Raw genomic sequence first — 115343 nt, forward strand, 5'->3', positions numbered from 1 at the left:
TTTTTTCATAGAGAACATTGCTCATAAGGATGTACCTCCCGGCGTCCCCTGCAAGGGGACATCAACATTTTTTGTCCAGCTTCGCCTTGGCGATGGTCAGGCTGACGTGGGCAACGGTCTTGCCGTTCATACTGCAATGTCCACGGAAGACGCGACCTCGGTGAAAAAGCACCGTGCATCCAGTAGTAATGTGATGATCTCCCCAGTAATGCTACAAGACAGAAGATTGACTATTCAGATAATGAAGTCCCTATAATTTTAAATCCCGCTGGTTTTGTCTGCAACACACACAACCATTTTAGAGATAAAAAAATAAAAACCCTTGATACACAAGGGTTTTCTGCTCTATTTCAGGGTCAGCAGCGCCACACTCTCCACATGCCCCGTATGCGGGAACATATCCACCGGCTGCACTTCCTTCAGCTCGTACAGCTCCGCCAGCACCTTCAAATCCCGGGCCAGCGTCGACGGGTTGCAGGAGACGTACACCACCCGCTGCGGTTTCATCTGCAAAATGGTTGTCAACAGCGCCTCGTCGCAGCCTTTGCGCGGCGGGTCGACGACGATCACGTCGGGGCGGATGCCCTGGTCTTTCCACGCAGGGATGACCACCTCGGCCGGGCCGGTTTCAAAGGTGACGTTGGCGATGCCGTTCAGTTCGGCATTGCGCTTGGCGTCGGCGATCGCTTCCGGCACGATCTCCACGCCGTAGACGTGACGGGATTTTTGCGCCAGAAAGAGCGAAATTGTCCCGATGCCGCAATAGGCGTCGATCACCGTTTCTGTCCCGGTGGCGCCGACGTACTCCAGTGTTTTGTTGTACAGCACTTCCGTCTGCACCGGATTCACCTGGTAGAACGAGCGGGCAGAGATGGCAAATTTGATCGGGCCAATGTAGTCGTAGATCACGTCGCTGCCCCAAAGCGTAATCGACGTTTTGCCGAAAATGACATTGGTCTTGTCCGGGTTGATGTTTTGCACGATGCTGGTCACACCCGGCACCTGGGCGCGGATGGACTCGATCAGCATCTCTCGCTGCGGGATGAATTCCTCTGTCGTCACCAGCACCACCATCACTTCGCCTGTACGCGCCCCCACCTTGGCCACCACATGGCGCAGGAGGCCGGTATGGCGCACTTCATCATACGGCTGGATGCCCAGCCGGGCGGCGATCCGCTTGACGGCGGCGACCGCTTCGTCGTTGGCCGGGTGCTGGATCAGGCATTCGTCCATGTCGACAATCTCGTGGGAGCGCTCGGCGTAAAAGCCGCCCACCAGCGCCCCATTCTGCTCGCCGATCGGCACCTGGGCTTTGTTGCGGTAGCGCCACGGATCGCTCATCCCGATCGTCGGATGGACGACGACCGCTCCTTCCCCGTCCACGGGAAAGCCGCCAATCCGGCGCAGGTTGTCTTTGACGATCTGCTGCTTGTGCCGGATCTGCTCCTCATAGGCGAGGTGCTGCAGCGAACAGCCACCGCAACGGTCATACACCGGACAGGGCGGCTGGGCGCGGTGCGGACTGGCTTCGATCACGTCCAGCAGCGAGGCAAAGCCGTAGCTTTTTTTCACGTGCTCTATCCGTGCACGCACCCGCTCTCCGGCCAGCGCTCCCTGCACGAACAGGGTGTAGCCGTCCACCCGGCCGACGCCTGCACCTTCGTGATTGAGTCCGGTTATCTCCACTTCTACGGTTTGTCCGAGGCGGACCGGCAGGTCAAGCTCCGGCTTGACCGCCGTTCCGCGTCGCTTCTTTGCTGTCTTGGCCACTACTGTTGCTCCTTTTCACTTTCATACTGAAAAACAGAAGGGGTTCCCCGCCGCCTTTGACCGCGTCATGGCGAGGGGCCTGACCTCACTGGCTCACGGTATAAACAATTCGAGATGCCCTGGCAGCGCTTCGCATACGCACGGAAGCTCGCCGCCCAGTTCCCCGTCCAGATTGAGCTGAACCGTCTCGCCTGACGGGGATGTCGCCTTGATGTAGTCGGTTTGAAAATACAGCAGGTTGGGGTCTTTTACATGCTCCCCTCGTATAGCCTGTGCCGCCAGGCGGATAAAATCGCCCAGGCCAACTTTTTTGACGACGATCAAATCCAGCTTGCCGTCGGAGATGTCGGCGTTGGGGGCAAGCCGGTCGAAACCGCCGACCGAATGGCTGTTGGTGATCAGGAAAATCATGATTTCTTCGTCGACCAGCACTTTGTCCCGCGTCTCCAGTTTGACGCGGATGGGATGAAGCGACGGCAGCTTTTCCAGTCCCTTGACATAGTAAGCCAATTGGCCCAGAAGGGTTTTCAGCTTGCTGGGCACTTCGTAGGTCAGGTTGGTCAGCGACCCGCCGCCGGCGATGTTGATAAAATACCGGTTGTTGATGCGGCCGACGTCCACCCGCTTCCGCTTTCCTGCTGCGATGATCTTGCAGGAACGAGTAATTGATTTGGGAATGCCGAGAGCACGCGCAAAATCGTTGCTCGTTCCGCAGGGGATGATGCCGAGAGCGGGCCGTGCGGGCTTTCCGGCCATGCCGTTCACCACCTCGTAGATGGTGCCGTCTCCGCCGGCGGCGATGATCACGTCAAAGCCGCGCTTGACCGCCCGTTCCGCTTCTTCGGTGGCGTCGTCTTCCCCTTTTGTCGCGTAGCACGACGTCTCGTAGCCGGCAGACTCCAGCAGTTCCAGAATGTCCGGCAGCCGCCGGCGCACGATTTCCCGGCCGGAGCTGGGGTTGTAAATCAATCTGGCACGTTTCAACGCATGTCCCTTCTTCCTGTACTCGCTCATGGCTTCTCTCTTTTCATCATATCCTGTATAGCCATTTTTGGGAATCGCTATGCTGTACCCGACATGTTATCATAAGAGGATAGGAAAAGATTACAATCGGAGGAGATAGGAGGAGCTTGTGTGAAACCCATCATCGTAGGCGTTGACGTAGGAGGAACAGCAATCAAAATGGCCCTGCTCGACACGGAGGGCAACATCCTTGCCAAAACCCAGGAGCCGACACCCGTGGCGGACGGCGAAGACAGCGTCCTGCAAAAAGTGGTGGACATGGCAACGAGCATGTTGCACCAGCATGGCTTTTCCAAGGAACAGGTGGCCGGCATCGGCGTAGGGATTCCCGGTCCGGTCGACGCGGCCAACGGCATCGTCTATCAAGCGGTAAACCTGCACTGGAAGCGCCCCGTACCGCTGCGCGACAAACTGCAAGCGCTCACCGGCCTGCCGGTGGCTGTCGACAACGACGCCAACACTGCCGCGCTTGGCGAGATGTGGCGGGGGTCCGGACAGGGTGCCAAAGATATGGTTCTGATCACACTGGGCACTGGCGTTGGCGGCGGCGTGATCCTGCACGGCAAGGTGGTCAACGGCATCCACGGCGTAGGCGGTGAAATCGGCCACATCACGATGGTGCCCGAGGGAGGGCCGGCCTGCAACTGCGGCAAGACCGGCTGCCTGGAGACGTACGCCTCCGCCACTGCGATCATCCGTGAAGGCCTAAAAGCCGCGCAAGAGGGGACAAGCCCGCTCCTGGCAGAAACACTCGCCCGCCAAGGCGACATCAAGGCCAAGGACGTCTTGGATGCGGCCAAGGCGGGAGATGCTGCCGCCCTGGCGATCACCGACCAAGTCGCCTTCTATCTGGGTCTGGCCCTCTCCCATCTGGCGGCTACACTCAACCCGGCCAAGTTCATTATCGGGGGCGGCGTCGCGGCAGCCGGCGAGTTTCTCTTTTCCCGGGTGCGCGAGTCGTTCCGCCGGTTTGTTCCGTTCTCTCACGTAGCGGAGTCGACCGAAATCCTGCCCGCAACGTTGGGCAACGATGCCGGTGTAATCGGCGCCGGTTGGCTGATTCGCGACTCCCTGGTGATAAGCGACTCCGTGGTTAAGTAGGCAGCATGCCGTATCCCCTCTCACCGCAACTGCTGCTGAACGGCGAAGACAAAAAAGGTGCGCCGGGCCAAGCGAACTGCCGACATTGAACGGCATCAGCCGCCCGGCGTCAATATCTCACGAACTATCTCACGACCGCTCCTTCCCGGCGGAACAGACGGGCAGTCGCGGCGATGATGGCGGTCACGTAGAGCAGCGACGTCCCCAGTCCGACCAAGGTGTGCAAGGGATCAACCTCACCGTAAAACGCCTCCTTGCACAAGGCCACCCCGTTGAAGACCGGCAAGACGTAGTACAGCGCAGGAATGTCTACAGGGTGGATGGGCATCAACATGTAGGATGGAATCATTGCCAGGATGACGACGCCGGTCATGTAGGTCTGCCCCTCCTTAAACGATTTGGCGACGGTGCTGAGCGTCAGCTCCAGCCCAGCGAACAAGGCGGCCAGCAGCACAATGGTCGCCGCCAGCACTGCAAGTGAGGCCGGGGACAAAAAGCCGAAAGAAAGGTCGGTCCCGTCCACCTTCAGAGGTCCCCACCGAAACACAAACGAGAGGGACAGCAGCGAGGCGGTGGCGCTGATGCAGCTCATCACCATGACCGCCAGCAGCTTGGCCGTCAGGATCTGGTTGGCAGCAATCGGAGTGGTCAACAGCGATTCCAGCGTGCCCCGCTCTTTTTCGCCGGCGACCAGATCGGTGGCGGCCGCCACCCCGCCGGAAGCGAGCGACAGCACCACCATCAGGGGAATGATCCCGGCCAGAATGCCGCCGGTCTGCCGTTCGTCGGACGCAGCGTTTTCGTACGTCGTTTCAATTGGCTCGATCGCTTCCACAGACAAACCCGCCTGCCTGAGCCGCATGCTGACGATGTCGGAGCTGTACTGCTGCACTGCGCTGTCGATCACGCTTTTTGCGTACACCGACTTTTGGTTGGTGTTGTCGTAGGCGACATGCAGCTGGACCCTCCCCCCGCTCCGCAGTACCTGGTCGAAATGATCAGGGATGGTCACAATTGCCCGCAGTTCTCCCGCCTTCAGCGCCTCCATCGGTCTGTCCGGCGACAGGATGCGGACGCCTGGCTGAGAGCGGAGATGATCCACCAGTTTCGACGTGCCTTCAACGGCGATCGGTACGTAGGAGCGCGCTTCCTTTTCCACGTTGCTGTACGACATGCTGAGCAAAAAGAACACAAACGGTATCACGACAAGCGGTATGAGAAACGTGCCGATCAAGGTCTTGCGGTCACGCAGCAGATCGAGCATCTCCTTGGCGAATATGGTCCACACGACATTTTTGTCCATCAATGTCTGCCCTCCTCGACCATCGCCATGAAGATATCGTCCAAGTCATTCATGCCGCAGCGCTCTCGAAGGGCTGCCACCGTACCCGCATAGCGGATGCTTCCCTTGTGAATGATCGCGATGCGGCTGCACAGCTTTTCAATTTCCCCCATATTGTGGCTGGAGAACAGGATAGTCTTTCCCTCTTCCCGGAGCATCGCCACCATGCGCCGAAACATGTTGGCCGCCGTCACATCCAGTCCGGTCGTCGGTTCGTCCAGCAGTATCACGTCAGGATCGTGCACCAGTGTGCGGGCGATCGCTACTTTTTGCTTCATCCCCCGGGAAAACCCGCCCACCCGCCGATCGATAAACGCCTCCATTTGAAGCATCCGGCTCAACTGATCGATGCGTTGGTCCAGGCGCGGCCCCGTCAGACCGTACAGCCTGCCGAAATAGGCGATGTTTTCCCGCGCCGTCAGCCGGTTGTACAGGCCCACGTCACCCCCGAACAGAATGCCGATACGCCGGCGAACTTCCACCGGCTGGGTGCGGACAGAATATCCCCCGATTCGAATATCTCCCTCGGTTGGCTGCAGGATGGTCGCCATCATGCGCATCGTCGTCGTTTTGCCTGCGCCGTTTTCACCGAGCAGCCCGTACACTTCGCCGGAGGAGACGGAAAACGTCACGTTCCGCACTGCCGCGACGTTGCCAAATCGTTTGCTGACCTGATCTACTTCGATCACTGACTGCTCTCCTTTCTGATCCACTAGCAACACCACGAGAATATTTGGCTTATCATCCATTATATATGAAATCAACTGGCCGATGTCCCCTGAGAGTACGGTATACGGACAAATAAAAGAAAACCCTTGCAAGTTACGCAAGGGATAATCCAACGTGTTTTCGTTTGAAATCTTCCAGCGAAAATCCGGCAAACAGCGACAGAAACTTGTCGGTGTCGTTGATGTAGTGGCGGTTTCCCCGCTCATCCGGGTGTTTTTCCAAGAAGAGCACGGCCACCAGCCGGTTGACCGGAATGCCCTCCGCATCCTGATCGTAGATGCCCCGCTCGGCCAGCACCTTTTCAAAGTAGCGAACGTAGGTGACGGTGACCGTTCTCTGCTGTCCGTTCACCTCACAGGTCGCGATGGATCGTTCAAATGTATCGGCAGGCGACCCACCTTTGCTCGGCGGCACGCTTTCTCCCGTGACGGACACGATGTTCATTTCCATGCCCTCCTCCTCCACACATTGTCCCTTTTCATTATAGGGGAGCGGGCACAATCTTACAATTCAAACAAGGACTTCCTGCCTTGACGGCAAACGCTTGTATCAACACAACAGCAGCCGGTCTGTCAGAGATGCTTCTCAGGATTGAAAACGCTCCTCGTTACTTTTTGTTTGCTTTTTTATTATCCAGCCTTGATTTTATGTTAAGAATCAACACAAACAGAAATAGAATTCCGCCGACTGTTCCTGTAATCAGTTGATTGTCAGTCGAAAAATTAACGATCGTCACGATTAACAGGCATATGGCGCCTACCAGGGATAAATTGTCTTTCATTACAAATATCCTCCTTTTCTGTATAATATTATACGAAAAACTCTTGAAAAAATTCTATTTTTATTGATATGTTTAAGTTACGCAGAGTAATAATTTTTAGTAAGGGAGAGAAGGCTTTTGCAGGTTAAAAAGTTTCTGTTGTGTTTCTTGTCATTTTGTCTCTTTGTTACTGTAGTTCCTAACGTTGCCAATGCGGATGAGAATGAAAACCTGCCAGCAGAACAGATAATTGATAATGAAGTCTTTGATCAAACCACTGTTATTCTTCAAGCGATTGAAGATATTCCACAAAGTGTTTTGGATCAAGGCCCTCAAGCAACTGCGATATGGTTCCAGGAAACAACCGGACTATACGTTACTGTAGACAGTGAAGAAATTTTCACTTTAGCGAGGTAAAAAAGCGTTGCAGGATGTATTGCTGCAGTGGGAATAGCTTTGGTAACCAATGCATTTTCATTCACTAAAATAACAAAAATTAAATCAGCTATCAAAGCTCTTGGGGGAACTACAAAAGCAGTAAAGACGATAAAAAAATATTATGATGAATTCCGGTACAATGGTTTTTCCAGAAAGAAATCAATTTCAAAAGCTTTGGACAAAGCTTCTGAAGGATTATCTAAATCTGTGAAGGATGCATTATTAGATTTCTTTAATCTCACGAATGTAGTTGCTAACTGTTTTTAGCATCAAATAATAGGTTCATCTGTAAATGAACGAGAAGGTCCATGCATGCCCTTGATTTATGATTTGTTTACCCGTCGCTCGATTTGATTAAAAAGCACCCAATTAACGGGTGTTATTTTTTTGGGTGAATACTGTTGGATTCCAAAGCGTTGCACACCGACAGGGTCCCGATGATATACATAATGGTTTTCACCTTTATCCTACGATTAACTACTTCTGCCCAGGTGCAAAATGCCCATCGGTCGCTGACAAAATACCAGGAGCGGATCTCTGTTCCCGCGCAACAAAAAGGGACACGCTCCTCAATGAGAAAGCGTGTCCCTGTTTTGTCCGTCTGTATCTTACGCGTTTTGCAGCACTTCCCGCAAGAGCTTGTTGACCATCGGCGGGTTTGCTTTGCCGCGGGTCTGCTTCATTACCTGACCGACGAAAAAGGCGACGGCCTTCTCGTTGCCGGCCTTGTAGTCGGCGACAGCCTGCGGGTTGGCGTTGACCACGTCCTGGACGATCTGGCGCAGGGCGCCTTCGTCGCTGATCTGCACCAGCCCTTTTTCCTCGACGATCTGTTTCGGCTCCTTGCCGGTCTCCACCATCTCCTTGAAGACGGTCTTGGCGATCTTGGAGGAAATCGTGCCGTTTTCGATCAGCTTGATCATCTCGCCCAGTCCGTGCGGCGTAATTTTCACGTCGGCCAACGTCAAGTTGTTGGCGTTCAAATAGCCCAGCAGTTCCACCATCAGCCAGTTGGCGGCCGCTTTCGGATCAGCGCCCGTCTTGACGGTTTCGTCAAAGAAGTCGGCCGTTTCCTTGGACATGGTGATGACGGCGGCGTCGCTTTGCGGAAGGCCGTATTCGTTCACATAGCGAGCCTGGCGAGCGTCAGGCAGCTCCGGAATGGAAGCCCGCACGGCTTCAATCCACTCTTCGGAAATCTGCATCCGCACCAGGTCCGGGTCCGGGAAGTAGCGGTAGTCGTGCGCCTCTTCCTTGGACCGCATGGAGAGGGTCTTCCGGTTGGTTTCGTCCCAGCGGCGGGTTTCCTGCACGACCGTGCCGCCGGAGAGAACGACCTGCTTCTGCCGCTCCACTTCGTACTCCAGTGCCGCCTGCACGTTGCGGAACGAGTTCATGTTTTTCAATTCCGTCTTGGTGCCGAATTCCTTTTGGCCCACCGGACGGATGGAGACGTTGGCGTCACAGCGCAGCGAGCCCTGCTCCATGCGCACGTCCGACACGCCGGTGTACTGCAGGATGGCCTTCAGCTTTTCCAGATACGCCTTTGCCTCTTCAGGCGAGCGGATGTCCGGTTCGGAGACAATCTCCACCAGCGGCACGCCGACGCGGTTAAAGTCGACCAGCGTATCGCCGAAGTCGCTGTGAGTCAGTTTGCCCGCGTCCTCTTCCAGATGCAGGCGGGTGATGCCGATCCGCTTTTTCTCCCCGTTGACTTCGATCTCGATCCAGCCGTTTTTGCCGATCGGCTGGTCAAATTGGGAGATCTGGTACGCCTTGGGAAGGTCCGGGTAGAAGTAGTTTTTCCGGTCAAACTTGGTTTCGCGGGAAATTTCGCAGTTGAGCGCAAGCGCTGCCTTCATCGCGAACTCCACGGCCTGCTTGTTGGTGACGGGCAGGACGCCGGGATGCCCCAGGCAGATCGGGCAGGTATGGGTATTCGGCGGCGCACCGAACTCTGTCGGGCAGCCGCAGAAGATTTTGCTGTTGGTGGAAAGCTCGGCGTGTACTTCCAGGCCGATGACGGTTTCAAACTGGCTCATCTCTCTTACCCCCTCACCCGTTCCGGCTTGCGCAGATAATGGCCAGCAGCCTGTTCGTAAGCGTGGGCCACGCGCAGCACGGTGGATTCGTCAAACGCCTTGCCGACGATCTGCATGCCGATCGGCAGGCCGTTTTGGGCAAATCCGCACGGCACGCTGATGGCTGGCAGCCCTGCCAGGTTGACCGGTACGGTGCAGATGTCTTCCAGGTACATTTTGACCGGATCGTCGATGTTTTCCCCGATCTTGAAGGCCGTGGTCGGTGTGGTCGGGTGCAAAATCACGTCAAAATCGGCAAACACGTTGGTGAAGTCCTGGATAATCAGGGTGCGAACCTGCTGCGCTTTTTTGTAGTAGGCGTCGTAGTAGCCCGACGAGAGCGCGTAGGTTCCCAGCATGATGCGCCGCTTCACTTCCGGTCCGAAGCCCTGGCTGCGCGACTCCTTGTACAACTCGATCAGGTTGTCGGCGTTTTCGGCGCGCACGCCGTAGCGCACCCCGTCAAAGCGGGCCAGGTTGGACGACGCCTCCGAGGACGCGAGCAGGTAGTAGGCCGGCACGGCGTACTCGGTGTGCGGCATGGAGACTTCACTCCAGGTGGCGCCCATGCTCTCCAACTGCTTCAGTGCAGCCAGCACTGCTTCGCGCACCTCGGGGTCGATCCCCTCGCCGATCAGCTCCTTGGGCACGCCGATGCGCAGGCCTTTCACCTCGCCGGTCAATGCGGAAAGGTAGTCAGGCACCTCGACGCTGGCCGACGTGGAGTCGTACTCGTCGTGGCCGGCAATCGCCTGCAGCACGTAGGCGGCGTCTTCCACGTTTTTCGTAATCGGTCCGATCTGGTCCAGCGACGACGCAAACGCCACCAGCCCGAAACGGGAGACGCGGCCATATGTCGGCTTCAGTCCGACGACACCGCAGAAAGCGGCCGGTTGGCGGATGGAGCCGCCGGTGTCAGAGCCGAGCGTGAAAAAGAAGTGGCGGGATGCCATGGCAGCAGCCGAACCGCCGCTGGAACCGCCCGGCACATACTCGGTATTCCACGGGTTTTTCACCGGGTAAAAGCCGGAGTTTTCGTTGGAGCCGCCCATGGCGAACTCGTCCATGTTCAGCTTGGCCACAATCACCGCGTCCGCTTCCTTCAGTTTTTTCGTGACGGTGGCGTCGTAAATCGGGTCGTAGTTGGACAGGAACTTGCTGGCACAAGTGGTGCGCACGCCTTTGGTGACGATGTTGTCCTTCAAGCCTGCAGGCAGGCCGTAGAGCAGGCCCAGCTCCTCTCCTCCCTTGGCCAGACGCTCGTCCAATGCTTTGGCCTGAGCCAGGGCCCCTTCTTCGTCCACGTACAGAACGGAACGGATGTCTTCGTCGTGCTCCTTGACGCTGGCGATGGACGCCTGCACAAGGTCGGTGACGGACAGCTCTTTTTTGCGCAGAGCGCTATGTATTTCCGACAATCGCTTGTCAAACAGCGACACAATGGTGTCCTCCCTTCTCCTGTATGTCTGCGGTTATTCAAATACAGCCGGTACCTTGAACTGGCCGTCTTCGTGGTCGGGCGCGTTTTTCAGCGCATCTTCGCGCGAGAGGGACGGACGGTTCACGTCCTCGCGCATGACATTCTTTACGTCGGTCGCGTGGCTGGTCGGCTCAACGCTGGACGTGTCCAGCTCGTTCAGCTTGGCGGCGAATTCCAAAATGGCGTTCAGGTCTTTCGTGTATCGCTCCGCTTCTTCTTCGGTCAGCTTCAAGCGGGCGAGGTTGGCTACATGCTCCACTTCCCTGCGGGTAATGGCGCTCATCCATTCCACCTCCGAAACTATCACATAACTTTGATCTTACTTGAAAAGAGCGGGTTCAGTCAATTTCAGCCGGGATTTTTCGATTAAGAGCGGAGATCATATGAAAAGACAAACAAACCCGAGAGCGTGCTCTCGGGCTTGCGTTTAGCATTCACTGCCTGGTTATTCGCTTGCTTTCAGTTGTGCCAGCTTTTGTCCCATCAGCACCGTGCTGCCGATGGAAACGTTGTCCGCCCATTCCAGCTGTCTGGATTCAAACAGCAGGATGACGGTGGACCCGAATTCAAACCAGCCCAGTTCGTCTCCCTTGTCGAGGCAGGGCTCTCCCAGGATCGGACCGCTCGTCTGCCGGCCGTGTTTGACATTGGTCGTGGCGGTGTTGTACACGACTTTTACGCTGCCGACAAACAGGGCACCCACCTTGACCAGCGCGACGCAGCCCATCTGTTCCGTCTTCATGTAGGTGACGAGGCGCTCGTTGCGGGCGAACAGCCTGTCGACGTGTTCAATCCCCAGTTGGTTGACCGGATACAGGCGCCCCGGCACGTACGTGTAGCGGAGCAGTTTGCCTGTCACCGGCATGTGGATGCGGTGATAGTCACGCGGACTCAAGTAGATCGTGATGAACCTGCCGCCGTAGAAGCGTTCCGCCATTTCCGGAGCGTCGCCCAACAGCTCGGCAAGGCTGTACTGCTTGCCTTTGGCCTGAATCAGCGTCCCCTCGCGAATGTCCCCCATTTGCGATACCGTTCCGTCCACGGGGCTGATGACGACATCCGTTCCCGGAGCAATCGGACGGGCCCCCGGTTTCAGGCGGCGCGTAAAAAATTCCTTCAGCGTGCGATATTCATGAACCGGCTTTTCCATAATGGTCGGATCGATCTTGTAATGGCGGATGTAATGGCGAATCGCCAGCCGGCTGAAACGGGATGCGGTGATTTTCCCCATCGTCCGCGACAGCGCATTCTGCGGCAGGCGGTGTATCAAGCCGGGAAGCAGCTTCTTACGCATATGACAACTCCTCATGGTTCCGTTCAAAGGTCATAACCCTACTGTACCATTTCTTTACACGGGCCGTAAAGCCCGGACTCCGACCATGGTCTCATCATTTTGAGGTGGGCGATTGCTATACTATAATGGCGGTACAAGCTTACCTACAGGAGAGACCGGGGCATGGGACAACAAGACATTGAGGTGCTGATCAATCAGTACGGCAGCGTGCTGACCCGTTTTTTTGAACATATGTCCGATATGGTATTTCTCATGGCAGTCGAAGAAGGACCCCGTTTTCGCTACGTGCTGATGAACCCGGCCGCCATGCAGGCGGCTGGTCTGACGGAAGCGGCATACGGAAAGCTGATCGAAGAGGTCAATCCGGAAGAAAAGGCAGCCGTCCTCAACAGCATGTACCGGCAGGCGGTGGCAAGCGGAACGGCAACCCATTTCACCACCTACGGCGAACTCGTCGGTGAAACCATCCTCACCCCGATCTGCGACAGCAATGGCGTTTGCACCCACGTGTTTGCCGTGACGCGGGACATCACTGAACGCAAAAAACTGGAATCACAGCTGGCGCACATGGCGTACCACGACATGCTCACCGGCCTTCCCAACCGGCGCTTGCTGCTGGATCGCATGCAGCAGGCAATCGCCAAGGCAAAGCGTTCGAATCAACTCCTGGCCGTCTTGTTCCTCGACTGTGACAACTTCAAGGATATCAACGACACCTGGGGCCACGACGTCGGCGACCAGTTTTTGCAGGTGATGGCCAAACGCCTGACATCGTGCGTACGGGATGTGGACACGGTCGCCCGCCTCGGCGGCGATGAATTCGTTATCCTGCTGACATCCCTGGAATCGGAGACAGAGGCGGCCAAAGTGGCAGCCCGCATCCTGGACGTGCTCCAGCAGCCGTGGTTGATTGCCAAGCAACAGTTTTCCATCACCACCAGCATCGGTATCGCCTTCTTTCCCCACGACGGCACTGACACGGATCAACTGCTGCGCCACGCGGACCAGGCTCTGTACAAGGCCAAGAGCAGCGGGCGAAACAACTATCGCTTCTACTCCCCATCCAAAAAGTAACATGAACAATCACAGAGACATCATTGAAAATGCCAAAATTTTTGGCATCTATGCAAAATAAATGGTCACCAGCCACTCTTTCGTCCGTTTTTCAACGGGCTTGTTTTATTTGCGGGCGAAAAGAGCGGCTGGAGCAGCAAAAAGGCTGCCCCGTATGGGGGCAGCCTTTGTCGTCTCGTTGATTACAGTTTTTCGGAAACAAGTTTGGCCTGCGTAAACAGCAGCAGGTAGTCCGGACCGCCCGCTTTGGAGTCCGTACCGGACATGTTGAAGCCGCCGAACGGATGCACGCCAACCAGAGCACCAGTGCACTTGCGGTTGAAGTACAGGTTGCCCACGTGGAATTCGGTGCGTGCTTTTTCCAGATGCGCGCGATTGCGGCTGATTACGGAGCCGGTCAGGCCGTACTCGGTGTTGTTGGCGATTTCCAGCGCGTGGTCAAAGTCACGTGCCTTGGTAAAGGCCACCACCGGACCGAAGATTTCTTCCTGCATGATGCGCGCCTGCGGATCAACATCGGCAAATACGGTCGGCATGATGAAGTAGCCGCTGTCCGGTCCTTTTTCGCCGCCGACCATCAGCTTGCCTTCCTGTTTACCGATCTCGATGTATTCGAGAATCTTGTTGTATGCTTTTTCGTCAACAACCGGACCGGTGAAGAATTCCGGATTGCGAACATCGCCGACGGTGAGCTGTTTCGTCAGCTCCACGACGCGGTTCAGCACCTGGTCATATACATCCTGGTGAACGATCGCCCGGGAGCATGCGGAACATTTTTGACCGGAGAAGCCAAACGCGGATGTCACGATGGCTTGCGCCGCCAGTTCCAGATCGCAGTCGTTGTCTACGATGATGGAGTCTTTACCGCCCATCTCGGCAACGAGGCGCTTGATCCATTTTTGGCCCGGACGGTGTTTGGCCGCCAGTTCATTAATGCGCAGGCCCACATCGCGGGAACCGGTAAAGCTGATGAAGCGGGTCAGCGGATGCTCCACGAGGAAGTCGCCGATTTCGCTGCCGGAACCAGGCACGAAGTTGACGACACCCGCCGGAACGCCTGCGTCTTCCAGGATTTCCATGAACTTCGCAGCGATGACCGGCGTGGTGGATGCCGGCTTCAGCACAACCGTGTTGCCCGCTACGATTGCAGCCGTGGTCATGCCCACCATGATCGCCAGCGGGAAGTTCCACGGCGGGATCACGATGCCAACGCCCAGCGGGATGTAGTACAGTTCGTTGTCTTCGTCCGGAATGCGGGTCAGCGGATGGCGTTGAGCCAGTTTGTCCATTTGGCGTCCGTAGTATTCCATGAAGTCGATCGCTTCCGCCGTGTCAGCGTCGGCTTCTGCCCAACTCTTGCCTGCTTCCTTGACCAGCCACGCAGAAAATTCGTGTTTGCGGCGGCGCAGAATGGCAGCTGCTTTGTAGAGGTAGCGGGAACGCGCTTCCGCCGGAACAGCTTTCCAGCTCTCAAAGGTTTGAGCGGCAACCTGAATCGCTTTTTCCGCCAGGGCCTGATCGGCCTGGGAAACGATCCCGATCACTTGTTCTTTATTGGAAGGGTTGATGGAGCGGGATTTCTTTTCCGTTTTGATGCGCTCGCCGCCGATGATCAGATCGTACTCGCGGCCCAGCTCGCTTTCCACTTTGGCAAGCGCTTCTTCAAACGCCTTCTTGTTCTCCGGCAAGCTAAAATTGGTAAACGGCTCGTTTTTGAATTCCACTTGCATCTGTGACGCCTCCTTATCATGTTCTCCAAATTGTCATCACAAATTATATGCAAGGATCATACCAACCTTGTACGACCTGCAGACCACTATAGTGTTTGCATTTTTACCGAAAAGCAACAGTCCGTAAATGGAATTGGATATGAACAAAAATGTGCAATTATCTGAACACACGTAGACAAAAGTGTCTCCTTATTTACTTCACTTGATATCTTCATCATGATGAAGTTGCTGCTTGCGAAAACAGAAGCCGGTCATCCCCGTATACGCGGGAAAACCGGCTTTTTCATTTTCATATATGAAGTATTTCTCGCTTTCTTGCCAATAGACAGGACGTTTTTACTGACGATAGATGTGCATGTACGGCTCTCCGCTGGCCGGCCGGATGTAAATCGCCAACGGCCGGTTGATCGACTGCACGTACAGATTGACGTGCACGCTTTTGTCAAACGCCTCATCAATCGCAGCTGCAGCAAATTGTGTGAACTGCAGCACCTCTGTTCGTGAATCGTACTCGGCTGTTGCGGTAATGGTGAGTTCCGTCAACTTGCCGCCCATGAATCGACCAAGTCCGGTCATGCCGATGTATTCTCCGAAGAAGTTTTGCGTTTGCCGCTTAAACTTGTCGAACTGCAGCGATTGCTGTGCATAATTTTTCTCCGCAACATCGCTGGGGAACAGGAAGTATTCCTCGTTAATGGGCTGCCATTTGGAAATGGCAGTCTCATTGGCGTTTACGGTTCCCGACATGATGAAATGGCCCGGCACCAGCGTCGAGTTTTTGTCCGGCACCTGGTAGAGCGCGAGCACGATCGGGATCTGCGGATTGTCTGCGCGGACCGCCTGCACGATGCGGGCGGCCACCTGCTGCCCTTTGGCGCGCAGTTCATCCGTATTGTAGGTCTTCTCCTTGCCCGTCGCGTCCATGTAGATCGGCGACAGGGAGATGCCGAGCACCATGCCGGCCAACTGCTTCTGCTGCTTCTCCAGATAGTCGTGCTCCAGCACATTGACGAGCAAGCCCGTCTTCTTTTTTCCGTCCGGGGCTTTGATATTGTACTGCGCAATCCATTCGCTGACCTGTTCCGCTTTTATCTGCTGCCCTTCCTGAAACAGGTACTCGTCCGTGGGAAACGTATCACGGGCAATTTCCATCAACCCCAGCTCCAGACGGCTGAAATCGATCCGGTAGCTGTTTCCTGCCAGCATGCCGCGTGTCTGGTTGGGTTTGTAAGGAACGATGCTCCCGTAGTAATCTTCCGACACCGCCACCACCGAAGTGATGGTGGGATTGGGCGGCAGGTTGTTTTTCTGGCCGCCCCCGGGCCAAAACGAGCAGCCCGCTGTGACAACCGACAGGAGTGCCGTCAACGCCAGTGAATAGAACTTGGACTGTTTTTTCATTTTCATAACCAGTACTCCCTTGTATTTGCAAACAGGCATAACGCCCTTGTTTCTCGCCTGGGTGGTCAGTTCCACTTCGTCCACTTGTCATCAGTGAGTGCGTACACAAAGGCAGATTCGCCGATGCCCACCCACCTGTACGGGCCTGCTCCGGGCGCAACCACGATCAGCTTTTCCGGAGCCTTGGCCGCAAGCGGTCGCCACTCTCCGTCCTCTTTTTCCATGATGCCCTGTTCGGTGGCTACCGCCAGTATCCCCGTCGTCCGGTCGACGGCCAGACAGTAAATCTGCTGCACATTCGGTACCGTTTCCGTGTACCACTGCCCGCTCTCGTGATAGAGCAGATTGTATTGCGCAGCCACGTACAGGCGGTCTTCCAGCGGATTGTAATCCATCGCGTACACTTCCTGATCCAGCGGCAGCCACATCTTCCACTGGTCACCCTCGTCAGACGACTGGTAAATGCCCTCGCCGGTGACAAAGGCAAACAACCGGATCTGGTCACCCTCACGTGTGCCGATAAAACTGCGAATATTGGCCGGCTTGGGAAGCCCTTCGTCCGCCCGATTCCACGTCTCTCCCCCGTCTGTGGAGCGCATGACCCCGTCACTTCCGGCCATGAAGATCTGCCGTGGGTTCTGCGGATCGACATACCAGCCCGCTACGTCCTCCTGCTCCAACTGCGGGAAGAGAAGTCCCCACAAACCGCCGCCGGCCGAGCTGTACAGACCGGAGTGGGTCCCCACCCAGACCTGCCGGGCATCCGCTGTCATCGCCAGGTTGTGCACCACTTCCCCTTTTTGCAGAACGTCTTGGTAGGTCAAGTCACCCGGTATGGCGGCCGCTGTCACTGCAGGGGTCACCGGCTTGCTCCGCTCGTTCTCGCTGCAGCCTGCCAGAAGCGCCAGCGCCGTTATGACCATTCCCGCACGCAGCAAGCGATACATGCTTACCACACCCTTTCCCGTTCTCAAACACAGGTGGCCGCTGTATGGCTACTTGTTGTTCCCTTCCAAAAGCTGCAAAAAGCCGGCCTCGTCCATGACGGCCACACCCAGTTTTTCCGCTTTTTCCAGTTTGGAGCCTGCCTTTTCACCGGCAATGACCAGGTCGGTCTTTTTGCTGACACTGCCCGTCACTTTGCCGCCCAGGCGCGTTATCGCTTCTTCCGCTTCCTGGCGGGTCATGCTGGACAGCGTGCCGGTGAGGACAATCGTTTTACCGGCCAGCGGCAGGTCGGCTCCGCTTTCCGCCCGTACGCCCTTGTAGGTCATGTTGACGCCTGCCGCCTTCAGCCGTTCGATCACTGCTTCGGCCTGCGGCTGCCGGAAGTAGTTGACGAGGCTGGCAGCCATTTTCGGTCCGATCTCGTTGATCTGCGTCAGTTCTTCCTCACTGGCGCGCATGATGGCGTCCATGTCGCCGAAGTGTTCGGCCAGGACGCGCGCCGCCTTGGCTCCGACGAGGCGGATGCCGAGGCCAAACAGCAGCCGCTCCAGCGAGTTTTCCTTGCTGGCTTCGATTGCCGCCAGCAGGTTGTCGACCGACTTTTCGCCCATCCGCTCCATGCCGAGCAGCACGTCCCGCTGCTGGTGCAGATAGTAGAGGTCGGCGACGCTGTGAATGATGCCGGCGTTAAACAGCTGGGCCACCACTTTCTCTCCGAGCCCCTCGATGTTCATCGCCTGCCGGGAAACGAAGTGGATGATGCCTTCGCGAATCTGCGCCGGACACATCGGATTGATGCAGCGCAGGGCCACCTCATCGTCCAGGCGAACCAGTTCGCTGCCGCATTCCGGACAGTGCGTCGGCATGGAAAACGGCACTTCCCCGCCGGTTCGCCGTTCGGGCAGGACGGCCACAATCTCGGGGATGATGTCCCCCGCCTTCTTGACCACCACGTGGTCGCCGATCAACAGCCCCTTTTCCCGGATGATGTCCTCGTTGTGCAGGGAAGCCCGTTTGACCGTCGTTCCCGCCAGGCTGACCGGCTTCAGCAGGGCGGTCGGAGTGACTGTCCCCGTGCGGCCCACGGACACCTCGATGCCCTCCAGAATCGTGACCGCCTCTTCCGCCGGGAATTTGTAGGCGATCGCCCAGCGCGGGCTTTTGGCGGTAAAGCCCAGTTCCTGCTGCTGGGCGTAGCTGTCCACCTTGATCACCATGCCGTCGATGTCGTACGGCAGGTTCCGCCGCTTGTCCGTCCAGCCGTGGACGAATTCGATCACATCCTCGATGTTGTCAAACACCCGTCGCTCCGGGTTGACCTTGAAGCCCAGCGACTCCAGCAGGTTAAGCCCTTCGCTGTGCGACTCCACGCTCTCCCCCTGCAGCTCGCCGATGCTGTAGATAAACGTGTCCAGTTGGCGGGACGCGGCAATTTTCGGATCGAGCTGGCGCAGCGAACCGGCCGCCGAGTTGCGCGGGTTGGCAAACAGCGCTTCCCCCCGCTCTTCCCGCTCCCGGTTCAGCTTTTCAAACGCGCTGCGCGGCATGTACGCCTCGCCCCGCACCTCCAGTGTCAGCGGCCGGGTCAAGCGCAGCGGGATGGACCGGATCGTCCGGAGATTCTGCGTGATGTCCTCTCCGGTGGTGCCGTCACCGCGGGTCGCCCCCTTGACGAACAAGCCGTTTTCGTAGTGCAGGGAGACGGCCAGCCCGTCGATTTTCAGCTCACAGACGTAGTGGACGGTCTGGCTGCCCACCGTCTGCCGCACGCGCCGGTCAAAGTCGCGCAGGTCCTCGTCGTCAAACGCGTTGCTCAGGCTGAGCATCGGCGTCTTGTGCACCACTTTTTCAAAAAAGGGCAGCGGTTCGCCCCCGATCCGCTGTGTCGGCGAATCGGGCGTCACCATGTCCGGGAACAGGTCTTCCAGATCCTGCAGTTCCCGCATGAGCATGTCGTATTCCTGGTCCGTAATTTCCGGTCGGTCCTCTACGTAATACAGACGGTTATGCCGCTCGATTTGTTCCCGCAGTTCGCGAATTCGTGCTTCTGCCGTCAATCGGTCCATCTCATTCATCCTTTGCTATACCGTTTCATATTTCACTTTTTGTTAAGCTCGTTCAATCGGGGCAAACTTAGCCAGCAGTTTCTTGATGCCGATCGGGCTGGGGAAGGCGATGTCCAGCTCCATGTCGTCTCCGCTTCCCTTCACCTTGACCACTGTTCCGATGCCCCATTTTCCGTGCTTCACCTTTTCGCCCACTTTCCAGTCGATACCTGCGGCCGCGCCGTGACCCGGCAGCTTGGCCGCAGACTGCGCAGGCCGGCCAAACGGCGAGGCACCCGTCCGCATGCCTGTCGCGGATCGCAGCCCCGTCTGTGTCTGCGCGCCAAACGGCCGACCAGCCGCTTCCCGCTGGCCGAACACCCCGATACGGGCAAAGCGTCCCTCGATCACCGGGCTGCCGTCCAATAGTTCTGCGGAAATTTCCTGCAAAAAGCGGGAAGGGGGATTGTTCGTGGTCCGGCCAAACAGGGTGCGCATCCGGGCGCAGGTCAGGTAGAGGCGCTCTTCCGCCCGGGTGATGCCGACGTAGGCGAGGCGGCGCTCCTCCTCCATTTCCCCTTCGTCAAACAGCGCCCGGCTGTGCGGAAACACCCCTTCCTCCATGCCGACCAGAAAGACCACGGGGAACTCCAGCCCCTTGGCGCTGTGCAGGGTCATCAGCACGACCTGGCCTTCCGCGGAGGGGTCTTCTTCTGCTGTCCCGTCCTCCGTCAGCGTGTCAATGTCGGCAATCAGCGCCAGGTCGGTGAGGAAGGCGAGCAGGCTCTTGTCGTCGTTTTTCCGCTCAAACTCCTGGGTAACGGACAACAGCTCCTCAATGTTTTCCAGACGGGCGGTCGCCTCCAGCGTCTTCTCCTCTTTCAAAGCCTCCCGGTAGCCGGTCCGCTTCAGCACCTCTTCCACCAGCTCTGTCACCGTCAGGTAATCGGTCATCTGCATCAGGTTGGTGATCAGCTCGTTAAAGGCGAGGATGGCGTTGGTCGTGCGCGTCGGCAGCCCCATGTAGCCCACTTCCTGAATCGCACCGTAAAGCGACAGGCCGTGCGCGCTGGCGTAGTTCTGCAGTTTTTCCACGGTCGTCTCCCCGATGTTGCGCTTTGGCACATTGATGATCCGCGCCAGGCTGATGTCATCGTCGGGGTTGGAGATGACCCGCAGATAGGCGAGAATGTCCTTGATTTCCTTGCGATCGTAGAATTTCGTGCCGCCCACGATCGTGTACGGAATGTTCGATTTGATAAACACTTCCTCGACCACGCGGGACTGGGCGTTGGTCCGGTAGAGCACGGCGAACTTGTCGTAGCGCTTGTAGGCGGGCATCAGCTTGTTGATCGTGTCCACGATGAAGTACGCCTCGTCGTGCTCGGAATCACCCTGATAGCAGCCGATCTTTTCCCCGGTCGGATTTTCCGTCCAGAGCTTTTTCTCCTTGCGCATGACATTGTGGGCGATTACCTGGTTGGCCGCCTGCAAAATCGTCTTGGTGGAGCGGTAGTTTTGCTCCAGTTTGATCATTTTCGCTTCCGGATAGTCCTTTTCAAAGTTCAAAATGATGGAAATGTCCGCGCCGCGCCACTTGTAAATGCTCTGGTCGGCGTCCCCGACGCAGCAGACGTTGCGGTAGCGGTCGGCCAGCATGGAAATCAGCATGTACTGGGCCCGGTTGGTGTCCTGGTACTCGTCCACATGGATGTAGCGGAACTTTTTCTGGTAGTATTCCAGCACTTCCGGCACTTCCTTGAACAACCGGACCGTCGTCATGATCAGGTCGTCGAAGTCCAGCGACTGGTTGCTCTTCAGCTTTTTCTGGTACGCCTCGTACACCCTGGCCACGACCTGGCTGTACGGATCGGCCGCCCGTTTGGCGTACGCCGCCGGGTCCGTCAGCTCGTTTTTCGCTCCGCTGATTGCCGCCAGGATGGCGCGCGGTTCGTATTTCTTCGGATCGAGATTCAATTCCTTGAGGCATTGCTTGATGACGGACAGCTGGTCGCCCGCGTCAAGAATGGAGAAGCTGCGGCTGATCCCCAGGCGGTCGATGTCCCGCCGCAATATCCGCACGCACAGCGAGTGGAACGTCGAGATCCAGATGTCCTCCGCTCCCGCGCCGACGATGGACGCCACGCGGCTCTGCATTTCCCGCGCCGCCTTGTTGGTGAAGGTAATGGCGAGGATGCTCCACGGCGCCACCTGTTTTTCGCTGATCAGGTAGGCGATGCGCTGGGTCAGCACCTTGGTCTTGCCGCTGCCCGCACCCGCCAGAATCAGCACCGGCCCCTCCGTGGTCAGGACCGCTTCCCGCTGCTGCGGATTCAGTCCAGCTAAAATTCGGTCAATTGTTGCCATATGTATACGTCCACCTTTCTTGCCTGTCAAAGCGCTCCCGAACGAAAGCATATGTTCCTATTTTCGCACAGATCGAAGGCAAGTTCCAGTTGAATCCGATCCCTCGCTCATGCAATCCCTGCCAACGGAAAGACCGCCGTACCCGCGCAGGAGCAGCGGCGGTCCTTTTCATGGCGCATCCAATATCACCGGCAGTCCATAACGTCCCCTCGCATCGCTGTCAGCGGGATTGCTGGGACGACAGCAGCGGTTCGTACATCATCATCGCGCGATTTTCCGCGATAAATTCGTCATCGAGCCATTCTCCGTCCAGCGTGTACACCCGGCGGTGCAGGACATTGGTTCGCTCGTAGCCTCCCCAGATGGCCGGGGTAATGGCATGCTCCTTTTCGTACACTTCGTACCGCCGCGTGGGAGGGTATTCGGCTCTCCACTCGCCGACGAGGTGAGTGTCGGTGAGAAACACGTGCAGCTGGAACGATTGCTGAGTCTGGTTGGCGATTTGCAGATCGAGGTAGTTGTAAAAACAGGTGGCCCCGCTGCCGAACGGCTGGGTCCGGTTGGCGTCGGGAAACACGTCATAGCCGTGCCGATGCCGCTCCGTGACCGTCAGCGGAGTGTGCAGGGTCATCCAGTATACAAGGTTGGACAGCTGGCACAGTCCTCCCCCCACACCGGATATGACGCGGCCGTGTGACAACAGCATGCCCTCCACGTACCCTTTCCTACGCGTCGGCTTGCCGATCAGCCGCCAATAGGAAAAGGTTTCCCCGGGACGAACGATCACCCCGTTCAGCCGTTCGGCAGCCAGGCGCAGATTGATGATTTTGTTGTGCTGCATCCACATGTCCACATTCTTGAGCCGACGCAGGAGCGGCGTCTGATGACGGATGTGCAGATGGGGCAAGAGTTCGCTTTGCTTTTCACGCGAATACTGCTTTCCCCCCAGCAGCCACTCTGCGTACCGTTTCAGGCGGTAGAAGCACACTCCCGCCGCCAGCCGCAACCGACTTCGCGCAACAGGTCTCATTTGCTACCTTCCTTTCCGGCAACTCTTTGGATCATGCACACACGATTACGGATTCGTGTGTGAACAGAATGGGCGATACATTTCTTCCCCCTGCAACCAAAGACCCGCACATTCACATACTGATAATCTAGGGAGGAGATGCGCATGTTTCGCACGGGAATCACCTTGTCCGCCACCCTGTTGACGGCGCTGCTTCAGCCGGCTGCCGTTTTGACCGTCGCATCCGATTTTTCGTACCACCGGACGGAAACGATCGCACACCGGGGGGCTTCCGGCTACGCACCGGAGAACACCATGGCCGCGTTTCGCAAGGCGGTGGAGATGAAGGCGGATTACATCGAGCTTGACGTGCACGTCAGCAAGGACGGTCATCTCGTGGTCATCCACGACAATACGGTCGATCGGACGACCAACGGCACCGGCCGCGTAGGCGCCCTCACCCTCAAGGAGATGCTCAGGCTGGATGCGGGCCGTTTCTTCCACTCCGCCTTTGCCGGGGAACCGATCCCTACCCTTGACCAGGTGCTGGACGAATTCCGCGGCAAAATCGGCATCCTGATCGAGCTGAAGTCGCCGGAGCTGTATCCCGGTGTAGAAAGCAAGGTGGCCGACGCCCTGCAGAAGCGCGGCATGGATAAGGCACGCAGCGCAAAGGTTATCGTGCAGTCCTTCCATTTTGAATCGCTGAAACGGTTTCACAAGCTCCTGCCGGACATACCGATCGGTGTGCTGACCAACAAGGCGAGTCATTTGACAGACGCGATGCTGGACGAGTTTGCGACCTACGCCAACTACGTGAACCCCAGCCGCAATCTGGTGACCGCCGATCTGACCGACCGCATCCACGAACGCGGCATGCAGGTCTTCGCCTGGACCGTGCGCAAACGGGCCGAGGTGAATCCGCTGCTGATTGCGGGCGTTGACGGCATCATTACCGACTTTCCGGATTATGTGCCCTCCAGCCATCGCAGATAAGCGCCATCTGCCACACCCGGCGTCGGGCAAAGCAGACAAAGGGTCGCCCCACGGAATACGGGCGCCCTTTTTTTGGTGCCGGACGGCATTTTGTCTAGTTCATAATCGGCACTTCCCCAATGGAAACACACAGATTTTGGCCGTTTGCCGTTTACCAACATCGTAACACAAAAGTTTGTTGATTATTGGAATTTTTTCCACATTTTCAGGTGAAATAAAAAACCATTTCGCGAGTCCGGCTATCTAATAAATGGGAGGAAGGAGGCAACGAGATGACAGATTTCATCGAGAAGGCAAAAAAAGGAGATGGTGAGCGGACGTTTCTCGTACAAAATCGAACAGGCCCGGATCGTCGGCAAGGAAGAGCGCATGCAGACCGCGATGACAAAGGCTGATCAGGAATTGGTCGAACCGGAAAAGCAATTTTCGCCAGGAACGGCTTACCTTGTCTATCAACGAACGGATCGTCCGGATATGGAATCCCATTACTACCAACAAAAGAGCCTGGTCATTGCCGATTTGTCCGCATTCCAGGACCAGTTGGGCCTGTTTGCAGAGATTCCGGAAGTATTGGCGGGCGGTTACCGATTTGTCGAAGGGTCACTGGACTTTGAAATAGACCGAGCGGGTTACGATGAGCTCCTTTGACGACCTGCCCAGCGGAAAAACGAAAGACGCGGGAAAAACAGGGGGCACAAGTCTCACTTCGTCGAAACACCCAGATGTTTGCCCCCTGCCCGCGTCACGTCTTGGAGCGGACATCATCCACTTCTTTGCTGGGCGTCAAGAGAGCGAGCGGGCCCGATCACCCATGCGCCACGGACTTAGTCTACAAACTGAAAGGAGACTCATCAATGAGTCTCCTTTTCCCTTACCGCTGCTTCTGCACGCCTTTGACAGCGGCAACCGTCGCGAGCGCCGCCTGCAAGTCGTCGTAGATCACGTTGCCCACCACGACCGTGTCGGCGATCGCCGCCATCTCCGCCGCCTGCTGCGGTGTGCGGATGCCGCCGCCGTAAAACAGATGCGCCCCTTCGGCTCCCGCCCGGCACGCCCGGACCAGTTCCGGGTCGCCGTAGGTGCCGCTGTACTCCACATAGACGATGGGCAGGCGGCAAATGTTTGCCGCCACCTGGGCATATGCTTTGGCCTCGTCGCTGTCTGCGATTGGGCGGGCCTTGGTCAACTGCGCCACGCTAGCCTCGGGGTTGGCGATCAGGTAGCCTTCCGTGAAGATCTCTTCCCAGTGGATGTAGGAACCGTACGCCTTCAGGCCGGAGACATGCGGCGCAAAGATCCAGTCCGGATCGCCCGCGTTGAGCACCAGTGGTATGAAATAGGCGTCAAAGCCGGGCACTACCGCATCCAGCGAGGAGATTTCCAACACGGCCGGGACCGCGTAGCGGCGGACCCGTGCCATCAACTCCAGCGTGTTGTCGTACGTCACGCCATAGGTGCCGCCGACGATGATCGCATCCGTCCCCGACTCGCACAACGCTTCCAATGCCTCGTCGCCAATCGTTTTGTCCGGGTCCAGTTTGAAGGTATGGCGCCAGCCACGATAGTCAATCACCGATGTCTGCCTCCCACTCTACTTGCCGATCCGCTCCAGCGCCAGTTGGTAGCCGTCGTTGCCGTAGTTCAGACAGCGCTTCACACGGGAGATGGTCGCCGTGCTCGCTCCTGTCTCCGCTTCGATCTGGTTGTACGTGTACCCCTTGCGCAGCATGCGGGCCACTTCCAGGCGCTGCGCCAGCGACTGCATTTCGTTCACGGTACAGAGATCGTCGAAAAAGCGATAGCACTCCTCGATGGTTTCCAGGGAGAGAATCGCTTCAAAAAGCTGCTCGATCCCTTTGCCTTTCAATTTTTCCAATTGCATCACAATCACCCCATCATTTCGCAGGGAATGTTTTTCACTGTAAAATTTTCAAGCACTAAAGCCCTAAGGCTATTCTAATCTTAGAAGATATGGCGCCACTTCGCAAGCCCTTATTGGTATTTCACATAGTGGGACAGCGATGGTGCGTTGGGGACGATCTCCACCCACGTGTTGCCCGGCAGCAGCGGCAGTTCCTTGGTCATGGCCGCGTCCTCATACGCGCGAATGATGCCGCCCTGCCGCTTCCACTTGATCTTGCGCGCCATTCCCTGTTCAAACAGATAGCCGTCACCCGGGCCGACTACATCCACCTGGCGCCGTCCTTCCTTGTCCAGCACGCGGTGTCGGGCGGCGATAACCAGCACGTTGGTGGCGGATAACTGCTCGCCGGTTGTCAGGTCGAGGTGCGGCTTGCCGTCGGTCAGACGCAGGTATTTTTTCTTTTCATTGTCGTACTGAAAAGCTGCCTTGTTCAGGCGATGGAACGTGATGTCGATCTGACTGGCCGGCTCTCCCCCGGTAATCTCAGCATCAGCCGGCAAAAAGGACATCCGCGGCAGATCGCTGTTCGTCCGCATGCCCTTGTCGCGGATCGCCTGCTCGATCAGGTCGGGCTTGGTGTAGAGATTATGCGGCGGGTTGCGAAACGTTTCCCGCCAAAAATAACGGCCGTTGGGAATCTCGTCCAGATGACTGTAGTCGGAACGTGCCAGCGTCGCCAGTGCTTCCGGGCTGCCGCCCGCGTGTACGAGCACGGCGTCCAGGCCGACGCCAATCTCGATAAAATACTGGCGAATGCTGCGTACCGGGCCGATCACGTCCGGCCGCTGGCTGTGAAAGACAGCGAGAAAACGGGTCATTTCCCCCTCCGCCAGCACCTCGTACACCAGGTCTGCCTGATTCAACCCGGACTGCGGACGCGCAGCCGGCGCGTTGTTGATCATCACCATGATCGGCCGCTGTTCCAGCTTCACCGGGCTTCCCAGACCGGTAAACGGGGCGGTGTAAGCGTATTTCGGCTGTTCGGTCGGAGGTGTTTCTACATGGGGAGCGGGCGGTTGCTCCGGCTGGGGCGTGGTGTCGCCCGGTTTTCCGGTACACGCCGTGAGCAGCGCCAGAGTCAGCAGCGTCAACATGAATGGTGTGCGTCTTCGCATGGGAGCGCTCCTTTCCAGTTTTCTCATTGCCTTCCTCTCTTTTCTGCGCGTGACAGGAGAATCCTGCTTCCACACGTTTTGCACGATTCTCATACGCCCCTCCCACACATCACCAACGGCGCTGTGCTACAATGTTACCAAACGACTGAGGCAAAGCGAGGAATGAACCATGCAGACTCCCTACCTCGTCTATCTCGTGGACGACGAAACCAATCTGCTGGGGCTTTTGCAGTCCTACCTGGAAAGCGCCGGTTTCCGGGTCAGGGCGTTTTCCAGCGGGGCCGACGTGCTGCCGGTGCTGGACGAGCCGGAACAGCCCCACATCTGGATTTTGGACATCATGCTGCCCGACATTGACGGATACGAGCTCCTGCGGTTGATACGCAGCAAATCGGACGTGCCGATCATTTTCATCTCCGCCCGGGATCAGGACATCGACAAAATCATCGGGCTGGAGCTGGGCAGCGACGACTATCTGGCCAAACCGTTTTTGCCCCGGGAACTGGTCATCCGGGTGCAAAAATTGCTGCAGCGCACGTACGAAAAAGGGCCAGTCCTCGCAGCAGCCCAGCCGCAGGCGTACCAGGATTGGGTCGCGGTAGGGCCGTACCTGATTTCGGAGAAAGGCCGGCTGGTCAAGGAAGGGGACAACCTGATCGAGTTGACCACCAAGGAGTTTGAACTGATCATCTACCTCCTGCACAACCAGGGGCTTGCCCTGAACCGGGAACAAATCTTGACGGCCATCTGGGGAGAGGATTACATCGGATCGGACCGGGCGGTGGATGACCTGGTCAAACGCATCCGCAAAAAAATGCCCAAATTCCCGCTGGAGACCGTCTATGGCTTCGGCTACCGTTTGACCCGGCCGTGATGAATCCCATGATGAATAAATTCCGTTTGAAAAACCTGCCGCTCTCCCGGCAGATATTGATCTTGTTCATGCTGCTGACCAGCGTGCTGGGGATCGGCGTGGGCATCGTCTATCCCTTTGCCGTCAAGCATTATCTGGTCAACAACACGTATGCCCTTTTGGAGGAAGAGTTCTACACCCTGTCGGAACACATCGCCTTCAACGAGCACAACGAGCTGCTCCCCGTTCCCGCGGCCGCTCCCTACTTTTTGCAATTGCTCCTGTCGCGCTATGAATACTCGTTTGACATGATCGTCTTTTCCGCGGACGGCCATGTGCTGGGCAAGCGCTTGACAGACAATCTCTCCTACGAGGACACAGTCGACCTGTTCAGGGGGGCGTCCTCCTTTCCCCGGAACCGGCTGCAGCACGGCACGCTCGAACGGGGCGGGGAGGACTACCTGTTTGTCAGCAAGCTGATGGATTACCACGGCTTTCCCTACTACCTCGTCCTCTTCTCCAAGGAGCGGGAACTGAACCAGATCAATGCGCTCTTGACCCGCCAGTTTATGATCATCTTCATTATTCTGCTGCTGGTGAGCTGGCTGTTGGCTGTCTGGTTCAGCCGCTATCTGAGCAAACCGCTGCGTACCTTGGACGAGTCGTGCCAAAAGATTGCCCGCCGGCAGTTCGACATCCCGCTGACGATGGACCGGGAGGACGAGATTGGCCAGCTGGCCCGCTCGTTTGAGTCGATGAAAAGCCAACTGAAGGAATACGACGAGTCGCAGCGCCACTTTATCCAAAACATCTCGCACGAGTTGAAGACACCGATCATGGCGATACAGGGGTATGCCCACGGCCTGCTGGAAGGCGTGTTTAAAGGCCCGCAGGCGGAAAAAGGGCTGGAGATCATCATGGAAGAGAGCAAGCGGCTGGAAAAGGTAGTAGGTCAGCTCCTCTACCTGACGAAGATCGAGTCGGTCTCCCAGATGATGCAGATGGGGCGCGTCGATTTGGCGGAAATGTTCAGCCTCCTGCAGCAGCGCCTCTCTGTGCTCAACCCGGCCGTCAACTGGGAACTGCGTCTGCCTGCTGCGCTGGTGCTGGAAGGAGACGGCGAACAGCTCAGCACGGCGTTCGTCAACATCCTGGAAAATCAACTCCGCTACGCAAACAGCCGGCTGACGATCACCGGTACCCAGACGGGCGATACGGTGACCGTCACCATCTCCAATGACGGGCCGCCCATCGAGGAAGCCCTGCTGCCCCATCTGTTCCAGCGTTTTCGCAAAGGCAAATCGGGCAAGCACGGCCTCGGTCTGGCCATCGCCCGCGCCGTCTTCGAAGCCCACGGCGGAAGCATTTCCGTGCGAAATGAGGCGGACGGCCCCTGTTTTACGGTGACGCTGCCGGTTGACAGAAAATAGACTTCCGGAATGAATTGAAGTCCCGGTCATCCCGGGACTTTTTTGCTGCGCGCCGACCGTTTATGTCCAAAACAATTTCCATTTTCACACAATACGGAATATTCATTGACGTATATGCTATATCCTGATATGTTAGAGAAAAATATATTTCTCACAAATGATATGGGGGTTACGTCATGAAATCACAAACCGTTCGCTTGTTGCTTGCCGGATTGCTGGCAGGTTCGCTCGTTGCCGGCTGCGGCGGGGGCAATTCCACTTCTTCGGGAGGCAATGAAGGCAGCGGCGGAAACGCCGGCTCCAACGTTATCAAAATCGCCACGCAAAGCCCGCTGTCCGGCACGCAGTCGCTGGAGGGCGACGGGATCAAGCTGGGGGCGCAGTTGGCCGTCCAGGACCGCATGGAAGACTTCAAAAAGCTGGGCTTTGACCTGCAGCTCTTCCCGCAGGACGACCAGGCAGACCCGAAAATCGGCGTCTCCAATGCGGAAATGCTGATCGCCGACCCGGATGTATACGCCGTGATCGGCCACTACAACACCGGTGTCGCCATCCCCTCGTCCGTCAAGTACGAGGAAGGCAAACTTGCGATGATCTCTCCGGCCAACACCGGCGTTGAACTGACGGAAGCAGGCAAAAAGAGCGTAAACCGCCTGGTGGCGCGCAACGACCAGATCGCGCCGGCAGCAGCCAAATACGCCAAGGAAAAGATGGGCATTACCACCGTCTACATCGCCCACGACAAGACCGCGTACGGACAGGGGCTGGCCGATGAGGTGCGCAAGGCGTTCAAAGAGCTGGGTGTGAAAGAGGTGGCCTATGAAGGCATCAACCCCGGCGAAAAAGACTACAGCGCAATCGTGAACCAACTGGTGGCACACAAGCCCGACCTCGTCTTCTACGGCGGCATGTACGCCGAGCTGGGAATCATCGCCAAGCAGGCCCGCGAGAAGGGCTACACGGGCCAATTCATGGGCGGTGAAGGGCTGGAGTCGAACGACATGTACAAAATCGCCGGACCTGCCGCAGAAGGCATCGTCTACGCAACCGTGGTCAGCGACATCCGCTCCCAGGAGGAAGGCAAGAAGTGGGTGGAACGGTTCAAATCGGCATTCAACAAGGAACCGGGCGCATTTTCTCCGTTTGCCTATGACGCAACCCTGGTCGCTCTGAACGGCATCGAGCAGGCGATCAAGGAAAACGGCGGCAAAAAGCCGACGCGCGAACAGGTGATGAACGCCATCCGCGCCACAAGCGAATTCAACGGTTTGTTTACCAAAGTGAGCTTTGACGAAAAGGGAGACAACAAGCACTCCCAGGTGTATATCTACAAGTTCGGCAAAGAGAAAGCCGAGTTTATCGGCGAAGCGGGACAATAACCCGCTTTCCGGCGCCTGCGCACAGCAGGCGCATTTTTTTTTGCCTCTGCCGGCTTGCACACAGCAAAATACCCCTTTGCGCTCGCAGCCGGACATAGCCGGCAGACGCTGCGCAAAAGGGTTGTCCATCAACAAACAGGCTTGTTCCTCGACATGTGCTACACCTCTTCGATCAACCGAGCCAGCAGGGCAGCGCGTCTGGGAATCTCGTCCAGCTCCACAAATTCCTCCGGCGAGTGGGCAAACCCGCCTTTTGCCCCCAGCCCGTCAAGGGTAGGGAGACCGCAGGCGGCGGCGAAGTTTCCGTCGCTGACGCCGCCGGTGCCCGACTCCCGCAGCGACATACCCAACTCCTCTGCCCCAATCTTCCGGGCCAGGGCAAACAGGGCGGCGACCTGCTCCGTCCGTTCCATCGGCGGACGGCGGATGCCGCCGGACACCGTCAACCGCGCGCCGGACAGGCTGGGCGTCAGTCCCGCAAACAGCCGCTCAATTCGCCGCGCTTCCTCCAGCGTCCTCACCCGGACGTCCACTTCTGCTTCGGCGTAATCGGCCACCACATTGGAGCCGATTCCCCCTTTGACCAGCCCCACGTTGACGGTCGTCCCGCTCGCATAGTCGGTCAGTCCGTGCAGGTACTGCACCAGCCGGGACAGCTCCTCAATCGCCGACACTCCTTTGTCGTGGTCCACCCCGGCGTGGGCGGAAACGCCGTGGACGTGCAGAGTAAAGTGGGCGCTGCCTTTGCGCCACGTCTTCAGCGCGCCGTCCGGCTCCATCGGCGGCTCCAGCACGAAGCCGGCCAGGGAACGGGACGCCTCCCGTTCGACGAGTGCCCGCGAGGTAGGGCTGCCGATTTCTTCGTCGCTGTTGAGCAAAAGCACCACCTGCTTGTCAGCCGGCAGACGGTTCAGCTCCGCCAGCGAGCGCAGCGCAAACATCGCCTGCAGCACGCCCGCCTTCATGTCGTAGACGCCCGGGCCGTATGCTTTTCCCTCCCGGATGAAAAACGGACGACGGGCTGCTTCCCCTCGCGGCCAGACCGTGTCGTAGTGGCCAATCAACAGGACTTGTCTGCTGCCGCTTCCCAGCACGCAGCGGACCTGGTCGCCGTAGACGCTGTTGGGGATTCGCTCCGCCCTGCCTCCGGTCAGTTCCTCGAAGCAGCGGGCAAACCACTCCGCCATCCGATCCCCCGCCTCCTTGTCGCGTGAGGGGGAATCCATGTTGACGCAGGCTTCCAAGAGCTGGATCAGGTGTTGGTGATGTTGTTGCAAATACGAGTGAATTGACATCGTGCCTCTTCCTTAATGGGATTGGGAATTGAGTCCAAACAGGCGCTCCAGCCCGTACACCTTTTCCAGCAAGACGATAAACACCAGGCTGAGTAGGATGACGACCGCGGAGATGGAGGCCACCAGCGGGTCCAGCGTCTCCTGCATGTAGGTGAAAATAGCCAGCGGCAGCGTTGTCGTGTCGGGCGCCACCAAGAAGAGCGACACCGTCACGTTGTCAAACGAGGTCAGAAACGAAAAGATCATACCCGACACGATGGCCGGCCGCAAAAGCGGCAGTGTGACGTCCCAAAACACCCGCAGCGGCCGGGCTCCCAGCATGTAGCCCGCCTTTTCCAGGGTGTAGTCGAACGTGCTGAGGCCGGTCAGCACCAGCCGCACCACGTACGGAATGGAGATCAGCGTGTGGGCCAGGAGCAGGCCGGTAAACGTGCCTGCAATGCCGATCCGCGTAAAGAACAGCAGCGCGGCGATCCCGATGATCAGCGACGGCACGGTCAGCGGCGACAGCAGCAGGCCGTTGATGACCCCGCTGCCGCGGAATTTGTACTTGCTCAAGGCAAAGGCCGCCAACGTGCCGATCAGCGTCGCCAGCACGGCCGTAATCGCGGCAAGCTGCAGGCTGAACCAGAACGACTCGATAAACTCCGGCCGATCCAGAATCTTGTCGTACCACTGCCAGGAAAAGCCATCCGGCGGAAACGACAGGTATCCGGCCGCGGTAAACGAGCTGGGGATGATAACCAGAAACGGCAGGTTGACCAGAAGCAGCACAAAGAAGGTGATCAGTCCGAACCCGTTCAGCTTTTTCATGACGCAAACACCTCTTTGTATCGCTTGGTTTCAATCAACCGCGTGTACAGAGTGACCAGCAGGATCGTGCTGCCCAGCAGCAGGAAGGACAGTGCCGCTCCCAGCGGCCAGTTGAGCGTCGACATAATCTGTTCGTAGGCGATGACCGGCATTACTTTCACAGAGGTGCCCCCCATCAGCGCCGGCGTCACAAACGCGCTCATCGACAAGCTGAACACCAGTGTCGTACCGGCGATAATACCCGGCAGGGTGAGCGGCAGCGTCACGGTGAAAAACGTCCGCAAGCGAGACGCTCCCAAAATGGACGCCGCCTTGGACAGCGACGGATCAATCGCATACAGGCTGGTGGCGATCGCCAGCACCATGTAGGCGATAAATGAATCGGTCAGGCCAATGACCACGCCCAGCTCGTTGTACATCAGGCGCAGCGGTTGGTCGATCACGCCCAGCCTCAGCAGCGTTTCGTTGATCCAGCCCTTTTCACCGAGTACAACCACCCAGCCGAAGTTGCGGATCACCACGCTGATCAGATGCGGCGCCAGAATCAGTATGGTGACGACGCCCCGCATCCGGCCTGAAGCCTGCGCCATGAACATGGCCACGGGAAAGCCGAGCAGGAGCGTGCACAGCACCGTCCAGAGGCTGATGCGGATGGTCCGCCACAGAATCTCCAGGTAAAATGGGTCCTGGATGAACAACAGGTAGTTTTGCAAGCTGAACGCCTGCGTGTCGTCCTGAAAACTCAACAGGAGCATCAGCAGCATCGGAATCAGAAACACGCCCAGGAGCACGATCATGCTCGGCGCCGTCAGCAGCAGAATGGAGATACGCTTGCTCATCGGCTATCCCCTCTCCGCCGGCATGACCAGCACGTCTTCGCTCTCCCAGCGGCAGTTGACCGCCCTGCCGGGGGTAAGCGGCATCCCCTGCCCGTCCATCTGCACCTTAACGGACAGGGTATGACCTCCCACCTTCACCTCGCACTCGGTAAAGGCGCCCAAAAATGAGGCAATCATCAACTGGCCGCTGACGTGATTGACCTCACTCGCTGCCGCTCCGTCCGCCATTCGGATTTTTTCCGGCCGCACAAACATCGCCACTCTTTCGCCAGGAACAAACACCCGCTGCTGCCGGGCCGCCCTGACGATGAGGCCGCCCATCGTTTTCACGGTGAGACTCTCTCCGTCCTGAGCGAGTACGACTCCTTCCAGGCGATTGGTCTTGCCGATGAAGGTGTGGACGAACTCGGAGGCGGGACGGTTGTAGATCTCCTCAGGCGTGCCGATCTGCTCGACGCGGCCGTGGTTCAGCACGACGATTCGATCCGACAAAGAGAGCGCTTCTTCCTGGTCATGGGTAACGAAAATGGTGGTCACGCCGATCTCCTGGTGCAGCCGCTTCAGTTCGTCGCGCAGTTCTTCGCGCAGCTTGGCGTCCAGGTTGCTGAGCGGCTCGTCCAAAAGAAGCAGCGACGGCTCGATCACCAGTGCGCGGGCGATCGCAATCCGCTGCCGCTGACCGCCGGACAACTGCTTGGGATAGCGGTCGGCCACATGCGGCAGCTTGACCAATTCCAGCACCCGCTTCACCCGCTCCTGCATCTCGGCTTTGCCCACCTTGCGCAGCTTCAGCCCGTAGGCGACGTTTTCCGCCACCGTCATGTGCGGAAACAGCGAATAGGTTTGAAACACCATGCCCAGTTCGCGCTTGTAAGGGGGGACGCCGTTCATGCGCCGCCCTTTGATCAAGAGCTCCCCTTCGTCCGGGTCCAGAAATCCGGCGATCATGTTCAGCGTGGTCGTCTTGCCGCAGCCGGACGGCCCGAGAAACGAGACAAACTCTCCCTGCTCCACCTGCAGGTTGAAATCCCGAACCACGACGTTATTCTGGAACTTCTTCATGATGTTGCGCAGTTCGACGTCAATTACCTTGCTCAAAGGGACACCTACTTTCCTGTCAGCGGCGCGATCTCTTTGTTGAAGCGATCGAGCCACGCGGACATTTCCTTGCTGATCGTGTCGTAGTCGAAGTTCACCACTTTACTGCGGTCAAACTCCAACTGCTTGGCCACGTCTTCCGGCAGCTTCACGGCCGTGGCCGGGTTGTAGTAGAGCTTGGTCGCGTACATGATCTGCACCTCGTCGCTCAGCAGGAAGTCGATAAACGCTTTGGCGGCGTTGGGGTGCTTGGCCCCTTTGACCAGCGTGGCGACGTTCGGCACGATGTTTCCGCCCTCTTCCGGGAAGACGAATTCCAACGGCAGGCCCGTCTCTTTTTGCGTCAGGCTGCGGGCCATCGTCCAGGTGGTGTAGGCTGCACTTTTGTTTTGCAGGTTTTGTTGGAGTTGGGCCGCGCTCTTGGCAAACGTCGGCATGTAGCTCGCAATCGTTTTCATTTTTTCAAAGCCGGGCTCGATGTTTTTCTCCGAACCGCCGTTGGCGTAGGCCAGCATGATCATCGTGGAGCGGCCGAAGTTGCTGGCCACGTCGGTCATTGTTATATAGCCCTTCACTTCCGGTCTGGTCAAGTCGTTCCATGACTTGGGCACCGGCAGGCCTTTTTCCTTGACGAGCTCCGCGTTGTACGAGATGCCCATCGGCGTAAAGTTGACGGTTACTCCGCTGTTTTCCGCGACGCGCAGGTCCTGCGGAACGTTTTTCATGTTGGGAATGTCCGTCTCGGAAAGCGCCTCCCACAGCCCTTCCTGGCGCCCTTTTTCCTGTTCGCCTCCCTCGACGATGGTGACGTCGATCTGCGGCGCGTTTTTCTGCGCTTTTACCTTGGCCACGATATCGGTCGAGACGCCGGAGACGTAGGTCAGCTTCACGTTCGGGTACTTCTCGTTGAACTTCTTGAAAATCTCGTCTTTCATTAGCTGTTCGACGGTGGCGCCGTTGCCCGCCACGACCAACGTGTCCTCCAACTGCGCCTGTGCCTGGCTGCCGCCCTGCCCCACAGGCTGGCCGGACGCGGTTGACTGCCCGGCGGAAGACCCACAGCCGGCGAGCAATGAACCGGTTAAAGCAAGAATGGACAGTACCGATAATGCCTGTTTCTTCACGTGTTCATCCCCCGCTATGTGTATGTTTATTGGCAAATCGTTCACGAATAGAAAACACAGTTTCCTATTCGAGAACTATAGTGATATACTATCATAAAGGAGACTGACAATTCAAGGTAGTCTGAGTAAAGGGATGATTATCTCTTTTCGAACCGTAAAGTCTTCCCGGTTATGGTAGACTAATTCTAAATGTGAGCTTTGGAGGAGTCGTATCCATGGATCATTTTCTGTCTTCCGTACGCAACAGCTGCCGGCTCTTGAAAATCTTCCTCGACGCGCCCAAGGAGCTCGGCGTGACGGAATTGAGCAAGCGGCTGCAGCTCTCCAAGGGAGCGGTGCACAAGCTGCTGGCGACGCTGGAGGCGGAAGGATTTATCCGCCAAAACGAAAAAACCAGGCAGTACACACTCGGCTACACGCTGCTGGAGCTGGGCAACAAGGTGCTGAAAAACCACGACATCGTCGACTTTGCCGCTCCCTATATCAACCGCCTGGTATCTCGCACGCAGGAGCTGGTCGTGCTGTGCCTGCAGGACGTCACCGACGCCATCTACGTCACCAAGGTGGATTCGCCTCACCCGATCCGCTTTACGGTCGAGACGCACCGCCGCTTCCCCCTTTATTCCACCTCCGCGTCCCGCGTGCTGTTGGCCTACAAACCGGAATCGTTTCAGGACGAGGTGCTGGCGGAGGGAATCCGGACATACACGCCCTACTCGTACACGTCAGCCGACGAGATCAAGCGGGCGCTGCAGGAGATCAGGGAACGGGGCTACGAATTCAGCTCCGACCGGCGCAACGTGGGCGTTACCGGGATGGCGGCGCCGCTGTTTGATTCCACCGGTGAAGTAGCCGCATCGGTCAGCGTGATCGGCCCGTCCGACCGCGTTCTTCCCCAGAAGGATGCGATCCTCAGGGAACTGCTGGAGACCGTGCGAGAGATGTCTGCAGAATTGGGGTACCGTCCGTGAGCACTGCCGATGCTGTGCCCGGATCAGCCATTTGGTCTGGTCCGGGCTTTTTTGTGCACGCGGCTGGCCCATATAAGCGGAAAACAATAACGTTTACGTTAACGTTACCGTTTTGTATCATAAACCTTGTCTGTTTGTCGTCGTGCCATTACACACGCGTATGGGAGGGAGCCCGTTGTACCGCATTGAGGAGGCAGCCAAAAAAACCGGCCTTACGAAAAGAGCGCTTCGCTATTACGAGGAATTAGGGCTGGTCAATCCGTCCGGGCGAACGGAGAGCGGATACCGCATGTACACGGATGAGGACATCGCCCACATCCTGCACGTCAAAAACACCCGCGACCTGTTGGGAGCGTCGCTGCAGGAAATCAAGGACATGATGGACCTGTCCCACAAATACGAGCTGTTGAAGCAGGGCTATTACCAGGAAGTGTCCACCGAAGATAAGCTGAACCTGCTGACCGAACTGGAACGGACGCTCCTGGCCAAGCGCGGCTTCCTGCAGGACAAACTGAACAAACTCTCGGAGCTGCTGGCCGACTACGATGAGAAGCTGACCCGCATTGCCAGAAAAAAACAGGAACTGCAGACAGAAATCGAAATCAAAAAGGAGGATTCCTAATGGAAAGTCACGCGCATGCCTGGCGCATCATCATACAGCAGCCAAAATCAGCCTGGGCTGTCGCGTTTGCCTGTGTGGTCGCTTTCATGGGGATCGGATTGGTCGACCCGATCCTGCCCGCGATTGCGAGCCAACTGAATGCCACGCCCAGTGAAGTATCCCTGTTGTTCACCAGCTACATGCTGATGACCGGCTTGACAATGCTGGTCACAGGATGGGTCTCCAGCCGGATCGGACCCAAGGCGACGCTCCTGGTCGGCCTGGCGGGCATCATCCTGTTTTCCTTTCTCGGCGGCATGTCCGACTCGGTGATGCAGATCGTCTGGTTCCGCGCCGGCTGGGGAATGGGCAACGCCTTTTTCATCTCCACCGCCCTGGCGGTGATTGTCAGCGTGGCCAGCGGCGGCACAGCGGGAGCGATCGTCCTGTACGAAGCGGCCATCGGTCTGGGGATGTCCGTGGGGCCGCTGCTTGGCGGGCTGCTCGGGGGCATCAGTTGGCGCGGGCCGTTTTTCGGCGTCGCCGTGCTGATGGCGATCGCGCTGCTTGCTGTCTTCGTACTGCTCAGCGACGTGCCCAAGCCGAAGCGGCGCAGCTCGCTCCTTGATCCGTTCCGCGCGTTGCGGCACCGCGGCCTGTTTACCATGGCGCTGACGGCGCTTCTGTACAACTTCGGGTTTTTTACGCTGCTGGCGTTTTCTCCGTTTGTGCTGCACATGGACGAACACAGCCTGGGATACGTGTTTTTCTTCTGGGGCGTGATGCTCGCCATCACCTCGGTGATCGTGGCGCCGAAACTGCAGGAGCGCTGCGGGTCCGTCCCCACGCTGTTCGCCATGCTGCTGCTGTTGTCCGCAGACCTGACGGCCATGGGATTGGGCGTATCGTCGCAAGTGACGCTGGTGCTGGCTATCGTCCTGGCCGGCGCGATTTTGGGCATTATCAACACCGTCCTGACCGCATCGGTGATGGACGTCGCGCCGGTGGAGCGTGCCGTCGCGTCTTCCGCCTACAGCTTCGTCCGTTTTGTCGGCGGCGCGATCGCGCCCTGGCTGGCGGGCAAGCTGGCCGAGTGGTACTCGCCGCACGTCCCGTTTTACGCGGGCGCGCTGGCCGTTCTGTTCAGCATGATGGCGCTGTACGCCGGCAAAAAACAACTGGCGAGCCTGCATTGATGCGCAAGCTCGCCTTTTTTTACACGCTCTTCCCGATCTTCAGAAAAGGGCCCGCCACAGCACAATCGCCCCCACCCCGGCCAACAGCGCCCAGACGACCTGCTTTCTCCACAGGCCGACGGCGAGTGAAACCACCCCCGCCGCGAGGTACTCCGGACTCCACTGCCCGTCTTTCCCATAAAAGAGAATGGGCGGCACGGTCAGCGAACTGAACACCCCCACCGGGACCATGGCCAGTCCGCGCCGGAGCCAGTCGGGGATCTCCCAGCGCGAGCTGATCAGCAGCATGGGAAACCGCGTCAGATAGGTAATCACGGCCATCAAGACAATGATCAGCAGCACCTTATCGTTCACGGATCACCGCTCCCATCACCACTGCCGTCAGCGTTCCGGCAATCACCGCCGCCGTCCCGCCGCCTCCCCAGTACGCGAGGCAGGCGACAGCCGCAGCGCCGGCCGCCACCTTCACATGAAACGGGGAGAGCAGATTAATTGCGAGAAAGCCAAGGAACGTGGCCACAAACGCAAAGTCCAGGCCGTACGCCTCCGTTTCCGTAAACACCGCGCCAAACCAGGCGCCGGCCAGCGTGCTGGCGTTCCAGATCAGATAGTCGACCGCGCTCGCACCGGCAAAAAAGGAGAGGCTGGGCTTTTGGCCGGACGCCAGATAGGTGGATGTCAGGGCGTACGTCTCGTCGTTCAGGCCAGCCGCCATCAACGACAGCTTCCACGGTGGCGTCCCGCGAAAGTGGGGCCCGAGCGACAGGCCGTACAGCAGGTGACGGGCGTTCAGCAAAGCCGCGGAGACCAGAATGGGCCAGCCCACAATCCCCTGCGAGATCAGGCCGACGGCGGCAAACTGCGACGACCCTGCGTTGACGAGGAGTGAAAACAGCAAGGCTTCCGCGATGCCGAGACCTGCCTGCCGGGCGAGGATGCCAAACACAAGCCCGTCCACGATCCCTGCGGCGGCGACCGGGATAATTTGAATCATGCCTGTGACAAACAACGTGCGCGCAGAGTTCACTCGCTTCCCCCTCCATACACTGCTATACTCTACGCTTGTCAGTAAGTTCTGTCAAATGCAGGAGTGCATGTACGGCTTTTACACTCCGTATAGCAGCCGCAGCCCCGCATCCATCTCCTCCACCGACAAGGCCAACCAGTATTCACCTGGCTGGCCGCCTGATACCATGCTATTCCAAGCCCAACTCTTCCATGGTTTTTACCTGCAGCCCCTTTTCTACGCCATTGGGCGGTTGTACTGTCTGACCGTCTGTTACAAATTTCCCTTGATACACTCCCGCTATTACATAAGCGTCATCAGCAATCGGCCCTTCGTACTTTTCCAAAAAGACAATCGCCGTCTCCTTTTCCGTAAATGCCTTGTTGCCTTCAAACGTGTATTCCTTTCCATCCTTATATCCGCCGGTTTCGAGAATCTTGACGGTTTCTCCGTTTTGGACCTCTCCTTTATAGACATGCAGCAGTTTCGCTTCACTCAACGTAAACACAACGTGTTTGTATTGGAAGCTGTCCGCCTTTTCAATTTCAACCTCTGCAATCAATTGAGAGTTGTCCTTCAACTGTTCGATACTGGAAAAACTCTCATTAACATCTCCTCTTACATCTACCGCAGTTCCCGCCTTCTCCTTTTGTTCAGCCCCGTGAACGTTTGCTTGCCATTGAGTTGCCTGGTCGGATGCAGGTTGATTGGCATTTACGTAAAGGTATCCGCCGACAGCGACACTGGCAGCGGCTATCACAGACAACATGACGGTTTTTTGGTACATCATCGGCATGCACCCTTTCGCGTGGACCGTTTTTGGAACAGCCATATTCCTCACGACTCACATCGTTTGCAGAGAGGTACGTTCCAACTCTGATGTCGAATCGTCCTGCAAACCTGTGCGTCTATACGAGGAGACGAAGAAATTTCCATTTCGTTACAAAAAACACCGATGGAGTCATTAGACTCCATCGGTGCTTCACTTCTATGCAAGGTACGCTTCCCGCACCTGCGGGTTTGCCAGCAGGGTGGCCGCCTCATCCTGCAGGATGATCTCTCCCGTCTGGATGACGTAGCCGCGATGGGCCACGGAGAGCGCCTGGTTGGCGTTTTGCTCCACGAGCAGGATCGTCATGCCCTCCTTATTCAGCTCCGTGATGATGTCAAAAATCTGTTCGACCAGAATCGGCGCCAGCCCCATGGACGGCTCGTCCAGCATCAAAATCTTCGGCTTCATCATCAGGCCGCGTGCGATGGCCAGCATCTGCTGCTCCCCGCCGGACATCGTGCCGCCCTTTTGGTTGATCCGCTCTTTCAGCCGGGGAAAGTAGCGAAATGCCCGCTCAATTCCTTCCTCGATCAGATTCTTGTCCGTTACGGAGAAGGCGCCCATCTCCAGGTTCTCCCGCACGGTCAGCTTGGGGAAAATGCGCCGCCCCTCCGGCACGTGGGCGATACCCAGCAGGGCGATTTCATGCGTGCGCATTTGGGTGATGTCCTTGCCGTCAAAGAGGATTTTGCCTTCCCGTGCGCGCGTCTGGCCGCAGATCGTCTTCAGCGTGGTCGACTTGCCTGCCCCGTTGGAGCCGATCAGCGTCACCACTTCCCCTTGGTTGACCTGGATGCTCAGCCCCTTTAACGCGTGGATGCCGCCGTAATAGGTGTGTACGTTATGCAGTTCCAACAATGCCATCTGTGATTCCTCCCCCGCTTACGACACTTCCGACGCGCTTTTGCCCAGGTACGCCTCGATGACTCTGGGATTGTTGCGGATTTGCTCCGGCGTTCCCTCGGCGATTTTGCGTCCGTAATCCAACACGTGGATGTATTCGCTCAGGCCCATGACCAGCTTCATGTCGTGTTCAATCAGGATGATGGTCAGTTCCAGTTCGTTTTTCAGCCGGCGGATAAACTCCGTCATCTCCGCTGTTTCGCGCGGATTCATCCCCGCCGCCGGCTCGTCCAGCAGAATGATTTGCGGATTGGTCGCCAGCGCGCGGGCGATCTCCAGGCGGCGCTGCAAGCCGTACGGCAGACTGCCGGCCTCTTCGTTGGCGACGTGGGCGATCCCGACGTATTCCAGGAGTTGATAGGCCTCGACGCGGGCCCGCTCTTCCTCTTCGCGCACCCGCTTGACGTTGAACAGGATGCCCAAGAGTCCTGCCGTCAGCCGGCTGTGCGTACCCACCATCACGTTTTCCAAGGCGGTCATCTGCTTGAACAAGCGGATGTTTTGGAACGTGCGGGTGATGCCCCGCTCGGCAATCTGGTCCGGCCGCAGTCCCTTGATGCTTTTCCCGTCCAGCAGGACATCGCCCTCGTCCGGCTCGTAAAAGCCGGTGATCATGTTGAAAAATGTGGTTTTCCCGGCCCCGTTCGGTCCAATGACCGCCGTAATCGTCCCCTTCTCAATCTTGACGGTGACGTCCTGATTGGCGACCAGACCGCCGAAGCGCTTTGTCAAGCCGATTGCTTCCAACAGTGCCATAATGATGCTCCCTCCTTGTACGCTACGACTGGTTGCCCTGCGACAGCTTGCCTTTCGCCAGCCTGCTCAGGATCCCCAGACGGTTTTCGCCCAATTTGCTTGTCCGGATGGCGTCGAGATCGGTCTTCTTGCGCTTCGCCGGAATCAAACCGTTGGGACGGTAGAGCGCCACGAGGATCAACATGATGCCAAAGATCAACCGCTGGAACTTGGACGGATCCAACTGGTTCGGCAGATTGATGACGCCCGCCTGTTGCAGCGAGTGGAGGAAATTGGAGAGCTCTTTCAGCAGCTGCACCTGCAGCACCGTGACGAATGCCGCCCCCAATACCACGCCAGGGATGCTTCCGCTGCCGCCGAGGATGACCATGACGAGAATCCCGATCGACTCCATCAGCGTAAACGAGGTCGGATCGATAAACGTCTGCTTGGCGGCAAAGATGACGCCGACCACACCGGCGAAGGAAGCGCCCGTGGCAAACGCGGCCAGCTTGGTGTTCAGCAGGGAGATGCCCATGGACTGGGCCGCCAGTTCGTCTTCCCGCACCGCGATCCAGGCGCGGCCGATGCGCGAGTTTTCAAAGCGGAAGTTGGCCAGGACGATAAAGGCGATGACGACTAACACGATAAAATAGAAGTGGAACGGCGTGCCCATCTTCATTCCCAACAATTCCGGCTGCGGGATCGGAGTGATCCCCTGCGGGCCGTTGGTGATGTTGATGGGTTTGTCCAGGTTATTGAAAATAATCCGAATAATTTCACCAAACCCCAGCGTGACAATGGCCAGGTAGTCCCCTTTCACCCGCAAGACCGGCAGACCGAGCAATATCCCGAAGATTGCCGCCACGATCAAGCCGACGATGAGGAACGGCCAGAACCACTCGCCCGACAGCGGAAACAGGTCGCCGGGGATGAACTGGTTGGCCTGGGACGTGGAAAAAATCGCGTACGCGTACGCACCGGCGGCGAAAAAGGCGACGTAGCCGAGGTCAAGCAGTCCGGCAAATCCGACCACGATGTTCAGGCCGAGCGCCATGGCCACGTAGATGCCCACCTGCGAAGCCACTTCCATGTAGTAGCGGTTGTCCCCCGCCACCAGCGGAATGATGATTAACAGCACCAGTGCTCCGATGAGCATGCGGACCTTGCTGGAGGCGTTGGTGTAGTAGATCAAAACAATGGAGGACAAGATTCCCAGAAACGCGATGACCGATTTGTCCAAGAAGTGCAGTGCGGCCGAAAAGCCAGCGATCCAAATCAGCGTAACCGGAAGCGGAATCCCTTTGAACGACTTCCATACCATGTTTGCCATGCGTTTCACCTACACTTTCTCTTTTACGGCTTCGCCAAACAGGCCTTCCGGTTTGAACAGAAGCACGAGAATCAAAATGCTGAACGCAAACACGTCTTTGTACTCGGCGCCAAACGCTCCGCCGGTCAGCGGACCCATGTACGCGCCGGACAGGGACTCCAGCAAGCCAAGCAGAACACCGCCCACCATCGCGCCGCGGATGTTGCCGATACCGCCGAGAACGGCTGCGGTAAACGCCTTGAGACCGAGAATAAAGCCGATGTAGGGGTCAATCGTGCCGTAGTTCTGCGCGAACAGTACCCCGGTTGCGCCGCCCAGGCTGGAACCGATCAAAAAGGTAAGCATAATGACTTTGTCCACGTTAATGGTCATCAGCGACGCTGTTGACTGGTCCTGCGCAACAGCCCGCATGGCGATACCCCACTTGGTCTTGTTGATGAACAAGGTCAGCGATATCATCATCACAATGGCGAGCACGATGACGATCAACGCCTTCGTCGGAATCGCGGCGATGCTGCCCAACGGGATGGAACCTGAAAAAAGAATGGGACTGTTCAGATAAAATTCGTTGCGGGCAATCGCTTCCGTAAACCGGACGAGATCCTGCAGCAGGAACGACACGCCGATCGCGGAAATCAGCGGAACGAGCCGCGGCGCACCGCGCAACGGACGGTAGGCTACCCGCTCAATCCCGACGCCGAGGGCTCCGGTAATGGCCATCGCGATCAGCAGGGTTATAAACAGTGCGACAAACGGATTCATCCCCTCCAGCGCTCCCAGGGCGTCCGTAATCAGCAGGACCTCCGTCCCCACAAAGGCGCCCACCATGAAAATCTCACCGTGCGCGAAGTTGATGAACTCCAAAATCCCGTACACCATGGTGTAGCCGAGCGCAACGACGGCGTACATGAAGCCCAGCGTCAAGCCGTCAACCAACACCTGAGGCAAAATGTCGAGCAGCATACTTTCCCATCCCTCATTCCTTTGTAAACTTGCGGTAATTGTAAATTTTCTGTATTCGGCGATCAAAAAAACGACTTGCCGCCCGGCGGCTGTCGGGACAACCGCTGCTTTTTTGCCTGACGCGCTGTCTTTGTGTGAGCGGTCGTACCGTCAGCGAAAGGCTTGTCCGCGCACTGGACAACTCCTCAAACAGAAAGGGCGCACACCTGAGTGTCGCCCCGGGTTGAAAGAGGCTTGTTCGGTAGTCTGCGATGTCTGGCCCTATTTAAGCAACGTATCCTGCGATACCGGAGCCGGCTGCTCATTTTGGATCGACGAATACAACGATGAAACCGTCCCCTTTTCCGTCACAGGTATTCTTTTCTCGAGCAAAGCACCCCTTCCACGGCGGGACAGGTTAACATAATCATATCAGAACCACCCGTCCACCGCCACCCATGAAATCACTTGGCGGCCCGTAAAACGTCCACCCAGGGAGGATACCCGACATGGGCCAAACGTCTCACAGGACCGTTCCTGTCTGGCCTTTCTTAATTGTAAAATATATCAGGAATTTTACAAGAGATGAATAATGGTATTTTCAATAAACATATTTTTTATACATATAACAGCGTAAAGATGAAGCTGTATTAAATCCAAATAAATATATCAATACTTTACTAAGGTGAAGTAATTGATGTTTGCGAAGACATTCCTTTGCCGAAAACATGTTTTCCTCATGGAAGGGGAATGGACGGCACCAAAACGGCCCCCGACTTCACATCGACGATCCCCTCGGCGGTAAGCCGGGCATACGGCAAATGGGTGGCGGTAAAAAACAGCAACGAATAGAGCGGGTCCAAATGCGCGTACCCCTTGTCCCGCAACAGGTCGGTCAGCGATTCCGCCATGCGGATGACGTCGTCCATCGGCGCGGGAGAAAACTTTCCGGCGAGCGGCAGCGGACATTCGCAGATCACCCGTCCCCCGTCGATCATGACCACGCCTCCGCCAATCTGCCGGACGCGCCGCAGCGCTTCCGCCATGGCCTCCGGGTTGCGCCCGATGACCAGCCAGTCGTCAGAGGCCGTGTAGGTGCTGACCAGTGCCTCCAGCGAACGGCCGTATCCCCTTACCAGCGCCTGTGTCAGCCGCTCCCGGTCAGGATTGAGACAGCAGATTACCGCCAGCTCGGGATCGTTCTCCAGCGAAACGCAGCCATCCCGGTCTGCCGGCAGTTCCTCCCGCTCCAGTGTGGTAATGACCGCATTGCGCATGTGCAGGACCGGCAGCGGTCCGCCCGTGTGGCGAAGTCGAAACGCGTCCGCTCCCACGTCCCTGCCCAGCCGGTCGACGGGCGGAAACTCGTACTGCTCCCAATGAGGCAGCACCGTGGGCACCAGCAGCCGCCCTTTTTCCGCCGCCCGCCGTCCGTTGGCGATGACCAGCTCGGGCGTCGGCTCCTCCGGACGAGTAAGCAGCAGAACGTCGGCGAGTCGACCTGGGGCAATCCCCCCGATTTCGGCGTCCATGCCGTAGTAGACGGCAGGATTGAGCGTCGCCATCACGTAGGCCTCTTCCGGCGGCATGCCCGCTTCGATCGCCACTTTTATCGTGTAATCCATCAGGCCGTGCCGGTGCATCGGCGGCGTGCTGCCGTCCGATGTCAGCATCATGCGGGGCGACCAGGGCAGTCCCATCTCCAGCCAGCCGCGAACCAATTCCGGCAGGTCCGGCCGGATGGAGGAGTGGCGCAGTGCGACATACATCCCCAACTGCAGGCGGCGCAACAACTCCTCCGCCGTGATGCTCTCGTGGCAGGCGGTGATCCCGGCGGCAGCCGCTGTGTTCAGGGTCTCCACCGACGCTCCCGGATGGTGTCCTTCGATCCGTTTGCCAAGATCGCGGGCGTGCTTGAGTCCAAACAGCAGGGTCTCGTCTTCGTTCAACACGCCTTGCCAGTCGGTCAGTTCCCCGCCCTGGACGACCAGCGGATGCTCCAGCATTCGCGCCAGCCCTGCCCGGTCAAACGGCGGCTCTGCATGTGACCGCCTCCGCTGCGGATCGAGCCGACCCCAGAAAAACTGCTTGACCGGATGGGCCGACAGCCGCTCCATGATCTGTGCCACCTGCGCAAACGGCAGGCTCATCAGCATCATCGTGTCAGACACCAGGGTTGTCGTTCCCCGCTCCAGTGCGAAGTCGGCCAGCGAGAACGGATTGTACCACTGAAACGGATGGGCGTGCGGCTCCATGTACCCCGGCACCGCGTACATCCCAGCTGCGTCTACCACAACCGTATGTTCGGCCACCTCCGGCTCCTTTTCCCCCACATAGGCGATCCGTTCTCCGGCGACGACGACATTCACCTCCCGCCATTCCTTGGTATACACCTGCAGCACCCGCGCTCCCTTGATCCACATGTCGGCAGGGGCCTGCCGCTTCGCCACCCGTAACAGATGCAGGTAAGCCTTTTCGTTGATCGGACGGACTCGCATGGTATGCACTCCTTTCCCTGTTTGGCGCACGGATAGAGAATCCTCTGCCAGAGCAGCCGTTTCCTAGCGAACGCTCGCTCACTTCCTGTGTACACTTCTCCGTTCGCCTGCCGGACTCCTGTATCCAACCCCTCTGTTAACAACAATTCCCTCGCGTGATTTTTTCCGCCCGGCACACACTACCAACAGGAACTGTTAGGACAGGAGGAACAACCATGCAAAAAAACGTCGGAACCGTGGATGCTCTGATCCGCATCACTGTCGGCCTGTTGGGGCTGGCCTACGGCGTCGGCAGGATGAGCCGCCGCCCGTACCGCACTCCCTGGCTGTTAATGGCGCTGTCAGCCATGAAGGTGGCAGAAGGCGTCACCCGCTTTTGTCCGATGCTGTACGCGATGGGTGTCAACAGCTGCGATCGCGCCGGAATGCAAAACATGCTCAGCAAAGCAAAGGACATGAGGAACCAGGCGGGGAAACCGGTCAGCGGCACGGCTCCCAAGCAGGAGCAAACCAAACTGTCGGCCGAAGACAAACAGCTCGAAGCGGCTGTTAAGGAGTACGTCTCCTACCGCCAGGCCGAGGAAGCTTCCCGCAACGAAGAGCGCGCCAAAAAAACGGACGACCGCCACAGCCGCGACGAACATCTCGAGCCAACTTATTCCTAGGAGGGACAGCCCATGTCACTTGTCGGACCTCCGCTATACGAATGGTTTTCCCACAATGCGTTTGTCTTTGCCTTGATCATCGGCTGTGTCGCCGTCATGGGCTACTTTATGTACGCTGCGAACAAGAAGAAAGGGAGATACCGTCAATAACCGGACGGATCTCCCTTTTTTTGCCATACAGGTCGCGATTGGCACGAATCTAGCGTCTGCGCAGCGCCCTGTCTGCGATGTCCCGGCGGTAATGCGCACCCGCGAAGCTGATCTGCTCAACGGCAGCGTATGCCCGAGCACGCGCATCTTCCAGCGTTCGTCCTGTCCCGGTCACGCCGAGGACACGGCCGCCGCTGGTGACAATGCCTTGCTCCGTCTGTTTGGTGCCGGCGTGGAACACGGTGACGGACTCGCCCGCCTTTTCCAAGCCGCTGATCAGCTCGCCCTTGGGGTATTCACCCGGATACCCGGGAGCGGCCATGACGACGCATACCGCACTTTCCTGCTTCCACTTTACGTCGACCGATGCCAGTTCCCCCTGGATGGCAGCCGTGCAGATGTCTACCAGATCGGTCTCCAAAAGCGGCAGGATCACCTGCGTTTCCGGATCGCCGAAGCGGGCGTTGAACTCCACGACCTTCGGCCCCTCGTCCGTGATCATCAGGCCCGTGTAAAGCACGCCCCTAAACGGGATGCCGTCCTGTGCCATGCCGCGGGCCATCGGTTTGACGATCGTCTCCACGATCTGCTCCACCAGCTCTGCCGACATGTGCGGCACAGGCGCATAGGTGCCCATGCCGCCGGTGTTGGGGCCCTGGTCACCGTCAAAGACGCGCTTGTGGTCCTGGGAAGTCACCATCGGCTTGACCGTTTCCCCGTCGACAAACGACAGCAGGGACAGCTCTTCGCCGCGCATGCACTCCTCGATCACCACGCGCGCCCCCGCCTGGCCAAACACGCCTTCCTTCATAATCCGGTAGAGCGCCGCTTCCGCTGCTTCCAGCGTTTCCGCAACGACCACCCCTTTGCCGGCTGCCAGTCCGTCCGCTTTGACCACGATCGGCGCCCCCTGTTCACGCACGTAGGCCAGGGCCGACTCGTAGTCGAGAAACGACTCGTACCGGGCCGTCGGGATGCCATAGCGCTTCATCAGATGCTTGGCAAAACTTTTGCTGCCTTCGATCTTCGCTGCCTGCGCAGTCGGCCCGAAGATCGGCAGGCCGCGCTCCGTGAAAAAGTCGACGATTCCGCCCAACAGCGGGTCTTCCGGACCGACCACTGTCAGGTCAACCCCCTCGTCTTTGGCAAACTGGGCCAGGGCGGCAAAATCGTCAACGGGAATCGGCACGTTTTCCGCCAACAGCGCCGTACCGCCGTTGCCAGGCGCGCAGAAAATCTTTTTCACCTTGGGACTTTGCGCCAACTTCCAGACGATGGCGTGTTCGCGGCCCCCGCCGCCGATTACCAGTACGTTCATGCGTACTCCCTCCTGTCAGCGGTTCTGACAAATCCGCTTTTCTCTTTCGCTCTCATCAATTCGTCAGCGATTAGTGTTTGAAATGGCGTACACCGGTAAACACCATCGCGATGCCATGGCGGTTGCAGGCGTCAATGGAGTCCTGGTCGCGGACCGAACCGCCCGGCTGAATGATCGCTGTAATACCTGCCTTCGCTGCCGCTTCTACGGTGTCCGGCATCGGGAAGAAGGCATCGGAGGCCAGCACAGCCCCTTTCGCTTTTTCTCCCGCCTGAGCGATGGCAATGCCGGCAGCACCGACGCGGTTCATCTGGCCAGCGCCCACGCCGATCGTCATGTTATCCTTGGCGAGCACGATGGCGTTCGACTTGACGTGCTTGACGACCTTCCAGGCGAATTTCAGCTGCGCCAGTTCTTCGGCGGTCGGCTGTTTGTCGGTCACCACGCGGATATCGGCATCGTCCAGTTGTTTCACGTCGTAGTCCTGCACCAGCGCTCCGCCCGCCACCGGCGCGATGCGGAATCCCTGCGCGGCTTCCCGGGACTCGTTCAGCGAGGGGATGCGCAGCAGGCGCAGGTTTTTCTTCTCGGTCAGCACGGCCAGCGCTTCTTCGGTGAAATCAGGCGCGAGGATGATTTCCAAAAACGTTTCTTTCATCAGCAGGGCAGTGTCGCGGTCCACAGGACGATTGGCCGCCACGATGCCACCAAAGATGGAAACGGGATCAGCCTCGTACGCCTTTTGGTAGGCTTCGCGAATGTCGGCACCGATGCCTACGCCGCACGGGTTGGAGTGTTTCACCGCGACCACGGCAGGTTCGGCAAACTCGCGCACGATGGCCAGAGCGGCGTCAGCGTCGTTGATGTTGTTGTAGGAAAGCTCTTTGCCGTGAAGCTGTTGGGCACGTGCGATGCTGGCTCCGCCTGCCAGCGGCTCGCGGTAGAATGCGGCCCGCTGATGCGGATTTTCGCCGTAACGCAGATCTTGCGCTTTTTCGTAGGTCACTGTGTAGCTTTCCGGCAGGAAGTCGCCCACCTGTTCGCTCAGATAGCGGGAGATCAGCGCGTCGTACGCAGCCGTGTGGCGGAACACCTTGGCGGCCAGACGGCGGCGCGTATCCAGGGACGTATCCCCATTCTGCTCGATTTCCGTGGCTACCTGCTCGTAGTCGGCGGCGTCCACCACTACAGTGACGTACTGGTGGTTTTTCGCAGCCGCACGCAGCATGGTCGGCCCGCCGATGTCAATATTCTCAATCGCCTCCGCAAACGTCACGTCCGGTTTGGCGATCGTCTGCTTAAAAGGATACAGGTTGACAACAACCAGATCAATCGTTTCAATCTGCAGGTCGTTCAGCTGCTTCCGGTGGGCTTCATTGTCGCGCACAGCCAAGAGGCCGCTGTGGATGTTCGGATGCAGCGTTTTGACGCGCCCGTCGAGAATCTCAGGGAAACCGGTCACTTCGGAAATGCCGATAACCGGAATGCCCGCTTCTTTCAGCATGGTCGCCGTACCCCCGGTGGAGATGATCTCCACGCCGGCATCAGCCAAACGGCGCGCAAACGGAATCAACCCTGTCTTGTCGGAAACGCTGATCAGTGCCTTTTTCACACTCACGGATAGAACCTCCTGATATTATTGGAAAGAATATAGAAAACACGAACATTATAAGTTAATTAAAACATAATTGTACGTTTTTATCAAGGTTTCCTCCCAAAAAAACGAACGCAGCCGCATCGTGCCAAGGCACGCGAGACTGCGCTTCGTTTGCATTACACGTCTATCGCCTTTTCTTTCTCCCGTCCTGCCATTTTCTCAATCGTTCGGCAAGCGGATCGCTTTTCACTTTTGCACTGGCATGCGACACCTCTTTCTTCGGGGTGTTTGTTCCCTGTGCCTGCCTGTTCGCCAGCGCGCTGATGGATTCGAGCGATGGGGGTTTACCGTCCTTCAACTGTTCCTTCACCTTCACCCGCGTTTCCTCGCTCAGATTGAGCCCCATGTCTGACAGTTCGTCAAACACTTCATCCAGGTTTCCATTCCCTCCCTTCGGCAGCTTTTGCGCCAGCCGCACGATATCCTCCATCGTCCAGTTCCGTCCTGTTTTCTTGCTCAGCTTACCCAGCAGATCGGATATCAAATCGCCCATGTGGGCCCCCTCCTTTTTTCCGCTTTCGTACTACTGTATGTAGCAAACGCCCGGGTGGGGACCGTTTTTTCCAAAATAGCCCGGTGTGCAGACAAAGTCCGTAATGGGTGCATCATGGGTGTACGGGAAGGGAATTGTGCATACCGTAAAGAATTAACAACTTTTACTGCGTACACTAATGGAAGTACCGGAGATGAAACGTCTGGAGGAATCCTTTCATGACCAATCGTGATGACGTCGCTTCCCGTCCGCTACCCACGGGAAACATGCTGCTTGTCGCGGGCATCATTCTCGTCGCCTTCAACCTGCGCCCCGCCCTCACCTCCGTAGGGCCGCTGATCGGCTCCATCCGAACGGATACAGGCCTGTCCGGCAGCATGGCGGGTTTTTTGACCACGCTGCCGCTCATCGCCTTTGCCGTCCTGTCCCCGATCGCTCCAAAGATCGCAGAACGCTACGGGAATGAACGGACCATCTGGGCGGGACTGTGTATCTTGCTCGTCGGCATCATCCTCCGCTCGCTCGGGGGGACTGCCGCGTTATTTGCCGGCATGGGCCTGATCGGCTTGGGAATCGCCATTTCCAACGTGCTGCTGCCGGGGCTCGTCAAGCAGCGGTTTCCGGACAGGATCGGACTGATGACGAGTGTGTACACCACGGCGATGGGCACCCTCGCTGCGCTGGCGTCCGGTCTTAGCGTCCCGCTGGCCCAGGCGCTGCGTCTCGGATGGCAGGGAGCGCTGGCCTGCTGGTCCCTGCTGACCCTCGTCGCGCTGGTTGTGTGGCTGCCGCAGCTCCGTGCATCCGTCCACATCACAGGCGACCAGGGCAAAGCGTCCGACAGCAGCCGACTCTGGCGTTCACCGCTGGCCTGGCAGGTTACCGTATTCATGGGATTGCAGTCGTTTGCGTTTTACTGCACCATTGCCTGGCTGCCGGAAATCCTCCATCACCACGGCATGAGCACTTCCACCGCCGGTTGGATGCTCTCGATCCTGCAGTTTATCAGTCTGCCGGCCACATTCCTGGCACCGGTGCTGGCCACCCGCATGACCAACCAGATGGGCATGGCCCTGGTGATCGGTCTGTGCTTTCTGGCCGGATTCGGCGGGCTGCTGGTCGGTGAAAACAGCCTGCTGCTGTTTGGATCACTGGTGCTGCTCGGCATCGGGCTGGGAGCCAGCATCAGCCTGGCGATGACGATGATCGTCCTGCGAACAACGGACACGCATCAGGCTTCCGCTCTGTCCGGTATGTCGCAGTCCGTAGGGTATTTGCTGGCCGCCGTCGGGCCGATCCTGATCGGACTTTTCTACGATTGGACCGGTTCGTGGACGTTCCCCCTGCTGACGCTGCTGGCGGTCAGCCTGCTGATGACGATCGCCGCTGTCGGGGCGGGACGGAACAAATACGTATAAGTAGGCCCCTATGGCACGAAACAAAAAAGGCCCTCCGCCACGGGAATCACACCCGTCGCAGAGGGCCGCTGTTATTTCTCCAGCCGCACGTGCCGCCCTTCCAGCCTCATCCGGCCGGTCAGCAGTCGTCCGATCACGTCGACCAGCAGTTCGTGCTCCACTTCATGAATCCGGGCAGCGAGGCTTTCTGCCGTATCCGTCTCGTGCACCGTCACGGGAACCTGCGCGATTATCGGTCCGGTATCCAGACCGGCATCGACGACATGTACCGTTACTCCCGTTACCTTCACCCCGTAGGCGAGAGCCTGCCCGATCGCATCCTTGCCGGGAAAGGCCGGCAGCAGCGAGGGATGCAGGTTGATGATCTGTCCTTCATAGGCGGACAAGAGCGTCGGCCCCACCAACCGCATGTACCCGGCCAGCACGACCAGCTCGACGTCCCGCCTGCACAGCTCGGCGACGATTTCTGCCTCAAACGCCGCCTTGTCCGGGTACGCTTTCGGCTCAAACGCGAACGCTTCCACGCCCAATCGCGCCGCCCGCTCCAGCACTTTGGCTCCCGGCTTGTCACAGACGAGCAGTACCACTTCCGCGCCTTCCAGCCGGCCGCTTTTCGTCGCCTGCACGATTGCTTCAAAATTGGAACCGCTGCCCGAGGCAAAAATGGCCATCCGTTTCACCACGTCACCCCGTTGTAGACGACGCGCCGCTCGCCCGCCCGAATTTGACCGATCAGGTACGGCTGTTCGCCCATTTGCTGCAGCGTGCCGATCACGTTGACGACGTCGTCCTGTTTGACGACCAGCACCATCCCGATGCCCATGTTGAACGTGCGGTACATGTCGGCCGGGTTGATGCTGCCCGCCTCCTGCACCAGCCGGAAAATCGGCAGCACCGGCCAGGAACCGACGTCGATCACCGCCTGCGTTCCCTCGGGCAGGACGCGCGGAATGTTTTCCGTGAAGCCGCCGCCGGTGATGTGGGCCATCGCCTTGATCTCATAAGACTGGAGCAGCGAAAGAATCGGCTTGACGTAAATCCGGGTCGGCGTCAGCAGCTCTTCCCCCAGTGTTTTGCCGAGCTCGTCCACATGGTCGTGTAGCGACATTCCCCGATCCGCCAGCAGCACTTTGCGCACGAGGGAAAAGCCGTTGCTGTGCACGCCGCTGGAGGCAAGCCCCACCAGCACGTCACCCGGCTTTACATCAGCACCGGTGATCAGCTTATCTTCGTCCGCGACACCGACGGTAAACCCGGCGATGTCGTACTCGCCTTCCGCGTACATGCCCGGCATTTCCGCCGTCTCCCCGCCGATCAGCGAGCAGCCTGCCTGGGCGCAGCCGTCGGCGATGCCCTTGACGATTGCCTCGATCTTTTCCGGAATCACTTTGTCGCAGGCCAGGTAATCGAGGAAAAAGAGCGGTTCCGCTCCCTGCACGACTACGTCGTTGACGCACATCGCCACGGCGTCGATGCCGATTGTGTCGTGTTTGTCCATGGCAAACGCGAGCTTCAGCTTGGTGCCCACGCCGTCCGTGCCCGAGACGAGCACCGGTTTTTTGTACCGGGACACATCCAGGCGAAACAACGCGCCAAATCCGCCCAAATCAGTCAGCACCTCGGGACGGAACGTCCGCTTCACATGCTTTTTCATCCGCTCTACCGCTTCGTTGCCCGCCTCGATGTCGACGCCTGCTTGCTTGTATGCTTCGCTCATGGTTTCACCCTCTTAACACTTGTCTGCCGGCAGTGCCGCCTCAAATTCAATCTCCGTGGGATACTGGCCGGTGAAGCAGGCCAGGCAGTGGCCGTTGTTGGGAGCCGCGTCCGTACGGCCGATCGCTTCGATCATGCCCTCCACCGACAAAAAAGCCAGCGAGTCCGCGCCGATGATGCGGCGAATCTCTTCGACCGATTTGGTGGCGGCGATCAGTTCGTCCCGGGTGGATGTGTCGATGCCGTAGAAGCAGGGATTTTTCACCGGCGGCGAACTTACCCGCACGTGCACTTCCCGCGCCCCCGCCTCGCGCAGCATGCGGACAATGCGGCTGCTGGTCGTGCCGCGCACAATCGAATCGTCGATCATCACCACCCGCTTGCCTTCCACCACCTTGCGCACGGCGGACAGCTTCAGGTGTACGGCCCGTTCCCGCAGTTCCTGCGTCGGCTGGATAAAGGTGCGTCCCACGTAGCGGTTTTTAATCAACCCGATCTCGTAGGGAATGCCGGTCGCCTCCGCGAAGCCGATGGCCGCCGAGATGCTGGAATCGGGCACGCCCGTCACCACGTCGGCCTCCACCGGCGCCTCCAGCGCGAGCTGCTTGCCCAGCCGCTTGCGGGCCATGTGCACGTTGATCCCGTCGATGTCGCTGTCCGGACGGGCGAAGTAAATGTACTCAAACGTACAGATGGAACGGACGGTTTTGTCCGTAAACGTCGTCTCGCGGATGCCGTCCTCGTCGATGATGATCAGCTCGCCCGGCCGGACGTCGCGCCAATACTCTGCGCCGATGATGTCAAAGGCGCACGTCTCGGAGGCTACGCAGACGGCGTCGCCCAGACGGCCGAGCGACAGCGGACGCAGACCGTTCGGGTCGAGCGCAATAATGAGCTGCCGCTCGTTCATCACCAAAAGCGCATATGCGCCCTTGATGTGCTGCAGCGCTTCCCGGACCGCTTCCGCCAGATCGCGGCTTTGCGAACGGGCGATCAGGTGGGCGATCACTTCGGTGTCGCTCGTCGTCTGGAAAATGGAACCCATGGCCTCCAGCTCTTTTCGCAGCACAGAGGCGTTGACCAGGTTGCCGTTGTGGGCGACGGCCATGCTGCCGTGCGCGTAGCGGAAAAAGAGCGGCTGCGCGTTTTCGATCTTGCTCGCCCCGGCCGTGGTGTAACGCGTGTGGCCGATGGCGATATGGCCGCGAAACTTTTCCAGGTCGCCCTTGCCAAACGCCTCCGAGACCAGCCCCATGCCGCGGTGCTTGTACCACTTTTCACCGTCGGAGGCGCAGATGCCCGCGCTCTCCTGGCCGCGGTGCTGCAGGGCGTGCAGCCCCAGATAGGTCAGCGGGGCTGCTTCCCGGTGGTTGTAGATGCCAAAGACGCCGCATTCTTCGTTCAGTTTGTCCCAGATCAACCGATCAAACATGGAATCGCATCCTTCCAAGCGGCTTTCAAATCGGCAAGCGGCGCATGGATCACTTCCGTTCCGTTGACGTTCACCACCAGTCGCTTGCCGCTAGTCGTTCCAATTACCTGTGCCGGCACACCCCGTTCTTTTGCCAGCGCCAGCACGGCGTCCTTTTGTTCCTGTGCGACGCTGAGCAGAATGCGCGATTGCGACTCGCTGAACAGCAGCACGTCACTGCGCAGGTCGGACTCAAGCGAAACGGTTGCGCCGATCTCGTTGCCAAAGCACGATTCCGCCAATGCGACGCCAAGTCCCCCTTCCGACAGATCGTGCGCCGATTTTACCAGCCCCTGGCGAATGGCGTCGTACACCAGTTTCTGCACGGCCGCTTCTTTTGCCAGGTCAATGTGCGGCGGACGTCCCGAGATGGAGCCTGTCGCCCATTTTTGATACTCGCTGCCGCCCAGTTCGGCGTAGGTCTCCCCGAGGAGGATAATCGCGTCCCCTTCGGCCTGGAAATCCTGGGTGGTGATGTGATCGACGTCCGCAATCAGGCCAACCATGCCGATGGTCGGCGTCGGGTAAATGGCGTCGCCGCTGCGTTCGTTGTAAAACGACACATTGCCGCCGATGACCGGTGTGTTCAGCGCGAGGCAGGCTTCGCTCATGCCGTCGACCGCTTTTTCAAACTGCCAGAACACCTCCGGCTTCTCGGGATTGCCAAAGTTGAGGCAGTCGGTGATCGCCAGCGGTTCGGCACCGGAACATACCACGTTGCGGGCCGCTTCCGCCACGGCGATTGCGCCGCCCACCTGCGGGTCGAGGTAGACGTAACGGCCGTTGCAATCCGTGCTCATCGCCAGTGCCTTGCGGGTGCCGCGAATCATTACCACGGCCGCGTCCGAACCCGGTTTGACCGCGGTATTGGCGCGGACGATGTGGTCGTACTGTTCGTATACCCACGCCTTGTTGGCGATCGTCGGCTGAGACAGCAGGGCTTTCAGCGTTTCGTTGGCGTCAGCCGGTTCGGGGATGGCCGCCACCGGATCGACGTTGGCGTTCGCTTCGTAGTACGCCGGCACAGCCGACGGTCTGTGGTAGACCGGCGCGTCATCCGCCAGGGTCTTGACCGGCACTTCCGCCACTACTTCGCCGTGGTGCAGCAGGCGCAGCATGCCGTCGTCCGTCACACGGCCGACAACTGCCGAAGCCAGGCCCCACTTGTCAAAAATGGCGATCGCTTCTGCTTCCTTGCCTTTTTCCACGACGACCAGCATGCGCTCCTGGGATTCGGAGAGCATCATCTCGTAAGCGGACATGCCCGCCTCCCGCTGCGGGACCAGGTCGAGGTTCATCTCGATGCCGTTGCCCGCCTTGGAGGCCATCTCCGCGCTGGAGCAGGTGAGTCCAGCCGCGCCCATGTCCTGAATGCCGACGACGATGCCGGTGTCGATCAGCTCCAGGCATGCTTCCAGCAGCAGTTTTTCCATGAACGGGTCGCCTACCTGTACAGCCGGCCGCTTTTTCTCCGACTCGTCGTTCAATTCCTCGGAGGCGAATGTCGCGCCGTGGATGCCGTCCCGGCCGGTGCTGGCCCCCACGTAGATAACCGGGTTGCCGACGCCCGTCGCCACCCCTTTTTGAATCTTGTCGTGGTCGATCAGGCCGACGCACATCGCGTTTACCAGCGGGTTGCCTTCGTAGGTGGCGTCAAAGTTCACTTCGCCGCCGACGGTCGGAATACCGATGCAGTTGCCGTAGCCGGCGATGCCCGCCACCACGTTTTCAAACAGGTATTTCACGCGCGGGGAGGTCAATTCCCCAAAGCGCAGCGAGTTCAGAAGCGCCACCGGACGTGCGCCCATCGAAAAGACGTCGCGGATGATGCCGCCCACCCCGGTTGCCGCCCCTTGGTACGGCTCGATCGCGGAGGGATGGTTGTGGCTTTCGATCTTGAAGACGACAGCCTGGTTGTCGCCGATGTCGACGATCCCGGCCCCTTCGCCCGGTCCCTGCAGCACGCGCGGTCCGCTGGTCGGAAAGCGGCGCAGCACCGGCTTGGAGTTTTTGTACGAGCAGTGCTCCGACCACATCACGCTGTAGAGTCCTGTCTCCGTCCAGTTCGGCTTGCGGCCGAGGATGTCCACGACGCGCTGATATTCTTCGTCAGTCAAGCCGATCTCCCGGTACAGGCGCTGGTCGGCGATTTGGTCAGCGGTCGGTTCGTTACGAGTGAGCTGTGACACTGTTTTTTTCCCTCCATGTCTTCAGAATCGAGGTAAACAGGCGCCGGCCGTCGGCGGAACTCATCCATTCGTGCACGGCCCGCTCCGGGTGAGGCATCATGCCGAGCACGTTGCCCCGTTCGTTGCAGATGCCGGCGATGTCATCTATGGAACCGTTCGGGTTTTCCCCTTCGTAGCGGAAGACGATCTGGTTGTTGGCCTGCAGCCGTGCCAGCGTCTCTTCGTCGCAGTAGTAGTTGCCTTCGCCGTGAGCGATGGGAATCCGGATCACTTCACCCGCAGCGTAGTCGCGGGTAAACGGCGTGTCGTTGTTGACCACGCGCAGCGGCGACAGCTTGCAGCGGAACTTCAGCGAACGGTTGCGGAGCAGGGCGCCCGGCAGCAGTCCGACTTCGGTCAGGATCTGGAAGCCGTTGCAAATGCCCATCACCAGCTTGCCGTCCTCAGCTGCCTTGACCACCTGTTCCATCACCGGCGAAAACCGGGCGACGGCCCCGCAGCGCAGGTAGTCACCGTAGGAAAAACCGCCCGGCAGCAGGATGACATCGTAGGCGGAGAGGTCGGTCTGTGCGTGCCAGACGTAATCCACCGGCACTTCCATCACGTCTTCAACGGCGTTGTACAAGTCGATGTCGGCATTGGAACCGGGAAAGACGATTACGGCTACTCGCATGGCTCAGCCCTCCACGATGTTAAAGCGGTAGTCTTCAATCACGGTGTTGGCCAGCAGTTTTTCACACATCGCGCGGACGCGCTCCTCCGCCTGCGCCCGGTCGGCCGTATCCAGCACCAACTCCATGTACTTGCCGATGCGCACGTCTTTTACTTCGTCAAAACCGAGGGTGTGCAGCGCTCCCTTGACCGCGTGTCCTTGCGGGTCGAGCACGCTTTGGCGCAGCGTCACGTATACAACAGCTTTACACATGTGCTTCTCCTCCCAATCGTTTCAGCATTTCCCGATACGCTTCTTCCACATTGCCGAGATCGCGGCGGAAGCGGTCCTTGTCCAGTTTCTCCATCGTCTCGGCATCCCAGAACCGGCACGTATCCGGCGATATTTCATCCGCCAGAAGAATCTCTCCCTCCGGCGTGCGTCCAAACTCCAGTTTAAAGTCGACGAGAATCACGCCGCGCTCGCGCAGGTACTCCTGCAGCACCTCGTTTACCTGCAGGCCGATACGCTCCAGCACGGCCAAGTCGTCTTCGCTGGCGACTCCGAGCACCTTGATGTGCGAGTGGTTGACCAGCGGATCGCCCAGTGCGTCGTCTTTATAGTAAAACTCCACCACCGGGTGCGGCAGGGCCGTTCCCTCCGCCATCCCCAACCGCTTGGCCAGGGAACCGGCCGCGATGTTGCGGACGACCACTTCCAGCGGAATGATCTCCACTTTGCGGACCAACTGTTCCGTGGGCGACAGCAGGCGGATAAAGTGGTTGTCGATGCCCCGCTCTTTCAACAGCGTGAAAAAGATGGCGGTGATGCGGTTGTTCAGTTCACCCTTTCCGGTGATGGTGCCTTTCTTTTCCCCGTTGAACGCGGTCGCATCGTCCTTGTACTCCACCCAGTATTGATCGGCCAAAGACGTACGATAGATGCGCTTTGCCTTACCTTCATAGAGTTGTTCCCGTTTTTCCACTTCCGGAGTCACCTTCCCCGAGCAAAGGTTGCGTAATGCGTAATATACACGAACATTTCAACTCAATTAAAACACAATTATACGCATTTATCAACGAAAATGAGCAGATTAGCATTCGACAAACGTTCGGGAATTTATGTAATTTCCCCCGACCACTCAAATTTAACATTCGGCAAACAATCATGTACGCCATATTCTTTCCCTGTCCGGGGAGGTTCAGTCTGCGCTTCGCCCTCAAGAGAAGCGAAGCCAATCAGCCGCTGGCTGCCGCAGCAGAAAAGAAGAAAAGTCCGGATTCCCGGACTCAGACTAAAGACAAACGGTTCATTGAGTTAGCGTCCACAAAAAATGATTTCCAGGCCGAAAGGCGTGCCCATTCATCAACCGAAGCGGAAGACAATGGGCATCGCATGGAGGGATGGGCCAAGCGAGCTCCTTTGACGACCGGCTCAGCGGAAAAACGAAGACGCGGGGACCAACAGGGGACACAAGTCTCACTTCCTCGAAATACCCAGATGTTTGTCCCCTGCCCGCGTCTCGTTTTGGAGCGGACTTCATCCGCTTCTTTGCTGGGCGTCAAGCGAGCGAGCGGGGCCGATCTCCCATGCGCCGCGGACTTTGTCTACACGCTGAGTCCGGATTCCCGGACTCAGACTAAAGACAACCTGCATTTTTCATTAATATTTTCCAGGAACCGATCTTCCCATCGGTTCCCGGCAGGGCACCATCACCATGACACCGCGTTCACTCCATTTTCAACCGCTCTTCACGCATTTCGGCAACAGATTTCGCGTCGCGATGTTCAAGCGCTTCGCCATACTGCAGCGGCGGTCTGATCTCCACCATCGGAGCGGCGCTTTCGTTCTCCAGCAGGCTCATCTCGGCCAGATCGCCGACATTTCGCATGGCGGGCGGAAACCGGTTTTCCGCAGTCATCTGCAGTTCCCTCCAGTCTTCATGGAATGCTGTTACGATGTAGGATGACCAGCTTGACGAAAAAAATCCAAAATCCCTGATTTTTACATCTGGTGCACAGCCGCCCCCCAGGTCTGAAGTGGTACAGAGCGACTTGTCTCAGCTTGAGGGCAGCCGGGTGACTTACGCTTAAACTGCGGCGGCTTTCCTTTTTTATGCTACACTGGTAGAGGATAAATTTATCGGGGAAAGGATGAGTCCACATGTTTCCGTTTGAGGTATTATTCCCGACCCGGATTTTCTTTGGCACCGGCGAAATCGCCCGGTTGGGGCGGGAAGCGAAAGCGCTCGGCCGCAAAGCGCTGCTCGTCACCGGCGGCCGTTCGGCCAAACGGACCGGTCTGCTGGACCGTGTGCAGTCGCTTCTGGCGGAAGAACAGGTGGAGTACGTGCTGTTTGACAAGATAGAACCCAACCCGCGCACCACTACCGTCGACGAAGGAGCGGCTCTCGCCCGCGAACACGGCTGCGACTTTGTCATCGCGCTCGGCGGCGGATCGGTGATGGACGCCTCCAAAGCGATTGCGACGGTGGCCCTCTCCGGCCGACCGATCTACGATTACCTGCGCGGCAATCCCTCTGGTACGGCCAAAGAGCTGGTGCCCGTGCAGGAAGCCCTCCCGCTGCTGACCGTGCCCACCGTGGCAGCGACCGGGTCGGAAGCGAACAACATCAGCGTGCTGACCCACTGGGAAACCCACGAAAAATCGTCGATCAACGGCCCGGGTCTGTATCCGAAGGTGGCGATCCTCGATCCGGCGCTTACCTACACGGTGCCGCCGCACGTCACCGCGGAAGCGTGCGCCGACATCTTCGCCCACCTGTTTGAATCGTATCTGATCAGCGCGGAAGGCACGCATGTGCAGGACGGCTTTACTGAGACGCTGATCCGGCTGGTTGCAAAACACTCGCTCACGGCCATCCGCCAGCCCGATCACGAAGAAGCGCGCGCCACGCTGCTGTGGGCAAGTACGCTGGCGATCAGCCCGTTTACCCTGTCGGGGCGCGGAGCCGGCTATCCGCTTCACGGCGTAGAGCACCCGCTGAGCGGCTATTACGACATGGCCCACGGGCGGGGATTGGCCATCTTGTCCCTGCCGTACTTTGAACAGATCATTCTGCCCGACCGCCCGGAGCGGCTGGCGCGCATGGGGCGTCAGTGCTTCGGGGTCACGGAAACAGACGACCATGCCGCCGCACGGGCGACGATCCAAGCCGTCCGCAGCTGGTACGAAGCGATGGGCATCACGCAGCGCCTCTCCGACTTTGGCGTCACCCGCGACGCCCTGCCGGAATTGGCACGGGATGCAGTGCAGATCGGCGGTCGAGGTGCCGGCCATCTGGCAAGCTCCCGTCCGCTGCATGAGCAGGATGTCATCGCCATCTACGAAGCCTGCCTGTGACACTTGGGCTGCGTCACCTTTGCGAAGCGGTCCGCCTCCCCTCCCGGACGACTGCCTGGCCGAATGCCGGTCTGGCCGGACATTCGGGCGGTTGACCGTGTGCGTTCATCCAATCAGCCAGCCCCGCCATGCATGTGGCGGGGCTTGGCTTGCATACAGACGGAAGAAAATCTATACTTGCAGATATAGTAAAAAAATTTTTACTACTGGAGGGTTCCACACGATGGCAGATCCACGGATTAACGAACTGGCCAGCCGTCTCATCCGCTATTCGCTTAATTTGCAAAAAGGAGAAAAAGTGCTGATCGAAAATATCGGCGTGCAGGTGCCGCTGGTGCGCGCCCTCGTCCGCGAGGCGTTTGCCGTAGGCGCCCTCCCGCTGGTGACACTGAAGGATCAGGAAGTGCTTCGGGCGCTGATCCAGGGGAGCAACAAGGAACACATGGAACTGATCGCCAAACACGAGCTGATCCGCATGCAGGACGTCGACGCATACATTGCGGTGCGCGCGTTTGAAAACATCAACGAGTTTTCCGACATTCCCGAAGAAAAGATGGGCCTCTACTCCCGCATTTACTACAAACAGGTGCACTTCGGCGAGCGCATCCCGAAAAAACGCTGGGTCGTGCTGCGCTATCCCAACAAGTCGATGGCGCAGTTGTCCAACATGAGCCTGGAGGGTTTTGAAGATTTCTACTTCTCCGTCTGCAACCTCGACTACGCAAAAATGTCCAAGGCGATGGACCCGCTCAAGGAACTGATGGAAAAGACCGACCGCGTCCGCATCATCGGCCCGAAAACAGACCTGCGCTTCTCCATCAAGGGAATCCCGGCTATCAAGTGCGACGGCAAGCGGAACATCCCGGACGGTGAAGTGTACACCGCGCCGGTTCGCGACTCCGTGGAAGGCACGATTTACTTCAACACACCGACCAACTACCACAGCACCTCGTTTACCGACGTGCAGCTTACGTTTAAGGAAGGCAAAATCGTCGAGGCGACCAGCTCCAACACCAAAGCCCTGAATGAAATCCTCGATACGGACGAAGGCGCCCGCTACATCGGCGAATTTGCCATCGGCTTCAATCCGCACATCCTGCACCCGATGCAGGACATCCTGTTCGACGAAAAAATCGCCGGCAGCTTCCACTTCACGCCGGGCAGCGCCTACGACGTGGCCGACAACGGCAACCGCTCCTCCATCCACTGGGACATGGTGCAGATCCAGCGTCCGGAGTACGGCGGCGGCGAAATCTGGTTTGACGATGTCCTGATCCGTAAAGACGGCCGGTTTGTCCTGCCGGAGCTGGAAGGACTCAACCCGGAGAATCTGGTGTAAGCATGATGAAGACCGCAGGTGTTTGCACCTGCGGTCTCAGCGTTAGACAAAGTCCGCTGCGCCTGGGAGATCGGGCCCGCTCGCTCGCTTGACGCCCCGCACAGAAGCGGATGAAGTCCGCTCCAAAACGAGACGCGGGCAGGGGACAAACATCTGGGAATTTCGAGGAAGTGAGACTTGTGTCCCCTGTTGATTCCCGCGTCTAGCGTTTTTCCGCTGAGCCGGTCGTCAAAGGAGCTCGCTTGGCCCATCCCACCATGCGATGCCCATTGTCTTTTGCTTCGGTTGATGAATGGGCAGGCCTTCCGGCCTGGAGATCAATTTTTGTGGACGCTAACTCAATGAATCGTTTGTCTTCAGTCTGCGACCGCAGGTGTCTGCGCCTGCCATCTGCAAATAAAAAAGTTCGCTCAAAAGACTCGATTGCAAAGCAACTCACCGAATAATAGAGTGCCAGGGTGATCTTTCTTTCTTACACAGCTCATTTCGTCATCGTACAGGTCTGGCGTCATACCAGTATCGAAAATAAGCGATTGGCTCTTCTGATCTATACGACCATTGATCCCATACGCTGCTCTTTTCATCGGTCCATTTGGTTATCACCGGGCGGTATTCACCGGGCTGGACAACGATGGGAAGCGATGCAATCGTGTCCAATGATTCCTTCCGGTCATCAAACAATTCAATCTTCAGCCGTACTTTCATCGGCTCGTCTGTATAGTTTTTCACCATAAACAGATGGCGGTAATCTTCGCTGGAACAGTTCCGCCAACACGGTAGCGGAGAGGAAAACACCAGTTCTACACGTATCTTTCCATCCCTGATGTTCTCGTCCTTCGCAAACACTTTCTCGGCGTGCTTCAATATGTTGACATATTCCCATTTACCGGACAAAGGATACATGAGAAATCCCAACACACCCAAGTGTGCAAGTAAACCCAATATGAACAAGGCACCCTGTTTGGTTTGGTGAAACCGTTCTGGGTGTTTAAAGTAATCATGGATTAAACCGAAGAGTACAGCAACTAATAAAAAGAAGCCTAACAACATAAGCACAAGAGCCATAATCGCCATTTCTGATGGAGAAGAAAAAAAAGGGAGTCCATAGACGGATTGGAAATGCCAATGGGCGGAAACAACGATCCCCAGCATGGCCAGGTACAAATACAAGCCGATGCGTTTCAGTACACGTGACGAGTACTTAATACCAAAAACTACAAACAACAATGGAATTGAAGAGGTTATGCAGACAATAAACTGTTCCATTTTGACCATCTCCGCTATTCTATGTAAGTGTGACGCGACCAACTGCTTTACTCTCCCCGGTATTTTCGCTCAATTTCCTCCTTCATCTCTTCAAACGATTCCTCGGTCAGGTTAAGCAGATAGTCGGTCAGCTCTTCCTTTGAGCGGGTGACCAACGCCTCGCGCTCCTGCCGCATCCGGGTCAGGTACGTTTTTGCCTGGCTGCCAATCTTCCCGGTGGCGGCCAAATACTCGATTGCCGCCCCCACGTTCAGACTTTCCCGCCAGTTCTTTTCATACCAATCACGGTCGTACATATCGATCCACTTGTGCCTGTCGATGCGCACAGCTTCCGCCTCTGTCAGCGCGTCCCGCTTCCACATATCCCACTTCTCCGCGATCTCCCGGGCTCTCTCCAGCTCCGCCTGGAACTGCTCCTGATTGGTCACATTCGCGTACAACCCTTCGGCCGCCTGGGCAATTTGCTTGAGCTGTTTCTGCCCATCGGCATTGACGTCGAACCCGATGACATTCAAAAGTGGCATGACATGCGAGTTGGAAAGTTCCTTGGCCGCGGCAACCGGATCGCCGTCACACGTCTCAATCCCGTCACTGACCAGATAAATCACGTTGGTATTGTTCTCGGCTCCGTACGTGGCCAGATCCGCCTGTGCCAACTGCAAAGAGCGGGCAATCGAGGTCCAGCCGGTCGGTTCAAACTGCTGCAACGCCTCCTCCAGCCTCTGCGCATCGAACGGCTGCAGCGGATAGACCAGCTCGCTGCTGCCGCACGAGAGCTGTTTGTGCTTATCAGCATTGCTGCCTTTATGTCCATAGACGCGCAGGGAAACCCTCGCTCCCTCAGGGAGGCTTTCGGCAAATGCTTGAATTGCTTCCTTGGCCAACTGCATTTTGGTCTTTTCACCGATTTTTCCGGCCATGCTTCCACTCGCGTCCAAAATGATCTCCACGTTGAAATGCTCCTTGAACTGGAGCCGGGTATCTTCTATGTCGGGGTTGCCGAAAGACGCCACACGCCAACGGTCCACAACAGTCTGGGGGCTCGCGTAGTCTTCGGCAAACAGGGAAAGCAGTTTCTCCCCGTACACTTGCACCATCGCTTCATCCACACCGTCTACCAGGAGGGGCAGGCGATCCAGTATCTTCGCGATGTCACTGTGCTGAGGATGGTTGGTCAGATAAAAATGGGTGCCGGCCAGCGGGCCCGGTTGTGCGGCAATCAATTCCTGCGTCGTCTGCGGCAAGCGGGAAGTGTCCGGCGCTGAGCCTGTAACGGCCGTCCCCCATGAACAGCCGCCAAGGGACATAATCAGAATCAAGCCGCCCAGCATACGAGTCCATCTGTTAATGAACGTCATGTAGTGATTCTCCTCCCCGGCTTTTGTAAGTCTGCTGTGTCGTCATGCTTACAAGGTGATGCGTTTTCCGCCCCATCCCATTACTTCGGCAAAAGCGATCCGCCTGCTTTTCGCCGTCTGCTTCACCTTTTCCGTAACCGTGTTTAGAAATGCCAATCCAAAAGTATCGCTCTGGTACCGGACCGATGTCTCCACCTCAATCCGCATGTCGCTGTCAAACATGGTGACGACCGATCCGCTGCGCGTCGCACCGTTGGCTTGCAAAATTTCTCCTGCTGCTTCGCGAATTTTCCGTTGTGCAGACTCCAAACCTTGATAGAGATAACCATACAGCACACCATTTGCCGGTACATGTGAAAGCAGCACGTTATCAATGGCACGGTAGCGGACCTCGCTTTCCGACCAATCAGGATGAATGCTGCGCAGCCGCATCGTTTCCAAATCGACTTTCACCATGATAAAGTCCGGGTCCAGCATGCCAGCTATGGAACTGTCGTATTCACGGATGGCTTCCTCCGCCTCTTCGTAAATGATTTGCACGGCTGCGATGCTCGCCTGCTGCGCGCTGTTGGCTGCCACTTCCTTGTCCACAAAGATCGTGGACATGTTGAAAAGCAGCGTGAACATGACAAGAGACAAAAAGAAAAAAATCGTCAGAACAAAAACAGTCATATTACCCCGTTGGTTGCCAAGCAGCTGTTTCACCTGTTCCATTCAATGAACCACCCGTCCCCGTACCTCGCGGCCAAGCGAAATGACTTTGTCTTTCTCCGTCATGTGCTGTTTGATTACGTCAGGAATGAAAAACAGGTCGAGATTGACACCGATTCTCGCCGTAAAGTAGCTGCCTTCATCGGAAATGTGTGAATCGCCGCTGTCATAGGAAATGCCCCCTCCAGCAGAACGTACAATTCGCTCCGCTGCGCTCATCGCCTCGTTTGTATTTCTCGTGACAGCATATACTTTGGCCGCCTCATTTGCAGCCGACTGGGCGATGATGACGGCGTAGACACCGGTTAAAAACTGCCAGAGAATCAGCAGAATGAGAAAGACAAGCGGCAAAATCCCGAGAAACTCCACGGTGACAGAGCCTTTTACATTGTTCAGACAGCGGATTGATTTCCTCATTTGTAATGTCACCTCCGTTTGCTGGCTGCTGCCTTCGCACACCTTTGTTCTCCCGTCGATTTGTTACTGTGCCTGCACGTTTTTGCTGTACTGCTGGTTGATCGCCTCAATGGCTTCTTTGTGTGTTTTGTCGTTCGATGATTCCGAATCCGGGTTTTCGATGTTCGGGAATTGCCGCAGTACCTTTTTGATTTCCTCACTTTGATGGCCATACGGGACTCCGGCAAAGCGTCCCGGCGGCAGCTTGTAAAACTCCTCCGCTGTCTCCGGGAGTTTGGTCAGGCCTTCCGGGATCATGGATTTTAGCAGCTGTATTTTTTCCTCTCGGCTTTTTGGCGTGTCCACTGTAGATTCCCCTGTCTGATGATCCGCAGCAGAATGGTGCGTGGGGGCACCTGACGTTTTGGGATCAGCTGGTTTCTCCTGATCGGATGAGCAGGCTGACAAGACAAGCAAACACGCCAGGAGGGCAGAGAGCAGCTTATTCGCGTGTGCCTTCATAGCCGAAACCTTCCTTTTTTCGCAAAAATCAATCAGCAGTCCGCTCCCCTCTTCCCTTGATCACACCGTTTCAGTCGTTGGCGAATCTAGTTTGTCGCATGTTTCTTTTTGACGAGATTCAGGTGATTTCGCTTGATAAACGGCAACACAGCCGCAAGAATGAGCAAATCAAGGGGAAATTCTTTCCGGATAATCGCCATCAAAGCAGTGGCGGGAACGATTAAGGCATAAAAGTAGATCACCATGAACTTCCAAAAACGCTGCCAGTTTTGTACCGACTTGGACATGTTACACACCTTCCCTCCGCAATGATTGGAGCATTATCACTGCGCATTTTTTCGGCGAAGCTGCTCCATAGCCGACTGTTCAATAAATGGAAAGGTTATCCAGATTGCAAAGAGCGCGAATGGAATCGGCTCCCCCAATACGATAAAGAGACAAGAAAGCGGCAGCATGACACCATACATGATGACTCCTGCAATGTTCCAAAACCGCTGCGACACGACATTTCGCTCCTTTCACCTAATTGATGCTAGCCTTCCACTGGTTCCAACCCTTTTACCTCGCTTGGTTCGCTGATCCATTGATGGGTATACATGGTGAAAATTACGGTGATCAGCGGGAATACGATCACGTTGAGCAAAAGCTGCGTAAACCAGACCGCCCCAAAACTGGTCGTAATGTAGATGACGGAGGCAAACCCGGCCATGCTGATCAGCCACTGGACGGCACTTGCCAGCAGAATCAGGCCGAGAAGCGGCACAAAATGCCGCTTTGCCAGTTCAAAGGAGGAACGCATGCATTTCCAGGGGGATCTCTTTTTCAGCACGACCAGAAACGGCGTAAGGCAAAACAGGATCAAGAGAACCACCCCCGGCACGACAAACAGCACCATCCCCAGACACACTGCCAGCGCATAGACGATCCCGAACAGAAACACGGAGAAGCCGTTCTCAAAGAAGGTACGGAACGCATGGCGAAGCGGCCGTTCCTCCCCCTCCAGTTGGCTTTTCACGTATTGGACAAACACAATCTGCACAACGGTCAAAAACACAAGCATCAGAAATAAGTTGTAAAAACTGGACACGACCGGGGCTCCGGCCAGCGCAGCCAGAAAACTGACGTAATTGATCGTAACATTATGAACCAGCAAAAACGGCAGCAGAATCACACCCGACAGAAGCAGCAGCGCTTCGATATGTCGCGCGTAAAAGCGTATGCTTTCTTTCAGCGGATTCATTGAACTGCACCTCCTGTGTTCCTGTCCGCTTAAGGGATGCGCAGTATGGCAAATACTTCATCCTGCAGAATCTCCCTGTTTTTCTCTTCAAAAGCTTGTTTCATTTTTTACATCGGTCATTGAGCAGTGCCGCTTCCTCCGTTAAGAGGAAAACCATCCAAGTACCTTGCCAATACCTTTGCGAACCGAGCTGATGCGTTTTGACAGCGCTCCTCCCGAGGCTTTGTTGTACCATTTCACCAATCGGGCTCCTGCCCAGAGTACGAACCCTGTCGCGACACATGCAAATGCTATTGCCTGCCATCCAGGAATAGTGGAGGTGATCACCCCTATGTCCATCAATGTGCTTCCCAGGTTGCCTATCCCGTCCACAAACTTCTCATTCTGCTTTTCCTCACCCAAATCGGGATCGTACGCCTGCCTAAATTGGCCGACCATGTTAAAGAAGTCAAATGGCAAACTGATTGCTGCAACAGCGACGTTTAAGCCAGTTACAACGCCAGGCACTCGTACAGTACCAGCATTAGCGGGTGCATATCTTTGAAAAACAAATTTGTAACTGTCATACGCCCCTTTGGCATCCAGACCATCCAACGTGAGTCCAGGCAGATCGCTATACGGTGTATCCTGGAGGGCGATATCAAGTCCTTTTACGCCAACTCTGAATAAAACTTTGCCATAGCTGGCTCCTGCCTGCCCAGCCGTTACCGTTCCTCTTTCCACTAGTTCCTTGGAATAGTTGAGAGTCCCGCCAATGATCTCCTTGTAGGACAACTCCGCCAACTTGTATGCTAATGTCTCGGTAAAGGGCTGGGGTTTAGCTGACCGCCCGTCCTGCTTCAGACTGTGGGGCGTTAGGTCAGGCACGCTGATGTTAGGCGGGCGGAGATCTGGCACATCCATGGTAGGAGGCTTCAATGTGGGTACTGTGCCGTTTCGCGGCTGCAAGTCAGGTACGTCCCATCGAGGTGCTTCCAATTTCGGCACGTCCAGTTGCGGTACGTCCCATCGAGGTGCTTCCAATTTCGGTACGTCTAATTGCGGAACATCCCAATGCGGTGCTTCCAATTTCGGTACGTCCAGTTGCGGCACGTCCCATTGCGGTGCTTCCAATTTTGGCACGTCCCATTGGGGAGCCTGCAAATCGGGAACTGGCAGTTTGGGAACATCATACGTTCCCCCTCCCAGGTTTGGTACGTACGGCCGCGCCACTGCAACCACTGGGAATACATTCATCAACAGAATCAACAAGGCGAAGATACCAGCGAACCAGGCTCTTCTTCCTCTACTCCTCACAAACTTTGCTCCTCCTTGCATCAGTTCTTTTCTTTTACATTTGCGTTATATTTCTGGTTGATCGCGTCAATGGCTTCTGTGTATGTTTTATCGTTCAAATTTTTAAGGAACGTCTCCAATTCGAGCCCTCGCTGCCGACTCAATTTGTAATGTGCTTTTTCCATCTCTTCCAGTTTGACAATGGTGCTTTTATCCAATATTTCTTTTCCTTCCATGTATAAAAAGGCAGAGGAAAAATTATTGCTTTCCCGATTTGCCTTTGAATTCCAGGCCAATCCAAAACGAAGAATTTCCTTTACTTGAGAAAGATGTTTGGAAAAGGCATCATGAGAGGCGCCATTTTTCCACTTCCACCATTTTCGGGCAATATCTTTGGCCTGCTCAAATTCCTTCTCCAATTCCTTTTGATCCTGGATCAGCACATAACGGCCTTTTGCCGCTTCTGCCACCGCTTTGAGCTGGCGCTGTGCTTCGCCATCCACTCCGAAGCCAACAACGTTTACGATCGGCGTCACGTCAGAGTCAGCCAACTGTTTGGCCACCTGTACCGGATCGCCGCCGCACGTCTCAATCCCGTCGCTGACCAGGTAGATGATGTTGGTGTTCCTCTCCCCTTTGTACGCCTGCAAATCTTGCTGCGCCTGCTCCAGGGCGAGAGCAATCGGCGTCCAGCCCGCCGGCTTGAACTGCGCCAGCGCACTGTCCAGCTTTTGCTTGTCGTACGCCTGCAGGGGATACATCACATCGCTTTTGCTGCAGGAGCGCGCTTTATCTGCTTCCGATCCCGTCCCCTCATGGCCGTAGACCCGTAACCCTACTCGCGCACCGTCAGGCAGGGAGGCGGCAAACGAGCGGATCGCTTCCTTGGCTGCTTCCATCCTCGTCTTGCTCCCCGCCATATGGCCCATGCTGCCGCTTGCGTCCAGCACGATCATCACGTTGTACTGCTCCTTGAACTGATAGCGCGGATCATCCATGTCCGGGCTGCCAAACGAGGACAGCTTGATCTGGTTGATGATTTCCTCCGGTTCCGGGTAATCTTCGGCAAACAGCCCGAGCAGCGCGAGGTAGTACAGCTCGATGATTTCCGAATCGGGGTTTTCAATGTTCGGGAATTGCCGCAGTACCTTTTTGATTTCCTCACTCTGCTTACCGTACGCGACACCCGCAAAACGCCCCGGCGGCAGCTTGTAAAACTCCTCCGCTGTCTCCGGGAGTTTGGTCAGGCCTTCCGGGATCATGGATTTGAGCAGCTGTATTTTTTCTTCCCGGCTTTTTGGCGTGTCCACTGGTGATTCTCCTGTCTGATGATCCGCAGCAGAATGGTGCGTGGGATCATCTGGCGCGTTGGAATCGGCTTGTTTCTCCTGATCGGATGAGCAGGCTGATAAGACCAACAAACATGCCAGGAGAGCAGATAGAAGCTTATTCGCTTGTGCCTTCATAAATAGCGACCTTCCTTATAGCGTTTAGATAATGTCCACAGCGCTTGGGTGATGGGCCAGCTCGCTTGACCCATCACTCCACGCCAGGTACTTTATTTCTACCTTCGGTTGAATGTGCAGGCCTTGCGGTCTGCAACCGCGGGGGAAATCAGCTACTCTTCTTTTACATTTTCGCTATATTTCTGGATGATCGCGTCAATGGCTTCTGTGTATGTTTTGTCGTTCAAACTTTCAAGGAACGTCTCTAATTCGCGTCCTCGCTGCTGGCTCAATTGGTTTTGGGTTTTTTCGAGCTCTTCCAGTTTGGCAATGGTGCTATTATCTAAAATTTTCCCTTCCATGTGTAAAAAGGCAGAGAATAAATTATAGCTTTCCCGACTTCTCCTTTCATCCCAGATAAATCCAAAATGAAGAATCTCCAAACTTTGAGAAAGATGTTTGGAAAAGGCATCATAAGAAGCACCACTTTTCCATTTCCACCACTTATCAGCAATCTTTTCAGCTTGCTCAAATTCCTTCTCCAGTTCCTTTTGATCCTGGATCAGCACATAACGGCCTTTTGCCGCTTCTGCTACCGCTTTGAGCTGGCGCTGTGCTTCTCCATCCACTCCGAAGCCGACAACATTTACGATCGGCGTCACGTCAGAGTCCGCCAACTGTTTGGCCACCTGTACCGGATCGCCGCCGCACGTCTCAATCCCGTCGCTGACCAGGTAGATGATGTTAGTGCTCTTCTCTCCTTTGTACGCCTGCAAATCTTTCTGCGCCTGCTCGAGAGCGAGGGCAATCGGCGTCCAGCCCGCCGGCTTGAACTGTGCCAGCGCACTGTCCAGCTTTTGTTTGTCGTACGCCTGCAGGGGATACATCACATCGCTTTTGCTGCAGGAACGAGCTTTGTCCACTTCCGATCCCGTCCCCTCATGGCCGTAGACGCGCAGTCCCACCCGCGCACCGGCAGGCAGGGAGGCAGCAAACGAGCGGATCGCTTCCTTGGCCGCTTCCATCCTCGTCTTGCTCCCCGCCATATGGCCCATGCTGCCGCTTGCGTCCAGCACGATCATCACGTTGTACTGCTCCTTGAACTGATAGCGCGGATCATCCATGTCCCGGCTGCCAAACGAGGACAGCTTGATCTGGTTGATGATTTCCTCCGGTTCCGGGTAATCTTCGGCAAACAGCCCGAGCAGCGCGAGGTAATACAGTTCGATGATTTCCGAATCCGGGTTTTCGATGTTCGGGAATTGCTGCAGTACCTTTTTGATTTCCTCACTCTGATAGCCATACGGGACACCGGCAAAGCGCCCCGGCGGCTGCTTGTAAAACTCCTCCGCTGTCTCCGGGAGTTTGGTCAGGCCTTCCGGGATCATGGATTTGAGCTGCTGTATTTTTTCCTCCCGGCTTTTTGGCGTTTCCACTGGTGATTCTCCTGCCTGATGATCCGCAGCAGAATGGTGTGTGGTGGCATCTGGCGCGTTGGAATCGGCTGGTTTCTCCTGATCGGATGAGCAGGCTGATAAGACCAACAAACATGCCAGGAGGGCGGAGAGCAGCTTATTCGCATTTGCCTTCATAACAACGACCTTCCTTATAGCGTGTAGATAAAGTCCGCAGTGCATGGGTGATGGGCCCTTTCGCTCGCTTGACGACCAGCACCGAGGTGGATCTGTCCGCTTCAAAACGCGACGCGGGCAGGAAACCCATCACTCCACCCCAGCACTTTATTTCCACCTTTGGTTGAATGTGCAGGCCTTGCGGTCTGCAACCGCTGGGGAAATCAGCTACTCTTCTTTTACATTTGCGTTATATTCCTGGTTGATCGCCTCAATGGCTTCTGTGTATGTTTTATTGTTCAAATTATCAAGAAACATTTTCAATTCGTCTCCTCGCTGTTGGATCAATCGATTTTGTGTTTTTTCGATCTCTTTCAATTTGTCAATGGTGTTTTCATCTAAAACCTCCCTACTCAGGTAAGAAAAGGCGGAGAATAAATTAAAGCTTTCCCGTCTTCTCCTTGCATCCCAAGTAAATCCAAAATGAAGAATCTCCCCTTCTTGAGATAGATATTTAGAAATTGCATCATGAGTGGCACCACTTTTCCACTTCCACCACTTGTTAGCAATCTTTTCGGCCTGTTCAAATTCCTCCTCCAGTTCCTTTTGATCCTGAATCAGCACATAACGGCCTTTTGCCGCTTCCGCTACCGCTTTGAGCTGACGCTGCGCTTCTCCATCCGCTCCGAAGCCGACGACGTTTACGATCGGCGTCACGTCAGAGTCCGCCAACTGTTTGGCCACCTGTACCGGATCGCCGCCGCACGTCTCAATCCCGTCGCTGACCAGGTAGATGATGTTGGTGTTCTTCTCCCCTTTGTACGCCTGCAAATCTTTCTGGGCCTGCTCCAGAGCGAGGGCAATCGGCGTCCAGCCCGCCGGCTTGAACTGTGCCAGCGCACTGTCCAGCTTTTGCTTGTCGTACGCCTGCAGGGGGTACATCACATCGCTTTTGCTGCAGGAGCGCGCTTTGTCTGCTTCCGCCCCCGTCCCTTCATGGCCATAGACCCGTAACCCTACTCGTGCACCGTCAGGCAGGGAGGCGGCAAACGAGCGGATCGCTTCCTTGGCCGCTTCCATCCTCGTCTTGCCCCCCGCCATATGGCCCATGCTGCCGCTTGCGTCCAGCACGATCATCACGTTGTACTGCTCCTTGAACTGATAGCGCGGATCATCCATGTCCGGGCTGCCAAACGAGGACAGCTTGATCTGGTTGATGATTTCCTCCGGCTCCGGGTAGTCTTCGGCAAACAGACCGAGCAGTGCGAGGTAGTACAGTTCGATGATTTCCGAATCTGGGTTTTCGATGTTCGGAAATTGCCGCAGTATCTTTTCAATTTCCTTATCTTGCTTGCCATACGGGAGACCGGCAAAGCGCCCCGGCGGCTGGTTGTAAAACTCCTCCGCTGTCTCCGGGAGCTTGGTTTGGCCTTCCGGGATCATGGATTTGAGCCGCTGTATTTTTTCCTCCCGGCTTTTTGGCATTTCCGTAACTGTTGATTCTCCTGTCTGATGATCCGCAGCAGGTTGGTGCGTGGGATCGTCTGGCGCGTTGGAATCGGCTTGTTTCTCCTGATCGGATGAGCAGGCTGACAAGACAAGCAAACACGCCAGGAGGGCAGAGAGCAGTTTATTCGCATTTGCCTTCATAACAGCGACCTTCCTTATAGCGTGTAGATAAAGTCCGCAGTGCATGGGTGATGGGCCCTTTCGCTCGCTTGCAGACCAGCACCGAGGTGGATCTGTCCGCTTCAAAACGCGACGCGGGCAGGAAACCCATCACTCCACCCCAGCACTTTATTTCCACCTTTGGTTGAATGTGCAGGCCTTGCGGTCTGCAACCGCGGGGGAAATCAGCTACTATTTCTTTACATTTTCGTTATACTGCTGGTTGATCGCCTCAATGGCTTCTGTGTATGTTTTATCGTTCAAATTTTTAAGGAACGTCTCCAATTCGTTTCGTCGCTCCTGAATTAATTTGTCTTGTTTATTTTTGATCTCTTCCAGTTTGGTAATGGTGCTTTTATCCAATATTTCTTTCCCTTCCAAGTATAAAAAGGAAGAGAAAATATTATAGCTTTCTTGCCTTCCCTTTTTTCCCCAGTCAAATCCAAAACGAAGAATCTCCAATCCTTGAGAAAGATGCTTGGAAAAGGCATCATGAGAGGCGCCATCCTTCCACTTCCTCCACTTGCGGGCAATCTCTTCGGCCTGCTCAAATTCCTCCTCCAGTTCCTTTTGATCCTGGATCAGCACATAACGGCCTTTTGCCGCTTCCGCTACCGCTTTGAGCTGGCGCTGTGCTTCTCCATCCACTCCGAAGCCAACAACATTTACGATCGGCGTCACGTCAGAGTCCGCCAACTGTTTGGCCACCTGTACCGGATCACCGCCGCACGTCTCAATCCCGTCGCTGACCAGGTAGATGATGTTGGTGCTCTTCTCCCCTTTGTACGCCTCCAAATCTTTCTGCGCCTGCTCCAGGGCGAGGGCAATCGGCGTCCAGCCCGCCGGCTTGAACTGTGCCAGCGCACTGTCCAGCTTTTGCTGGTCGTACGCCTGCAAGGGGTACATCACATCACTTTTGCTGCAGGAGCGCGCTTTGTCTGCTTCCGCCCCCGTCCCCTCATGGCCGTAGACGCGCAGTCCCACCCGCGCACCGTCCGGAAGGGAGGCGGCAAACGAGCGGATCGCTTCCTTGGCCGCTTCCATTCTCGTCTTGCCACCCGCCATATGACCCATGCTGCCGCTTGCGTCCAGCACGATCATCACGTTGTACTGCTCCTTGAACTGATAGCGCGGATCATCCATGTCCGGGCTGCCAAACGAGGTCAGTTTGATCTGGTTGATGATCTCCTCCGGTTCCGGGTAATCTTCGGCAAACAGCCCAAGCAGCGCGAGGTAGTACAAATCGAGTATTTCTACATCCGGGTTTTCGATGTTTGGGAATTGCTGCAATACCTTTTCGATTTCCTTATACTGGTGACCATACGGGACACCGGCAAAACGTCCCGGCGGCAGGTTGTAAAACTCCTCTGCTGTCTCCGGGAGCTTGGTCAGGCCTTCCGGGATCATGGATTTGAGCAGCTGTATTTTTTCTTCCCGGCTTTTTGGCATTTCCGTAACTGTTGATTCTCCTGTCTGATGATCCGCAGCAGGTTGGTGCGTGGGATCGTCTGGCGCATCAGCTGGTTTCTCTTGATCGGATGAGCAGGCTGATAAGACCAACAAACATGCCAGGAGGGCGGAGAGCAGTTTATTCGCGTTTGCCTTCATAACAGCGACCTCCCTTTATCTGCAAAAATTAAAAAGTAAAGCCTCATTATGTATAGATAGATGCAGGCATGAAGATGTCTTGCCTGCACCTTCACCGCCTGATCCGTTATTCACCAATTTTTTTAATGATATTGGACAGCGTTTCGGAAATAGCATTCCCTACGCTTGTTTCACCTTTATTAAAATACAACTGAATTGCCGCAAAAATCGCCAGAATCACCCCGGCCAGCGCAATCCACTCAATTGCCTGGGCCCCTTTTTGGTTGTTCAGGGAAACCAGCATTTTGGCATACCATTTTTGAATCGTGTTTGTCAGCATGTTACAAATCCTCCTTCATGGATATAAAAGATTTTGATTCCGCATACTTGCAAACTTCCCGATTATTTACACTGCCAGACTGAGAAAGGGATCACCCCCTTTAAAGGCCATGTGTTATTTGCTTACCATGCGGAAAACATCGTGGCGTTCTCCAGGATGTTTAGCACCATCAAACCGCCGATCAGGGCGATCGCGGTGGGCGCGACGACGAATGTGGTGATCAGGGTTACTTTTGGTGAGGCTTTCGCCGCTTTCTCCTTGATCAGTTCCTTGCGTATGCGCCGCATGTTCTCGGACTGGATTTTGAACGTGACCGCGATCGGAACGCCGAGGCGCATCCCTTGTATCAGCGCTTTGATCAGCATTTGAAACTCCGGGTTGTCATTGCGCCGCAGCAGATTCTCGTACGCTTTTTCCCGCGGCACCCCCAGATCCAGCTCCTGATTGAAACGGGCGAACTCCTCCTGCAGCGGCCCGGGAAAAAACTGGATTACCGAGCGCAGCGATTGGTCCAGACTGACGCCCGCCTGCAGCGTCACGCTTACCGTGTCGAGAAATTCGGGCAGATCGTAGCGAATCTGCTCCTGCCGCTCCCTCGCCTTTCTTTTCAGCAGGATGATCGGCAAAAAGTAGCCGACCATCGGCCAGACGACCAGGCCGTAGGGGGCGAGCGGAAAGCCGAGGACAAAGAACACGGTGCCGACGATGACGCCAATCAGGGCGAGCAGGATTTTTGTCCCCTGGAAGCGTTCCACACTCAAATCCAACGGGCGGCCCGCTTTCAGCAGCCACTCCTCCACCTCGTGCGACTCGCTGAAGAAGTTGATCCTCTGCCCCAGTGCCGCGTAATCGTCGCTGTACTGCAGCAGTTTTTTCAACCACTTTTCGGAAGTCGTTTCCCGCTTGCGGATTTCGTATCCCGGCCTTCCCGTGGTTTCGTGAATGTGGGTGAGCAGCTTTTCCCTCTCGACGGAATAGCGGTAGGATTCTTTCAAAAAAATGGCAAAAAAAAGCAAACATAAGAACAAACAGGTGACCATGAGCGCGTCCATCGTCTCACACCTTTATATTTGTTACTTTTCGGACCAGCAGATAGGACAGGATCGTTCCCAGGATAAACACGGCCAGCAGGATCAGTCCGAAGCCGGAGAACAGCGGATCGATAAACCCCTTGTTGATCGTGTTCATCATCAGCACCAGGGCGATCGGCATGATCGGTACCAGAATGGAGACGTAGCGCTGTTCGGCGGTCATCGTCTTGATCTCCTGGTTGACGATTCGCCGATCCTCCAGCGTTTGTGCCATCTCCTGCAGCACTTCGCTGAGGTTCCCGCCGGCGCGCCGCTGGATGTACAGCGTGGCCGCAAAGATCCGAAAATCCCGGGTCGGAATGCGCTTTTCCATATCGGCGAGCGCCTTGTCAAAATTGACGCCCAACCGCATTTCACGCGCCATGCGCGCAAACTCCTGCCCGGCTGGCTGCGGGATTTCCCTGGCCACCAGTTCGATCCCCTGTGTCAGCGTCAGCCCTGCGCGCAGCGAGTTGGCAAGCAGGCGGCACACCTCTGACAGCTGGTCGTTCAAGCGCTCCTGGTACTTGTTTCGCCGCACGAGAAACAGCAGCTTCTGCAGCAGGTACATGCAGGCAGAGCCGGCGGCGATATTGTAAGGAAACGGCAGCCCGACGACGTTGTTGAAAAAGAAGGCCAGCCCGAACGCGCCAACCAGCAAAATGCCGTAATACTCGGAAGGCGCAAGGGGAATGTTTGCTTTGATCAGCTTGCTTCGTATCTGCTTGGCATGGGGGGTACGGTCGAAGCGATCCCCCCATTCGAGGAGAAAACTTTTGCGCTGGGATTTGACCTCGTACCACTCTTCCACCCGTTTTTTCCATTCCGTCTTTTTCGCCCGATAGCCCAGGTATTCATAGATCCCCCATATTCCGAGCAGAACGGAGAGACTAAACAGAATAGAGATGCTCACGTCGTTTCACCTCTCCTGCCGCAAACAGCGACTCGTCTATCTCGATCCCAAACGTTCTCAGCCTTTCCAGCGAACGGGGCACGACGCCGGTTGCGGTAAAGTACCCCAACACTTCCCCCCTTTTTCCGATGCCGGTGCGCTGAAAGCGAAAGATTTCGTTTACTTCCACGCGTTTTTCTTCGGTTTTTACCACCTCCGAAATGGAGACGATCTTGCGCTTCCCGTCTGAGAGACGCATCACCTGCACGATGATGTCGAGGGCGCTGACAATGTACTCCCGAATGATGGAAGACGGCAAATCCATGCCGGCCATCACGACCATGCCCTCCAGCCGGTTAAACGCATCCTGGGGCGAGTTGGCGTGAACGGTGGTGAGCGATCCTTCGTGCCCCGTGTTCATCGCCTGCAGCATGTCAAACGCTTCGGCGCCCCGCACCTCCCCGACGATGATCCGGTCCGGCCTCATCCGCAGGGAGTTTTTCACGAGCTGGCGAATCGTGATCTCCCCTTTTCCCTCCATGTTGGGCGGGCGGGCCTCCAACCCGACGCAGTTGGGGTGGGCCAGCCTCAGTTCTGCCGAATCCTCAATCGTGATGACGCGCTCATAGTGGGGGATGGCGCAGGCTACGGCATTGAGCAGCGTCGTCTTTCCGCTCCCGGTGCCGCCGGAGATAAGAACGTTCATTTTCGCTTCCACGACCGCCTGCAGAAAGCGGGACATCGCCTCGTTGAACGAGCCAAACCTCATCAGGTCATCCATGGTGTACGGCTCTTTGCGGAATTTCCGGATCGAGACCAGCGTGCCATTCAGGCTGATCGGCGGAATCACTGCGTTCACGCGGCTGCCGTCTTTCAGCCGGGCGTCCACCATCGGCGAGCTTTCGTCGATCCGCCGTCCGAGCGGCGCCACGATCCGGTCGACGATGTGGCGCAGATGCTCCTCGTCGCGAAACTTCAGGTCGGTCAGTTCCAGGCGGCCGTTCCGCTCGACGTACACCTGGCTGTGGCCGTTGATCGAAATTTCCGTGATCTCCGGGTCGTTCAGCAGCGGCTCCAGCGGGCCCAGACCGACGGATTCGTTGATCAGGCGGGTGAGCAGCAGTTCCTTTTCGTTTCGCGGGATGACGACCTTTTCTTCGGACATGTATTGGGATACCAGGCGCTCAATCGCCAGGCGCATCTCGCTCGACGGCAGGCTGGTCAGCCGTTCCAGGTTGGTCTCCCGCAAGAGTCGCGCCTTGTAATGTTCCGCCAGTTCGTCCAGGTACGGATTGCAGGAAGGAGCCGCAAGCGAAGATGCGATGGTCCGGGGCGCCTCATCGCCAGGCGGAGTCTTTTCATCCCTGCGTCGGAATAATGCCATCTAACTCCCCCCTTACGACAATTTCCTGAGCACCCATTTGCGAATGTCCTTCGCCGCAGGAGACAGCTTTTTCTCGTTGGCTTCCTTTTGCAGCGGCTTGCCCTGATTGACGGCCGCCTGAACGCCCTGGTGATCCCTGCTGATTTCAGCGGTGATCGGGGCGGTGATCAACCCCTTCAGGTCGGAAACGGCCAGTTCGTTGTCCCTGCCCACCTGGTTGACGACCACTTCCAGCCTGCCTGCGGTATCGATCCGAAGCCGTCGGAACAACTCTTCCGCGAGCCGGTAGATCTGAACCGAAGGCGTGTCGAGATTCATCACGTAGCAGATCAGGTCCGACTCCGTCAGCGCCGCGTAGGTCAGCTCGTTCATGTGCGCCGGCAGGTCGACAATGACAAAATCGTAGCTGCGGCGGCTGGCGCGGATTAACCGGGTGATAAATTCCTCCGGGATCTGCTCTGCTATTTCCGCATCACGCGGACTGACCAGGACTTCCAGCTTGGAATGGAGTTCCCGCTGTGCCACATTGCGAATGTGGTTCTCGTTCATCTCGTGCATGACCGGCATCAGATCGGCCAGCGTGCGATTGCTGTCCAATGAGAGAAAGGTTTCCACACCGCCGTACTGCAGGTTGAGGTCGATCAGCAGGGCGCTGGCGGTGGATTCCAGTTTTAATGCCTGCGCAAAGCCGGTGGCTAGCAGCGTGCGGCCGCTGCCCCCTTTTCCGCTGTAAAAGGAATACACTTTTCCCCGGCCGCGGACCAACGCCTTGCCGGACGCGTTCGCTCCCTTTTTCCGCTGCTGTATCTGCGCCAGCTCGGAGATTTTCTCAAGCCGGTCCGTCAACAGCGCCAGTTCGTCAGGCATCACGATGTACTCAATCGCACCGGCGCGGACGACATCCCGTAGCAGGACGAAATCCTGCTCTTCCGTGAGAAAGATCACAATGCCCTCGGGCAGCTCGGCCTGTATATACTGGACCAGTTCCACGCCCGACCCGTCCTCAGGCTGCACGAGCAGGACGATATCGGGGCCAATCCGGTCAATCTCTTTCTTCACTTCCAGCGATGTGGTGTACTGCACATGCTCGTAAGGAGCGAGCCATTCCCGCAACAGGTCTTTCACCGAATCGTAATCGGCTACGACGAGAATGTTGAGTTCCGTTTTCATGCCTTACCCTCCGGTTTTGGTTCCTGCTTGCTGCATCGCGGGCTGTCCCGCGTTTGGCGACGGCGCAGGAGGTGTCTGCGGCGCCTGTGCCCCCGGTTTTACCGTCGGACTTTCGGCCGGTTTGGTTTCGGGCGCAGCGCTGTCGCCAGGCGTCTCCTCCTGGCCGGGTTTCGTTTCTTGAAACGGCTCGGAAATGGCCGCTCCGCCTTTGCCGACATTGGCCTTCAGGATCCGCATGAGCTCTGCGTAGTTCTGCTGATGGATGAACCGGGGCACGTCCTCAAACGGCAGTTCCAACGCCACTCCTTTAAACTTGCCCTCTGACTTGGCCACCATCGCCACCAGCACATCTTTCATGAACACTTCCGTCACCGGCTTACCGTTCACCTGGTGCGAGATGATGACATCCACGCGGTCAAGCGCCTCCAGTTCCTGATCGAAGACGACGTTTCCCCCGGCATACACCGTAATCAGACGGTGATTTTGGTCCCGGACGATGTTGGCGGGCTTGAGAATGTTTTTGGTAATGACGTCGCCCTTGGACAGGGGAACGACCGTCACCTGGTTTTTCAGGCTCAATTTGTCGGTCACGTAGGACTGATCCGCGTATTTCTTCGGGATGGGCCGCGTCGTCACCTGATCCGGCTGAATCAGCGAGCGGGACGGAATGTCGGCGTTCGCCACGTAAATCTCCACCATTTCCCCCAATTCCGCGTTCATATCCTTGATTTTTTTCAGAAACAGAAAGCCCGCCAGAACTGCAAGCAAAAGGGATAATGTGAGAAAAATAATGGCACGTCGTTTGGATTCCAGCATGCAGATGATTCCCTCTCCTTGGATAGTCGAAAGATTTCGGAAGTAATTATAAAATTACAAAATAAGGAAAATGCTTGCCGCAACACGGCGTCTCCTCGGGTGGATCAGACAGCTGCTGCCGCCATGTACAACAGAATCGTCCCCCCGGCGATGAACGGAGCCAGCGGAACCTCTTTCCACTTTTCTGCTGCCGCCCGCCTTTTTCTGATCGCCCACAGGGGTATGGCGACAAATCCCGCGATGATGTAGGAAAGGCCCATAATCAGCAGCCCGGCCTGCCACCCCACAGCGGAACCCATAAGCGCAAACAGCTTGATATCCCCTCCCCCTAGCTGGCCGTTGCTGACAACTGCCATGACTAGCGAAATCCCGCCCAACACGATCACGCCCAGCGCATATGTCATCCATTGACCGGGGTGGGCGATGGCATGAACGACGAGGAAGTACGCGATCCCCGGCAGCGTGAGCCAGTCGTAAATCATGCGTCGGCGAAGGTCCGTGTAGACGGACACGGCCATGATGAGAAAAACGGGAACGGTCACGAACGGGGACAGCAATGCATGCCCTCCTTTCCAAAAATTAATTGTGATGGATGTTTTCACCATTATCTACGGAATTTGCAAGTGTCAGTTTCAAGATTTCATAATTTTTTTGGTTGCAAAGCCCCAGGTTTTTTTCACGCCGCCTCCATGTTCCTCTGGCCATCTGTTAGGGCCGCCATGCCCCGCTCGCGTCCAGGATGCAGTTCGTGAAGAAAACATGCGTTCGACTTTTGTCGTTCCCGATTCCCAATAATTGGGATGGGTGTTTTCTCCGTCATTGACGGAATTTGTAAGCAAAAGGTTGCAAAGTTTGCCAAAATTTTTGGTCGAAAAGACCCAGAGACGTTTTTTTGCGTCCGGCTGCTGGAAGGTTCGGACAGCCCGGAGGATTTGCCAAACAGCGGCCTGTATCGAAAAAAAAAGCCAAAAGAACAATGCTGTTCTTTTGGCTCAGATTGCAGACAAACCGTTTATTTAGTAAGTGTCCACAGGGAAGTAATTTCCATGCTTTCCAGGCCGGAAGGCCTGCACATTCATCAACCGAAGCTGAAGACAACGTACATCGCATGGAGGGATGGGCCAAGCGAGCTCCTTTGACGACCGGCTCAGCGGAAAAACGAAAGACGCGGGGAAAAACAGGGGGCACAAGTCTCACTTCGTCGAAACACCCAGATGTTTGCCCCCTGCCCGCGTCGCGTTTTGGAGCGGACATCATCCACTTCTTTGCTGGGCGTCAAGAGAGCGAGCGGGCCCGATCTCCCATGCGCCACGGACTTTGTCTACATGCTGAAAGCCAAAAGAACAATGCTGTTCTTTTGGCTTTGTTATCGCTCCACGCGATCTTCGCCAGTCTTCTGTTATCTGCCGGTTCCCGCCTGTCCCAAACGCTTACCACGCAGCAACGCAGCCGTCCGTGCGCATGTCGGTGCCGCCGATCAGCACGCCGTTTTCGTCCCGCCAGATGATCTGGCCGCGGCCGAAGTTGCTCGAAAACGATCCCCACTTGATCCGGTGACCCTTTTGTTCCAGGGCGAGCGCGATATGTTCCGGGAAGTGGCGCTCCACCTCCACCGTTTTTCCTTCCAGCCACTGCCAGCGCGGGGCGTCCAGCGCGGCCTGCGGGTTGAGGTGAAAGTCGACCGTGTTCATCACCACCTGCACGTGCCCCTGCGGCTGCATGAAGCCGCCCATCACGCCAAACGGTCCAACCGCCTTGCCGTCCTTGGTCAAAAAGCCCGGGATAATCGTGTGGTACGTCTTTTTTCCCGGCTCCAGGCGGTTGTCGTGAGCGGGGTCCAGCGAGAAGTTGTGGCCCCGGTTTTGCAGCGCGATGCCCGTTCCCGGCACGACGATGCCAGAGCCGAAGCCCATGTAGTTGCTCTGGATAAATGAGACCATGTTGCCTTCCCCGTCTGCCGTCGCCAGGTAGACGGTTCCGCTGGAGCGAGGGTCGCCCGGTTCCGGCATGAGCGCTCGCTCACCGATCAGGCGGCGCCGCTCGTCGGCGTACCGGTCGGAGAGAAGTTCCCCGACGGTCACGCTCATCTTGTCCTGCTGCGTAATGTAGCGGAACCCGTCGGCAAACGCCAGCTTCATCGCCTCGATCTGCTTGTGGTACGTGTCAACTGTCTCTTTTTCCCCGAACGCAAAACCCTTCAATATGTTCAGGGCAATCAGCGCCACCAGGCCCTGGCCGTTGGGGGGAATTTCCCAGACGTCGTAGCCGCGGTAGTTGACGCTGATCGGCTTGACCCATTCCGGCCGGTAGGCTGCCAAATCCTCTTTGCGCAGGAACCCGCCGCACTGCCGGGAAAACGCGTCGATCTTTTCCGCCAGTTCGCCGCGATAGAAGCTTTCCGCTCCCGTCTCGGCAATCTGCCGCAGCGTCTCGGCATGGCCGGGTGACCTCCAGATCTCGCCCGCTTTCGGCGGTCGACCGTCCGGTGCAAAGGTGGCGAACCAGGGGGCAAATTCCTCACCGCTCAGCACCTGGGAATATTTGTTGTAGGCGGCCGCCCAGTAGCGGGCCAGCGTCGGGGAAAGCGGGTAGCCGTTTTCCGCGTACTCGATCGCCGGCTTCAGCACGTCCGCGAGCGGCAGGCGGCCAAAGCGGCGGGACAGTTCCGCCCATGCCGCCGGCGCCCCCGGCACTGTGACCGGAATCCAGCCATAGGCAGGCATGGTCTCGTGCCCTGCCGCCTTCACCGCTTCGATGGAAATGGCCTGCGGCGCGGGACCGCTCGCGTTCAGCCCGTGCAGTTTCCCGTTGGTCCAGACGAGCGCAAACGCGTCACTGCCGATGCCGTTCCCCGTCGGTTCCACCACGGTGAGGCAGGCAGCCGTGGCGATCGCGGCATCAATGGCGTTTCCTCCTTTTTTCAGGATGTCCAAGCCGGCCTGCGCCGCAAGCGGCTGCGAGGTGGCCACCATGCCGTTTTTCGCATACGTCGTCATACGCCGGGACGCGTACGGGTACTCCATTGCGTCAAAATGTGTCATACGTGTACCTCCGATCAACTGTAATCGTTAGCCGATGAAGAAAAACCCGTAACCCATGGAGAGGGCGATTACAAGCGCAGGGTTCAGCTTCCACTTTTCCAGCAGAAGAAAGGAGGCGATGGCCAGGATGCCGGTCTGCATCCAGCCGATGCCCTCCACGGCTCCGAGGAAAAACTCGTACGTCATCGTGCCCAGAAGCACGGTGACAATCGGACGGACGGATTGGGTCATCGCTTTCACCTGCGGCGCGTTGCGAAACACGTTGAGGAAATTGAGCAGCAGGATCATGGCGACAGCCGTCGGCGCTATTGTCGCCAGGAGCGCGACCGCCGCCCCCGGCACGCCGGCCACCTGGTAGCCGACGTAACCCGCCAGCTTGGTGGCGATCGGACTGGGCAGGGCGTTGGCGACCGCCAGCACCTCCCCGAACTCTTTCATCGTCATCCAGTGATAGTGGTCGACCACCTCGTTCTGGATCAGCGGGATGCTGGGCGGCCCACCGCCGTAGCCGAGAATGTTGGAGATAAAAAACGCCCAGAACAGCTGCAGGTAAATCATGCCGCCCCCTCCTTGCCGCCCGGCGTTTTCCGCTTCCGCAGCACCCAGGTGGAATAGGCAAACGAACCGGCCAGGGCAATGCCCACCACAATGCCGGGGTGCAGGTCAAGGAAGAGCAGGGCCACCAGCGACAGGACCAGCATGAGGGCGACGCCGCTCTTGTTGCCCGCTCCCTGCCAGCCCTTCTGCAAAAACTCCCAGGTCAGCACGCCGGTCATGACGGCGATCACCGGCTGGATCGCCTGAACCATCCCGTACACGCCGGGCGCGTCCTTCCACTGGTAAATCACCTGCAGCAGCGCGATCATGACCAGCACGATGGGCAGCACCACCGCGCAGTTAGCCACCAGCGCGCCGCTCCAACCTTTGACCCGGTACCCGATAAACGCTGCCAGCTTGGTGGCGATCGGGCCGGGCAGGGCGTTGGCCAGCGCCAGGTTGTCGGTAAAATCCTCTTCACTTACCCATTTGTACTTCTGCACGCACTCGGCGTAAAACAGGGGGACCATCGTCGGTCCGCCGCCGTAGCCGAAAATGCCGATGCGAAAAAACGCGAGAAACAACTGCCAATAGATCATCTGAATGCCTCCGTCCCGCCGTCAGGTCGCCAGCTCGCCTGCATGTACCAGGTGGCAGGAGACGAACTGTCCGCCCCCGATATAGGCCAGGCTCGGCGCTTTGGTCTTGCACAGGTCGGTCGCATGCGGGCAGCGCGGATGGAACGTGCAGCCGCTCGGCGGATTGGCCGGACTGGGCAGGTCGCCGGTCAGCAGGATGCGTTCCCGCTTCTGCCGCGGCTTGGCCACGGGAACGGCAGACAAGAGCGCCCGCGTGTACGGATGGCTGGGATTGTCGAACAGCGTCCGCTTGTCGGCAATTTCCACCACCCGCCCCAGATACATGACGGCCACCCGGTCGCACAGGTGTTTGACGACCGACAAGTCGTGCGAGATAAACATCAGGGTCAGGTTAAACTCTTTTTTCAGATCTTTCAACAGGTTCAGAATCTGCGACTGAATCGAGACGTCCAGCGCCGACACCGGTTCGTCCGCGATGATCAGCTTCGGCTTCACCACCAGCGCCCGGGCGATCCCGATGCGCTGCCGCTGGCCGCCGGAAAAATCGTGTGGATGCCGGTTCAGGTGCTCCTTGCGCAAACCGACGATCTCGATCATCTCTTCGATGGTTGCAAGCCGTTCCTCCCGCGTCCCGATGTTGTGCACCGCCAGCGACTCCATCAGGATTTGCTTGATCGTCATGCGCGGATTGAGCGAAGCGTACGGGTCCTGAAAGACCATCTGCAGGTCCTTGCGCATGCGCCGCATCTCTTCCCTGGACAGTCTGGCGAGATCCTTGCCGTCAAACCAGACCTCCCCTGCGGTCGGTTCCAGCAGCCGCAAAATGGTCCGGCCGGTGGTCGACTTGCCGCACCCCGACTCGCCCACGATACCAAGCGTCTCCCCTGGAAACACCTGCAGGTCGATGCCGTCGACGGCCTTCACGTATCCCGTCGTTTTCTTGAAAAAGCCGGACTTGATCGGAAAGTGTTTCTTAAGCCCTTTTACTTCCAACAGCGGCTTCATGCCTCATGCCTCCCTTCTGCATACAGCCAGCAGCGGCATTTGTGGCCGTCCAACTGCAAAAGCTCGGGTGGCTGTTCGCGGCAGATCGGCATGGCCTGCGCGCACCGCGGGGCAAACCGGCACCCCTTGGGCATCTGGTGGGGCAGCGGCACCGCGCCCGGGATGGTGTCCAGGTACTCCCGCTCCTCGTCCAGCTCGGGAATTGACTTCATCAGGCCGATGGTGTACGGGTGTTTGGGCTGCTCAAACAGCGTTTCCACGTCGGTCTCCTCCACCACCTGCCCGGCGTACATGACGATGACGCGGTCGCACATTTCGGCGACGACACCCAGATCGTGCGTGATCAGCATGATTGATGTGCCCGTCTTCTCCTTCAGTTCCCGCATCAGGTCGAGAATCTGCGCCTGGATCGTCACATCCAGGGCCGTCGTCGGCTCGTCGGCAATGATCAGCTTGGGGTCGCACGCCATCGCCATCGCGATCATGACGCGCTGCCGCATCCCCCCGGAGAGCTGGTGCGGGTACTCCCCGTAGATCTCCTCCGCGCGCGGCATGCCCACCGCTTTCAGCATCGCGATCGCCCGTTCCCTGGCCTGCGCCTTGCTTACTTTCCAGTGCAGCTGGATCGCTTCCTCGATCTGCCTGCCCACCGTGTGCAGCGGGTTGAGCGAGGTCATCGGTTCCTGAAAGATCATCGAGATGTCGTTGCCGCGCACCGCCTGCATCTCTTTTTCCGACAGTTCCAGCAGGTTGGTGCCGTTGAACCGGATCGTTCCCTCCGCCTTGCCGTTGGGCGGCAGCAGGCGCATGATCGAGAGGCTGGTGACGCTTTTGCCGCAGCCGGATTCGCCTACGACGCCAAGCGTTTCGCCGGCGCGGATGGAGAAGTCGACGCCGTCGACCACGTTGACGACGCCGTTTTCCGTGCGAAACCGCGTTCTCAGTTGTTCCACTTCCAGTATGGTCGTCATGAGGCTCTCCTCCCCCGTTTATTTCCGCACCCGCGGATCAAGTATTTGCTGCAGACCATCCCCCAGCAGGTTGAAGCCGAGCACGACCAGGAAGATCGCCATGCCGGGGTAAAAAGTGGCGTACGGCGCGACGGACATCAGCGTCTGGGCCTGATTCAACATGCTGCCCCAGGACGGCGTCGGCGGCTGTACGCCCAATCCCAGATAGGAGAGCGAGGCTTCTGCCAGGATCCCCGCCGCCATCGCCAGCGTGGCCTGGATGACGATCGGATTGAGCGCGTTGGGCAGGATGTGGCGGAAAATGATCCGACTGTCCTTGACGCCCACCGCCCGGGCCGCCTGGATGTACTCCATGTTGCGAAGCGACAGCACCTGCCCCCGCGTAATGCGGACAAAGGCGGGAGAAAAGCCGATTCCGATCGCCAGCATGGCGTTGCCGAAGCCGGAGCCGAGCACGGCCGAGATGGCGAGTGCCAGAATCAGAAACGGAAACGCCTGCATCGCATCCACGGTGCGCATGACCACCCACTCATCCCAGAAGCCGCGGTAGTATCCCGACAAAAGGCCGATGGGCACACCGATCAGCATGGCGATGCCGACAGAGATGACCGCCGCCTCAATCGAAATGCGGGAGCCGTGGATGACCCGGGAGAAGATGTCCCGTCCCAGATCGTCCGTGCCAAACGGATGTTCCGCGCTGGGCGGCATCAACACCTTGTCATAGTTCTGCTCGTTGGGATCGTAGGGGGCGATCTGCTCCGCGAAAATGGCGACGACAATCAGCGCCAGAATGATCAATCCGCCGAGAACACCCATGCCGTTGCGCACAAATTTTCGCCATGCGTTCATGATCCTTCCGCCCCTTTCCCCGCCTTGATGCGCGGATCGATGACAGCGTACAGGAGGTCCACCGCCAGGTTTACCACCACGACCAACATGGCCGATACCAGGATCGCTCCCTGAACCGTGACGTAATCCCGCTTGAACACCGATTCCACGATCAGCCGGCCAAAACCGGGAATGGAAAAAATCGATTCGGTGATGACCAGCCCGCCCAGCAGGCCGGCAATCATCAGACCGGAGGTGGTGACCACAGGAATGAGCGCGTTGCGCAGCGCGTGGCCGAGCACGGTGCGTACCTCGTTCAGCCCCTTGGCCTTGGCCGTGCGGATAAAGTCCATGTTGATCACTTCCAACAGGGATGAGCGCAGCATCCGCATCAAGACGGCCGATTCGCGCAGGCCGGTAGCCAGACAGGGCAGAATCATCGCCATGATATTCTGCACCGGGTTTTCGCTGAACGGCACGTAGCCCGAAGACGGCAGCCATTGATTTTCCACAGCGAAGTAAATGATCAGCATCATCGCCAGCCAGAAACTGGGGATGCTCATGCCGCCCAACGCGGCAAACGTGCTGGTGTAGTCAATCCACGTTCCCCTCCGCACGGCTGCCAGGATGCCGGCCGGAAAAGCGATCAGAAGCGCGACGAGAAACGTGCCAATGGTCAGTTCCACGGTAGCCGGCAGCCGCTGTATGATCAGTTCGGAGACCGGCACGCGGTCGGTAATCGACATGCCCAGGTCCCCCTGGAGCACTTTTCCCAGCCAGGAAACATACTGGACCACAACCGGCTTATCCAGCCCCAATTCGGCCCGCAGTTCCTGATACGCCTCCGGTGTCGCCTCCTGTCCCAAAATGACCCGGGCAGGATCGCCCGGGATCAGGTGGATTAAGGAGAATGTCATGATCGACACCAGTAGGAGAATCGGGATTGTCAGCAGCAGACGTCTCACCACAAACATCATGACAATTCCTCCCCGCACTACAGTGTGTCGATTACTGCTTGTCCAGTGTCGCCGTGCGGATCAGGCCGTCCGGCACATAGGTAAATCCGCTGATCTTCTTGTTCATCGCCAGCAGGTTGTACTGGTGATAGACGTAGACGTAGCCCGCCTCTTCCTGCAGGATCTTGACAGCCTCTTCGTACATCTGCCTGCGCTTCGCTTCGTCAATCTCCACGCGCGCACCGACAGCCAGCTCATCCAGCTTCGGAATGCTGATGCGGCCGTCGTTGTTGGAAGTGCCGGTGACGACGAAGTCGTAGAAGTTCTGGTCGGGGTCCTGTCGTCCGGACCAGCCCAGGTTGAGTGCCTCAAAGTCGCCGTTATCCCCTTTTTCAATCAATTGGCCAAATTCCAACTTTTCCAACTGCACGTTGATGTTATACGGTTTCAGCATGTTTTGGATCACGGCGCCGAATTGTTCGTTTTCCGTCGAGGTCGCGATATACATCTTGAAGCTGAATCCGTTCGGCTTGCCGCCTTTGGCCAGCAGCTGCTTGATCTCTTCCGGATTCGGCTTGACCGGCTTGTCCAGCTCGCTGTTGTACGCCAGATTGCCCGGTGCAAACGGCGAACGGCCCGGCAGCGCGTAGCCGTTGAACAGCACCTTGACCACCGCTTCCCGGTCGATGGCCCGCTCCACGGCCTGGCGCAGGTACTTGTTGTCAAACGGCGGCTTGCTGTTGTTCAGATAAAAGCCCATGTAGCCCATGCTGGGTTCGGCCACCAACTGCAGGTTGGCATCTCCCTTGATCGCCGGAATCTCCTTCACCGGCACCTCGTCGATGATGTCCAGCATGCCGGAGCGCAGGTTCTGCACCTTGGCCGTGCCGTTGGTAAACACCTTGTAGGTGACCTCGTCCACGTTCACCTTGCCGTTCCAGTAATTGTCGTTGCGCTTCAACGTCACGTGGTCCCCTTTGACGTGCTCGACGAAGACGAACGGCCCGGTGCCGACCGGATGGTTGAGGAAGTCGTCCCCGTACTGTTTGACAGCCGCCGGTGAGACCATCATTCCCGAGCGGTCGGCCAGGATGGAGATGAGCGGCGCAAACGGTTCCTTCAGTTTTATCTGGACCGTGTGCTGGTCAACGACCGTAACGTCGTCCACCACTTTCAACTCGCTTTTGCGCCTGGATGACTCGCCGTTCATGTTGCGCTCGAAGTTGAACTTGACCGCCTCCGCGTCAAAGTCGGTGCCGTCGTGGAACTTGACGCCCTCCTTCAGCTTGAGCGTGTAGGTTTTGCCGTCCGGCGACACTTCGTACGAGCTGACCAGCATCGGCACGATCTTGCCGCTCGGATCAATGTCAAACAGCTTGTCGTAAAGGCTGGCGTACACCATGCGGTCGACCAGCGCGGTGGAGGTGCTTGGATCGAGCGTCGGCGGATCTGCTTTCAACCCGATGGTGATCACTTTTTTGCCTGTGCCGGCGGTCGGCGCGGTCCCTGCTGTCTGACTGCCGCCACCTCCTCCACAACCGGCCGCCAGCAGCACTGTTCCCAGCAGTGCTGCCAGCAGCGTTTTTCCCATCTTTTGCGACAACATAAGTCCTCCTCCTTCTCTTTGGGTTGCATGAATATGGCAACCGTTCCTGCTGCCAGGAACGATTGTCTTTAACGAATAAAGCGAAAGCGCGATTTCAGTACTTTCAGTTCGTTGACGACGTTGACCTTGGTGATGCCCTCGATTTTGTTGAGCTTGTTCATTAAAAATTGCGACAATTCCTCGTAATCGCGGTTCAACACCTGAATCATCAACTGGTAATCGCCTGTGGTCAGCACAACCAGCCTGACCTCGTAGATGTCCTGCAGTTTCGCCACCACGTCATCCAGTTTCCCCGCCTCTACGGCCACCTGGATCAGGGACTGCACCGTAATTCCGGCCTTGACCGGGTTGACGATCCCGACCAGGCTGAGCACACCCTCGTCCTGCATCTGCTGCACGCGAATCCGTACGGTCTTTTCCGTGACACCCAATTCCTTGGCGATCTGCGTAAACGGCAGACGCGCATTGTCCTGCAGCCTACGGGCGATCGCGTAATCCAAATCGTCCAATTGGGAATACAGTGAGCGATGATATTTTTCGTCCATAACTTCACTACCTTTTTTCGACCAGATTTACCGCAACACATTACATATCACGGCAATAAAATAAATTTTTATGACGAATATCGTCTGTTTTTAGATAATATAATACGATTATCATCTTATTGCAATAGTTTTTGCAAAATTTCTCCAACAACAAAGATCCCGGGCAGCAGGGGCCTCCTGCCGCGCGGGATCTGCGCAGATCGCTTTTTCTATTACAAAACCGCTTTTTTCAAGTGGAACAGGTAGCGGTTGCGGATAATCCAGAAGTAGACGAATTGCACCAGCACAAAACTTGCCAGCACGATCAATGTCGGTTTGAAGACCGATGCGATGAACAGCAGCTTCAAAAAGCTTTGCAGCGACACAAACGCGACGGCGCTGTGGACGATTGCCACCAGGATGGGAGCAAAGAACAACAGGGCGATTTGCGTCGTGACGATTTTGGACAGCTCTTGTTCGGAGAGCCCGATTCTGGTGATGGCGCCGTACTGCCGCTTGTCGTTTTCCAAATCGGTGTACAGGCGGAAGTACAGGAAGCTTGCCGCTGCGACGAAGAACAGGACACCGACGAAGAGACCGATAAACAGGCTGGTGTTGGCCAGCTGTTTCAACATGTAGTAATCCGAAGTGCGGGCGGAAAAGTCGTTCATGATAAAGTCGCTCAACATGGCGTCTTCGTCGCTAAATTCCTGATCCAGCTTTTCGCTGAGCTCCTTCGTCTCTTTCCAGTTGTCCACGACGTAGCCATAGTTATGCTGTTCCTTTTCCGCTTTGACCTGGTCGTACAGCTCATCCTGCACGACGACGAGCGGCTCGCCCCTGAATGGATCCATCAGGGGAACCCCTTCCCCACTTTTGAGCTGAAGGGATGCGCTTCCGATCTGCAGCGTCCCGCTCTTGATCGGCCTTTCGCCGGTTCTTCGCGAGTAGTAGATTGCTTCTCCCTCGACTGCTGTCACTTCCTCGGCGCCAGCCGCTCGGGCAAAGCGGTTGTAATCGGACTGCTTCACTACGGCGACCGCGGAGTAGCGCTTGTCTGCGCTTTCCGGGACGGGCAGGTAGCGCATCGTCAGGGCGTATTTTTCAAAGGAAAAACCGCCTTCAGCCAACGCCGTTTCAATCTTGGCCAGACGTTTCTCCAGATATTCCTGTTCCGCCTTTTTCCCCACATACTGCCGATACTCAAACGCAAACGGATGAGTCTTGACCACTGTTTCCTCAATGGAACTTGCCAGAGCCGCCAGCGTTCCGATCGCGCAAAACGCTACCGTGGAGACGATGCAGACGAGGAAAAACATGCGCGCGTTGTCCTTTACCCGGTAGGCCAGATCGGAGAGGGTCACCAGGTTGGTGCGCTTCCAGTAAAAGCGGCGGTTTCGCTTCAACAGCCGGATCATGAACACGCTCAACTGTGTGAACAGCAGGTAGGTACCGGCAATCGTCAGTGCGCTGACCGGCAGCAGCAGGAGCGGGACGAACATCCCGTCCGCCCTAAACGCCAAAACGTAGGCTGTCCCCAGCAGCCCCGCCGCCAACAGCGAGAGAAAGACCGAGGCTTTCGGCTCCCGTTTTGGCCGCTGGCTTCCCTGCAATAGTTCCAGCAGGTTGCTCCGCCTCAAAAACAGGACGATGCACACGGAGATGGCGACAAACAGGAAGAGGAACGCCGCCACCGTCAAGGCAATCGCCTTGAGCGGGAAGTAAAACGGCAGCGCCTCCACTTCCAGAAGGAAACCGGCAAACAGGAAGAACAGCTTGCATAGCACCATCCCCAAGCCAATGCCAAACACAATCGACAGCGAGCCGATGATGAAGTTCTCCATGAAGATCAGCATGTTGCGCTGAAAGCGGGTCATGCCGTGCATGAACAGGATGCCAAACTCTTTTTCCCGCTTTTTCAAAAAGGCACCGACGCAGTAAAACAGGAAAAAGAACGAAAACAGGTAGATGATGTACTCGGCCACTATCATGCCTATTTTCACGTTGGCGTTAATATTTCCGTTCTTAATCTCCGGGTGGAAGATAAACATCGCGTAGATGAAGAAAATCATCACGGAAAAGACGCTGCTGATGAAAAACGCGGCATAGGTGCGCTTGTTGCGGGAGACGTTTTTAAACGCGAATTGCCGAAAGGTCATGCGCGTTCCCTCCCAACAGAGACAAGGCGTCGATGATTTGCTGGAAAAACGCCTGCCGGCTCTCTCCCCGGTACATCTCGTTGTGCAGTTGTCCGTCCTTGATGAAAATGACGCGGTGACAGTAGCTGGCCGCCAGCGGGTCGTGGGTGACCATCATCATTGTTGTGCCGTCGTTCTTGTTGATCGCTTCCAGCGTCTCCATCACGCTGCGGGAGGCTTTCGAATCCAGGTTGCCCGTCGGTTCGTCCGCCAGCAGGAGTGACGGCGAGTGGATGATCGCCCGCGCAATGGCCGCCCGCTGCCGCTGGCCGCCTGACACCTCGTAGGTGCGCTTGTCCAGAATGTCGCTGATGCCCAATTTGACTGCCACGGTCTCAAGCTTCTCCTGCATGACGCGCACGTTTTCACCGTCCAGCGTCAACGGCAGGATGATGTTTTCCCCGATGGTCAGCGTGTCCAACAGGTTGAAATCCTGGAAGACAAAGCCCAATTCCCGGCGGCGGAACAGGGCCAGCCTGCTCCCTTTCAACAGGTGGGGATTGGTGCCGTTCAACAGCACCTCTCCGGAAGTGGGCTTGTCGATGGTGGAGATCATGTTAAGAAGCGTCGTTTTCCCGCTTCCGGACGGCCCCATGATGCCGACAAACTCCCCCTTGCGAATCGTAAAATCGATGTCGGTCAGCGCGCGATACGTGACCTTGCCGCCGTATATTTTGCTGAGTTTCCTGACTTGCAACATGTCCATATACGCGTCTCCTTTCGTTTGAGATTTTCCCATGCAGTCTTCTGTTTCCACACTTCCCACTATACGGACACGCGCGCTGTCAAGCTATCGAATTAGCTTTCATCCTCCTTACGATCTTGTAAGGTTGGGACGACGGCAGAAAAGACGATGCGCACCGACGTGCCCTCCCCCACCTTTGAGTCCAGTTCCACCTTGTGATGCAGGCGGCCGCAGATTTCCCTGACCAAATACAGCCCCATGCCGGTCGATTCCGGGTAGCGGCGGCCGTTTTCCCCCGTAAAGTACGGCTGAAACACGCGGTGGACGTCCTGCGGGGGAATGCCGATACCGTTGTCCCGCACTTCCAGGACCACATCCATTCCGCGCGAGTAGGCGAGGATGGCCACTTTGCTGCTTTTGCCCGCGGAGTAACGGACGGCGTTGGTCAGCAGTTGATTCAGGACGAACGACAGCCATTTCTCGTCCGACTCCACCGTAAACCGCTCGTCCACCTTCACTTCGGGATACACCTGATTGCGGATAAACATTCGCTTGTTCTCCGACACCACCGCCTGGACCAACTGCCTAAGCACAACCGGTTCGATGAGGAAATCCTGTTCAAACCGGTCCAGCCGGGCGATGTACAAGACCGTCTCCAGTCCACGCTTGATCCGGTCCACCTCTTCGCGGACACTCTCCGCCCGCGGATCGGGGTCATCCTGCAACAGCAGGTGAATGACCGAGATCGGCGTTTTCATCTGGTGCACCCACTGCTGGATAAACGTCGTGTGCTCCCGCTGCTTCGCTTCGTAGGCGTGGAGCTGTCCCTTAAACAGCCGGTACAATTCCTGAAACGTCTGGTCGACCGCGCGTCCCAGGGCGGCGTTGCCGTGGTGCTGGTTCAACTCCTCCAGCGATTCGATTGGACTGCTGAGCCGTTGGTAGACCTGCCGGTTCAACAGGTAGCGGATGACCAGGTAGCTGCCGGCAAAAAACGCGCACAGAAACACCCCGTAGCTGGTCAGCAAAGGGTTCCAGTAGCCGGCCAGCGCAAAGATGAGCACCAGCAATGCCAACTGGACAAAGAAAAACACGAGAAAGACGATCTGGTCTTTCCAAAACAGCCTCATCGTCCGTCCTCCCAGGTGACCCGCAGGCGGTAGCCGGAGCCGCGAACCGTCTCAATCGCTCCGTCCAGATTCAGGTCTTTCAACTTGCTGCGCACGCGCGTAATGTACACGTTTAATGTGTTTTCATCCACGAACTGCTCGTCCCACAGCTTCTCCAGCAGGCGTTCGCGGCTGACGATACGCGGGTACTGGTTGATCAGCGCCTCCAGGAGCAGGGCCTCTTTTTTGCTCAGCTCCACTTTTCTGTCAGCGATCACCAGCTCCATCCGCTCCGGAAACAGCTTCAGCCCGGCTACCTCCACCGTCCGCTCCCCTTCCTGAACGGCGTATATCCCGTAGGCGCGGCGAAGCTGGCTGCGGATTTTCGCCAGCACTACATCGTAGTCAAACGGCTTGGTGATGTAATCATCGGCACCGTTCTCCAGCGCCATCACCTGGTCCATCTTGCTCTCCCGCGCAGAAATGAACAGAATCGGGCAGTTGGACACCTGCCGAATCTGCCGGCACCAGTAAAACCCGTCGTACTTGGGCAGGTTTACGTCCAGCAGCACCAGGTCGGGCTTCACCTCGCCAAACACCTCCATCACCCGGTCAAAGTGTTCGATCGTAACCGCGTGATAGCCGTATTTCTCCAACTGGTTTTGCAGCAGTTTCGTAATCTTCGGATCGTCTTCCACGATCATGATGGTCGACATCGGCATACACCTCGCTCTTATACTCCCTAGTTTGTACTATACCAAAAGACTTCCAGCGGCAGTAAATAGACGGGTCCCGCCGGATTTGCCTGCGCGTTTGCCGGGCACACGAAAAAGGGATGGCGCTGTCGTCCATCCCTCGGGGGGTTCCTATCCTTGGGCAGCCATGAGCTTTTGCAGTTTGCGGATGCCGCGGAAGTGCAGAATCTTCACGGACGCTTCCGACTTGCCCAGGACTTTCGCGATTTCGTTCATTTTCAGGCCGGCCAGGTAGCGCAGCGAGATGACGCGGCGTTGGTCTGCAGACAGCGTCCGCACGTTTTCCCACAGCGTGTCATGGGATTCCCGGCTCAGCACCCGCTCTTCCGGCAGCTTGTCTTTTGCCTTCATCGCCGCAAACATCTCGGTGTCGACCGGGCACTCCCGCTTTTTGCGCAGGTAGTCAACCAGGGTATTGTGGGCGATGCGATAAATCCAGGCGCCAAACGGATGGCGCCCATCGTACTGGTCCAGCTTGGCGTACACCTTGATAAACACGGTGGTCGTCAAATCCTCCACGTCCCAGACATTTTTGACGCGATAGCGGAAATACCTGTAAATACTGGCGGAATACTCTTCGTAAATGCGCTGCTGATTCCATTGTTTTTGCATGCTTGTGGTGTTCATGGTTTTCTCCCGTTTCCCCATCAAGGTTTGCAATTGATTTGTCTTTATTGTAAAAGCAGGCGGCTGCCCGAGCTATCGGGTTACATTTCAAGAACCTTACATTTTTGTAAGGTGGGAAACGGGCCAGCAACGAAGTCAAAGCTATCTGCTCCAAAACAAAACGCAATCAGGGGGCAAACATCTGGGTTGGCCATCTTTCATCCTTACTGCAGTTTGAGCCAGGAGGAAAAATACGTCTCTGTCACCGGGAAATAGGTCGTCGCAAACCGGATAAACTCCTTGGTGTCCACCTGTTGATAGGCATATCTCTCGTAATACGCGCGAAGAAAACGCCAGCCTTCTTCCACATCGCCGTACTTGGAGACCAACTCCCACAGCCGCAGTGGCGGAACGACGTAAAACGCTCCGTAGGTTTCGCCGTCATACTGGTCCAGCGGCAGATTGGACGGCTTCTCACCAGCCCGGTTGGCTCGAGCGAAAACCTCCTCCTCTGTCATCTTGTCGTGACCAAGCAAGAACAGAGAGACCGCGAATTCGGTTATGCCCTCGTCCAGCCAGCCCTCGTGATAGGGGTCGTTTGCCACAACAGCGTAGAACCATTGATGGGCAATCTCGTGAACGACCGTTTTTCTCAATGATGCAAGGTCGTCTTGCGGAGCGACGGTTACGATGCCGGGATACTCCATACTGGCGCCATCGTCCAGCATGATGTCCAGTTGCCGATGGGGATAGCTGCCGATCTTGTTGATGAAAAACGGCACGGCCTCCCTGGCGGCTGCCAGCACCGATTCCATTTTCCCCCTGTTCACTTCCTCGCCAAACACGCGAATCTGTACTCCGCTTACGTTGTCGGAAACGGAGGTAAGGCCGTTTACGACCGCAGCAAACACTTCTCTGACGCGAGAAATGGTCACCTGCCCCGTCTCTGTCGCTTCAACCGGATCTTGATCAGACGAACTGACGAACAGATACCCTGTTGGAATGTGATAGGAAACGGTAAAATCAGCATGACCCGTATGATAGGATTCGCTGCTGATCCGGAAATCCTGTTTGTTCCATCCATTGTGGTACGTAGCCAGCATCGGATAGGCCTGGGCCAGGTAATAGCGTTGCCCTTTCCTGGCGAAACGAATTCCGTCCTTCGGGACCGTAAACGTGTACGAGATGCGTACTTCCCGCTTTTCGCCCGGTGCCATCCCCTCCGTCAGGGGAATGGTGAGCGTATCATGTGTAAGCTGGTAATCCGTTTTCTGCCGATCCAGGTGGAGGCTGACGATCTTCACGTCGGCCGCGTCCTTTACCGTATGGGGCTTGTTGGCGTTGGTAAACGCGTTGGGAATAAAGTAAAACAGCAAGCGATCCCAGGTATCCGGCGAATGGTTTTCCACCACAATCGTCGCCTCAGCCGTAAATTTCCCGCTGTGATCCATGTGAAAAGCCAACTGGTACGTTCCTTTGCTCCCGTCTGGAACCGGACGGGGATCAAATCCGGACAGATCGCTAACCTTGCCCGGTCTGTCTTTGGCTCCGTCCCCTGTTGACTGATTGGGTGCGTATGCAGAAATCGATATATCTGCCTCCTGGCGGGGATTCATCTGCCACAACCGGGTCGTGCCGATTGCAGCTCCTAACAGGCTGGAAACCAGCAGCACCGCAATCGTCAACTGCAGCTTCCGTTCCGTACGCTGACGATTTCGTTGTGATCCGCGAATGCCTGCGGCCGGCCTTAGGCGCATCGCCATTACCGCCGGAAAAAGAGCCCCGAGGAGGGCTGCCAATATCGGAATCAAGCCGACCCCCATCAGCCACAGGACATCGAGGCCGGGCAACTGACGGTACATCCACGCAATCAAGGCACATCCCAAAGCCAGCCCGCATCCGGAAGCGAGGAGTCCGCACATCACCCCTTCCCATACGATCAGGCGAAAAATAGCCCCGCTGCGCCAACCGACGGCCTTGAGCAACAGCAGTTCCGCTTTTCGTTCCATGACGTTTTGCCACATGATCTGCGCCGTTGTCAGCACAGCCAGTGCCAAGGCGAGTATCATCGCGATGTAATGGACATCCCCGATCTCAACGGCCACATACTGCCCCAGCCACGACGTGTACAGAACTCCCTGCAGGCGGTTCGTGACAAACTCATAAAAGACCAGAAAGCAGGTGGGCACCGCCATGGAAAAGACGGACAACAGACTGCGGCGATACCTTGCCAACAAATGGCCCCAGGCCAGAGAAAACGTTCCCTTCACCCGCACGGTCCGTCGAGTCACGGGACGCATCTCGCCATACCGCATGATTACGTGCGGCGTTATCTTGCGGACTAGCCATGCAGCCGGAATCGCCGCAAGCACATAAATGACCAGACCGCACAAACCGATGAAAAAAATACGCCACACCGGCACCGCTGCTTGTTGCTGCCATACAGCAAATCCCGCGATTGCCCAGCTAACCAGCGCGGCCCCTCCCCCCAACAGGGCCGCCTCAACAAACATCATGCCCGCCACGCGTCCGGGCCGCCAGCCGACAGCAAGCAGCAGACCGAACTCGTCTGTCCGGGCGTACAGCGTAACCAGATTGGTGGCGAACACGTAGGCAACAGCTATGAGCATCACGATACCAATCACCCCGGAAAAGCCCAGCTTCGTCTCCTGAACCAGGGTAAAAGCCGTCCCAAGCTTGATAAAAAACTGCTCCATCCACCCCGACTCGTCGTACGTACCGTTTTTCGGGATGTGAACGAGAACGGGCTGGGGAGACGATCCCAGGGTGATATCGACGATCAATCCTGTCTTGTTTTCGATCTCTTTCGCCAATAATTCTAGTTTTTCCTTATTCTCTTCACTTACCTCCTGCACTCCCTTTACCTTCAGCCGAATCGCGGCAATCGGTTTGTCACCCAACACCTCTGCTGCCGCTTCCAAGGTAGTCAACAGCAGAGGTGGACTGGTAAGAAGTCCAAACGGATTGTCAGTCGGTTTCACCTGTACCGGGGGATTTAATGGTTTGTCGTTTTTGTCCAGCACCAACCGCCCAGTAGCGGGCCGATAGGTTTCCATGGGCAGCTCGCTGTCCGGTTCTTTGGAAATACGCAACTTTTCGGGATCGTAAAACCCTATCCAGTAAGGGGTTATTTTCCGGTTTTTCCAATCAACAAAAAAATGGGTGGAGCGAAAGGAGTTGGGATATCGCTCGGGCTTCATTAAGAAGTATGTCTGAAGTTCTGCCGGAATATGGGGCTGCACCGGTATCGCCTCGTACCCGTAAGGCCAGCGTTCTGGGTAAGGACTGCTCACTTTTCGCAGGGAAAGCGAAGAAGGCTTTTCCAAAATTAGTCCACCGAGAGAGGCAGACTGGCCACCGTGATCATCGCGTGAAAAAGGCTGTCCCGTTTCAGGGTCCACGCCCGACAAACTGGCCATAATCAATTGGTGCATCTGCCGAGAGTCAAACTCATATTCCAGCCGTTCTCCAGCGCTTTTTTGTTGGTGCAGATAGGAAACCCCTCCGTTCTTCTTCACCTCTTCCATCGTCCGGTTGGCATCTTCACTCGTCGCAAACGGGAGATCCAAGCGTTCGTACCTGTAAGTAACCTTCAGGTCGCTGTCCATTCTGCTGCTCATCAGGATGGGCAGATGCATCACCTTTCGTCCGTCTCCCACATTTATCGTTGTCACTTTGTCCTGTTCCGTAAAATACCGGCTTTTCCCTATCGGCAAGACGGCTTGATCCAATCCGACCAACGCCGCTTCTGCCTGAGGATCGATGCCAACAACCAGCAGTTGTTGATTGATTCCTCCGCCCACATCTAGTATCCATGATTCCACCCCATAGTCACGCAGCGCCTGTTCCCAATCGGTCGGCATGCTCCAAGGGCCGACGGTGTAATACCTTGTCTGTTGCATCATTAGATTGGGTTGTACACCATCGTTGGCATATACCTCCACAACATGCCGATAGATTCCCGGTTGTTTGGGCTTGCTGATCTTCCCAAACGAAAAAACGGGCCTGTCGTATCCGATAGGGGCCAGCGGTGCGGCAACTTCTATATCTGGCATTCTTTTGATCGCCTCGTAATCCGCGAGGCTGATTCCCCCGTGCAGACCGCTCAGATAGTTGGGTTCCAATAGCCCGTCCCGTTCCGTGACACTGCGTGTATCCGGGGGACGAACCACCAGATGATAGGTCGCCTTCCAGCGCTTTTGCAAAATATCGTGGGTCGTGCCGCTGCTGCTCTCCGTAACGCCGATAAAGTAACTGAGAACGGAACTGACGGCCAACATCCCGACCAGCAGCAGGAGAAAGCGTTCGGGGTGACGCCACCACTGTGTCCAAATATACCGAATCATCCCGTCTCCTTCCCGGAATCGGACACGATTCGCCCATCGCGCATCTCGATGATCCGATCCGCTTGATCAGCTAAGGTTTGATCATGCGTGATCAAGACAATGCCGCTACCGTGCTCCTGCTGATAGGTTCGCAGCAGTTTCACGATGTTTTCACTGTTTCTCGTATCCAGATTGCCAGTCGGTTCATCGGCAAGCAGCCAGTCCGGACGATTGACCAATGCACGGGCAATCGCCACGCGCTGCTGTTCCCCGCCCGATAATTGGGACGGCAGTGCATCGCTCTTGGCCTCCAGCCCCACCCAGGCAAGCAGTTCCCGTGCTCTCGCTTTTTTGTCATAGGAAACCTTTCGCGAAAACAACGGTGCCATCACGTTCTCCAGCGCGGTCAACGCGGGCAATAGATGAAATTGTTGGAACACGAACCCGATGTGCTCAAAACGGAAATCGGCAATTCGCTTCCCCTTCAATGCCAGAACGTCCACGTCACCGTATCTGATCGTTCCAGCCGTCGGTCGGTCAAGCGTGCCGATCAGGGTAAGCAATGTCGTTTTTCCCGACCCTGAGGGGCCGAGAATTGCGGTAAATTGTCCTTTGTCCAGCGTCAAGGTGACGGATTGAAGCGCTCGGGTAACCACACCGTCACCATGGTAGGTTTTTTCCACGTCCACAAGTGTGATGGCTGTACTCATTGGTTCCCCCTAGCTTACTTTTTCAGACGATAGGCCAATCATGTCCATAATATTCTCGTAACTGGAAACGGATTGGGTGGCTAAAATGATTCCTTCCCGGTCGATCAGCATCGCGGTTGGCACCGAATGAATCAGGTATGTATTCATAAGTCCATCCGAACGAATGAGATGAACACCATCTGGCACCTGCAAGCCTTCTTCGTAGTAGATTGGATTGGACACAACAACAATTCTGAGATCGGTGTAATGTCTTTTTACATGAGCTAATTCAGGTACCACGTGTTTGCATGTTCCGCACATGTCGTTTGTAAATACCATCAACGTATTTTTTTCTTGTTCATCCGGCATTCTTACGATTTGCCCATGCTGATCCTTTTCCCGGAAAAAAGGCGCTTTGTCTCCTTTGGCTAAAGTTTGCGGCTCTAACCGGATGTCCCCCAGCCGAAAACGATTTAAAAATTGGACAACCAGACGAACAAAAACGAACAGGATAAAGGTTTGAATAAAGACGACCACCCATAATAAAAGATTTGAGATTACCAATTTGTTATCCATACTTCCACTCCCCGCATGAGTTAAGCTAGCTTCTCCGGAAGCTCTTGATTCGTTTTGATAATTCCCAAAGGTGATTGGAGATGATAACCATCATTACAACCAACCATGAAACAATCACGACTTCAAAGATTCGTGGATAAAAAAGCTTGAAAGGCTCTCCTCTCAACAAGTTGTCCGTACTTACCCACGCAGACGGATAAAGGAAAAGCCATCCTCCCATTATCATCAAAGTGAAATTGCGCAACACAAGCCACCAGGACAGGGTGTGATTGCCTGCAATACCGCCACAACCGCAAGATACCTCCCTGCGCCCACGCACGAGATTTATTGCGATCGCGCACGAGTAGACGGCCAGAAGCAATATGCAAAGCAAAGCAGCAGCCTGTTGAAACAAACCGACACATAACAGAATCCCTGCCGCCAATTCTGTTGCCATCTCCGCACGTGCAAACGGATATGCGAGAGAAGGAGGGAGGATTCGGTAGTTGATAACAGTGGCTACATGCTCCTCCTTTTTTCGGAATTTCGTGACACTTGTACTCAAAAACAGGGTTCCCAGAATCACTCGTGCAAATAAACTCAGTTCCTCCATCCTACCACTTCCTTCGTGTATTCGCTTTCTGCGGAAAACCATTGTGCCTGCATGGTATACATGTGGTAATACTCTTGCCTGAGTTCCATCAACTCTTCATGTGTACCCATTTCCACAATTTTTCCTTCCTTCATGACAATAATTCTGTCGGCCATTCTGGATGCTGCCATCCGGTGCGAAATAAAAATGGCGATTTTCTTATCAGCAAGGAGTTTAAAGTTTTGAAAAATTTCCATTTCAGCTATTGGGTCGAGCGAAGCGGTCGGTTCGTCTAGAATCACTACTTGACTGTCGCGAAACAAGGCTCGCGCTAATGCTATTTTTTGCCATTGCCCACCTGAGAGGTCTTCTCCGTCCACCAGTAGTCTGCCCAAGGGTGTCTCATATCCTAGCGCGAATTGTTGAATGAAGGAGTCTGTTCCGCTTACTTTTGCAACGGCCTGAATCCTCTCCCAATCATCCATTCTCTTAATATCGCCAACTGCAATATTCTCTCGAACCGTTAAATGATATCGAATAAAATCCTGGAAAATCACTGTAATGTTACTCAGCAATTGTTTTTGGTCAATGTCAAAGATATTTTTTCCATCTATTTTAATCTGTCCGTGAAGAGGGGGGTACAAGCCCATTAGACATTTAATCAACGTGGTTTTTCCCGACCCATTTTGCCCTATGATGGCAATCTTCTCCTGGGGATTAATATGAAAGGAAACATTGGACAAAACATCCCGGTCACCATGAATATAGCGGAACGAAACATTTTCAAACGTGATTCCCCTCTGGATGGGAGTAGGAAATGGTTCTTGACCCTTGTTAATCTCGATGCGCGGTTCCTTAATCTCAAAAAATTGATAAAAATCTTTGATGTACAACTTCTCTTCATACAACTTTGCAAGAAGCGTGGAGATACGGTTCAATGTTCCTTGTGTTCCCTGTATCGCCTGGATAATAGCAATGAAATCGCCAATGCTCATTTTCGTTGTGCGTGCCAACCATATCAGAGCAACTGCCATGCCCATGTAAAAAAAGGACGAAACAGCCTCCATGCCAACCTCTGCCCCCTGCTGCCTCCTTTCCAATCGAAGCGTTTCGCTCGCATTCTGTACAAATTTTTCAATCCATCGATTGAGAAAGAAGGAAGCCAATCCAAACAACCGAATTTCCTTCGCCGATGTTCGATCCTGCAGCAGGTATTTATAGTATTCCGCCTCACGGGCTACCGGGTTTTGCTTTACATGGAGACGGTATCTGAGTTGACTATATTTTGCTTGAACCAAAAAGATGGGAATTGTCGCTAAAAGACTTACAAGCAAAAGGCTCCAATGAATTACAATCAAAAAGGCCGCGTACGAACACAAACTGAGTGCAGCTTCAAACATATCAATCATGGTTCGTACAGGTGATAAAAATCTTGATCCTCCCCCCGATATCCGTTGCAAATGATTGTGATATTCTGCCAGATCAAAATACATGACGGGAACTGACGAGGTGTTTGCCAATATCATGTGCTGAACGTCAAATTCTACTTTATATACCATCTGTTTATCTAAATATTCCTTAATATTCTTGCTTAAAGATGAAAGAACTGTAATTGAAAATTGTCCGATCAGCAACCAGACCAGAGCAACATACTCCCATGTATCACTCTGGATGAAACGAGTGACTTCATCAATTAACTCTTTTGAAATCCACAAAGTTAGAAACGGGAAGCAACCGTTTACAATACTTAATGTGACGGATGCGATCATCCACCACTTTCCTCTTTGCCACACGAATTGAATCGCTCTCACAAGATAACTACTTTTCATTTCCTGCACCTGTTTTGCCAATGGTTTGTGCCAGGTATTTCATCAAATAAGGAACCAGCAAAAATTCGCGAAGTACGACTCCCTCTTGGTTAATGACAAGAAATGTAGGGAATTTCGTGATACCGAGCCGTTTCAGATTCTTTCTGTAAAATGGTATAATATCCACAAAACGGTTATAGTCGTCATAAAATTTTTGAAAGTATTCCGCTTCATCTGCTTCTGTTATACAAGCAAACGGTAGTTGCCATCTTTCATTCTCGCGCAAAAATTCGGACAATGCTTCATGACAAGGCGGGCAAGTCGGCGATGATACTAACAGAACAGATATCTTATCTTTTACGGCAGCCGGTAAAGCCAACATGTCACCAATCGATTTCCCAACTGATTGTTGAATGGGCTTCGACCGGTAACGCGCTTGGGGAAGAAAGGAGATCTCCATTTTTAGCTTTTTGAGGAACATAACGATTTGAGCCGACAGGATCCCCCATCCTAAAGCCAAGACAATATATGAAGTAATAATCATTACATCCCCCACCTGAACATATGTGTCTGCTCATAGATAGTGGAAAAAGGAGGTCGCCTTCATAAAGGCCTCCTTTTTCCACTACCACACAAGTATTTTGATGGCGTTTGCGCTATGAACTCTGATCTTTGCTGATGAAATGGTTAGCAGCATCTCACTTTAGTTTCCTCACATCGTTCACCGCTTCTCGTGTCATACGTGTACTTAATATACGTTTTGGTACCGTAATCCGAGAAACAGTCAGACCAAGTGGCCAACTCGCATACATATTTGGGGCCACCGATGAATCCAGGTCTGTCGCAAGCTTCGTACATAGGAGCTACCCCAAACAAATTTGAAATTTTTTGAAACATTCCCAATCACCTCCTTGTCTGTATGTTATTTAATTCTTTATTTTCTGTCAATTGATATTTTCCATATAATGTTTTTATTATTTCGCATTATAGAGTTATTTCTTAATTTACTGTCATCAACAACAATAAGGAATATGAAGGGTATTTTTTGACTGACTGAAGACTTTCGCAAGCGAATAACAAAAAAAAAACGCCCCCGGCTTCCTGCCGGGAGCGTTTGTATGCGCAGCTTGCAGCAATTACAGCAGTCCAAGACGTTTGAAAATCGTATCCACGTGCTTCAGGTGATAGCGGTAGTCGAAGCAGTCGTCCAGCTCTTCCTTGGTCAGCGTGGCGGTCACGGTCGGGTCCTCTTCCAGAATGGAGCGGAACGAACGCTGTTCCTCCCACGCCTGCATGGCGCGCGGCTGCACGGTGTCGTACGCCTGCTCGCGGCTCATGCCCTTTTCGATCAGCTTCAGCATCACCTGCTGCGAGTAGATCAGGCCAAATGTGCGGTCCATGTTGCGCTTCATGTTTTCCGGGAAGACGGTCAGGTTTTTCACGATGTTCATGAAGCGGCGCAGCATGTAGTTCAACAGCTGCGTCGCATCCGGCAAAATGACGCGCTCCACCGAGGAGTGGGAGATGTCGCGTTCATGCCAGAGCGGAACGTTTTCGTAGGCGGAGAGCATGTGGCCGCGCACGACGCGGGCGAGGCCGGAGATGTTCTCGCAGCCGATGGGGTTGCGCTTGTGCGGCATCGCCGACGAACCCTTTTGTCCCTTGGCGAACGGCTCTTCCACTTCGCGCATTTCGCTCTTTTGCAGGCCGCGGATTTCCGTCGCGAACTTTTCGAGCGACGTGGCGATCAACGCCAGCGTCGCCATGTACTCGGCGTGACGGTCGCGCTGCAGGGTCTGCGTGGAGATGGGGGCCGGTTTCAGTCCCAGCTTTTCGCAGACGTACTGCTCCACAAACGGGTCGATGTTGGCGTACGTGCCCACCGCTCCGGAAATTTTGCCGTACGCCACTTCTTCCTTCGCCGCGCGGAAACGAGCCAGGTTGCGCTTCATTTCTTCGTGCCAGAGCGCCAGCTTCAGGCCAAAGGTGGTCGGCTCCGCATGCACGCCGTGGGTGCGTCCCATGCATACGGTGTCCTTGTGCTCGCGCGCCTTGTCGGCGAGGATGGCGATAAAGTCCTCCAGGTCCTTTTCCAAAATCTTGTTGGCCTGAAGCAGCAGGTAGGAGAGCGCCGTGTCCACCACGTCGGTGGAGGTGAGGCCGTAGTGCACCCACTTCTTTTCTTCGCCCAGCGTTTCCGAGACGGCGCGGGTGAAGGCAACGACGTCGTGGCGCGTCTCCTCTTCGATTTCGTAAATCCGCTTGATGTCAAAGCCGGCATTTTCACGCAGCTTTTTCACGTCTTCCTCCGGGATGACGCCCAGCTTGGCCCACGCCTCGCAGGCGAGGAGTTCCACTTCCAGCCACGCCTTGAACTTGTTTTCTTCGGTCCAGATGGCGCGCATCTCCGGTCGCGTATAACGATCAATCATGGTTTACCTCCGCTTGGTTCGTCCAGATTTCCAGTCGATCAATCTGCGCCAGCGCCTCCTCGACGCTGGGCGCCAGCACGTTTATATGCCCCATTTTTCGCTTGGGCTTGCTTTCGTGTTTGCCGTACAGGTGCAGCTTGGCCGTCCGCGGCAGCTGGTCGATGCGGTCCAGCACCGGCTGCAGGTGCTCCCCGAGGATGTTGACCATGACCACGGGGGAGAGCAGTTCCGTCGAGCCCAACGGCAGGTCGCACACGGCCCGCACGTGCTGCTCAAACTGCGAAGTGACGCAGGCATCCATCGTGTAGTGGCCGGAGTTGTGCGGACGGGGGGCCAGCTCATTTACATAGAGTTCCCCGTTTGCGGTGAGAAACATCTCGACCGCGATCAGGCCGACAACGTCCAGCCGTTCGGCGATGGTCCGGGCGATCGCTTCCGCCCGCTGCCGGATGTCGTCCGGCACCCGCGCCGGCACGATGGACAGGTGCAGAATGTTCTCCCGGTGTACATTTTCCGCCGCAGGAAAAACGGCCAGCTCGCCGGACGGATTGCGCGCCGCGATCACGGACAACTCCAGTTGAAACGGCACAAACTGTTCCACGATCAGTTCCGTGCCCGCTTTGAACAACGTATCATACGCTTCGGCCAGCTCCGCTTCGCTTCTCAGGACCCACTGTCCCTTGCCGTCGTAGCCGCCGGTAGCTGTTTTCATCACCGCCGGCAGACCCAGATCGGCAATCGCCGCCCGCAGGCTGTCCAGCGAGTCAATCACGCGAAACGGCGCCACCGGAATCCCCAGCTCCGCGATCGCCGTCTTTTCGCGGATGCGGTTCTGGGTGATGCGCAAGAGACGGCTGCCCTGCGGGACATAGGCCTGGCTTTCCAGCACTTCCGCCACGCGCGCGTCCACGTTTTCAAATTCGTAACTGATCACATCGCTGATCTTCGCCAACTGCATGGCCGCATCCACGTCGTCGTAGCGGGCGACGATCTGCCGGTCGGCCGCCTGGCCGCAGGGCGCGTCCTCAGTCGGGTCCATTGTGACGAAACGGTATCCCATGGCCCGGCCGGCCAACGCGATCATGCGCCCCAACTGGCCGCCGCCGAGAATCCCGATGGTTGCGCCTGGTTTGATCGGAGTTCTGTTCGTCATGCCAATTCACTTGCCTCCAACACATTCTTGCGGATCGCGTCCCGTCTGGCGACAAACCGCTCCTGGATCTCCGGATACTTGATGCCGAGGATCTGGGCCGCCAGCAATCCGGCGTTGACCGCGCCTGCCTTGCCGATCGCCACGGTGGCCACCGGCACGCCGCCCGGCATTTGTACGATCGAGAGCAGCGAGTCCAAACCGTTCAGGCTGGATGATTTGACCGGTACGCCGATCACCGGCAGTTCCGTCTTGGCCGCCACCATCCCGGGCAGATGGGCAGCGCCGCCCGCTCCCGCGATAATCACCTCAAGGCCGCGGCTTTTGGCGCTCTCGGCGTATTCAAACATCAGGTCGGGCGTGCGGTGCGCCGACACCACTCTCTTTTCGTACGGGATTGCGAGCTCGTCCAAAATCGCGCAGGCGTCCTTCATTGTCTCCCAGTCCGACGTGCTGCCCATGATGACACCCACCAACGGTTTGACCATGACACACTTCGCTCCTCTCTGTCAATGTCAGAAGAAAACCCAAACGACATCGGCCGCGCATTGGCCGCTCATCGCCTGGGCTGGCTAGTATGGATCTCACGCTTATCAACATCTTCAGTGTAACAGGGGGAGCGATCGCCTGTCAACCTTGATTCCGAACGTTAATAATTTCATGATATCAAAACATTCGTTTTTAATCGTTCAATCGATCAATATCGGATATCCGTTGCGCAATCTCACGCAAAAAAAGACTGCCGCGCCGAGGCGCCGACAGTCTTTGTGATGCTGTTTCTATTCCCGCAGCCAGATGAAGTACGCCAAAAATACGAAGAAGAGCACGTACATCACCGGATGCACTTCGCGGCCTTTGCCTTTCAGCAGTTTGGTGATCGGGTAGACGATAAATCCGGCGGCGATCCCGGACGCGATGCTGTAGGTCAGCGGCATCATCAGAATCGTCAGGAAAGCAGGGAACGCTTCCTCCATCTCACTCCAGGCGATGTTCGCCATGTGCGACGCCATCAGCACGCCGACGATGATCAGTGCCGGAGCCGTTACCGCAGGCGTGACAACCGCGAGTACCGGCGAGAAGAACAGCGCCAGCAGGAACAGCGCACCCGTGACCACGGAGGCAAATCCGGTCCGTCCGCCGGCGGCTACACCCGCAGCCGACTCGATGTAGCTGGTCGTCGTGGACGTGCCAAGCACCGCACCGGCCATCCCGGCGATCGCATCGGAAGCGAGGGCGCTGCCCGCACGCGGCAGTTTGCCGTCTTTCAACAGACCTGCCTGGCTGGCCACACCCAGCAGCGTACCGGTCGCGTCAAAGAAGTCCACAAACAGGAACGTGAATACCACGATCAGCATCTTCATGCTGAACAGCGCGGAGAAATCGCCGAGGTACTGGAACGCAGCGCCGAACGTAGGTGCCAGGCTCGGCGGCATGGAGACGATCTTCTCCGGCAGGTTGACCAGCCCAAAGAACATCCCGACAATGGCGGTCACCAGCATGCCGATGAAAATGGCCGCGTTCACCTTGCGGGACATCAGCACCGCAGTGAGAATCAGGCCAAATACGGCCAATAGCGCGTTTTTCACAGCCAAAATCTCTTCCGGTTTCATGCCTTCCTGTATCGTCAGATGGCCGAGCGAGACGAATGTTGCCGGGTTGTCGACGATGATACCGGCATTTTTCAGTCCGATGAAGGCAATAAACAAACCGATCCCGGCCGATACCGCGTTTTTCAGCCCCTGCGGAATGGAGTTGACGATCGCTTCGCGGATGCCGGTCAGCGACAGCAGCAGGAAAATCGAGCAGGAGAGAAATACGCCGGCCAGCGCTTGCTGCCAGGGAATGCCCATCGTCAGCACGACGGTGTAGGTGAAGAAGGCATTCAGCCCCATGCCCGGCGCCTGCGCAATCGGCAGACGGCCGACAAAAGCCATCACCAGCGTCCCGATGGCGGCTGCCAGCGCAGTCGCGGTAAAGACGGCTCCGAATTCCGGATAGTTCGCTTTCAGCTCCGGCGGCAGGTCCGCCCCGCTGAGCATGTACGGATTGACAGCCAGGATGTAGGCCATGGCCAAAAACGTGGTTATGCCGGCGATTGTCTCGCGGCGGTAGTTGGTGCCCAGCTTGTCAAATTCAAAATACTTCCGCACCGAATAGACCCCCCAAGTATTGTTTGCGGCAAATGAAAAAGGTCGAGGCGCAAACAACGCCTCGACTCCGAACAAAACACACCGGGCAAAACAGAATGATAAGATCTGCAGACGCATCCCGTTGACGTTTCGTTCGTAGCCAGGCCGTTTACGGCGACCTCGTAGAAACTCCCGAGCCATATTCCCGGGATTATACGAACCTTCTTCCTTACCTGTTCACAACGAGAAGTGTATCAGGAAGAATATTTAATGTCAACGGAAAATACGAACGTTAATTTTTCCTTATCGATTAATATCCGGTTATTCCCACTCAATGGTTGCCGGCGGCTTGGAGGTGATGTCGTACACGACGCGGTTGACGTTCTCTACCTCGTTTACGATGCGGGTGGAGATTTTCTCCAGCACATCCCACGGAATGCGCGCCCAGTCAGCCGTCATGCCGTCGATCGAGGTGACCGCGCGGATACCCACCGTGTAGGAGTAAGTGCGAACGTCGCCCATGACGCCCACGCTCTTCATGTCGGGCAGCGCTGTAAAGTACTGCCAGATTTCCCGTTCCAGGCCCGCTTTGGCAATCTCTTCTCGCAGGATGGCGTCCGATTCCCGAACGATCTCCAGCTTTTCTTCCGTTACTTCGCCCAGGACGCGAATCCCCAGACCCGGTCCCGGGAACGGTTGGCGCCATACGATTTCGTCCGGCAGGCCCAGTTCGGTCCCCAGCTTGCGCACTTCGTCCTTGAACAGGGTTTTCAGCGGTTCGATGAGCTTGAACTTCATGTCTTCCGGCAGACCGCCCACATTGTGGTGGGACTTGATCGTGTGGGCCGTTGCCGTTCCGCTTTCCACGATGTCGGTATACAGCGTTCCCTGCGCCAAGAACTCCATGTCGGTCAGCTTGGACGCTTCTTCGTCAAAGACGTAAATGAATTCGTTGCCGATGATCTTCCGCTTCTGCTCCGGATCGGTGACGCCTTTCAGCTTGTCGAGGAAGCGGCGGCGTGCGTCAATTTTGATCACGCGCATGTTGAACTTCTCGGCGAACGTCTCCATGACGCTTTCCGCTTCTCCTTTGCGCAGCAGGCCGTGATCCACGAACATGCAGGTCAGCTGATCGCCGATCGCTCTGTGAATCAATGCCGCCACGACGGAGGAGTCGACCCCGCCGCTCAGCGCGCACAGGACTTTCTTGTCACCCACGGTTTCGCGAATGCGCTTGACTTCGTCCTCGATAAAGGTGGTCATGCTCCAGGTGCCTTCACAGCCGCAGATATGAAACAGGAAGTTGGCGATAAACTCGTTTCCTTTTACCGTATGGCGCACTTCCGGGTGGAACTGAACGCCGTACAGCTTGCGCTCCGGATTGCTGATCGCCGCTACCGGACAGCTGTCGCTGACCGCATCCACGCGGAACCCTTCCGGCAGCTCCACCACTTTGTCGGAGTGGCTCATCCAGACGATTTCGTTTTCGTCCCACTTGTCATAGAGGCTGTGTCGCTGCTGCAGGCGAAGCTCAGCCTTGCCGTACTCGCGCTTCCCGGCGCGCTCCACCTTGCCGGCGAGCATGTGGCTCATCAACTGCATGCCGTAGCAGATGCCCAGCACTGGCACGCCCAGATCAAAAATGGCCGGGTCCACCTTGGGCGCCCCTTCTTCGTACACGCTGGCAGGCCCGCCGGAGAATATAATCCCCTTCGGCTGCATCTCCTTGATTTTTTCCACCGGCGTATTGTAGGGCAGCAGCTCGCTGTACACGCCCAGGTCGCGAACACGCCGCGCGATCAACTGATTGTACTGCCCTCCAAAATCCAGAACGACGACCATTTCCATTGGCTTGTCCATGTATATCCTCCTTATCCTGTTTACGCCAGGTTGTCACCGGAAGTTTCCACCCTGCCCTCGGATGTACGGCCCGCTAAGGTCCGGCCCCAAAAAAACCGGGACTGTCGCCTCCGGTTTACCGACGCGGAGGCAGAGTCCCAGTTTGTGTACACTTGTGCGGTTGCATGTACAAAAATCCGAAGTCCTCTCCTCGTAGTCGCTCGATTTACGGTCGAGCGGTAGAAACTTTCAGGCCCTATCCCTGAGATTATACGAGTCTCATTGAAGGACATTCTAACAGACTGCGGGTGAATGTTCAAGGTTTCAGTTGACGGGTAAGCCGTTCGATCACTTGTTCCGCCACCGAGCGTGCCTTGGCTTCGATATCCTTATAGCCGTACAGCATGCGCTCGTACACATGGGTCAGGTACCACAAGTCCTGCCGCTTGTCGCCGGAGATGACCAGGCGGCTGACGTATTCGCGCAGGGTTTCCCCCTGTCGGCGGCGGCTGTACAGGTGCTCCACCAAACGCAGCAGTAGCCTGTAGCGATCCTCGTACCTGTCGTTCGGATAGCTGCTCATCTGCTGCTGCAGCCACCAGACCGCAAAGTGCCGCCTGCGCTTCCAGGCCACCGCCCCGGCCACAGCCAGCAGTCCCAGTCCAAACGCGTACACCTGCCACGGAATGTCAATCGACGAGCCAGAGGTGCTGACTGATCCTTCCAATTCGTCAAGCCGTCCGTTTCTCCGCTCCTCGGCCGTTGTTCCGCCGAGGTCTGGCAGCGGGAGCGGCGCTTGCTGCTCCGTCGTCTGCCGGTCGTATTTTACACGGATCGGCGACACAAACGTGCTGGTCGCCTCAAACGGAATCCAGCCGTGACCCGGGAAGTACACTTCCACCCAGGAGTGGGCGTCCTTGTTGCGCACCTCCACCAGTTCGTTCCCGTTGCCGTCGCTGCCGACCCGATGACCGGGAGCAAAGCCTTTTACCCAGCGGGCGGGAATGCCGATCGTCCGCAGCATCACGGCCATCGAGGTGGAAAAGTGATCGCAGTACCCCCTGCGGGTCTCAAACAGAAACTGGTCGACAAAATCCTCGCCCGGTGCGGGCATTTGCACATCCTTGGTCTCGTATTTATATTCTCCGCTGGTGCGCAGGTAATTCTCGATCGCCCGCACTTTTTCGTACGGTGTTTTCGCGTCCTTGGTCACCTGTTGGGCCAGATCGCGGATTCTCGGCGGCAGGCTGTCGGGAAGCTGCAGGTAGCGCTGCCTGATCGCTTCGGGATAGTCGGTGCCCGCCTGGATCATCGCCTTTTCACTGATGATCGGCACTTCCGCCACCAGTTGGTAATTGTCCAGATTCAACATCTGCGTATGGGGGCCCACCGCCGCTCCTCTTCCGGACTGCTTCACCAGTCTGATCGTGCCGTTCCGCACTTCCACATGCTGATGTTCCTTGTCGTACACCAGCGTCGCCTTCGACGGGGTGTAGTCCGTCAGTTGTTTCAACTGTCCCGGGTAAAAGACGGTCGGAAACTTCGGCCCCTGAAATTCCAGCGAAGCCTTTACCTCTTTCGTCTCCATCCCCTCAAACAGCGCGTGATTCCATCGATACGATTTCGGGGTCAGGATCTCGTCGAACTCCCCGTCCCTTTTTTTCCATCCGCTCCCCGTATACACGTCTTTGGAATCGCCGCGCCAATAGGAGCGCTCATTGGTGATGGCCATGAACACCACGGTCTCGTCCATCGTAAACGGACCGCCCAGGTGCTCGTCGTTGTTGTCGTACCCCACCTTTTTCATCAACCCGTCGCCAAGACCGCCCTTTTGTCCAGTGAAAAACGCGATCGGGTCCGGCCAGGAAGCTTCCTTTTTCGGCGCCGCGTTGGCGATGCCGACCGTGACCGCCACAATCAGCACTGGTGCCAACAAGGATTTCCACAGCGTCCAGCGCCGACCGCCGGTAATGGGCGCCTTGTTGGACATGACGAGCAGCTGGGTGACAGCCAACAGCAAAAATCCGTACACAAGGGTGCGGACGATCCCCCCGTCTGCTTCATACGGCATAAACGTATCCAGCACGGCCAGGTACAGTTCGGTCAGAAAGACAAACCACAGCCCCTGCCGCTGTTCCAGCACCAGATACGACAGCATCGAAATCAACACCACGAGGAGCAGATCAAACAGCGCATTGCGCGAGAGCGGCGTCATGGCCGTCCACTCCTGTTGAAGCGCCAGCGGCAGGTCGTGAACGACCCGGACAAACAGCTCTCTCAGCCATTGCCCGTCGAAAAACGAGATGGCAAAAAAACTGCTGTGCAAAATCACCAGGAGGCCCACCAGCTTGACCGGAAACGTCAGCCAGCGGTACGGCACCACCAGGTCCATCAGCAGTACGCCAGCGGCAATCACCAAAAACGGCGCCAGGGTGCCGGTGTCAGTCAGCTCCTGAAGCGGCAGCAGCCACTCCCGCAGCATCAGAAACAAGAGCAGAGCCGCGATCCACTCAAATCCTTTGGGTCGCTTCCATACGCTCATGACGTCACGCACCTCCGATCCGCTTCCATTCTTCGACATCGCTCATCGGCACCGCCTTGCAGGTGACCCTGCCTGATGCCAGCAGCCGCAGGGCCTGCTTCTCGTCGAGCGACAACAAAGGATCGTCGTGCACATACAGCAGTTGGACGCGCCGGCCTCGATGGGACAACCGGGTCAGGAGGTCGACCAGCTCCTTGTCGAGGCAGGCCGTGATCACTGTCAGC

At 56.6% G+C, this 115343-nt stretch carries 108 protein-coding genes and 2 riboswitches (2 of these 110 cut by a window edge); of the genes, 17 read left to right on the forward strand and 91 right to left on the reverse strand.

All coding sequences use genetic code 11. From position 1 onward, the window contains the following. The 3 genes from KDN35_RS04320 to KDN35_RS04330 form a co-directional block, all read right to left on the reverse strand. A protein-coding gene (locus tag KDN35_RS04320; RefSeq protein WP_212132175.1) for an enoyl-CoA hydratase/isomerase family protein crosses the window boundary here: on the reverse strand, positions 1–25 show its start. The gene continues 746 nt to the left of window position 1, outside the view; only the first 25 of its 771 coding nucleotides appear in the window; it begins with the start codon at positions 23–25; the stop codon falls past the left edge of the window. A gap of 320 nt (positions 26–345) precedes the next feature. Next, positions 346–1770, reverse strand: a complete 1425-nt coding sequence (gene rlmD, locus KDN35_RS04325) for a 23S rRNA (uracil(1939)-C(5))-methyltransferase RlmD (RefSeq protein WP_212132176.1) — start codon at positions 1768–1770, stop codon at positions 346–348. A gap of 93 nt (positions 1771–1863) precedes the next feature. After that, entirely contained in the window at positions 1864–2784 is a 921-nt protein-coding gene (locus KDN35_RS04330) for a diacylglycerol kinase (protein WP_212132177.1), read from the reverse strand. Between the two features lie 120 nt (positions 2785–2904). Between KDN35_RS04330 and KDN35_RS04335 the strand changes: the two genes are divergently transcribed. Further along, a complete protein-coding gene (locus KDN35_RS04335) occupies positions 2905–3894 on the forward strand; it encodes an ROK family glucokinase (RefSeq protein ID WP_171565235.1) in 990 nt (329 codons plus the stop codon). Between the two features lie 124 nt (positions 3895–4018). On the opposite strand, the gene KDN35_RS04340 is transcribed toward KDN35_RS04335, so the two are convergent. The 3 genes from KDN35_RS04340 to KDN35_RS04350 all read right to left on the reverse strand — a co-directional run bounded on the left by KDN35_RS04340 (position 4019) and on the right by KDN35_RS04350 (position 6409). Next, positions 4019–5197, reverse strand: coding sequence for an ABC transporter permease (locus tag KDN35_RS04340; protein WP_212132178.1), 1179 nt, complete (start codon positions 5195–5197; stop codon positions 4019–4021). Beyond that, positions 5197–5925, reverse strand: coding sequence for an ABC transporter ATP-binding protein (locus KDN35_RS04345; protein ID WP_311837663.1), 729 nt, complete (start codon positions 5923–5925; stop codon positions 5197–5199). Before KDN35_RS04345 ends, KDN35_RS04340 begins: the two co-directional genes overlap by 1 nt. 133 nt (positions 5926–6058) lie before the next feature. Further along, complete coding sequence (locus tag KDN35_RS04350) at positions 6059–6409, reverse strand: hypothetical protein (protein WP_212132180.1); 351 nt, start codon at positions 6407–6409, stop codon at positions 6059–6061. A 454-nt stretch (positions 6410–6863) separates the two neighbouring features. On the opposite strand from KDN35_RS04350, the gene KDN35_RS19830 reads away from it, so the two are divergent. Both KDN35_RS19830 and KDN35_RS19835 read left to right on the forward strand, forming a co-directional pair. Further along, positions 6864–7142, forward strand: coding sequence for a hypothetical protein (locus KDN35_RS19830; protein WP_249178912.1), 279 nt, complete (start codon positions 6864–6866; stop codon positions 7140–7142). Between the two features lie 27 nt (positions 7143–7169). Beyond that, the gene (locus KDN35_RS19835) at positions 7170–7430 is read left to right on the forward strand and encodes a hypothetical protein (protein ID WP_249178913.1); all 261 of its coding nucleotides are present in this window, start codon (positions 7170–7172) and stop codon (positions 7428–7430) included. A gap of 341 nt (positions 7431–7771) precedes the next feature. Here KDN35_RS19835 and gatB read toward each other — a convergent pair whose 3' ends face one another. The 4 genes from gatB to asd all read right to left on the reverse strand — a co-directional run bounded on the left by gatB (position 7772) and on the right by asd (position 12018). Further along, positions 7772–9205 (reverse strand): Asp-tRNA(Asn)/Glu-tRNA(Gln) amidotransferase subunit GatB, encoded by a 1434-nt coding sequence (gene gatB, locus KDN35_RS04360; protein WP_171565238.1) that lies wholly within the window; start codon positions 9203–9205, stop codon positions 7772–7774. Positions 9206–9210: 5 nt separating this feature from the next. Then, complete coding sequence (gene gatA, locus KDN35_RS04365) at positions 9211–10683, reverse strand: Asp-tRNA(Asn)/Glu-tRNA(Gln) amidotransferase subunit GatA (protein ID WP_171565239.1); 1473 nt, start codon at positions 10681–10683, stop codon at positions 9211–9213. A gap of 33 nt (positions 10684–10716) precedes the next feature. Beyond that, positions 10717–11007 (reverse strand): Asp-tRNA(Asn)/Glu-tRNA(Gln) amidotransferase subunit GatC, encoded by a 291-nt coding sequence (gatC, locus tag KDN35_RS04370; RefSeq protein ID WP_171565240.1) that lies wholly within the window; start codon positions 11005–11007, stop codon positions 10717–10719. A 162-nt stretch (positions 11008–11169) separates the two neighbouring features. Beyond that, entirely contained in the window at positions 11170–12018 is an 849-nt protein-coding gene (asd, locus tag KDN35_RS04375) for an archaetidylserine decarboxylase (protein WP_171565241.1), read from the reverse strand. 162 nt (positions 12019–12180) lie between these two features. Between asd and KDN35_RS04380 the strand changes: the two genes are divergently transcribed. After that, positions 12181–13092, forward strand: a complete 912-nt coding sequence (locus tag KDN35_RS04380; RefSeq protein WP_171565242.1) for a diguanylate cyclase domain-containing protein — start codon at positions 12181–12183, stop codon at positions 13090–13092. Between the two features lie 182 nt (positions 13093–13274). Here the strand turns inward: KDN35_RS04380 and pruA are convergent, their stop codons facing one another. From pruA to KDN35_RS04410, 6 genes are all read right to left on the reverse strand, one after another. Next, positions 13275–14822 (reverse strand): L-glutamate gamma-semialdehyde dehydrogenase, encoded by a 1548-nt coding sequence (pruA, locus tag KDN35_RS04385; protein WP_212132181.1) that lies wholly within the window; start codon positions 14820–14822, stop codon positions 13275–13277. 336 nt (positions 14823–15158) lie between these two features. Then, positions 15159–16229: a CamS family sex pheromone protein gene (locus KDN35_RS04390; protein ID WP_212132182.1), complete on the reverse strand. Its 1071-nt coding sequence runs from the start codon at positions 16227–16229 to the stop codon at positions 15159–15161. A 59-nt stretch (positions 16230–16288) separates the two neighbouring features. Further along, entirely contained in the window at positions 16289–17197 is a 909-nt protein-coding gene (locus KDN35_RS04395; RefSeq protein ID WP_249178914.1) for a WD40/YVTN/BNR-like repeat-containing protein, read from the reverse strand. A gap of 21 nt (positions 17198–17218) precedes the next feature. Further along, positions 17219–19246, reverse strand: coding sequence for an NAD-dependent DNA ligase LigA (ligA, locus tag KDN35_RS04400; RefSeq protein ID WP_376717855.1), 2028 nt, complete (start codon positions 19244–19246; stop codon positions 17219–17221). Positions 19247–19279: 33 nt separating this feature from the next. Next, a complete protein-coding gene (gene pcrA, locus KDN35_RS04405) occupies positions 19280–21583 on the reverse strand; it encodes a DNA helicase PcrA (protein WP_212132183.1) in 2304 nt (767 codons plus the stop codon). Positions 21584–21803: 220 nt separating this feature from the next. Beyond that, complete coding sequence (locus KDN35_RS04410; RefSeq protein ID WP_171565248.1) at positions 21804–22613, reverse strand: VanW family protein; 810 nt, start codon at positions 22611–22613, stop codon at positions 21804–21806. Between the two features lie 144 nt (positions 22614–22757). On the opposite strand from KDN35_RS04410, the gene KDN35_RS04415 reads away from it, so the two are divergent. Beyond that, positions 22758–23588, forward strand: a complete 831-nt coding sequence (locus tag KDN35_RS04415) for a glycerophosphodiester phosphodiesterase (protein ID WP_171565249.1) — start codon at positions 22758–22760, stop codon at positions 23586–23588. A 309-nt stretch (positions 23589–23897) separates the two neighbouring features. Beyond that, the gene (locus tag KDN35_RS04420; protein WP_212132184.1) at positions 23898–24236 is read left to right on the forward strand and encodes a hypothetical protein; all 339 of its coding nucleotides are present in this window, start codon (positions 23898–23900) and stop codon (positions 24234–24236) included. 223 nt (positions 24237–24459) lie between these two features. Here KDN35_RS04420 and pcrB read toward each other — a convergent pair whose 3' ends face one another. The 3 genes from pcrB to KDN35_RS04435 all read right to left on the reverse strand — a co-directional run bounded on the left by pcrB (position 24460) and on the right by KDN35_RS04435 (position 26627). Beyond that, the gene (pcrB, locus tag KDN35_RS04425; RefSeq protein ID WP_171565251.1) at positions 24460–25161 is read right to left on the reverse strand and encodes a heptaprenylglyceryl phosphate synthase; all 702 of its coding nucleotides are present in this window, start codon (positions 25159–25161) and stop codon (positions 24460–24462) included. A gap of 18 nt (positions 25162–25179) precedes the next feature. Beyond that, the gene (locus KDN35_RS04430; protein WP_029100795.1) at positions 25180–25470 is read right to left on the reverse strand and encodes a YerC/YecD family TrpR-related protein; all 291 of its coding nucleotides are present in this window, start codon (positions 25468–25470) and stop codon (positions 25180–25182) included. Between the two features lie 110 nt (positions 25471–25580). Further along, on the reverse strand, positions 25581–26627 hold the full coding sequence (locus KDN35_RS04435) for a DUF3048 domain-containing protein (protein ID WP_230077721.1): 1047 nt from the start codon (positions 26625–26627) through the stop codon (positions 25581–25583). A gap of 169 nt (positions 26628–26796) precedes the next feature. On the opposite strand from KDN35_RS04435, the gene KDN35_RS04440 reads away from it, so the two are divergent. The 3 genes from KDN35_RS04440 to KDN35_RS04450 all read left to right on the forward strand — a co-directional run bounded on the left by KDN35_RS04440 (position 26797) and on the right by KDN35_RS04450 (position 30289). Further along, positions 26797–27501, forward strand: a complete 705-nt coding sequence (locus tag KDN35_RS04440) for a response regulator transcription factor (RefSeq protein ID WP_171565253.1) — start codon at positions 26797–26799, stop codon at positions 27499–27501. A gap of 11 nt (positions 27502–27512) precedes the next feature. Continuing rightward, complete coding sequence (locus KDN35_RS04445) at positions 27513–28910, forward strand: sensor histidine kinase (RefSeq protein ID WP_212132186.1); 1398 nt, start codon at positions 27513–27515, stop codon at positions 28908–28910. 176 nt (positions 28911–29086) lie between these two features. After that, on the forward strand, positions 29087–30289 hold the full coding sequence (locus KDN35_RS04450; protein WP_212132187.1) for a branched-chain amino acid ABC transporter substrate-binding protein: 1203 nt from the start codon (positions 29087–29089) through the stop codon (positions 30287–30289). 158 nt (positions 30290–30447) lie between these two features. Here the strand turns inward: KDN35_RS04450 and KDN35_RS04455 are convergent, their stop codons facing one another. The 5 genes from KDN35_RS04455 to KDN35_RS04475 are packed head-to-tail and all read right to left on the reverse strand — an operon-like array spanning position 30448 to position 35458. After that, on the reverse strand, positions 30448–31584 hold the full coding sequence (locus KDN35_RS04455) for a M20 family metallopeptidase (protein ID WP_212132189.1): 1137 nt from the start codon (positions 31582–31584) through the stop codon (positions 30448–30450). Positions 31585–31596: 12 nt separating this feature from the next. After that, positions 31597–32397, reverse strand: a complete 801-nt coding sequence (locus KDN35_RS04460) for an ABC transporter permease (RefSeq protein ID WP_171565256.1) — start codon at positions 32395–32397, stop codon at positions 31597–31599. Beyond that, positions 32394–33236 carry an ABC transporter permease gene (locus KDN35_RS04465; RefSeq protein WP_212132191.1) on the reverse strand — a complete coding sequence of 281 codons (843 nt, stop codon included), beginning with the start codon at positions 33234–33236 and terminating at the stop codon, positions 32394–32396. The genes KDN35_RS04460 and KDN35_RS04465 overlap by 4 nt, the downstream gene beginning before the upstream one ends. Positions 33237–33239: 3 nt before the next feature. Beyond that, positions 33240–34334 (reverse strand): ABC transporter ATP-binding protein, encoded by a 1095-nt coding sequence (locus KDN35_RS04470; protein WP_212132193.1) that lies wholly within the window; start codon positions 34332–34334, stop codon positions 33240–33242. Positions 34335–34342: 8 nt separating this feature from the next. Continuing rightward, positions 34343–35458, reverse strand: coding sequence for an ABC transporter substrate-binding protein (locus KDN35_RS04475; protein WP_212132195.1), 1116 nt, complete (start codon positions 35456–35458; stop codon positions 34343–34345). 215 nt (positions 35459–35673) lie between these two features. Between KDN35_RS04475 and KDN35_RS04480 the strand changes: the two genes are divergently transcribed. The 3 genes from KDN35_RS04480 (at position 35674) to KDN35_RS04490 (ending at position 38226) form a co-directional block, all read left to right on the forward strand. Then, complete coding sequence (locus KDN35_RS04480) at positions 35674–36429, forward strand: IclR family transcriptional regulator (protein ID WP_171565260.1); 756 nt, start codon at positions 35674–35676, stop codon at positions 36427–36429. Between the two features lie 175 nt (positions 36430–36604). Continuing rightward, the gene (locus tag KDN35_RS04485) at positions 36605–37051 is read left to right on the forward strand and encodes a MerR family transcriptional regulator (RefSeq protein ID WP_212132197.1); all 447 of its coding nucleotides are present in this window, start codon (positions 36605–36607) and stop codon (positions 37049–37051) included. Further along, positions 37051–38226, forward strand: coding sequence for an MFS transporter (locus KDN35_RS04490; RefSeq protein ID WP_212132198.1), 1176 nt, complete (start codon positions 37051–37053; stop codon positions 38224–38226). The genes KDN35_RS04485 and KDN35_RS04490 overlap by 1 nt, the downstream gene beginning before the upstream one ends. Before the next feature lie 39 nt (positions 38227–38265). Here the strand turns inward: KDN35_RS04490 and KDN35_RS04495 are convergent, their stop codons facing one another. The 8 genes from KDN35_RS04495 to KDN35_RS04530 all read right to left on the reverse strand — a co-directional run bounded on the left by KDN35_RS04495 (position 38266) and on the right by KDN35_RS04530 (position 46475). Beyond that, positions 38266–38580: an AzlD domain-containing protein gene (locus KDN35_RS04495; RefSeq protein WP_230077717.1), complete on the reverse strand. Its 315-nt coding sequence runs from the start codon at positions 38578–38580 to the stop codon at positions 38266–38268. Beyond that, positions 38570–39220, reverse strand: coding sequence for an AzlC family ABC transporter permease (locus tag KDN35_RS04500; protein WP_212132200.1), 651 nt, complete (start codon positions 39218–39220; stop codon positions 38570–38572). Before KDN35_RS04500 ends, KDN35_RS04495 begins: the two co-directional genes overlap by 11 nt. A 202-nt stretch (positions 39221–39422) precedes the next feature. Further along, entirely contained in the window at positions 39423–40022 is a 600-nt protein-coding gene (locus tag KDN35_RS04505) for a hypothetical protein (protein WP_212132202.1), read from the reverse strand. A gap of 198 nt (positions 40023–40220) precedes the next feature. After that, positions 40221–40928, reverse strand: a complete 708-nt coding sequence (locus KDN35_RS04510; RefSeq protein ID WP_171565265.1) for an ABC transporter ATP-binding protein — start codon at positions 40926–40928, stop codon at positions 40221–40223. 18 nt (positions 40929–40946) lie between these two features. After that, entirely contained in the window at positions 40947–41723 is a 777-nt protein-coding gene (locus KDN35_RS04515) for an ABC transporter ATP-binding protein (protein ID WP_171565266.1), read from the reverse strand. Positions 41724–41745: 22 nt separating this feature from the next. Beyond that, positions 41746–43035, reverse strand: a complete 1290-nt coding sequence (locus KDN35_RS04520) for a branched-chain amino acid ABC transporter permease (RefSeq protein ID WP_171565267.1) — start codon at positions 43033–43035, stop codon at positions 41746–41748. A gap of 9 nt (positions 43036–43044) precedes the next feature. Continuing rightward, complete coding sequence (locus tag KDN35_RS04525; RefSeq protein WP_171565268.1) at positions 43045–43998, reverse strand: branched-chain amino acid ABC transporter permease; 954 nt, start codon at positions 43996–43998, stop codon at positions 43045–43047. Positions 43999–44714: 716 nt separating this feature from the next. Beyond that, complete coding sequence (locus tag KDN35_RS04530) at positions 44715–46475, reverse strand: adenine deaminase C-terminal domain-containing protein (RefSeq protein WP_171565269.1); 1761 nt, start codon at positions 46473–46475, stop codon at positions 44715–44717. Positions 46476–46690: 215 nt separating this feature from the next. On the opposite strand from KDN35_RS04530, the gene KDN35_RS04535 reads away from it, so the two are divergent. Together KDN35_RS04535 and KDN35_RS04540 are read left to right on the forward strand one after the other, a co-directional pair. After that, positions 46691–47140, forward strand: a complete 450-nt coding sequence (locus tag KDN35_RS04535) for a YgaP family membrane protein (RefSeq protein WP_212132203.1) — start codon at positions 46691–46693, stop codon at positions 47138–47140. 12 nt (positions 47141–47152) lie between these two features. Further along, positions 47153–47290 carry an EYxxD motif small membrane protein gene (locus KDN35_RS04540; RefSeq protein ID WP_171565271.1) on the forward strand — a complete coding sequence of 46 codons (138 nt, stop codon included), beginning with the start codon at positions 47153–47155 and terminating at the stop codon, positions 47288–47290. Between the two features lie 49 nt (positions 47291–47339). Here the strand turns inward: KDN35_RS04540 and purD are convergent, their stop codons facing one another. The 3 genes from purD to KDN35_RS04555 all read right to left on the reverse strand — a co-directional run bounded on the left by purD (position 47340) and on the right by KDN35_RS04555 (position 50758). Beyond that, positions 47340–48608 carry a phosphoribosylamine--glycine ligase gene (gene purD, locus KDN35_RS04545; RefSeq protein ID WP_171565272.1) on the reverse strand — a complete coding sequence of 423 codons (1269 nt, stop codon included), beginning with the start codon at positions 48606–48608 and terminating at the stop codon, positions 47340–47342. 70 nt (positions 48609–48678) lie between these two features. Continuing rightward, on the reverse strand, positions 48679–50226 hold the full coding sequence (gene purH / locus KDN35_RS04550; RefSeq protein WP_171565273.1) for a bifunctional phosphoribosylaminoimidazolecarboxamide formyltransferase/IMP cyclohydrolase: 1548 nt from the start codon (positions 50224–50226) through the stop codon (positions 48679–48681). A 163-nt stretch (positions 50227–50389) separates the two neighbouring features. Further along, positions 50390–50758, reverse strand: a complete 369-nt coding sequence (locus KDN35_RS04555; RefSeq protein ID WP_212132204.1) for a hypothetical protein — start codon at positions 50756–50758, stop codon at positions 50390–50392. 218 nt (positions 50759–50976) lie between these two features. On the opposite strand from KDN35_RS04555, the gene KDN35_RS04560 reads away from it, so the two are divergent. After that, entirely contained in the window at positions 50977–52176 is a 1200-nt protein-coding gene (locus KDN35_RS04560) for a CynX/NimT family MFS transporter (RefSeq protein WP_212132205.1), read from the forward strand. 71 nt (positions 52177–52247) lie between these two features. On the opposite strand, the gene purN is transcribed toward KDN35_RS04560, so the two are convergent. From purN to KDN35_RS04600, 8 genes are all read right to left on the reverse strand, one after another. Then, positions 52248–52856: a phosphoribosylglycinamide formyltransferase gene (gene purN / locus KDN35_RS04565; protein ID WP_349290954.1), complete on the reverse strand. Its 609-nt coding sequence runs from the start codon at positions 52854–52856 to the stop codon at positions 52248–52250. Further along, entirely contained in the window at positions 52853–53893 is a 1041-nt protein-coding gene (purM, locus tag KDN35_RS04570; protein WP_212132207.1) for a phosphoribosylformylglycinamidine cyclo-ligase, read from the reverse strand. The genes purN and purM overlap by 4 nt, the downstream gene beginning before the upstream one ends. Positions 53894–53905: 12 nt before the next feature. Then, positions 53906–55324 carry an amidophosphoribosyltransferase gene (purF, locus tag KDN35_RS04575; RefSeq protein ID WP_212132209.1) on the reverse strand — a complete coding sequence of 473 codons (1419 nt, stop codon included), beginning with the start codon at positions 55322–55324 and terminating at the stop codon, positions 53906–53908. Next, positions 55309–57552 carry a phosphoribosylformylglycinamidine synthase subunit PurL gene (gene purL / locus KDN35_RS04580; RefSeq protein ID WP_212132211.1) on the reverse strand — a complete coding sequence of 748 codons (2244 nt, stop codon included), beginning with the start codon at positions 57550–57552 and terminating at the stop codon, positions 55309–55311. Before purL ends, purF begins: the two co-directional genes overlap by 16 nt. Then, entirely contained in the window at positions 57533–58225 is a 693-nt protein-coding gene (gene purQ, locus KDN35_RS04585; RefSeq protein ID WP_212132213.1) for a phosphoribosylformylglycinamidine synthase subunit PurQ, read from the reverse strand. Before purQ ends, purL begins: the two co-directional genes overlap by 20 nt. 3 nt (positions 58226–58228) lie before the next feature. Then, positions 58229–58477: a phosphoribosylformylglycinamidine synthase subunit PurS gene (purS, locus tag KDN35_RS04590; RefSeq protein WP_212132214.1), complete on the reverse strand. Its 249-nt coding sequence runs from the start codon at positions 58475–58477 to the stop codon at positions 58229–58231. Continuing rightward, complete coding sequence (purC, locus tag KDN35_RS04595; protein ID WP_171565282.1) at positions 58470–59189, reverse strand: phosphoribosylaminoimidazolesuccinocarboxamide synthase; 720 nt, start codon at positions 59187–59189, stop codon at positions 58470–58472. The genes purS and purC overlap by 8 nt, the downstream gene beginning before the upstream one ends. Positions 59190–59933: 744 nt before the next feature. Further along, positions 59934–60125: a hypothetical protein gene (locus KDN35_RS04600; protein ID WP_212132215.1), complete on the reverse strand. Its 192-nt coding sequence runs from the start codon at positions 60123–60125 to the stop codon at positions 59934–59936. Positions 60126–60367: 242 nt separating this feature from the next. Here KDN35_RS04600 and KDN35_RS04605 point away from each other — a divergent pair, with 242 nt between their 5' ends. Both KDN35_RS04605 and KDN35_RS04610 read left to right on the forward strand, forming a co-directional pair. Next, the gene (locus KDN35_RS04605) at positions 60368–61567 is read left to right on the forward strand and encodes an iron-containing alcohol dehydrogenase (protein ID WP_212132216.1); all 1200 of its coding nucleotides are present in this window, start codon (positions 60368–60370) and stop codon (positions 61565–61567) included. Positions 61568–61790: 223 nt separating this feature from the next. After that, positions 61791–62906: an aminopeptidase gene (locus tag KDN35_RS04610; RefSeq protein ID WP_212132218.1), complete on the forward strand. Its 1116-nt coding sequence runs from the start codon at positions 61791–61793 to the stop codon at positions 62904–62906. A 489-nt stretch (positions 62907–63395) separates the two neighbouring features. On the opposite strand, the gene KDN35_RS04615 is transcribed toward KDN35_RS04610, so the two are convergent. From KDN35_RS04615 to KDN35_RS04850, 48 genes are all read right to left on the reverse strand, one after another. Beyond that, positions 63396–64172, reverse strand: a complete 777-nt coding sequence (locus tag KDN35_RS04615; protein WP_171567448.1) for a hypothetical protein — start codon at positions 64170–64172, stop codon at positions 63396–63398. A 47-nt stretch (positions 64173–64219) separates the two neighbouring features. Then, positions 64220–65530: a VWA domain-containing protein gene (locus KDN35_RS04620; protein ID WP_212132219.1), complete on the reverse strand. Its 1311-nt coding sequence runs from the start codon at positions 65528–65530 to the stop codon at positions 64220–64222. Between the two features lie 48 nt (positions 65531–65578). Then, entirely contained in the window at positions 65579–66202 is a 624-nt protein-coding gene (locus KDN35_RS04625) for a pilus assembly protein TadG-related protein (RefSeq protein WP_249178916.1), read from the reverse strand. Positions 66203–66244: 42 nt separating this feature from the next. After that, positions 66245–66658: a TadE family protein gene (locus KDN35_RS04630; RefSeq protein WP_212132221.1), complete on the reverse strand. Its 414-nt coding sequence runs from the start codon at positions 66656–66658 to the stop codon at positions 66245–66247. A 63-nt stretch (positions 66659–66721) separates the two neighbouring features. After that, on the reverse strand, positions 66722–66955 hold the full coding sequence (locus KDN35_RS04635) for a hypothetical protein (RefSeq protein WP_212132222.1): 234 nt from the start codon (positions 66953–66955) through the stop codon (positions 66722–66724). Positions 66956–67245: 290 nt separating this feature from the next. Next, positions 67246–67446 (reverse strand): hypothetical protein, encoded by a 201-nt coding sequence (locus KDN35_RS04640; protein WP_171567443.1) that lies wholly within the window; start codon positions 67444–67446, stop codon positions 67246–67248. A 36-nt stretch (positions 67447–67482) separates the two neighbouring features. Further along, positions 67483–67662, reverse strand: coding sequence for a hypothetical protein (locus KDN35_RS04645; protein WP_171567412.1), 180 nt, complete (start codon positions 67660–67662; stop codon positions 67483–67485). Between the two features lie 29 nt (positions 67663–67691). Continuing rightward, positions 67692–68399: a YciC family protein gene (locus KDN35_RS04650; RefSeq protein WP_171567442.1), complete on the reverse strand. Its 708-nt coding sequence runs from the start codon at positions 68397–68399 to the stop codon at positions 67692–67694. 141 nt (positions 68400–68540) lie between these two features. Continuing rightward, on the reverse strand, positions 68541–69716 hold the full coding sequence (locus tag KDN35_RS04655) for a hypothetical protein (RefSeq protein ID WP_212132223.1): 1176 nt from the start codon (positions 69714–69716) through the stop codon (positions 68541–68543). After that, complete coding sequence (locus KDN35_RS04660; RefSeq protein WP_304414760.1) at positions 69716–70984, reverse strand: vWA domain-containing protein; 1269 nt, start codon at positions 70982–70984, stop codon at positions 69716–69718. Before KDN35_RS04660 ends, KDN35_RS04655 begins: the two co-directional genes overlap by 1 nt. A 308-nt stretch (positions 70985–71292) precedes the next feature. Next, on the reverse strand, positions 71293–72555 hold the full coding sequence (locus tag KDN35_RS04665) for a VWA domain-containing protein (RefSeq protein ID WP_311837655.1): 1263 nt from the start codon (positions 72553–72555) through the stop codon (positions 71293–71295). Between the two features lie 363 nt (positions 72556–72918). Continuing rightward, entirely contained in the window at positions 72919–74133 is a 1215-nt protein-coding gene (locus tag KDN35_RS04670; protein WP_249178917.1) for a vWA domain-containing protein, read from the reverse strand. A 417-nt stretch (positions 74134–74550) separates the two neighbouring features. Then, the gene (locus KDN35_RS04675) at positions 74551–75765 is read right to left on the reverse strand and encodes a vWA domain-containing protein (RefSeq protein WP_249178918.1); all 1215 of its coding nucleotides are present in this window, start codon (positions 75763–75765) and stop codon (positions 74551–74553) included. 307 nt (positions 75766–76072) lie between these two features. Beyond that, positions 76073–76285, reverse strand: a complete 213-nt coding sequence (locus KDN35_RS04680) for a hypothetical protein (RefSeq protein ID WP_171567436.1) — start codon at positions 76283–76285, stop codon at positions 76073–76075. A gap of 122 nt (positions 76286–76407) precedes the next feature. Next, entirely contained in the window at positions 76408–77337 is a 930-nt protein-coding gene (locus KDN35_RS04685; RefSeq protein ID WP_171567435.1) for a type II secretion system F family protein, read from the reverse strand. A 4-nt stretch (positions 77338–77341) separates the two neighbouring features. Beyond that, complete coding sequence (locus KDN35_RS04690; protein WP_171567434.1) at positions 77342–78268, reverse strand: type II secretion system F family protein; 927 nt, start codon at positions 78266–78268, stop codon at positions 77342–77344. Then, positions 78246–79631 carry a TadA family conjugal transfer-associated ATPase gene (locus tag KDN35_RS04695; protein WP_171567433.1) on the reverse strand — a complete coding sequence of 462 codons (1386 nt, stop codon included), beginning with the start codon at positions 79629–79631 and terminating at the stop codon, positions 78246–78248. The genes KDN35_RS04690 and KDN35_RS04695 overlap by 23 nt, the downstream gene beginning before the upstream one ends. A 12-nt stretch (positions 79632–79643) precedes the next feature. Then, a complete protein-coding gene (locus tag KDN35_RS04700) occupies positions 79644–80801 on the reverse strand; it encodes a CpaE/TadZ family protein (RefSeq protein ID WP_212132226.1) in 1158 nt (385 codons plus the stop codon). 3 nt (positions 80802–80804) lie between these two features. Then, positions 80805–81617, reverse strand: a complete 813-nt coding sequence (locus tag KDN35_RS04705; RefSeq protein WP_171567431.1) for a flagella basal body P-ring formation protein FlgA — start codon at positions 81615–81617, stop codon at positions 80805–80807. A 104-nt stretch (positions 81618–81721) separates the two neighbouring features. After that, complete coding sequence (locus tag KDN35_RS04710; RefSeq protein WP_349290955.1) at positions 81722–82159, reverse strand: prepilin peptidase; 438 nt, start codon at positions 82157–82159, stop codon at positions 81722–81724. A 90-nt stretch (positions 82160–82249) separates the two neighbouring features. Further along, the gene (locus KDN35_RS04715) at positions 82250–82594 is read right to left on the reverse strand and encodes a hypothetical protein (RefSeq protein WP_212132229.1); all 345 of its coding nucleotides are present in this window, start codon (positions 82592–82594) and stop codon (positions 82250–82252) included. 453 nt (positions 82595–83047) lie between these two features. Further along, positions 83048–84658, reverse strand: a complete 1611-nt coding sequence (locus tag KDN35_RS04720; protein ID WP_212132230.1) for a gamma-glutamyltransferase family protein — start codon at positions 84656–84658, stop codon at positions 83048–83050. A gap of 27 nt (positions 84659–84685) precedes the next feature. Then, positions 84686–85216 carry a chromate transporter gene (locus tag KDN35_RS04725; RefSeq protein WP_171567429.1) on the reverse strand — a complete coding sequence of 177 codons (531 nt, stop codon included), beginning with the start codon at positions 85214–85216 and terminating at the stop codon, positions 84686–84688. Further along, positions 85213–85794, reverse strand: coding sequence for a chromate transporter (locus tag KDN35_RS04730; RefSeq protein ID WP_212132232.1), 582 nt, complete (start codon positions 85792–85794; stop codon positions 85213–85215). Before KDN35_RS04730 ends, KDN35_RS04725 begins: the two co-directional genes overlap by 4 nt. A gap of 21 nt (positions 85795–85815) precedes the next feature. Then, a complete protein-coding gene (locus KDN35_RS04735; RefSeq protein ID WP_212132233.1) occupies positions 85816–86799 on the reverse strand; it encodes an ABC transporter ATP-binding protein in 984 nt (327 codons plus the stop codon). Next, positions 86796–87770, reverse strand: coding sequence for an ABC transporter ATP-binding protein (locus KDN35_RS04740; RefSeq protein ID WP_212132235.1), 975 nt, complete (start codon positions 87768–87770; stop codon positions 86796–86798). The genes KDN35_RS04735 and KDN35_RS04740 overlap by 4 nt, the downstream gene beginning before the upstream one ends. 18 nt (positions 87771–87788) lie before the next feature. Then, a complete protein-coding gene (locus KDN35_RS04745; protein ID WP_171567426.1) occupies positions 87789–88619 on the reverse strand; it encodes an ABC transporter permease in 831 nt (276 codons plus the stop codon). Then, positions 88616–89575, reverse strand: coding sequence for an ABC transporter permease (locus tag KDN35_RS04750; protein WP_171567425.1), 960 nt, complete (start codon positions 89573–89575; stop codon positions 88616–88618). The genes KDN35_RS04745 and KDN35_RS04750 overlap by 4 nt, the downstream gene beginning before the upstream one ends. Positions 89576–89606: 31 nt before the next feature. Continuing rightward, complete coding sequence (locus KDN35_RS04755; protein ID WP_171567424.1) at positions 89607–91160, reverse strand: ABC transporter substrate-binding protein; 1554 nt, start codon at positions 91158–91160, stop codon at positions 89607–89609. A 68-nt stretch (positions 91161–91228) separates the two neighbouring features. After that, the gene (locus KDN35_RS04760; RefSeq protein WP_212132237.1) at positions 91229–91705 is read right to left on the reverse strand and encodes an Lrp/AsnC family transcriptional regulator; all 477 of its coding nucleotides are present in this window, start codon (positions 91703–91705) and stop codon (positions 91229–91231) included. A 212-nt stretch (positions 91706–91917) separates the two neighbouring features. Further along, complete coding sequence (locus KDN35_RS04765; RefSeq protein ID WP_171567422.1) at positions 91918–93843, reverse strand: FtsX-like permease family protein; 1926 nt, start codon at positions 93841–93843, stop codon at positions 91918–91920. Next, positions 93818–94588: an ABC transporter ATP-binding protein gene (locus tag KDN35_RS04770; protein WP_171567421.1), complete on the reverse strand. Its 771-nt coding sequence runs from the start codon at positions 94586–94588 to the stop codon at positions 93818–93820. Before KDN35_RS04770 ends, KDN35_RS04765 begins: the two co-directional genes overlap by 26 nt. Positions 94589–94680: 92 nt before the next feature. After that, positions 94681–95697 (reverse strand): sensor histidine kinase, encoded by a 1017-nt coding sequence (locus KDN35_RS04775; protein ID WP_212132239.1) that lies wholly within the window; start codon positions 95695–95697, stop codon positions 94681–94683. Further along, positions 95694–96392: a response regulator transcription factor gene (locus tag KDN35_RS04780; RefSeq protein WP_171567419.1), complete on the reverse strand. Its 699-nt coding sequence runs from the start codon at positions 96390–96392 to the stop codon at positions 95694–95696. The genes KDN35_RS04775 and KDN35_RS04780 overlap by 4 nt, the downstream gene beginning before the upstream one ends. A gap of 150 nt (positions 96393–96542) precedes the next feature. Continuing rightward, positions 96543–97043 (reverse strand): sigma-70 family RNA polymerase sigma factor, encoded by a 501-nt coding sequence (locus KDN35_RS04785; protein WP_249178920.1) that lies wholly within the window; start codon positions 97041–97043, stop codon positions 96543–96545. Positions 97044–97261: 218 nt separating this feature from the next. Further along, the gene (locus tag KDN35_RS19840; protein ID WP_249178921.1) at positions 97262–101404 is read right to left on the reverse strand and encodes an FtsX-like permease family protein; all 4143 of its coding nucleotides are present in this window, start codon (positions 101402–101404) and stop codon (positions 97262–97264) included. Continuing rightward, complete coding sequence (locus tag KDN35_RS04795; RefSeq protein WP_171567417.1) at positions 101401–102093, reverse strand: ABC transporter ATP-binding protein; 693 nt, start codon at positions 102091–102093, stop codon at positions 101401–101403. The genes KDN35_RS19840 and KDN35_RS04795 overlap by 4 nt, the downstream gene beginning before the upstream one ends. Before the next feature lie 9 nt (positions 102094–102102). Beyond that, entirely contained in the window at positions 102103–102648 is a 546-nt protein-coding gene (locus tag KDN35_RS04800; RefSeq protein ID WP_171567416.1) for a TlpA family protein disulfide reductase, read from the reverse strand. Between the two features lie 25 nt (positions 102649–102673). Next, the gene (locus KDN35_RS04805) at positions 102674–103240 is read right to left on the reverse strand and encodes a MauE/DoxX family redox-associated membrane protein (protein ID WP_171567415.1); all 567 of its coding nucleotides are present in this window, start codon (positions 103238–103240) and stop codon (positions 102674–102676) included. Then, positions 103228–105030: an ABC transporter ATP-binding protein gene (locus KDN35_RS04810; protein ID WP_349290956.1), complete on the reverse strand. Its 1803-nt coding sequence runs from the start codon at positions 105028–105030 to the stop codon at positions 103228–103230. Before KDN35_RS04810 ends, KDN35_RS04805 begins: the two co-directional genes overlap by 13 nt. Before the next feature lie 7 nt (positions 105031–105037). Beyond that, a complete protein-coding gene (locus KDN35_RS04815) occupies positions 105038–105571 on the reverse strand; it encodes a TlpA family protein disulfide reductase (protein ID WP_212132244.1) in 534 nt (177 codons plus the stop codon). A gap of 592 nt (positions 105572–106163) precedes the next feature. Further along, positions 106164–107459: an adenylosuccinate lyase gene (purB, locus tag KDN35_RS04820; RefSeq protein ID WP_171567582.1), complete on the reverse strand. Its 1296-nt coding sequence runs from the start codon at positions 107457–107459 to the stop codon at positions 106164–106166. Further along, positions 107452–108612 (reverse strand): 5-(carboxyamino)imidazole ribonucleotide synthase, encoded by a 1161-nt coding sequence (purK, locus tag KDN35_RS04825; protein WP_171567583.1) that lies wholly within the window; start codon positions 108610–108612, stop codon positions 107452–107454. Before purK ends, purB begins: the two co-directional genes overlap by 8 nt. Then, positions 108609–109097, reverse strand: coding sequence for a 5-(carboxyamino)imidazole ribonucleotide mutase (gene purE, locus KDN35_RS04830; protein WP_171567584.1), 489 nt, complete (start codon positions 109095–109097; stop codon positions 108609–108611). The genes purK and purE overlap by 4 nt, the downstream gene beginning before the upstream one ends. Before the next feature lie 291 nt (positions 109098–109388). Continuing rightward, complete coding sequence (locus KDN35_RS04835; RefSeq protein WP_171567585.1) at positions 109389–110759, reverse strand: NCS2 family permease; 1371 nt, start codon at positions 110757–110759, stop codon at positions 109389–109391. A gap of 116 nt (positions 110760–110875) precedes the next feature. Beyond that, positions 110876–110977: riboswitch (purine riboswitch) on the reverse strand. Positions 110978–111059: 82 nt separating this feature from the next. Beyond that, positions 111060–112598, reverse strand: a complete 1539-nt coding sequence (gene guaA / locus KDN35_RS04840) for a glutamine-hydrolyzing GMP synthase (RefSeq protein ID WP_171567586.1) — start codon at positions 112596–112598, stop codon at positions 111060–111062. 173 nt (positions 112599–112771) lie between these two features. Further along, a riboswitch (purine riboswitch) is annotated at positions 112772–112873 on the reverse strand. A gap of 20 nt (positions 112874–112893) precedes the next feature. Next, the gene (locus tag KDN35_RS04845) at positions 112894–115119 is read right to left on the reverse strand and encodes a DUF4129 domain-containing transglutaminase family protein (RefSeq protein ID WP_212132245.1); all 2226 of its coding nucleotides are present in this window, start codon (positions 115117–115119) and stop codon (positions 112894–112896) included. 4 nt (positions 115120–115123) lie between these two features. Then, on the reverse strand, positions 115124–115343 hold the final stretch of the coding sequence (locus KDN35_RS04850) for a DUF58 domain-containing protein (protein WP_212132247.1). Its footprint extends 989 nt past the window's final position; only the last 220 of its 1209 coding nucleotides appear in the window; its start codon lies beyond the right edge, outside the window; the stop codon is at positions 115124–115126.

Origin of the sequence: Brevibacillus sp. NL20B1, from assembly GCF_018195675.1 — a bacterium.
GTDB lineage: Bacteria > Bacillota > Bacilli > Brevibacillales > Brevibacillaceae > Brevibacillus > Brevibacillus aydinogluensis.

Coding starts and splice junctions, on each gene's coding strand:
- KDN35_RS04800 (WP_171567416.1), bottom strand. CDS start 102,648: ATGGATAACAAATTGGTAATCTCAAATCTTTTATTATGGGTGGTCGTC.
- pruA (WP_212132181.1), bottom strand. CDS start 14,822: ATGCAAGTGGAATTCAAAAACGAGCCGTTTACCAATTTTAGCTTGCCG.
- KDN35_RS04525 (WP_171565268.1), bottom strand. CDS start 43,998: ATGCTGCTCGACATTTTGCCTCAGGTGTTGGTTGACGGCTTGACGCTG.
- KDN35_RS04620 (WP_212132219.1), bottom strand. CDS start 65,530: ATGACGTTCATTAACAGATGGACTCGTATGCTGGGCGGCTTGATTCTG.
- KDN35_RS04535 (WP_212132203.1), top strand. CDS start 46,691: ATGCAAAAAAACGTCGGAACCGTGGATGCTCTGATCCGCATCACTGTC.
- KDN35_RS04600 (WP_212132215.1), bottom strand. CDS start 60,125: ATGACTGCGGAAAACCGGTTTCCGCCCGCCATGCGAAATGTCGGCGAT.
- KDN35_RS04480 (WP_171565260.1), top strand. CDS start 35,674: ATGGATCATTTTCTGTCTTCCGTACGCAACAGCTGCCGGCTCTTGAAA.
- purS (WP_212132214.1), bottom strand. CDS start 58,477: ATGTGTAAAGCTGTTGTATACGTGACGCTGCGCCAAAGCGTGCTCGAC.
- purB (WP_171567582.1), bottom strand. CDS start 107,459: ATGATTGATCGTTATACGCGACCGGAGATGCGCGCCATCTGGACCGAA.
- guaA (WP_171567586.1), bottom strand. CDS start 112,598: ATGGACAAGCCAATGGAAATGGTCGTCGTTCTGGATTTTGGAGGGCAG.
- KDN35_RS04455 (WP_212132189.1), bottom strand. CDS start 31,584: ATGTCAATTCACTCGTATTTGCAACAACATCACCAACACCTGATCCAG.
- KDN35_RS04490 (WP_212132198.1), top strand. CDS start 37,051: ATGGAAAGTCACGCGCATGCCTGGCGCATCATCATACAGCAGCCAAAA.
- KDN35_RS04755 (WP_171567424.1), bottom strand. CDS start 91,160: ATGTTGTCGCAAAAGATGGGAAAAACGCTGCTGGCAGCACTGCTGGGA.
- KDN35_RS04750 (WP_171567425.1), bottom strand. CDS start 89,575: ATGATGTTTGTGGTGAGACGTCTGCTGCTGACAATCCCGATTCTCCTA.
- purD (WP_171565272.1), bottom strand. CDS start 48,608: ATGAACGTACTGGTAATCGGCGGCGGGGGCCGCGAACACGCCATCGTC.
- KDN35_RS04680 (WP_171567436.1), bottom strand. CDS start 76,285: ATGCTGACAAACACGATTCAAAAATGGTATGCCAAAATGCTGGTTTCC.
- purK (WP_171567583.1), bottom strand. CDS start 108,612: ATGACGAACAGAACTCCGATCAAACCAGGCGCAACCATCGGGATTCTC.
- KDN35_RS04540 (WP_171565271.1), top strand. CDS start 47,153: ATGTCACTTGTCGGACCTCCGCTATACGAATGGTTTTCCCACAATGCG.
- KDN35_RS04460 (WP_171565256.1), bottom strand. CDS start 32,397: ATGAAAAAGCTGAACGGGTTCGGACTGATCACCTTCTTTGTGCTGCTT.
- KDN35_RS04650 (WP_171567442.1), bottom strand. CDS start 68,399: ATGAATCCGCTGAAAGAAAGCATACGCTTTTACGCGCGACATATCGAA.
- KDN35_RS04760 (WP_212132237.1), bottom strand. CDS start 91,705: ATGGACGAAAAATATCATCGCTCACTGTATTCCCAATTGGACGATTTG.
- KDN35_RS04640 (WP_171567443.1), bottom strand. CDS start 67,446: ATGTCCAAGTCGGTACAAAACTGGCAGCGTTTTTGGAAGTTCATGGTG.
- KDN35_RS04725 (WP_171567429.1), bottom strand. CDS start 85,216: ATGATTTACCTGCAGCTGTTCTGGGCGTTTTTTATCTCCAACATTCTC.
- KDN35_RS04410 (WP_171565248.1), bottom strand. CDS start 22,613: ATGAGACCTGTTGCGCGAAGTCGGTTGCGGCTGGCGGCGGGAGTGTGC.
- KDN35_RS04780 (WP_171567419.1), bottom strand. CDS start 96,392: ATGTCGACCATCATGATCGTGGAAGACGATCCGAAGATTACGAAACTG.
- KDN35_RS04380 (WP_171565242.1), top strand. CDS start 12,181: ATGGGACAACAAGACATTGAGGTGCTGATCAATCAGTACGGCAGCGTG.
- KDN35_RS04655 (WP_212132223.1), bottom strand. CDS start 69,716: ATGCAAGGAGGAGCAAAGTTTGTGAGGAGTAGAGGAAGAAGAGCCTGG.
- gatC (WP_171565240.1), bottom strand. CDS start 11,007: ATGAGCGCCATTACCCGCAGGGAAGTGGAGCATGTAGCCAACCTCGCC.
- KDN35_RS04805 (WP_171567415.1), bottom strand. CDS start 103,240: ATGGAGGAACTGAGTTTATTTGCACGAGTGATTCTGGGAACCCTGTTT.
- asd (WP_171565241.1), bottom strand. CDS start 12,018: ATGCGTAAGAAGCTGCTTCCCGGCTTGATACACCGCCTGCCGCAGAAT.
- KDN35_RS04785 (WP_249178920.1), bottom strand. CDS start 97,043: ATGCAAAAACAATGGAATCAGCAGCGCATTTACGAAGAGTATTCCGCC.
- KDN35_RS04350 (WP_212132180.1), bottom strand. CDS start 6,409: ATGAACATCGTGTCCGTCACGGGAGAAAGCGTGCCGCCGAGCAAAGGT.
- purM (WP_212132207.1), bottom strand. CDS start 53,893: ATGAGCGAAGCATACAAGCAAGCAGGCGTCGACATCGAGGCGGGCAAC.
- KDN35_RS04735 (WP_212132233.1), bottom strand. CDS start 86,799: ATGAAGCCGCTGTTGGAAGTAAAAGGGCTTAAGAAACACTTTCCGATC.
- KDN35_RS04745 (WP_171567426.1), bottom strand. CDS start 88,619: ATGAACGCATGGCGAAAATTTGTGCGCAACGGCATGGGTGTTCTCGGC.
- KDN35_RS04340 (WP_212132178.1), bottom strand. CDS start 5,197: ATGGACAAAAATGTCGTGTGGACCATATTCGCCAAGGAGATGCTCGAT.
- KDN35_RS04765 (WP_171567422.1), bottom strand. CDS start 93,843: ATGACCTTTCGGCAATTCGCGTTTAAAAACGTCTCCCGCAACAAGCGC.
- ligA (WP_376717855.1), bottom strand. CDS start 19,246: ATGAATGAGATGGACCGATTGACGGCAGAAGCACGAATTCGCGAACTG.
- KDN35_RS04530 (WP_171565269.1), bottom strand. CDS start 46,475: ATGCGAGTCCGTCCGATCAACGAAAAGGCTTACCTGCATCTGTTACGG.
- purF (WP_212132209.1), bottom strand. CDS start 55,324: ATGTTTGATCGGTTGATCTGGGACAAACTGAACGAAGAATGCGGCGTC.
- KDN35_RS04720 (WP_212132230.1), bottom strand. CDS start 84,658: ATGACACATTTTGACGCAATGGAGTACCCGTACGCGTCCCGGCGTATG.
- KDN35_RS04815 (WP_212132244.1), bottom strand. CDS start 105,571: ATGATTATTACTTCATATATTGTCTTGGCTTTAGGATGGGGGATCCTG.
- KDN35_RS04560 (WP_212132205.1), top strand. CDS start 50,977: ATGACCAATCGTGATGACGTCGCTTCCCGTCCGCTACCCACGGGAAAC.
- purQ (WP_212132213.1), bottom strand. CDS start 58,225: ATGCGAGTAGCCGTAATCGTCTTTCCCGGTTCCAATGCCGACATCGAC.
- KDN35_RS04700 (WP_212132226.1), bottom strand. CDS start 80,801: ATGAAAACGGAACTCAACATTCTCGTCGTAGCCGATTACGATTCGGTG.
- KDN35_RS04605 (WP_212132216.1), top strand. CDS start 60,368: ATGTTTCCGTTTGAGGTATTATTCCCGACCCGGATTTTCTTTGGCACC.
- KDN35_RS04435 (WP_230077721.1), bottom strand. CDS start 26,627: ATGCGAAGACGCACACCATTCATGTTGACGCTGCTGACTCTGGCGCTG.
- KDN35_RS04630 (WP_212132221.1), bottom strand. CDS start 66,658: ATGAGGAAATCAATCCGCTGTCTGAACAATGTAAAAGGCTCTGTCACC.
- KDN35_RS04775 (WP_212132239.1), bottom strand. CDS start 95,697: ATGAGGCTGTTTTGGAAAGACCAGATCGTCTTTCTCGTGTTTTTCTTT.
- KDN35_RS04670 (WP_249178917.1), bottom strand. CDS start 74,133: ATGATCCCGGAAGGCCAAACCAAGCTCCCGGAGACAGCGGAGGAGTTT.
- gatB (WP_171565238.1), bottom strand. CDS start 9,205: ATGAGCCAGTTTGAAACCGTCATCGGCCTGGAAGTACACGCCGAGCTT.
- KDN35_RS04705 (WP_171567431.1), bottom strand. CDS start 81,617: ATGCTGGAATCCAAACGACGTGCCATTATTTTTCTCACATTATCCCTT.
- KDN35_RS04515 (WP_171565266.1), bottom strand. CDS start 41,723: ATGGCACTGTTGGAAGCAATCGGCTTGACAAAGCGCTTCGGCGGTCTG.
- KDN35_RS04330 (WP_212132177.1), bottom strand. CDS start 2,784: ATGAGCGAGTACAGGAAGAAGGGACATGCGTTGAAACGTGCCAGATTG.
- KDN35_RS04415 (WP_171565249.1), top strand. CDS start 22,758: ATGTTTCGCACGGGAATCACCTTGTCCGCCACCCTGTTGACGGCGCTG.
- KDN35_RS04845 (WP_212132245.1), bottom strand. CDS start 115,119: ATGAGCGTATGGAAGCGACCCAAAGGATTTGAGTGGATCGCGGCTCTG.
- KDN35_RS04440 (WP_171565253.1), top strand. CDS start 26,797: ATGCAGACTCCCTACCTCGTCTATCTCGTGGACGACGAAACCAATCTG.
- KDN35_RS04450 (WP_212132187.1), top strand. CDS start 29,087: ATGAAATCACAAACCGTTCGCTTGTTGCTTGCCGGATTGCTGGCAGGT.
- KDN35_RS04610 (WP_212132218.1), top strand. CDS start 61,791: ATGGCAGATCCACGGATTAACGAACTGGCCAGCCGTCTCATCCGCTAT.
- KDN35_RS04430 (WP_029100795.1), bottom strand. CDS start 25,470: ATGCAATTGGAAAAATTGAAAGGCAAAGGGATCGAGCAGCTTTTTGAA.
- KDN35_RS04635 (WP_212132222.1), bottom strand. CDS start 66,955: ATGATCCCGGAAGGCCTGACCAAACTCCCGGAGACAGCGGAGGAGTTT.
- purE (WP_171567584.1), bottom strand. CDS start 109,097: ATGGTCAAACCGTTGGTGGGTGTCATCATGGGCAGCACGTCGGACTGG.
- KDN35_RS04685 (WP_171567435.1), bottom strand. CDS start 77,337: ATGGACGCGCTCATGGTCACCTGTTTGTTCTTATGTTTGCTTTTTTTT.
- KDN35_RS04675 (WP_249178918.1), bottom strand. CDS start 75,765: ATGATCCCGGAAGGCCTGACCAAGCTCCCGGAGACAGCAGAGGAGTTT.
- KDN35_RS04795 (WP_171567417.1), bottom strand. CDS start 102,093: ATGAGTACAGCCATCACACTTGTGGACGTGGAAAAAACCTACCATGGT.
- KDN35_RS04625 (WP_249178916.1), bottom strand. CDS start 66,202: ATGACTGTTTTTGTTCTGACGATTTTTTTCTTTTTGTCTCTTGTCATG.
- KDN35_RS04615 (WP_171567448.1), bottom strand. CDS start 64,172: ATGGAACAGTTTATTGTCTGCATAACCTCTTCAATTCCATTGTTGTTT.
- KDN35_RS04740 (WP_212132235.1), bottom strand. CDS start 87,770: ATGACGACCATACTGGAAGTGGAACAACTGAGAACGCGGTTTCGCACG.
- KDN35_RS04730 (WP_212132232.1), bottom strand. CDS start 85,794: ATGATCTATTGGCAGTTGTTTCTCGCGTTTTTTCGCATCGGCATTTTC.
- KDN35_RS04465 (WP_212132191.1), bottom strand. CDS start 33,236: ATGAGCAAGCGTATCTCCATTCTGCTGCTGACGGCGCCGAGCATGATC.
- KDN35_RS04500 (WP_212132200.1), bottom strand. CDS start 39,220: ATGATTCAAATTATCCCGGTCGCCGCCGCAGGGATCGTGGACGGGCTT.
- KDN35_RS04695 (WP_171567433.1), bottom strand. CDS start 79,631: ATGGCATTATTCCGACGCAGGGATGAAAAGACTCCGCCTGGCGATGAG.
- pcrA (WP_212132183.1), bottom strand. CDS start 21,583: ATGGCAACAATTGACCGAATTTTAGCTGGACTGAATCCGCAGCAGCGG.
- KDN35_RS19840 (WP_249178921.1), bottom strand. CDS start 101,404: ATGATTCGGTATATTTGGACACAGTGGTGGCGTCACCCCGAACGCTTT.
- KDN35_RS04445 (WP_212132186.1), top strand. CDS start 27,513: ATGAATAAATTCCGTTTGAAAAACCTGCCGCTCTCCCGGCAGATATTG.
- KDN35_RS04510 (WP_171565265.1), bottom strand. CDS start 40,928: ATGGCATTGTTGGAACTGCATAACGTACACACCTATTACGGCGGCATC.
- KDN35_RS04390 (WP_212132182.1), bottom strand. CDS start 16,229: ATGAAAATGAAAAAACAGTCCAAGTTCTATTCACTGGCGTTGACGGCA.
- KDN35_RS04505 (WP_212132202.1), bottom strand. CDS start 40,022: ATGATGTACCAAAAAACCGTCATGTTGTCTGTGATAGCCGCTGCCAGT.
- KDN35_RS04770 (WP_171567421.1), bottom strand. CDS start 94,588: ATGGACATGTTGCAAGTCAGGAAACTCAGCAAAATATACGGCGGCAAG.
- KDN35_RS04555 (WP_212132204.1), bottom strand. CDS start 50,758: ATGGGCGATTTGATATCCGATCTGCTGGGTAAGCTGAGCAAGAAAACA.
- KDN35_RS04520 (WP_171565267.1), bottom strand. CDS start 43,035: ATGGCAAACATGGTATGGAAGTCGTTCAAAGGGATTCCGCTTCCGGTT.